Annotated in this window: 50 protein-coding genes and 2 pseudogenes (1 of these 52 running past the window's edge); 30 read left to right on the top strand and 22 right to left on the bottom strand. The window is 66.2% G+C overall.

What is annotated here, in order from left to right; all coding sequences use genetic code 11:
* Positions 1-7,953, bottom strand: a 7,953-nt coding sequence (locus FW760_RS23395) for a two-partner secretion domain-containing protein (protein WP_446444028.1), incomplete at its 3' end; no start/stop codon positions are given.
* Positions 7,954-8,014: 61 nt separating this feature from the next.
* Positions 8,015-9,709 carry a ShlB/FhaC/HecB family hemolysin secretion/activation protein gene (locus tag FW760_RS23390; protein WP_446444027.1) on the bottom strand — a complete coding sequence of 565 codons (1,695 nt, stop codon included), beginning with the start codon at positions 9,707-9,709 and terminating at the stop codon, positions 8,015-8,017.
* 377 nt (positions 9,710-10,086) lie between these two features.
* Here FW760_RS23390 and FW760_RS23385 point away from each other — a divergent pair, with 377 nt between their 5' ends.
* Positions 10,087-10,779 carry an OmpA family protein gene (locus tag FW760_RS23385; protein WP_043864368.1) on the top strand — a complete coding sequence of 231 codons (693 nt, stop codon included), beginning with the start codon at positions 10,087-10,089 and terminating at the stop codon, positions 10,777-10,779.
* Between the two features lie 74 nt (positions 10,780-10,853).
* Here FW760_RS23385 and FW760_RS23380 read toward each other — a convergent pair whose 3' ends face one another.
* The 3 genes from FW760_RS23380 to FW760_RS23370 are packed head-to-tail and all read right to left on the bottom strand — an operon-like array spanning position 10,854 to position 14,188.
* Positions 10,854-11,747, bottom strand: a complete 894-nt coding sequence (locus FW760_RS23380; protein ID WP_054916274.1) for an acyltransferase — start codon at positions 11,745-11,747, stop codon at positions 10,854-10,856.
* 2 nt (positions 11,748-11,749) lie between these two features.
* Positions 11,750-13,846, bottom strand: a complete 2,097-nt coding sequence (pta, locus tag FW760_RS23375; RefSeq protein ID WP_043864370.1) for a phosphate acetyltransferase — start codon at positions 13,844-13,846, stop codon at positions 11,750-11,752.
* A gap of 33 nt (positions 13,847-13,879) precedes the next feature.
* Complete coding sequence (locus FW760_RS23370) at positions 13,880-14,188, bottom strand: DUF3565 domain-containing protein (protein ID WP_043864371.1); 309 nt, start codon at positions 14,186-14,188, stop codon at positions 13,880-13,882.
* On the opposite strand from FW760_RS23370, the gene FW760_RS23365 reads away from it, so the two are divergent.
* The 3 genes from FW760_RS23365 (at position 14,187) to FW760_RS23355 (ending at position 16,589) form a co-directional block, all read left to right on the top strand.
* On the top strand, positions 14,187-14,672 hold the full coding sequence (locus FW760_RS23365; RefSeq protein WP_043864372.1) for an FKBP-type peptidyl-prolyl cis-trans isomerase: 486 nt from the start codon (positions 14,187-14,189) through the stop codon (positions 14,670-14,672). The genes FW760_RS23370 and FW760_RS23365 overlap by 2 nt on opposite strands.
* Before the next feature lie 164 nt (positions 14,673-14,836).
* Positions 14,837-15,319, top strand: coding sequence for a glutathione peroxidase (locus FW760_RS23360; RefSeq protein ID WP_254997853.1), 483 nt, complete (start codon positions 14,837-14,839; stop codon positions 15,317-15,319).
* Positions 15,320-15,485: 166 nt separating this feature from the next.
* A complete protein-coding gene (locus FW760_RS23355; protein ID WP_088515278.1) occupies positions 15,486-16,589 on the top strand; it encodes an NADH:flavin oxidoreductase in 1,104 nt (367 codons plus the stop codon).
* On the opposite strand, the gene FW760_RS23350 is transcribed toward FW760_RS23355, so the two are convergent.
* Positions 16,558-17,778 (bottom strand): glycosyltransferase family 4 protein, encoded by a 1,221-nt coding sequence (locus tag FW760_RS23350; protein WP_123752897.1) that lies wholly within the window; start codon positions 17,776-17,778, stop codon positions 16,558-16,560. The two genes, FW760_RS23355 and FW760_RS23350, sit on opposite strands and share 32 nt — an antisense overlap.
* A 55-nt stretch (positions 17,779-17,833) precedes the next feature.
* On the opposite strand from FW760_RS23350, the pseudogene FW760_RS23345 reads away from it, so the two are divergent.
* A pseudogene (locus tag FW760_RS23345) lies at positions 17,834-18,727 on the top strand (PAS domain-containing protein); the annotation flags it as partial.
* Between the two features lie 111 nt (positions 18,728-18,838).
* Positions 18,839-19,270, top strand: coding sequence for a methyl-accepting chemotaxis protein (locus tag FW760_RS23340; protein ID WP_373870459.1), 432 nt, complete (start codon positions 18,839-18,841; stop codon positions 19,268-19,270).
* A 51-nt stretch (positions 19,271-19,321) separates the two neighbouring features.
* Here FW760_RS23340 and cysZ read toward each other — a convergent pair whose 3' ends face one another.
* Positions 19,322-20,050, bottom strand: a complete 729-nt coding sequence (gene cysZ / locus FW760_RS23335) for a sulfate transporter CysZ (protein WP_054916276.1) — start codon at positions 20,048-20,050, stop codon at positions 19,322-19,324.
* A 336-nt stretch (positions 20,051-20,386) separates the two neighbouring features.
* Here cysZ and trxB point away from each other — a divergent pair, with 336 nt between their 5' ends.
* Positions 20,387-21,349 carry a thioredoxin-disulfide reductase gene (gene trxB, locus FW760_RS23330; RefSeq protein WP_043864378.1) on the top strand — a complete coding sequence of 321 codons (963 nt, stop codon included), beginning with the start codon at positions 20,387-20,389 and terminating at the stop codon, positions 21,347-21,349.
* A gap of 97 nt (positions 21,350-21,446) precedes the next feature.
* Here the strand turns inward: trxB and nadC are convergent, their stop codons facing one another.
* Positions 21,447-22,295, bottom strand: coding sequence for a carboxylating nicotinate-nucleotide diphosphorylase (gene nadC, locus FW760_RS23325; RefSeq protein WP_043864379.1), 849 nt, complete (start codon positions 22,293-22,295; stop codon positions 21,447-21,449).
* A 249-nt stretch (positions 22,296-22,544) separates the two neighbouring features.
* Between nadC and FW760_RS23320 the strand changes: the two genes are divergently transcribed.
* The 4 genes from FW760_RS23320 (at position 22,545) to FW760_RS23305 (ending at position 28,388) form a co-directional block, all read left to right on the top strand.
* On the top strand, positions 22,545-24,719 hold the full coding sequence (locus FW760_RS23320) for a DUF1631 domain-containing protein (protein WP_275730551.1): 2,175 nt from the start codon (positions 22,545-22,547) through the stop codon (positions 24,717-24,719).
* 79 nt (positions 24,720-24,798) lie between these two features.
* Positions 24,799-25,359, top strand: coding sequence for a 1,6-anhydro-N-acetylmuramyl-L-alanine amidase AmpD (ampD, locus tag FW760_RS23315; RefSeq protein ID WP_043864381.1), 561 nt, complete (start codon positions 24,799-24,801; stop codon positions 25,357-25,359).
* Positions 25,356-26,189: a regulatory signaling modulator protein AmpE gene (ampE, locus tag FW760_RS23310; RefSeq protein ID WP_078479902.1), complete on the top strand. Its 834-nt coding sequence runs from the start codon at positions 25,356-25,358 to the stop codon at positions 26,187-26,189. The genes ampD and ampE overlap by 4 nt, the downstream gene beginning before the upstream one ends.
* 180 nt (positions 26,190-26,369) lie before the next feature.
* Positions 26,370-28,388 (top strand): methyl-accepting chemotaxis protein, encoded by a 2,019-nt coding sequence (locus FW760_RS23305; protein ID WP_054916280.1) that lies wholly within the window; start codon positions 26,370-26,372, stop codon positions 28,386-28,388.
* Positions 28,389-28,429: 41 nt separating this feature from the next.
* Here the strand turns inward: FW760_RS23305 and FW760_RS23300 are convergent, their stop codons facing one another.
* A complete protein-coding gene (locus FW760_RS23300) occupies positions 28,430-29,206 on the bottom strand; it encodes a TatD family hydrolase (protein ID WP_054916281.1) in 777 nt (258 codons plus the stop codon).
* A gap of 2 nt (positions 29,207-29,208) precedes the next feature.
* On the bottom strand, positions 29,209-30,204 hold the full coding sequence (gene cra, locus FW760_RS23295; protein WP_054916282.1) for a catabolite repressor/activator: 996 nt from the start codon (positions 30,202-30,204) through the stop codon (positions 29,209-29,211).
* A gap of 284 nt (positions 30,205-30,488) precedes the next feature.
* On the opposite strand from cra, the gene ptsP reads away from it, so the two are divergent.
* From ptsP to FW760_RS23280, 3 genes are read left to right on the top strand one after another with little or no spacing between them, the layout of a single operon-like run.
* Positions 30,489-33,347: a phosphoenolpyruvate--protein phosphotransferase gene (gene ptsP / locus FW760_RS23290; RefSeq protein WP_446444026.1), complete on the top strand. Its 2,859-nt coding sequence runs from the start codon at positions 30,489-30,491 to the stop codon at positions 33,345-33,347.
* The gene (pfkB, locus tag FW760_RS23285; RefSeq protein ID WP_446444025.1) at positions 33,347-34,303 is read left to right on the top strand and encodes a 1-phosphofructokinase; all 957 of its coding nucleotides are present in this window, start codon (positions 33,347-33,349) and stop codon (positions 34,301-34,303) included. The genes ptsP and pfkB overlap by 1 nt, the downstream gene beginning before the upstream one ends.
* The gene (locus tag FW760_RS23280; RefSeq protein WP_446444024.1) at positions 34,300-36,039 is read left to right on the top strand and encodes a PTS fructose-like transporter subunit IIB; all 1,740 of its coding nucleotides are present in this window, start codon (positions 34,300-34,302) and stop codon (positions 36,037-36,039) included. The genes pfkB and FW760_RS23280 overlap by 4 nt, the downstream gene beginning before the upstream one ends.
* On the opposite strand, the gene FW760_RS23275 is transcribed toward FW760_RS23280, so the two are convergent.
* The gene (locus tag FW760_RS23275; protein ID WP_043864478.1) at positions 36,040-36,270 is read right to left on the bottom strand and encodes a DUF3820 family protein; all 231 of its coding nucleotides are present in this window, start codon (positions 36,268-36,270) and stop codon (positions 36,040-36,042) included. It abuts the gene before it with no gap.
* Between the two features lie 204 nt (positions 36,271-36,474).
* Here FW760_RS23275 and FW760_RS23270 point away from each other — a divergent pair, with 204 nt between their 5' ends.
* Positions 36,475-36,951, top strand: a complete 477-nt coding sequence (locus tag FW760_RS23270; RefSeq protein WP_043864389.1) for a PA2169 family four-helix-bundle protein — start codon at positions 36,475-36,477, stop codon at positions 36,949-36,951.
* Here the strand turns inward: FW760_RS23270 and FW760_RS23265 are convergent.
* The 7 genes from FW760_RS23265 to FW760_RS23235 form a co-directional block, all read right to left on the bottom strand.
* Positions 36,948-38,450: a diguanylate cyclase gene (locus FW760_RS23265; RefSeq protein ID WP_446444023.1), complete on the bottom strand. Its 1,503-nt coding sequence runs from the start codon at positions 38,448-38,450 to the stop codon at positions 36,948-36,950. The two genes, FW760_RS23270 and FW760_RS23265, sit on opposite strands and share 4 nt — an antisense overlap.
* 176 nt (positions 38,451-38,626) lie before the next feature.
* The gene (locus FW760_RS23260) at positions 38,627-39,901 is read right to left on the bottom strand and encodes an OprD family porin (protein ID WP_446444031.1); all 1,275 of its coding nucleotides are present in this window, start codon (positions 39,899-39,901) and stop codon (positions 38,627-38,629) included.
* Between the two features lie 255 nt (positions 39,902-40,156).
* Positions 40,157-40,378, bottom strand: coding sequence for a hypothetical protein (locus FW760_RS23255; RefSeq protein WP_043864392.1), 222 nt, complete (start codon positions 40,376-40,378; stop codon positions 40,157-40,159).
* Between the two features lie 208 nt (positions 40,379-40,586).
* Positions 40,587-41,969: a heavy metal sensor histidine kinase gene (locus FW760_RS23250; protein ID WP_043864393.1), complete on the bottom strand. Its 1,383-nt coding sequence runs from the start codon at positions 41,967-41,969 to the stop codon at positions 40,587-40,589.
* A complete protein-coding gene (locus FW760_RS23245; RefSeq protein WP_043864394.1) occupies positions 41,944-42,618 on the bottom strand; it encodes a heavy metal response regulator transcription factor in 675 nt (224 codons plus the stop codon). The genes FW760_RS23250 and FW760_RS23245 overlap by 26 nt, the downstream gene beginning before the upstream one ends.
* Before the next feature lie 9 nt (positions 42,619-42,627).
* Positions 42,628-45,729 (bottom strand): multidrug efflux RND transporter permease subunit, encoded by a 3,102-nt coding sequence (locus FW760_RS23240; RefSeq protein ID WP_043864395.1) that lies wholly within the window; start codon positions 45,727-45,729, stop codon positions 42,628-42,630.
* Positions 45,726-46,904: an efflux RND transporter periplasmic adaptor subunit gene (locus FW760_RS23235; RefSeq protein WP_254997808.1), complete on the bottom strand. Its 1,179-nt coding sequence runs from the start codon at positions 46,902-46,904 to the stop codon at positions 45,726-45,728. Before FW760_RS23235 ends, FW760_RS23240 begins: the two co-directional genes overlap by 4 nt.
* 148 nt (positions 46,905-47,052) lie before the next feature.
* Between FW760_RS23235 and FW760_RS23230 the strand changes: the two are divergent.
* Both FW760_RS23230 and FW760_RS23225 read left to right on the top strand, forming a co-directional pair.
* Positions 47,053-47,445 (top strand): annotated as a pseudogene (locus FW760_RS23230) (PAS domain-containing protein); the annotation flags it as partial.
* Between the two features lie 381 nt (positions 47,446-47,826).
* Positions 47,827-48,699, top strand: coding sequence for a methyl-accepting chemotaxis protein (locus tag FW760_RS23225; protein ID WP_370409068.1), 873 nt, complete (start codon positions 47,827-47,829; stop codon positions 48,697-48,699).
* 7 nt (positions 48,700-48,706) lie between these two features.
* Here the strand turns inward: FW760_RS23225 and FW760_RS23220 are convergent, their stop codons facing one another.
* From FW760_RS23220 to norR, 4 genes are all read right to left on the bottom strand, one after another.
* Positions 48,707-49,468, bottom strand: coding sequence for a YkgJ family cysteine cluster protein (locus FW760_RS23220; protein ID WP_078479911.1), 762 nt, complete (start codon positions 49,466-49,468; stop codon positions 48,707-48,709).
* Entirely contained in the window at positions 49,447-49,752 is a 306-nt protein-coding gene (locus tag FW760_RS23215) for a hypothetical protein (RefSeq protein WP_088515290.1), read from the bottom strand. Before FW760_RS23215 ends, FW760_RS23220 begins: the two co-directional genes overlap by 22 nt.
* 164 nt (positions 49,753-49,916) lie before the next feature.
* A complete protein-coding gene (locus FW760_RS23210) occupies positions 49,917-50,816 on the bottom strand; it encodes a chemotaxis protein (RefSeq protein ID WP_043864400.1) in 900 nt (299 codons plus the stop codon).
* Between the two features lie 81 nt (positions 50,817-50,897).
* Complete coding sequence (gene norR, locus FW760_RS23205) at positions 50,898-52,445, bottom strand: nitric oxide reductase transcriptional regulator NorR (protein WP_043864401.1); 1,548 nt, start codon at positions 52,443-52,445, stop codon at positions 50,898-50,900.
* A 155-nt stretch (positions 52,446-52,600) separates the two neighbouring features.
* Here norR and hmpA point away from each other — a divergent pair, with 155 nt between their 5' ends.
* The 13 genes from hmpA to FW760_RS23140 all read left to right on the top strand — a co-directional run.
* Positions 52,601-53,782, top strand: coding sequence for an NO-inducible flavohemoprotein (hmpA, locus tag FW760_RS23200; RefSeq protein ID WP_104572932.1), 1,182 nt, complete (start codon positions 52,601-52,603; stop codon positions 53,780-53,782).
* A 181-nt stretch (positions 53,783-53,963) separates the two neighbouring features.
* A complete protein-coding gene (locus FW760_RS23195; RefSeq protein WP_043864403.1) occupies positions 53,964-54,470 on the top strand; it encodes a disulfide bond formation protein B in 507 nt (168 codons plus the stop codon).
* Between the two features lie 562 nt (positions 54,471-55,032).
* Complete coding sequence (gene cyoA, locus FW760_RS23190) at positions 55,033-55,974, top strand: ubiquinol oxidase subunit II (protein WP_043864404.1); 942 nt, start codon at positions 55,033-55,035, stop codon at positions 55,972-55,974.
* Positions 55,975-55,977: 3 nt separating this feature from the next.
* Positions 55,978-57,996, top strand: a complete 2,019-nt coding sequence (cyoB, locus tag FW760_RS23185) for a cytochrome o ubiquinol oxidase subunit I (protein ID WP_043864405.1) — start codon at positions 55,978-55,980, stop codon at positions 57,994-57,996.
* Positions 57,997-57,999: 3 nt separating this feature from the next.
* Entirely contained in the window at positions 58,000-58,623 is a 624-nt protein-coding gene (gene cyoC / locus FW760_RS23180) for a cytochrome o ubiquinol oxidase subunit III (RefSeq protein WP_043864406.1), read from the top strand.
* A complete protein-coding gene (gene cyoD / locus FW760_RS23175) occupies positions 58,624-58,956 on the top strand; it encodes a cytochrome o ubiquinol oxidase subunit IV (RefSeq protein ID WP_043864407.1) in 333 nt (110 codons plus the stop codon).
* 11 nt (positions 58,957-58,967) lie between these two features.
* Entirely contained in the window at positions 58,968-59,855 is an 888-nt protein-coding gene (gene cyoE / locus FW760_RS23170; protein WP_043864408.1) for a heme o synthase, read from the top strand.
* A gap of 813 nt (positions 59,856-60,668) precedes the next feature.
* A complete protein-coding gene (locus tag FW760_RS23165) occupies positions 60,669-61,796 on the top strand; it encodes a hypothetical protein (protein ID WP_446444022.1) in 1,128 nt (375 codons plus the stop codon).
* 148 nt (positions 61,797-61,944) lie between these two features.
* Positions 61,945-63,180: an alanine transaminase gene (gene alaC / locus FW760_RS23160; RefSeq protein ID WP_313326647.1), complete on the top strand. Its 1,236-nt coding sequence runs from the start codon at positions 61,945-61,947 to the stop codon at positions 63,178-63,180.
* 179 nt (positions 63,181-63,359) lie between these two features.
* On the top strand, positions 63,360-63,734 hold the full coding sequence (locus FW760_RS23155; RefSeq protein ID WP_043864412.1) for a YkgJ family cysteine cluster protein: 375 nt from the start codon (positions 63,360-63,362) through the stop codon (positions 63,732-63,734).
* A 247-nt stretch (positions 63,735-63,981) separates the two neighbouring features.
* The gene (locus tag FW760_RS23150; protein ID WP_446444021.1) at positions 63,982-78,990 is read left to right on the top strand and encodes an autotransporter-associated beta strand repeat-containing protein; all 15,009 of its coding nucleotides are present in this window, start codon (positions 63,982-63,984) and stop codon (positions 78,988-78,990) included.
* A 95-nt stretch (positions 78,991-79,085) separates the two neighbouring features.
* Entirely contained in the window at positions 79,086-80,780 is a 1,695-nt protein-coding gene (locus tag FW760_RS23145; RefSeq protein ID WP_446444020.1) for a molecular chaperone HscC, read from the top strand.
* A 10-nt stretch (positions 80,781-80,790) separates the two neighbouring features.
* Positions 80,791-81,971: the 5' portion of a J domain-containing protein gene (locus FW760_RS23140; RefSeq protein WP_078479915.1), read on the top strand. 412 nt of this gene lie beyond the right edge of the window; the window shows 1,181 of its 1,593 coding nt (coding positions 1-1,181); the start codon lies at positions 80,791-80,793; the stop codon falls past the right edge of the window.

The following is an 81,971-nucleotide window of genomic DNA, read 5'->3' as shown; positions in this document are numbered from 1 at the left end:
TTTCTCGGTTTTGGTGTTGCCTTTTTTGCCTTTGGAATAGGCATGGTCTTCGTCTGCCGCAGCAGCGATGAACACGTCGCGCCCAGCATCCAGGGCGATGTCGCGACGTGCCTCGATCTCGCTGGCGATGACCGACAGGTCTAGCCCGGCCGAGGCACTGAAGCTGCCGCCAGCCTGCACTTGGCTGACGTACTGGGTGGTGGTGCTGTCGTAGCCGCTGACGCGGCGACGCTGGTACTCGTGGCTGTCGGTGACTTGCTGGCTGGCGATGTAGAGGTCGCGCTCGGCGCTCAGCGCAATGTTGCCGCCGGCGGTGGCCACGCCACCGACAAAGCCGATGTCGCGACCGGCCGAGAGGGTCAGGTCGTTGGCAGCCTCGATGCGCGCCGCATTGTTGACGATGTTCTGCACCACGTGCTCGCCGCCGACACGATCGTCCAGGCGGGTGACGCTGCGCTCGTTGATGACATCGCCGGTCAGGGCCAACAGGCTCACGTCGCGGCCCTTGAGGTTGCCGCCGGCGCTGTTGCGGATGGAATCGGTGGCCAGCAGGTCGAGGCGCTGGCCGGCTTCCATCAGGCCGCTGTTGTCGATGTTGCCGGCGGTGACGGAAAGGTTGTTGCTGGCGCGCAGGGTGCCGACGTTGTTCAGCTCGCCGCCGCTGATCAGGCTGACATCGCGCCCCTGGATCAACGCGCCGTTGGGCGCCAGGCGTCCTTCGGACTGGGCCAGGTAGAGCACCGGGGCCAGCACCTGCTCGCCGTTGACCTCGATGGTTTCCATCCACACGATGTCGTGGGTGAGGGCGGCCACCTGCTCGGCACTCAGCGACACGCCTACGCTCAGGCTCAGCGCATCCTTGCTGGCAATGGCGTTGTCCATCAGGTAGCGGAACATCGCCTCGTCGCTGTCCAGCCCGGCGATCAAGCGCTGCCCGGTGCGCTCCACTACCGCTTCGCGGATCAGGCGCTGTTCGTACAGGCCGTCGCCCAGGCGCTTCTTGGTGGCGTCGGGGTCGATGTCGAGGCTGCCCAGCAGGTAGTCGGAACTGAGGAATTTCTTCAGGTCGGTGAGCACCGGGTTGGTTTCCACCAGGTACTTGTGCGGCTGGCTGGCAGTTGCCGGGGTTGGCACGCCCTGTACCAGCTTCACGCCTGCCGGCAGGCCGTCCAGGCCCGTACCGGTTTGCCCGGCAACGCTGGCAGCCTGTGCGTCAGGGCCTGCCCAGTGACCCTGGCCGGCGTTGCCGGTGGCAGTGTTGGCCAGGCTGCCCAGCGTGCCGGCTTGCCCGTGCTGAGTCAGGTCGGCACCTGCGGCCAGTGCACCGCTGGCCTGGGCTGTCTGGCCGGTCTGCCCGCTAAGGCGGAACAGGCCATGCTCGCCCTGCGGCAGGCTGAAGCTTGGCAGCGTGACCGGGTTGACCTGGCGCTGTGCCAGGTCGGGCGGCAACTGCGAGGTAACGGCACGTACCGAGGTTTGCGCGGTGGCCTTGTCGGCATTGGCACCGCGTTGGCCGATGCCGCCGACCCCGCTGGCATTGGCGCGCACCACACTGTTGTCGATGCGCTCGGTGGCGTTGATGGTGACGGCGCCCGCAGCCTGGATGACGGCAGGGGAGACCACGGCGCCAGCGATGGGCGTGCGGTTGTCGCTCAACCTGTATACGCCTTTGCCGGGGTAGCCGCCGGCGGCCAGGAATTGGTCCAGGGTTTCCATGCCGGGTACGCCGGACTGGTTGAACGCGTTCTTCTTTTGCATGAAGCCGGAATAGTGCGACCGGTTACGGCTGTAGAAACTGCCGTTCAAGTTGCGCTGCACGCCACCGCTCACGCCAACGTTGTTGAGTACGGCAGTGTCGATGCTGATGTTGCGGGCGGCAGAGACGCTGCTGTAACGGTTGCTGAACTCGTTGCCGCTGAACGTCAGGCTGCCACCTGTGGTGATCGATGCGGCCTGGCTGTCCTGGTCGATGACATCGTGGGAGATCTCGACGGCGGTGAACTGGAACTCGCAGCCCTTGCCCTTGCAATGGTCGTCGGCATAGGTGTTGATGCTCCCCGATACCCGTTCGGTCCGGACCGTGAGCTTGTCCTTGCGATTGATCAGGGTGTCGGCCAGCAGGCTCATGTTGCCGGCGCTTTCCAGGCTGCCGGAAATGTTCTCCACGTGCGTGGCGCGGGTACCTCGGTCATCACGGGCGATGCTCAGCCCGCCGAGGCTGTACAGGTCGGCATAGGTGTTGGTGAAGGTGCCTACCCGCAGCGTCATATCGTTGCCGCTGAAGATCAGCCCGCGGTCGTTGCGCAGGGTGTCGGCATTGATGCGCAAGGCCGTGGCGCTGCCCAGGGTGGCGTAGTTGTCGAGCGTGCCGGCCGTGGCGGTCAGATTGCCCGCCGAGGTGATCCGCCCGCGGTTGGTCAAGGTGTTGGTGGCGCTCACCACGCTGGTGGCGCCCCCGGTAAGGGTGCTGGTGCTGGCAAGGTCGATGCTGGCCGCGTTCAGGGTCAGGTTGCCCAGGCTGGTGGTGCGCCCGGTGCCGTTGTAGGTGCCGGTGATGTCGAGTCGCAAACTGCCGTCGCTGGCCAGCAGGCCGTCGTTGCGCCAATTGACCCCCTTGCCGGTGAAACTCTGCGCCGCCAGCAGCTTGCCGCTCGCGGTCTGGGTGAACTGGCCGATGTCCAGGTTCAGGCGCGCGGCCTGCAATACGCTGCTGTTGGTCCAGTTGGCGGCCTTGATGTCGAGCAGGCCGTTGGTGTACAGCAGGCCGCCCGCACGCATCACCTTGTCGGCGGCCAGGCCGAAGTTGCCGCTACCGGTGTGCAGCAACTGCCCGCTGTTGTTGCTCAGGCCGGCGACTTGCAGGTCCAGGTGCTGGTTGGCGGTTTCCAGCAGGCCAGCGTTGTTGTTGAACGTCTCGCGGGTGCTGATCAGGGTGGTGCCGCTGCGCCCCAGCGCGCGCAGGCTGCCATTGGCGTTGTTCAGCGTCTGGCTGCGCAGGGCCAGGTCAGCCTCGCTCTCGAGCTGGCCCAGTTGGTTGTCGAGCAGGCCCGACAGGTCGAAGTCGATGCGCCCGGCACCCACCTTGCCGGCCTGGTTGAGGAACTGCCCGGCGTTCACACCCAGCCATCCTGCGGCATACAGCCCGCCGCCCTGGTTGTCGAATGTGGCGGTGGCGATGCGGTTGTCGCCGGACAAGGCAGAGATGAAACCCTTGCGGTTGTGCAGGCCGTCGCGGGCCTCGAGGTCCAGCGTCTGGGCCTGGAGGGTGCCAGCATTGTTGTCGAGCAGGCCGCTGACCAGCGTGAGCCGGCCCTGGCTGCTATTGAGCATGCCGCCGGCGCTGTTGTTCAGGTGGGTGCTGTGGATATCGAGGTTGCCGGCCACGCTGTCCACGCGCCCGCCCTGATTGCGCAGGTCGTCGCCCAGGCGCAGCAGGATATTGCCCTGGGCCTTGAGGCTCGCCGCCTGGTTGTCGAGGGCCTGGGCCTGGATGTCGAGGCTGCCGCGTTCGCTGAATACCAGGCCGTCCTGCTGGTTGAGCAGGTCGCCCTTCAGACGTAATACCAGGTTCTGCTGGCTGGCCAGTGTGCCGCCAGCGCTGTTGTTCAGGCTGTCGGCGTCGATGCGCAGCAAGGCCTGACTGACCAGCCTGCCGCCGCGATTGTCGAGGTTGGCGCTGTTTAGCAGCAGGTCGCCGCCACTGGCCAGGCGTGCGCCCTGGGTGTTGAGCAGCGCGCCGAGCAGGGTGACGCGCAGTGCGCCCTGGCTGGTCACCTGGCCGTTCTGGTTGTTCAGCTGCTTGCCGTCGATTTCCAGGCGCTGGCCATTGAGCTGGCCGCCGCTGTTGTCGATCACGCTGCTGGTACGGTTCAGGCTCAGGGTTTGGGTGGCCGCGATCAGGCCACCCTGGCTGTTGTCGAGCCGGCCGTCGATGCTCAGGGTCACATCGGCTTCGCCGGCGATGATGCCGTGTCGGTTATCCAGGCGCGTGGCAGTGATCTGCTGCCTGCCAAGGCTGACCAGTGCGCCCTGGTCGCGGTTGTCCAGGGTGTCTTCAAGGTGCACGTCGAGGCGGCCATGTTGGCTGGAGAGGGTGCCGGCGCCGCGGTTGTCCAGCGTAGTGCCCCTGACCTCAAGGCCCTGCAGGCCCGAGACAAGCCCCGCGTTGCTGTTGTCGATGCTGGTGGCCTCGACCTGCAATGTGCCGGCGCTGATGAGGCGGCCCTTGTGCTGGTTGTCGAGTTGCGTGGCGAGCAGGCTGAATGCCTGCTCGCTGGATATCTCACCGCCATTGCTGTTGTCGACCAGCCCCAGGTGCTCGAAGGTCAGCGGGCCGCGGGCGTGAATCAGCCCGCCCTGGTTGTCCAGCGTGCCGCCTTGCAGGTTCAGGTGCACGGCCTGTTCGCCGATCAGGCGGCCTTGCTGCTGGATCAGTCGCTGTACGCTCAGGCGCAGGTCGCCCTTGGCCGAGAGTTCGCCGCGCGGGCCATTGTCCAGGTGGCGGGCAGTGATCGTGAGGTTGGCGTCACTGCTGATGCGGCCACCGGGCAGGGCGTTGGCGTAGGCGCCGTTGCGCAGGTCGGTGCTGTTCAACAGCAAGGCTTTGGCGCTGGTGATGGCGCCACTGCGGTTATCCAGCGTAGTGCTGTCGATGCGTGCATCGCCCTGGCTGATCAACTGGCCGCCCTGGCTGTTGTCCAGGGTGCCGGTGTCGATGTGCAAGCCCAGGTTGGCGGATACCAGCCCCTGGTCGCTGTTGTCGAAAACGCCGCTGTTCAGGCGCAGATTGCCGCCTGCCGACAGGGTGCCCTGATGCTGGTTGGCCAGCAGCCCTTCGAGGGTCAGCCCGATGTCGCCACGGCTGGCCAGGGTGCCGCCATGGGTGTTGCTCAGGCTGCCGGCTTCGATATCCAGCCCGGCGCCCGCCGACAGTACGCCGTTGCGGCTGTTGTCCAGGGCGTTGGCGATGCGCAGGATGAGGCTGTCGGCGCTGATCAGGCGCCCGCCCTGGTTGTCCAGGCGATCGGTGTGCAGGCTGTAGCCGAGGTCACTGGATATCTCGCCACCGGCGCTGTTGTCCAGCGCGCCGATCTGGCGCAGCAGTAGTTGGCCGGGGCTGGCGATCACGCCCTTGTCGCGGTTGATCAGTGTGCCGCCCTGCAGGTCCAGGCTGATGCCGGTTGCGCTGAACAGGTAGCCGCCATCGCGCTGGTCCAGCCCGCTGAGGGTGGCCTCGATCTTGCCCCTGGAAGTGATGCGGCCCTGTTCGCCGTTGTACAACTGGGCGCCATGCAGGGTGATGCCGGTGTCGCTGCCGATGCGGCCCTTGTCGCGGTTGTCGAGCCCGCCACTGCGCAGCTCGAGTGCGCCCACCGCGCTGATTGCGCCGCCATGACGGTTGTCCAGGTTCGCGCTGCGGATCGACAACGCGGCGTCGGTCACCAGGGTCCCGCCCTGGTTGTTCAGGGCGCCGTGGCTGACCACATTCAAGGTATCGATGGCCGATACCAGGCCCTTGTTGTGGTTGTCCAACTGAGCTGCACTCAGGCTCAGGCGGCCCTCGCTGACCAGCTCGCCGCCCACGCTGTTGTCCAGCGTGCCGCTGAGTTCGATATCGACCGAAGCCAGGCTGCTGACCCGGCCGGCATCGCTGTTGAGCAACTCGGCGCCGCGCAGTACTACCCCATCGCGTCCAGCCAGCAGGCCCTTGCTCTGGTTGAGCAGACGCTGCACGGTGAGGGTCAGGCCGCTGTCGCCGATGACCTTGCCGCTGGTGTTGTCCAGTTGCCCGGTAGCTGCGATGCCCACCGTGCCGATGCTCGACACCACACCTTGCTGGTTGAGCAGGTCGTGGGTGGTGATAGTCACCGCATCGTTGCCGACGATCTGCCCGGCGCGCTGGTTGTCGATGTGCTTGGCGTCGAGGGTCACGCGGCCCTGGCCGAGCAGCTTGCCGGCGTCATGGTTGCGCAGCGTGCCCACGTCAACGACCAGGTCGGCCTGGGTGCTGGCTTTGCCGCCGCCACTGTTGTCGAGGGTGTCGCCGACCACCGTCAGCCCCTGATCGGCAACCAGTACACCGCCTCGATTGTCCAGCCGCTCACCCGAAAGCGTCAGTGTGGCCTTGCTCGACAGCAGGCCGCTGCCACTGTTGTTCAATTGGCCGGCCGTGACCTGCAGCGCGCCTTCGCTCACCACGTTGCCCTGGTTGCGGTTGTCCAGCAGGCCGCTGATGCGGGTGTTCAGCGTGCCCTGACTGAGCAGGGCGCCCTTGTTGCTGTTGTTCAGGCCAAGGCCCTGGATGTCCAGGTGCTGACTGGCCGAGATCAGGCCCAGGCGGTTGTCGATGGCAGCGCTGGCGATCAGCAGCACGTCGCCTCCAAGCAGTTTGCCGCCCTGGTTGTTCACGCTGGCGCTGCGCACTTCGTTGCGTGCGCCGGAAACCTCGCCGGCCTGGTTGTTCAGCGCGTGGCTTTGAATCACCACCTGCCGGTTGCTGGCCAGCAATCCTGCGTTGCTGTTGTCCAGCTGCGGTGCGTCAATGGCCAGGCTGTCGAGGCCGATCACTCGACCACCCTGGTTGTTCAGGCCGGAGTTGGCCTGCACCACGGTGCTGCGCTGGCTATGCAGCAGGCCCTTGTCGCGGTTGTCCAGCGTGTCGGCCTTGAGCGTGAGGGTGTGGCTGGCCAGTACCTGGCCCTGGCGGTTGTCCAGCTTGCCGGCGGTCACCGTGGTGGTAGCGCCCTTCAGGCTGCCACCCTGGTTGTCCAGGTTGGCGCGGGCGGTCACTTCGAGTTGGCGGCTGGCAACCACGCTGGCGCTGTTGCGCAGGTCCTGGCTGGCCAGGTGCAGGTCGCCGCGGTTGTTGCGGGTGTTGTTGGCTTCGACACCGGCTTCGATCACGCCGCGGTTGTCGATCTGCCTGGCTGCCACGTCGATGCGTTCGCGAGCAGCCAGGCTTTGCCGGTTGACCAGTTGCTCGGCGCTACGAATCTCGGCGTTGCGCGCTGCGTAGGTCTTGCCTTCGAGCTCCACCTGGTGGGCGGCGATTTTCAGGTCGCGCTCGGCGGTGACATTGCCCAGGCTCAGCTTGCCGTTCACGTCGATCTGCACGTCACTGGCGGTGGAGGCCATGTTGCCGGCCAGTTTCACCCCCACGCCCTTTTCGGTGCCCACCAGGCGGATGGCGCCGGCGTACATGCCACCCAGTGCGGAACTGTCGATGGCCAGCAAGGGTTTGCCGCTGCCGTCGTCCGCCCGTGGCGTGACCTGCAGGCTGTCGGCCTTGACGTCGTTGCGTCCGGTAACGATGTTCAGTTGCTGGGCGTGCAACGTGGCGTTGAGCTTGGCGCTGCGGGTGATCAGGTCGAACTGTTCGACATTGCTGGCATTGAGCCCGGCGCCTTCGAGCGCGATGTCGCCGCCATCGACCTGAAAGCGGTCCAGGCGTTCGCCGTCCATGATCGGTTTGCCGGTGGTCAGCGTGGCGCGCGGGGTATTGATGAAGCCGCAACCGTTGCAGGTGATGCCGTGGGGGTTGGCCACGATCACCCGCGCAGCGGAGCCGGCCACTTCGGTGTAGCCCGCCAGGGTGCTGCGGTTGCCCCCGGTCACCTGGTTGAGGATGACCTTGGCCGCCTGGCCCTTGAGGTTGGGGTTGCCCACGATGATGCCGCCGAGCTGGGTGCTCTGGGTCTTGTTGGTGGCATTGTTGAGGATCAGCCCCTGCTTGCCGACGTTGTAGTCGCGAAAGGTGTTGCTCGACAGCCCGCTGCCGTTGGGGCGGGCGATGTTGACGATGGGCACCCCGTTGCCGGCTGCGCCCACCGTGGTGCCGGCCTTGGCCGCCGCATCCACGGTAACCTGCGCGGCGGTGGCGACGATCGGGTTGAGGAACATGACCCCGGCAACGATCAGGGCCAGGTACTGGTTCAACGGGCTGCGGGCGTCCATGTCAAAACTCCGGAAAATCGGTGCCCCTCCATCAGGGCACGTTAATCGGCTGGGGGGCCGGTCAGAAGAACGCGTCCATGCGCACGTAGATCGGGTGTTCACGACGTTCGAGGCTGTCGGGCCGCTGCAACGAGCGGGCAAAACTGACGCTGGCGGCGAAGTACTGCCCGCGCAGGTTCAGTTCCACGGCGTTGCCGCTCAGGCGGCCATGGGTGTCGGGGTTGTTGTGGTCGCCCTTTATCACGCCCACGTCGTAGGCCAGTGCCGCGCCGTACTCCTGCACGAAGGGCTGCAAGGGCGCCCAGCTCACCGGGCGACGCCAGCGCAACTGGTTGCGCCAGTAGCCGCCGCTGTTGCCGGTGAGGGTCTGCTGCTTGAACCCGCGTACCGAGTTGAGCCCGCCCACGCTGATGCGCTGCGGGCTGTAGAGCGGGTCTTCGCTGCGCTGGCCGGTGGCCAGGCTGTCGAAGCTGAAGGCTTCGCCCCACAGGGTGAACGGCTGCAGGTAGCTCAGGGTCAGGCTGTATTTGTTGTAGCGGGCAACCGGTTCGTTGCCGTGCGGGTCGCCCGCGCCCTGGGCGTCGAAGGCGCCGATGCCTTGCTGCCAGCCGGCGTCGAGGTTGAGGAAGGCGGTGCCGATGCGCCGCCCATGGTTCACGCCCAGCTGGCTTTCGCTCAGGCGCGTGCTCGACACGTCGATCAGGCTGTCGTCCAGGTAGTTGTTGGTACGCAGGTGGCTGATGCCGAGGTTGACCGCCGTCTTGCTCAGGGCATCGCGGTGTATCACGCGCTCGACGCGCAGTTGGTGCATCTGGCTGTCGCCATCGAGCTTGAAGGGAAAGCCGCTGGAATCGTCGCGGGTACGGTAGTAGCTCTGGTTGTAGCTGTAGGTGAAGGTCCACCAGCCCCATGGCACGCTGTAGTTCAGGTACTGGCTGTCGGAGTGGCGCCAGTGGTCGCTGACCGCGTCCTGATTGGCCCTCAGGCTGAACTGATCGGCCAGGCCCAGTGGGCTGTCCCAGTCCAGGCCCAGGCCCATCTGCTGTTCACCGCTGCTGCGGTCGCCGTCATTGTTGCGCGTGGCCGACACGCGCCAGGGCTTGTCGCGCTGCCCCTGCAGTTGCACCCGGCTGCTGCCCACCTCGTCGCCCGGCACCAGTTCCAGTTGCGCCTGGCGCGAGGGCAGGCGGGTCAGCTGGTCGACCAGTTGCTCCAGTTCGCGCAGGTTCAGTACCTCGCCGGTGGTGCCGGGGAAGGCCATGGCCAGCTCGCGCGGGCTGGCCAGGCTGGAGCTGTCCAGGCCGTCCAGGCGCCCTTCGACGACAGTGATCTGCAGGGTGCCGGAGGACAGGTCCTGCTGGGGCAGGTAGGCGCGGGTTGTGATGTAGCCACGGTTGAGGTAGTGATCGGTGACCACCTTGAGCAGCGCATTGAGCTGGCCGACACCCAGGCACTGGCCTTCGTAGGGTTCGAGCAGACGGCGCTGCTCGCGCTCGCCCAGGTGCTCGGCGCCCTCGAGCACTATGTGACGGATGGTAAAGCAACGGGTGTCTTCAGGTGTGCTGGCTGGCACCTGGGGCGCAGCCCTGCCTGGGAGGCTTTGCAGCTCCTGCAGGCGTTTGCGCTGTTCTTGCAGCAGCCGCTCCTGGCGGTCGCGGATCAGGTCGCGGTCGCCTGGGGTTTGCAGCGGGTCGGCCGAGGCGAAAAACGGCAGCAGCGCCAGGCCGAAAGCCAGGCGACGGAAGAGGTAGAGCATGAGGGTGATCCATCACTCGTTATGCAAAAAGAACGTCTGTTTCCTACAAACGCGGCGCAGGATACTGCAAAAAAGCGTCGAAGTGATGGCTAATTGACGTCATTTTTGTAACGGGTGTAGGAGGTTTCCGGTTGCTGCGCATGGGGTGAACAGCGTCGAATTTGCAGGGCGCAGACGTGCACTCGGTTCTGACCGGTGCGCGTGATGAACATCCTGTTTGTTTGGGGGGGCCGCCGGCTTCGCACTTTTCGGGTTTACCGTGGCAGCCAGTAGACTACAGTTTGTCCCGAGGGAATTTTTATCGCAGCTCGCGTTCCAAGCCTGGCAGGGAACCGCCGTCGGTCCGCTGCATACACGAATTCTGTAGGAGCTTGTCCATGTTCACCATGCGTCGTCTGATTATCGTCGCTACTGCTGCTGCCCTGATGACTGGCTGCGCCAGTCAGAACCCCTATGACAACCAGGGCCAGGCGCAAGGCTCCACCGGGATGAGCAAGACCGCCAAGTACGGCGGCCTGGGCGCATTGGCCGGTGCCGTTGCCGGTGCCGCCATCGACCACAACAACCGTGGCAAGGGTGCGTTGATCGGCGCCGCCGCGGTGGGCGCCGCCGCCGCCGGCTACGGCTACTACGCCGACCGCCAGGAAGCGGCACTGCGCGAGAGCATGGCCAACACCGGTGTCGAAGTGCAGCGCCAAGGCGACCAGATCAAGCTGATCATGCCGGGCAACATCACCTTCGCCACCGACTCGGCGAGCATTGCACCAAGCTTCTACGCGCCGCTGAACAACCTGGCCAACTCGTTCAAGCAGTTCAACCAGAACACCATCGAAGTGGTCGGTTTCACCGACAGCACCGGCAGTCGCCAGCACAACATGGACCTGTCGCAGCGTCGTGCACAGGCCGTGAGCACCTACCTGACCTCCCAGGGCGTCGACCCTTCGCGCGTGAGTGCGCGTGGCCTGGGCCCGGACCAGCCGATCGCGAGCAACGCCGATGCCAACGGGCGTGCGCAGAACCGTCGGGTGGAGGTGAACCTCAAGCCGATTCCTGGGCAGCAGTACCAGTAAATCTTTTCGCCAGCAATGCTGGCTCCTACAGGGGGCTCACGCCGTTGTAGGAGCCGGCCTTGCCGGCAAAGGGCTCACTGCTGGCGCATCCGCTCCAGCCGTTCATCCTTCTCTTCCCACAACCGGTTGATCCACTGCTGGAACGCCAGCCTGTAGGCTTCATCCTGGTCGTAGCTGCGTCCCAGAAATTCCTTGGGAATCGCCAGCGCCTCGAACGTCACCTCCACCCGCGCCACTCGCCCGCACAGCAGGTCCCAGAAGCCCGGTGTGCCCTGCGGGTAATGGATCGTCACGTTGATGATCGACTCCAGTTGCTCGCCCATCGCATCCAGCACGAAGGCAATGCCGCCCGCCTTGGGTTTGAGCAGGTGCCGGAACGGCGAACCCTGTTCGGCATGCTTGGCGGGGGTGAAACGCGTGCCTTCGGCAAAGTTGAAGATCGCCGTGGGCTTGCCACGGAACCTGGCGCAGGTACGGCGTGTGGTCTGCAGGTCCTTGCCCTGTTTTTCTGGGTGTTTGGCCAGATAGGCCTTGCTGTAGCGCTTCATGAACGGAAAGCCCAGCGCCCACCAGGCCAGGCCGATCACCGGCACCCAGATCAGCACCTGCTTGAGGAAGAACTTGAGCGGTCGGATACGCCGGTTGAGCACGTATTGCAGCACCATGATGTCCACCCAGCTCTGGTGGTTGCTGGTCACCAGGTAGCTGTGCTGGTAGTCCAGCCCGGCCAGCCCCTCGATGTCCCAGCGGGTGCGCCCGACCAGGTTCATCCAGCCCTTGTTGTTGCTGATCCAGGCTTCGTGGATGTGCCGCATCAGTTCGTCGGTGACGCGCTGCGCGGCGGCAAAGGGCAGGCACAGCTTGAACAGGCTGACGATGAACAGCGGTGTGCAGCACAGGATGGTGTTGGCGGCCAGCAGCAGCGAGCCGATGACTCCGCGCACGGGCGCGGGCAGAAAAGCGAGCATGGTCAGTTATCCAGCGAGCGGTTGGCCTGAATCGCGGTCAGGGCAATGGTGTAGACGATGTCGTCGACCTGGGCGCCACGCGGCAGGTCGTTGACCGGCTTGCGCAGGCCCTGCAGCATCGGCCCCAGGCTCACGCAATCGGCGCTGCGCTGCACGGCCTTGTGGGTGGTGTTGCCGGTGTTCAGGTCGGGGAACACGAACACCGTTGCGCGTCCGGCCACCTTGCTGTTGGGCGCCAGCTGGCGGGCGATGTCCTGGTTGGCGGCGGCGTCGTACTGCAACGGCCCATCGATCTGCAGGCCACGCTGGGTTTCCTGGGCCAGCAGGGTGGCCTCGCGCACCTTCTCGACCTCTTCGCCGCTGGCCGAATCGCCACTGGAATAGCTGATCATCGCCACCCGCGGGGTAATGCCGAAGGCTTCGGCCGAATCGGCGCTTTGCAGGGCAATTTCGGCCAGTTCGCCGGCAGTGGGGTGCGGGTTCATCACGCAGTCGCCATACACCAGCACCTGCTCGGGGAACAGCATGAAGAACACCGACGACACCAGGCTGCAGCCGGGGGCGGTCTTGATCAGTTGCAGGGCCGGGCGGATGGTGTTGGCGGTGGAGTGCACCAGGCCCGAGACCAGGCCGTCGACCTCGTCCAGGGCCAGCATCATGGTGCCGATCACCACCGGGTCTTCTAGCTGCTGCTCGGCCATCGGCGCGTTCAGGCTCTTGCTCTTGCGCAGGCTGACCATAGGCTCGACGTAGCGCTCGCGAATCAGGTCCGGGTCCAGAATCTCCAGCCCCTCGGGCAGGCTGATGCCTTGGGCGCGGGCCACTGCCTGTACGTCCTCGGGCCTGGCCAGCAGCACGCAGCGGGCGATGCCGCGGGCCTGGCAGATGGCGGCGGCCTGCACGGTCATCGGCTCGGCGCCTTCGGGCAGCACGATGCGCTTGTTGGCCTGCTGGGCTCGCTGGATCAGCTGGTAGCGGAACACCGCAGGCGACAGGCGCATCTCGCGCGGGGTGCCGCAGCGCTGGTTGAGCCAGTCGGCGTCCAGGTGGCTGGCCACGAAGTCGGTGATGATCTCCGCACGCTCGCGGTCGTCCACCGGGATTTCCTTGTTCAACTGGTTCAGCTGGTTGGCGGTGTCGTAGGAGCCGGTACTCACCGACAGCACCGGCAGGCCGGCCAGCAGGGCGCCCTGGCACAGTTCGAGGATGCGCGGGTCGGGCTTGCTGTCGCTGGTCAGCAGCAGGCCGGCCAGTGGCACACCGTTGATCGCCGCCAGGCTGACGGCCAGGATGATGTCGTCGCGATCACCCGGGGTCACCACCAGCGTGCCGGGCTTGAGCAGCGGCACGGTGTTGGCCACGGTGCGGGCGCAGATGATGATCTTGTTCATGCGCCGGGTTTCGTAGTCGCCGGCGTTGAGTACCTGGGCACCGAGCAGCTCGGCCACGTCGCGGGTGCGCGGGTCGTTGAGCCCGGCCTGGAACGGGATGCAGCCCAGCAGGCGGAACTCGCCGCTGCGCAGCAGGGGCGAATGCTCCTGCAGGCGGCTGGCGAAGGTGTCCATCGGTTCGTCGCTGCGCACCTTGTTGAGGATCACGCCCAGCACCTTGGGGTCGCGCGGGCCGCCGAACAGCTGGGCCTGCAGCTCGACACGGCCCGACAGCTCGGCCAGCACGTCGTTTTCCGGCGCCGACACCAGGATCACCTCGGCGTCCAGGCTCTTGGCCAGGTGCAGGTTGACCCGTGCGGCGTAGCTGGCATGGCGGGTCGGCACCATGCCCTCGACCACCAGCACGTCCTTGCCGATGCAGGCCTGCTGGTACAGGGTGATGATCTCTTCGAGCAGTTCGTCCAGCTGGCCATCGCCGAGCATGCGTTCCACATGCGCCAGGCTCAGCGGTTGCGGCGGCTTGAGGCCGTGGGTGCGGGCGACCAGTTCGGTGGAGCGTTCCGGGCCGGTGTCGCCGGGGTGGGGCTGGGCGATCGGCTTGAAGAAGCCGACCTTGAGTCCGGCGCGTTCCAGGGTGCGCACCAGGCCCAGGCTGATGGAGGTCAGGCCGACACCAAAGTCGGTCGGCGCGATGAAAAATGTCTGCATGCGAGCTTCTCGAAGTGAGCTGTTGCAAAAGAATCAATTGCCAAGGGTAGCGCTATCGACCCCCTGAGCGCACCAGCCGCAGGCAAATGGCTGGCCGATTCGTTGCTGGCGCAGGTCTGCGTCCAGCACCCAGCCACGCGACTGCCACGGCGGTTCGTGGCGCAGGTGCTGGGTATGCCCGCACGACAGTTCGACCACCCAGTGGCCATGCTCGTCCTGATGAAAACCCAGCACCCGGCTGGGAAAAGCGGCTTCCCGTTTGTCCGGGTTGCGTTCGCTTTCAGGCGATGCGTTGGTTACACTTGTTCGTTCTACATTCTTATGCAAAAGGTCTCGCCCCATGCCGATCGCCGCCAACAAGGCTGTCTCCATCGACTATACTCTGACCAACGACGCTGGTGAGGTCATCGATAGCTCCAACGGCGGCGCGCCGCTGGTTTACCTGCACGGTGCAGGCAACATCATTCCGGGCCTGGAAAAAGCCCTGGAAGGCAAGGATACCGGCGCCGAGCTGGACGTTGCCATCGAGCCGGAAGACGCCTACGGCGAATACCTGGCCGAACTGGTCAGCACCCTGAACCGCAGCATGTTCGAAGGTGTCGACGAGCTGGAAGTGGGCATGCAGTTCCACGCGTCCGCGCCTGATGGCCAGATGCAGATCGTGACCATCCGTGACCTGGACGGCGACGACGTGACCGTCGACGGCAACCACCCACTGGCTGGCCAGCGCCTGAACTTCAAGGTCAAGGTCGTTGCCGTGCGTGATGCCAGCGAAGAAGAAATCGCCCATGGTCACGTGCATGGCGAAGGTGGCCATCAGCACTGATTTCTGCGCTAAGCTCAGAAGGTCGCTAAGGCGCCCGGGCAAGTCTGTCGTGTTCTCCCTGGAGGCAGACGGCTTGGCCGGGCGCTTTTTTAGTGGGCAGCATTTGTTGCGCCAGCCGGGACCGATGCCGGTAACTGGCCGGGAACTGGAAAGGGGAGTACGTCATGAGTGCATTTCACGACCTGAAATTGCAGGCGCTGGATGGCCAGGAGTTGCCATTGGCGCCGTTCAAGGGGCAGGTGGTGCTGGTGGTCAATGTCGCCTCCAAATGTGGCCTGACCCCGCAATATGCGGCGCTGGAGAATCTCTACCAGCAGTACAAGGACAAGGGCTTCAGCGTGCTGGGCCTGCCGTGCAACCAGTTTGCCGGGCAGGAGCCGGGCAGCGAGCAGGAGATCGCCCAGTTCTGCAGCCTGAACTACGGGGTGAGTTTCCCGCTGGGCAGCAAGCTGGAGGTCAACGGCCCGGAGCGGCATCAGCTGTACCGCCTGCTGGCCGGTGAAGGCGCCGAGTTCCCGGGGGATATCACCTGGAACTTCGAGAAGTTTCTGGTAGGCAAGGACGGCCGCGTGCTGGCGCGCTTTGCGCCGCGTACTGCGCCGGATGATGCCACGGTGGTGCAGGCTATCGAGAAAGCCTTGGCCTGAGGTGCCCCTTCGCCGGCAAGGCCGGCTCCTGCAATGGATGCACCGTCGTATGCAGGAGCCGGCCTTGCCGGCGAAAAATCCACCCCGATCACCGCTATCAATAGTACTGGGGTCAGCGACAATCCCGCCCTATGCTCAGGCGCCATCCCTTTCCCAGGAGCGCCGAATGCCTGCTCAAGCCCTGTTCACCCCCTTCAAGCTGGGCGCCCTCGAGCTGCCGACCCGTGTGGTCATGGCACCGATGACCCGAACCTTCTGCCCCGGCGGTGTGCCTCATGCGCAGGTGGTCGAGTATTACCGCCGCCGCGCCGCTGCCGATGTCGGCCTGATCATCACCGAAGGCACTACCGTCGACCACCCGGCCGCCAACGGTTACCCCAACGTGCCGCGCTTTCATGGTGAAGATGCCCTGGCGGGCTGGAAGAAGGTCGTCGATGCCGTACACGCCGAAGGCGGCAGGATCGTGCCGCAACTGTGGCACGTGGGCAGCGTGCGCCGCCTGGGTACCGAGCCGGACGCCAGCGTGCCGGGTTACGGCCCCAGCGAAAAACTCAAGGATGGCCAGGTGGTGGTGCACGGCATGAGTCATGCCGACATCCGCGACGTGATCGAGGCGTTCGCCCAGGCTGCCCGCGATGCCAAGGCCATCGGCATGGATGGCGTCGAGATCCACGGCGCACACGGCTACCTGATCGACCAGTTCTTCTGGGCTGCGAGCAACCAGCGCAGCGATGAGTACGGCGGCGACCTGGCCGGCCGCTCGCGCTTTGCCATCGAGCTGGTGCAGGCGGTACGCGCCGCCGTAGGCCCGGACTTTCCGATCATCCTGCGCTTCTCGCAATGGAAGCAGCAGGACTACAGCGCCCGCCTGGTCGACAACGCCGAGGCGCTGGGCGAGTTCCTGCGCCCGCTGGCCGACGCCGGCGTGGATATCTTCCACTGCTCCACGCGCCGCTTCTGGGAGCCTGAGTTCGAAGGCTCGGACCTGAACCTGGCTGGCTGGACCCGCCTGCTCACCGGCAAGCCCACCATCACCGTGGGCAGCGTGGGCCTGGATGGGGAGTTTCTGCAGTTCATGGTCGACACCGACAAGGTGGCGCAACCGGCCAGCCTGGAGAAACTGCTGCAGCGCCTGGGCGACCAGGAGTTCGACCTGGTGGCCGTAGGGCGTGCCTTGCTGGTGGATGCCCAGTGGGCGGCCAAGGTGCGTGAGGGGCGCGAGCAGGACATCCTGCCGTTCAGCCGCGAGGCGCTGACGAGCCTGGCTTGACCAGCAGCGCCGCATCGACGCGGCGCTGAGACGGTGCCGGTGCCTGTTCGCAGGCGCCGCGCAGGTGCGCCTCGAACTGTTCGACGATGGCCGGCCAGCCCTGGCGGCTGGCATGCTGGCGGGCATTGAGGCGCACCCGGCGCAAGGTCTCGCTGTCTTCCAGCAGCCAGCTGGCGGCATCGATGAAGGCCTCTGCATCCCCCGGCATGGCCAGTGCGCCACTGTGCCCATGACGAATGTGCTGGGCTGCTGCGGCCTCGTCGTAGGCCACCACCCCAAGGCCGGAGGCCAGCGCCTCCAGCACCACGTTGCCGAAGGTTTCGGTCAGGCTCGGGAACAGGAAGATATCCCCCGAGGCGTAGTGTTCGGCCAGGCATTCGCCGCGCTGTACCCCGCAGAACACGGCACCTGGCAACTGCTGCTCGAGTGCGCCGCGCTGCGGGCCGTCCCCCACCACGATCAGGCGCAGGTTGCGCAGGGGGTAGGCCTTGCGCAGGGTGTCCAGGCACTGGCCGAGCAGGCCCAGGTTCTTCTCGGTGGCCAGCCGCCCCACATGCAGCAGGGCGATGTCGTCGGGCCCAAGGCCCCACTGGTCGCGCAAGCTCTGGCGGCGCCGGGCCGGGTTGAACAGGCTGCTGTCGACCCCGCGCGACAGCAGGGTCAGGCGTTCGAAGCCGCGCCGCTGCAGCTCCAGGCGCTGGCTGACGCTGGGCACCAGGGTGCTGTGGCAGCGATGGTGGAAGCCACGTAGGTAACGGGTGACCAGCCGCGTGAGCAGGCCGAAGCCGTACTGGCCGGAGTACTGCTGGAAGTTGGTGTGAAAGCCGCTGACCACCGCGATGCCCAGGCGCCGCGCCGCCCGCAGTGCACTCAGGCCCAGTGGCCCCTCGGTGGCGATGTACAGCACGTCCGGGCGGTCGCGGCGCCAGCGGCGCAGCAGCTTGTGCATCGACACCTGCCCCCACTGCAGGCCGGGGTAGCCGGGCAGGGGCCAGCCACGGCACAACAGCAGGTCGGCCTGCGCAGGGCCGGCGGCATCGCCGGCCTGGCGCGGGCGCACCAGCTCCACCCGGTGGCCGCGCAGGCGCAGGCCTTCGTGCAGGCGGCCAAGGGTGTTGGCCACGCCATTGATTTCGGGTGGGAAGGTTTCGCTGACAAGGGTGATGTGCAGGGCGGCGGGACTGGTCATGGGGGGATTTTCCGAGGTGCCGATTGCGCCCGGATGACAGCAAAATGACGGATACATGACGCCCGATCATTGGCGCTTTTGCGCTGTGAAAATAAGCTTGGCCGGCGCCTCAAGAATGCCGCATCGCCAGCCGATGAAGTTGCATTCGAATGAGACTTTCGCTCCAGGAGCGGTGATGTTCAACAGCAAACTGAAACAAGAAAATGCCAGGCTGCGCGAAGAGCTGATGACCATGGAGCAGGTCAAGTGCAGCCTGGACAGCGAGATGCTGGTGCTGCAACTGGACCCCCAGGGCCGTATCGAAGCGGTCAACGGCAACTTCGAGAAAGAGATGCGCTACAGCAGCCAGCAGCTGCTGGGCCGCAACATCGAAGAGATCGTGCCGGCGCATGTAAAGCCGCTGGATTTCTACCAGCGCATGAAACAGGCGATCAACCGCGGCGAGCACCTCAACGGCGCGTTTCGCCTGCTGCGCGGCAACGGCGAGGAAGCCTGGCTGCGCTCGATCCTGCAGCCGGTCAAGGGCAGCGACGGGCGCCTGCGCTACTTCACCCTGCACTCCAGCGACCTGACCCGCACCATCGAGACGTCACGCGAGCACGAGAGCCTGATCAAGGCCCTGATGCGCTCCACGGCAGTGATCGAGTTCAACCTCAATGGCGAGGTGCTGGCTGCCAACGACCGCTTCCTCAAGACCATGGGCTATTCCCTGGAGCAGGTGCGCGGCAAGCACCACCGCATGTTCTGCGAGCCGGAAGAGTACAACTCGGCGCATTACCAGCAGTTCTGGGAAAAACTGCGCCGTGGCGAGTTCGTGGCCGAGCGCTTCAAGCGCATCGATGCCCATGGCCGCGTGGTCTGGCTGGAGGCGTCGTACAACCCGATCATCGACGCCCATGACGTGCTGTACAAGGTGGTCAAGTTCGCCACCGTGATCACCGACCAGGTCAACCAGGAAGCGGCGGTGGCCCACGCCGCCGACATCGCCTACACCACGTCCCTGGACACCGACTCCAGTGCACGTCGCGCCACCGAGGTGGTGACCCAGACGGTCGAGGTCATGCGTGGCCTGGAGACGTACATGCAGCAGGCCGCCGACGGCATCGAGGCGCTGGACAAGCAGTCCCAGGTGATCGGTTCGATCATCAAGACCATCAGCGACATTGCCGGGCAGACCAACCTGCTGGCGCTCAATGCGGCCATCGAAGCCGCGCGTGCCGGCGAGCAGGGCCGGGGTTTTGCGGTGGTGGCCGACGAGGTGCGGCAACTGGCCTCGCGCACCAGCAGCGCCACCGAGGAAATCGCCCGGGTGGTGCAGCAGAACGCCCAGTTGGCCAAGGCGGCGGTCGACATCATCGACAACAGCAAGCGCCAGGCCGAAGAGGGCCTGTCGCTGGCCGGGCAGACCGGTACGGTGATCGTCGAGATTCAGGACGGGGCGCAGAAGGTGGTGGACGCGGTCGGCCAGTTCTCCAACCAGCTGGCGCCCTGACGGCGCGGTGGCGGCGGCCTTGCACCGTCGCCACCGTCGCCCCGGCAACCGTCAGCCGCGTTCGCGTACCCAGAACAGCGTGGCACCGGCGATGGCGGCAGGCATCATCACGATGTTCACGAACGGGATCAGCAGCACCAGGTACACCGAGCCGCCAAAGCCCAGGCTCTGCCAGCGCTTGGCACGCAGCCAGGCGAGCATGTCCTGCCAGCTCATCTTGTTGTTGTCTGCCGGGTAGTCGATGTACTGGATGGCCATCATCCAGACACCGAACAGCAGCCACAGCGGTGCGGCCACGATGTTGACCACCGGGATCCACGACAGGATGAACAGCGCCAGGGCGCGCGGCACGAAGTAGCCCAGCTTGCGCAGTTCGCGGCTCAGGGTGCGCGGCACCATGGCGGCCAGTTCGCCCCAGCTGAAGGCCGGGAACGGGTCGGTGCCACGTACCACCACCTCGACCTTTTCGGCCAGAAAACCGTTGAACGGTGCCGCGATGATGTTGGCCAGCATGGTGAAGGTGAAGAACACCATCAGCACCACCAGCACCACGAACAGCGGCCACAGCACATAGTTGAGAAAGCTCAGCCAGCCCGGCAGGGTCGGGATCAGCGAGTCCACCCACAGGCTGAACTGGTGACCGGCAAAATAGATCAGGCCCACGAACAGCAGCAGGTTGACCGCCAGCGGCAGCAGTACGAACAGGCGCAGGCCCGGGCTCAGGACCAGTTTCAGGCCCTCGCGCAGGTATTGGGGGCCAGACAGGACAGGGGCTTGCATAAAAGGCTCCGAGCGGTGGTAAACGCGCCGACCTTACCGAGTTTGACGCCTGGGCGAAAGCGCGGCGAAATGCGCGCAACCCCCGGTAACAAAACCCTGTCGATCATTTAATAGGCAAAGCGGCCGGTGCTCGGCAGGTGAATAGAGGTCGTCTATAAGGTGGATTGTCTAAGGATATTTCCTTAATCTCTGCCTCCTCGTTACAGTCGCACCAATTTCACGGTTTCCAGAACCTGCGGCCAAAAGCCTTCCCCAAGTGCTTCGCGGGTTCTTTTTTATTCCAGCCGGTGCCCCCGGCGTCATGTGGCTGGCTCGCCAGCTCGACAGGAGCGTTTCATGTCTGAAGTTCGTCATTCGCGAGTGATCATTCTCGGTTCCGGCCCTGCCGGTTACAGCGCCGCCGTGTACGCGGCCCGTGCCAACCTCAAGCCGCTGCTGATCACCGGCATGCAGGCTGGCGGCCAGCTGACCACCACCACCGAAGTCGACAACTGGCCGGGCGATGCACATGGCCTGACCGGCCCTGCGCTGATGCAGCGCATGCAGGAGCATGCCGAGCGTTTCGAGACCGAAGTGGTGTTCGACCACATCAACGCCGTGGACCTGGCCAACAAGCCGTTCACCCTCAAGGGCGACAGCGCCACCTATACCTGCGACGCACTGATCATCGCCACCGGCGCCAGCGCGCGCTACCTGGGCCTGCCGTCGGAAGAGGCGTTCATGGGCAAGGGCGTTTCGGCCTGCGCGACCTGTGACGGGTTCTTCTACCGCAACAAGCCGGTGGCCGTGGTCGGTGGTGGCAACACTGCCGTCGAGGAAGCCCTGTACCTGGCCAACATCGCCAGCAAGGTGACCCTGGTGCACCGCCGCGAGACCTTCCGCGCCGAGAAGATCCTGATCGACAAGCTGCACGCCCGCGTGGCCGAAGGCAAGATCGAGCTCAAGCTCAACGCCACCCTGGACGAAGTGCTGGGCGACAACATGGGTGTGACCGGTGCGCGCCTGAAGAACAACGACGGCAGCTTCGATGAAGTGAAGGTCGACGGCGTGTTCATCGCCATCGGTCACACCCCCAACACCTCGCTGTTCGAAGGCCAGCTGGCGCTCAAGGATGGCTACATGGTGGTCAACGGCGGGCGTGACGGCAATGCCACCGCCACCAGCATCGAGGGCGTATTCGCCGCCGGCGACGTGGCCGACCACGTGTATCGCCAGGCAATCACCTCGGCCGGTGCCGGCTGCATGGCGGCACTGGATGTCGAGCGTTACCTGGACGGCCTGCAGAACGCTTCGTTCTGAGGACTGTTGGGGCTGCTTCGCAGCCCTTCGCGGGTCAAGCCCGCTCCCACAGGGATCACTGCTGTCCTTGTGGGAGCGGGCTTGACCCGCGATGCTTTCAAAGGCTCAGGCGCATCGACAGGTCCACTGCCTTCACATCCTTGGTCATTGCCCCGATCGAGATGTAGTCCACCCCCGTCTCGGCAATTGCGCGCAACGTGCTTTCGCTGATCCCGCCGCTGGCTTCCAGCTTGGCCTTGCCGGCATTGAGGCGCACCGCCTCGCGCATTTCGTCCAGGTTCAGCTCGTCGAGCATGACGATGTCGGCCCCGGCCTCCAGCGCCTGCTGCAGTTCATCCAGGCTCTCCACCTCGATTTCCACCGGCTTGCCCGGCGCAATGCGGCGCGCCGCAGCGATCGCTTCGGCAATCCCGCCGCTGGCGGCAATGTGGTTTTCCTTGATCAGAAACGCGTCGTACAGGCCGATGCGATGATTGTGGCAGCCGCCGCAGGTCACTGCGTACTTCTGCGCCAGGCGCAGGCCCGGCAGGGTCTTGCGCGTATCCAGCAGCTTGACCTGGGTATCGGTCACCAGGTCGGCCAGGTGCCGCGCATGGGTGGCCACCCCCGACAGCAGCTGCAAAAAGTTCAGCGCGCTGCGCTCGCCGGTCAGCAGCGAGCGGGCCGGCCCTTCCAGGTGGAACAGTGCCTGATTGGCCGTGGCCCGGTCGCCGTCCTTGACCTGCCAGTGCACCGCCACCCGCGGGTCGAGCTGACGAAACACCGCGTCCACCCAGGCCGTGCCGCTGATCACGCAGTCGTCGCGGGTAATGATGGTGGCCTTGGCCAGGCGCTCGGCAGGAATCAGCTGGGCGGTGATGTCGCCGTTGCCGACATCCTCGAGCAACGCACGGCGCACGTTGGCTTCGATTTCGGCGGTCAGGTCGGCGAGGCGTAGATTCGGCATGGTGGGCTCCACAAGCTAGGTGGCCGCGATTATAGGGCAGCCCGGGGCGGGCGTGCAGCAATCCGCCTTTGGTCGCAGCAAATGAGCATTTGCGCCCCATGGCGGTCTATCCACAGGCTGGCCGAAACGTACTGCACAGTTCGCTGGCAGGCCGCGCGTTTTTGCCAGATAATGCGCGCCTTGTAATTGGCGTCATGACTTTGACAGCCATTCAATCCACTTCGTAGCCAACCCAGCAAGGAGACCGGGATGCCCAATGACGGGAAGGTGGTGCCGTTCAAGGCGGCCACCGATCAGGCGTCACGCACGCCGTTCGCTCGTCTGCCGGTCATCCTGCTGCAAGTGCGCGACAAGGCAGCGCAGCACCTGCGCCAGGCGCTGCAGGGGCTGTTCGACAACGCCGACGACACGCTCTTCGAAATGGCCGACACGGCCGCCGACAACCATGACCGCAGCCTGTTCTTCGAAGCGATGCGCGACCTGCGCCTCAAGCGCAAGAGCATCGAGCGTGCCTTCCTCGACCTGTTCTATGACGCCTTCATCGATATTGCCGGCAACGATCCGACCGCGCCGTTGGCGCGCCGTGGCTACGACAGGCAGGCGCTGATGGCCGACGATGCGCGTGAGCGGGCCCAGGCCGTGGAGACGATGGTGGCCCGCGTGGCCACGCGTGACGGCTTCGCCCTCGGCCAACTGACCCTGCGCATGAACAGCCTGATCAGCCAGCGCCTGGACGATCGCGCCAACCCGCTGGGGCCGGCGCTGCTGTGCGAGTACTTTCTGCAGGCCGGGCGCAGCCTGGGCGTGGGCATCAAGGTCAAGCTGATACTGCTCAAGCTGTTCGAGCGTTACGTGCTGTGCGACGTCGGCCAGTTGTACGGCGAAGCCAACCAGCTGTTGAGCGCCACCGGGATCCTGCCCGACCTCAAGAGCGCGCCGGGCTGGCGCACCCCGGCGGCCGAACCGGCGCACCCGGCCGGCGATCCGGAGGTCAAGCCAGCCCCGCTGATGGCCGATGCCGGGGCGCAGGCTGCCTTCGCCTCGCTGCAGGTGCTGTTGTCCCCGGTGCGCGGTAGGGTGGCCCCGCGCCTGGAGCCCTATGACCGGGTGCAGCCGATCAGCAGGCAGGACCTGCTGCGCCTGCTCTCGCACCTGCAGCAGTTCGTGCCGGCAGCGGGGGAGGTGCAGGACTTCGACCTGCGCCACCAGCTGGAGCAACTGCTGACCCGGGCCAGCGTGCAAAGCGGCAAGTACCGCAGGGTCGAGGTGATCGATGAGGATGTGATCAACCTGATCGCCATGCTCTTCGACTTCATCCTCGGCGATCGCAACCTGCCGCATTCGCTGCGCCAGTTGATCGCACGCCTGCAGATCCCGATGCTCAAGGTGGCGCTGCTCGACAAGAGCTTCTTCAGCCGCGCCACCCACCCGGCGCGCCGCCTGCTCGACGAGATTGCCGCAGTGGCGATGGGCTGGGGCGCGCGTGATGACGTGCAGCGCGACGAGCTGTACCTGCGGGTCGAGGCCATCGTGCAGCGCCTGCTCACCGATTTTGCCGACGACCCGCAGATCTTCGCCGAGCTGCTGGCCGAGTTCCTTGCCTTCAGTGCCGATGAGCGCCGCCGTACCGAGTTGCTCGAACAGCGCACCCGCGATGCCGAAGAGGGCCGGGCACGCACCGTGCTGGCGCGCCAGCAGGTTGAAAGCGAACTCAACCTGCGCCTGCTCGGCAAGTGCCTGCCGCAAGGCGTGGTACGGGTGATCGAGCAGGCCTGGAGCCAGGTGCTGCTGCTGGCCTGCCTCAAGCATGGGCGGGGTTCGACCCAGTGGCAGGACGCGCTGGCCAACATGGACCTGTTGCTCTGGAGCGTCGAGTCACACACAGGCGACGACCGTGCTCGGCTGCTGGAGCAGGTGCCGGGCCTGCTCAAGGCCCTGCGCGAGGGGTTGACCCGGGTTGCCTACGACCCCTTTGCCACCAGCGAGTTCTTCGCCCAGCTCGAAGCGCTGCACCTGCAGGCTGTGGAAGGGGCAGGGCACCCCGGCCAGGCGCGTATCGAGCGGGTGCTGGTGCGTGATCGCATCGTGCTGCTGGGGCCGGAGTCGGTGGCGGCGGGCGGGCTGTGCTCCAGCCTGCCCGACGACGACCCGGCGCTGCACCAGGTGCGCGACCTGCGCCCGGGGGCCTGGATCGAGCTGCGCGACGAGGATGACGAGCCGGTGCGCGGCAAGCTGATCGCGATCATCGACAGCACCCACACCTACGTGTTCGTCGACCGTACCGGGCGCAAGCTGCGCGAATGGTCGCAGCAGGGGCTTGCCGCGGCGTTGAGCCAGGGCCAGGTACGCCTGCTCGATGCCACCCAGCTGTTCGAGCGTGCACTGGGTTCGGTGGTCAGCCAACTGCGCCAGCGCCAACCCTGAGCGCCCGCACTTTTTAACGATACAACCGTCGATTCCTCGGGGCATACTGCGCCAGAGCCCTCATGCTTCAGGATCTTCTATGCAACTTGACCACGCTACTGGCTGGGTCGCTGGCGTCACCCATTGCCCTTCCCCCAACTTCAACGCGCGCCCCGAGGGCGAAGCCATCAGCCTGCTGGTGATCCACAACATCAGCCTGCCGCCCGGGCAGTTCGGCACCGGCAAGGTGCAGGCGTTCTTCCAGAACCGCCTGCCCATCGCCGAGCATGCGTTTTTCGAGCAGATCAAGGACCTGCGTGTATCGGCGCACTTTCTGATCGAGCGTGACGGCAGGGTCACCCAGTTCGTCTCGTGCCTGGACCGGGCCTGGCATGCCGGGGTATCGCGCTTCGAGGGCCGCGAGGGCTGCAACGACTTTTCCGTGGGCATCGAACTCGAAGGCACCGATCAGACGCCGTTCACAGACGCCCAGTACACTGCCCTGCAACACTTGACCCTGCAACTGCAGGCTGCCTGGCCCATCGCGGGGCGAATCCGCGGCCACAGCGACATTGCGCCGGGGCGCAAGACCGACCCGGGGCCGGCGTTCGACTGGGAACGCTATCGCGCCAGCCTGCACGTCAACGAGGACAGATCATGAGTTTTCTGGTGTTACTGCTGGTGCTGTGGGTCGAGAAGTTCTCGGCGCTGCGCCAGCGCCTGCAACGCGACGGCTTTTTTCTCACCGAACTGGCCCGCCTGGAGCGCAGGCCCAAGGCCGACCCATGGTGGGTGCTGGGCATTCTGGTGTTGTTGCCGGTGGCGGTACTGGCGCTGCTGCTGCACGTGCTCGACCCGGTCGCCTATGGCCTGCTAGCCCTGCCGGTGCACCTGCTGGTGCTGATCTACAGCCTGGGCCGGGGCGATGTGAAGGCGGCGCTGGGGCCGTTTCGCGATGCCTGGCGACGCGGCGATGAACAGGCGGCCGTGCACGTGGCCGAGCGCGACCTGGGGGTGACGGCCGACGACAGCCAGGGCCTGATCCAGAAGGTGCAGGGGCACCTGCTGTGGCAGGCCTACCAGAGCTTCTTTGCGGTGATCTTCTGGTATGTGCTGCTGGGCCCGGCTGCAGCGCTGGCTTACCGGCTGCTGGCGCTGACGGGCGAGCGGGCCGGCAACCCGGCGGTACAGGAACGCGCCCGGCAGTTGCGCCATGCCTTCGACTGGGCGCCGGTGCGGGTACTGGCCGCCAGTTTTGCACTGGTGGGCAACTTTGTGGCGGTCAGCCGCATGATGCTGCACGAGCTGCTCAACTGGCACATCGGCGCGCCGCGCCTGGTGGAGCAGGCGGGCACGGCAGCGGCGGAGATTCCCGCCGACGTCGAGGCCGGCCCGCAAGGCCTGACCGGGCTCGACAGCCTGTGGGAACTACTGCTGCGTGCCGCAGTGCTCTGGTACGCGGGCTTTGCCCTGTGGACCGTGCTCGGCTGACTCACAACGTGTAAACGGGCTGCCGCAACGGCGGCTCGTTCCTACAGGCCGCCGCTACTGGTGGTTAACCTTAAGTTACAAAACTTCCCTTCGATATGCGCTATACAGAGGCTGCTGACGATCGCCAGTGGCCTAGTGCTATTGCGCAGAAAACAATAAGAAATCGAAAGGAGACGACCCTTGAAGCGCCTCTTGTATCCGGCAATCGCATTGATGAACCGGCTGAGCTTCGGCATGAAGTTCAGCCTGATCAGCGTGCTGTTCTTTCTGCCCATGCTGGTCACCAATTTCTATCTGGTGCGCGACGCCTATGCCAAGTTCCACGCCACCCGTGTGGAGCTGCACAGCCTCGGCCTGCTGAGCGAGAGCCTGGCCGTGCGCGGTGATCTGGAGAGCCTGGGCAACCTGGTGCAGATCAACGCGGTGCTGGGGCAGTCCGGCAAGGCCGACGACCTGGAGGCGCGCATCGATGCGCTGGAACAGCAGGTGGCAAAGCGCGTGGCCGCGCTGGCCCCGATGACCGAGGACCCGGCCCAGGTGCAGGCCTTCACCGCCCGGCGCGACGAGTTGCTGGCAGGGCTCGAGGCGGCGCGAGCCGACTCCTCGCTGCAGACCCGTGCAGCCCTGTACGACGCCCTGCTGGCGCAGGCGCAACTGCTTGGCAAGCTGGTGGTCAGCCAGTCGGGCCTTGGCCAGGACAGCGATGCCGGCGTGCGCCAGATGGGCGAGCTGCTGACCACGGTCACCGCCCAGGTCACCCAGACCCTGGGTGAAGGCCGGGCAATCGGGGCTTACTCGCTGGGCCAGGGGTTTCTCAACTCATCGGCCAGTACCCGTTTCGAAGAACTGCTCAAAAGCCTCGACAAGCTGTCGGCCGACTACGCCATTCGCCTGCAGGACGCCCTGGGCGACGAGCCGCGGCTGGCCAGCCAGGCCGCCAGCAGCCAGGCGTCGCTCAAGCAGGCCAGCGAGCTGCTCGAAGACCAGGTGGTGATGGCCGATACCCTCGATGCGCCGTGGCCGGCGTTCTACCAGCAGGTCAGCGGCCTGATCGAGCAGACCTACCTGCTCAATGGCGCCACCCTGCAGGTACTCGAACAGCAGTTGCAGGCGCGCCTGGGCGACTACCGCCAGCACATGGTGCTGCTGGTGCTGGCCCTGGCGGCGGTGTTCATGCTGATCGGCTACCTGTATGGCGGCTTCTATGCCTCCACCCGCAGCACCCTGCGTACCCTGGGCAAGGTGATGGACAAGGTGGCCGGTGGCGACATGACGGTGACCTTCCAGGCCCGCAGTCGCGACGAGCTGGGCGAGCTGGGCGAGGTGTTCAACACCACGGTGCGGCGCATCCATGACCTGATCGAGCGGGTCGGGCAGACGGTGGCCGAGGTGGAACACCAGGCCGAGCAGGTGCATGCGGTATCGGCGCGCAGCAACCAGGCGGTAAGCGGCCAGCGCGGGCAGATCGAGCAGGTGGCCACGGCCATGAACCAGATGTCGGCCACTGCCCAGGAAGTGGCGCGCAGCGCTGCGGCAGCCGTGAACAGCGCCCACGGGGTCAACCGCGAGACGGTCAGCGGGCGCGAGCTGGTGGAGTCGCAGCAGGGCAGCATTGCCGGGCTGGCGGCCGAAATCGACCAGTCGGTGGGGGTGATCAACCAGCTGGTCAGCGACAGCCAGCAGATCAGCCAGGTGCTGGAGGTGATCAAGAGCATTGCCGGGCAGACCAACCTGCTGGCGCTCAACGCCGCCATCGAGGCGGCGCGGGCCGGGGAGCAGGGGCGTGGCTTCGCGGTGGTGGCCGACGAGGTACGCACGCTGGCCAAGCGCACGCAGCAGTCGACCGAGGAAATCGACCAGATGATTTCACGCCTGCAGGGTGGGGTGGAGGCGGCGGTGCGGGCGATGGACAGCAGTCACCAGATGGCGGCGGGCACCGTGGGGCAGTCGCAGCAGGTGCAGCAGGCGCTGGTCAACATTCTGGGGGCGATGGGCAGCATCGTGGAGCAGAACCAGCAGATTGCGGCGGCAGTGGAGCAGCAGACGGCGGTGGCGCATGACATCGACCTGAACATCGTGCAGATCAACCGCGCGGCTGAGCACACCACCGAGGGCGCGCACCAGACCGAAGATGCGAGCCGGCAGCTGTCGGCGCAGGTGATGGAGTTGAAGCAGTTGATCGGGGCGTTCAGGGTCTGAGCGAGGGCTGGGCCCTTCGCCGGCAAGGCGCAGGGGCGGTATTACCAGCCAAACAGCTCGCAGGCATTGCGCGTGCTGGCCTCGGCCAGCACCTGGGGCGCAACCCCCATCACCTCAGCCAGTGCCACGGCAATCTGCGGCAGGTGCACAGGGCTGTTGCGCACCCCGGCGTACATCGCCGGGGCCATGTCCGGCGAGTCGGTCTCCAGCACCACGCCGTCCAGCCCCAGGCGCGGCAGCACCTTGCGCAGGCGCAGCGCCTGGGGCCAGGTGGCCGCCCCGCCCAGCCCCAGCCTGAACCCGAGGCGGCGGTACTCGCGGGCCTCCTCGTAGCTGCCGGCAAACGCATGCACGATGCCGCCACGCGCCAGCTTGAAGCGCTTGAGCCGGGCGATCACGTCGGCATGGCTGCGCCGTACATGCAGCAGCGCCGGCAGGTCGAAGTCCACCGCCAGCTGCAACTGGGCCTCGAACAGCGCCTGCTGGCGCTCGCGGTCCAGCTCGGCCACGTAGTAGTCCAGGCCGAACTCGCCCACCGCGCACAGCTGCCGGTCGCCACGCAGGCGGCTCAGCCAGTCGCCCAGCGCCAGCAGGTGTTCCGGGCGATGCTGTTCCAGGTACACCGGGTGCAGGCCGAACGCCGCATACAGCTGCGGATCGCTCTTGACCAGCTCCCATACCCGCTGCCAGTTGTCCTGGTACACCCCCAGCACCACCATGCGCTCGACCCCGGCGCGGCGCGCCTGCCCCAGCACTTCGCTGCGGTCGGCATCGAAGTCGGGAAAGTCCAGGTGGGTGTGGGTGTCTACCAGGCGCATGGTCAGGCCTTGAAGAGGCGTTGCTTGAAGGTGCGCGCCACCGCGTGCACACCCGGCGTGTAGTGCTGCTTCTCCACCGCCTCCAGCGCCAGGCGCAGGGCGGTTTCGGCCATCAGGCCGTGCTGCTGGGCCATGGCGTTGACCGGCAGGGGCAGGAAGTCCAGCAACTGGTTGTCACCGAAGGTGCCCAGGTGCAGGCTGCGCGATGCTGGCGGGCGGGTCTGCAGCACATCGAACACGCCTTGCAGCAGTACATAGGAGGTGGTCACCAGTGCGTCGGGCAGGCGCCCCAGGTCGGCCAGCAGCTCGCTCATCAGGCGGCGCCCGCACTCGCGGCTGAAGGCTTCGCCCTGGTGCTGGCTGGCCCGTCCGTCGAAGCCTTGCAGGGCCTGGTCGAAACCACGTGCGCGAGCGCGGCTGACGCTCAGCTCCGGGCGTGCGCCAATCAGTGCGATATGCGCCGGGGCGCTGTCGAGCAGGCTGCGGGTCAGGTGCAGGCTGGCATGCTCGTCGTCGCTGACCACCGAGCAGAACTGCGCCGGGTCCAGGCTGCGGTCGATGCCGATGATCGGCAGGCCGTTGGCCTGCAGCGTGCGGTAGCTGTCGTCGTCTTCGGGCAGGCAGCTGGCGACGAACAGGGCGTCGCAGCGCCGTGCGCGAAACAGCTGCTGCAACTGGCGTTCGCTGTCGGGCTGGTCGTCGCTGCTGGCGATCAGCAGCTGGTAGCCCTGGGCCCTTGCGCCTTGCTCCAGTTGCTTGGCGATGCGCGCATAGCTGGGGTTTTCCAGGTCTGGCAGGATGAAGCCAAGGGTGCGCGTGTGACGGCTGCGCAGCCCGGCCGCCTGCGGGTTGGGCGTGAAGCCATGGGCCTCCACCACCGCACGCACACGCTCTACCGTGCTGCTGCTGATGCGTTGCTGTTCGGCCTTGCCATTGATGACATAACTGGCAGTGGTAACGGACACACCGGCCAGACGGGCGATATCGCTGAGTTTCACCGAATTTTCCTTGTTATTACCGGGGTTGGCTGCAGAGCCTGACCGGGTATTGTCGCCGATTGCGAAGCATCGGCGCAGACGACCATTGTCGCAATTGTCCGACAAAATGGGGCTTTCATTGTTCGCAGGTTATCGAGTAACGTGCACGCTATTCTAGGTTAAACGATTCAGCAGGCGATTTTTCTGCCGTGGCCTTCGCCTGCGCCCGGCCCTGCGAAGTGTCGGGTGCTGCTAAATTCACAACAATACCTCGGCGCCGGCCCGGCGCTGCAAAGGAGAGGTTCATGCTCGAGCTCACCATAGAGCAGATTTCCATGGGCCAGTCGGCCGTGGACAAGACCGCCGCGCTGCAGCTGCTGGCCGAGCGCCTGGTGGCCGACGGGCTGGTGGCCGAGGGCTACCTGGCCGGGCTGCAGGCGCGTGAAGCCCAGGGCTCGACCTTTCTCGGCCAGGGCATCGCCATCCCCCACGGTACCCCGCAGACCCGCGAGCTGGTGCATGCCACCGGCGTGCGCCTGTTGCAGTTCCCCGAGGGCGTGGACTGGGGCGACGGGCAGATCGTGTACCTGGCCATCGGCATCGCCGCGCGCTCCGACGAGCACCTGCGCCTGCTGCAATTGCTCACCCGCGCGCTGGGCGAGACCGACCTGGCCCAGGCGCTGCGCCGGGCCGGCAGCGCCGAGGCGTTGCTCAAACTGCTGCAGGGGGCGCCGCAGGAGCTGGCACTGGATGCACAGATGATCGGCCTGGGTGTGCCCGCCGAGGATTTCGAAGAGCTGGTATGGCGTGGCGCCCGCCTGCTGCGCCGCGCCGATTGCGCCGGCAATGGCTTTGCCGCCGTGCTGCAGCAGGTCGAGGCGCTGCCCCTGGGCGATGGCCTGTGGTGGCTGCACAGCGAGCAGACCGTGCGCAAGCCGGGCCTGGCGTTCGTCACCCCGCAGCAGCCGCTGCGCTACCTGGGCCAGCCGCTCAACGGCCTGTTCTGCCTGGCCAGCCTGGGCGCGGCGCACCAGGCCCTGCTCGAACGTCTGTGTACCCTGCTGATCGAAGGTCGGGCGCAGGAGCTGTTTCGCGCTACCAGCAGCCGTGCGGTGCTGGAGGTGCTGGGCGGCGAGCTGCCGGCCGACTGGCCCAGCGTTCGCGTCGGCCTGGCCAATGCCCACGGCCTGCATGCGCGCCCGGCCAAGGAGCTGGCGCAACTGGCCAAGGCGTTCGAGGGCGAGGTGCGCGTGCGCGTGGTCGACAGCGGCGAGGCCGCCGTGTCGGTCAAGAGCCTGAGCAAGTTGTTGAGCCTGGGCGCACGCCGTGGCCAGGTACTGGAGTTCATCGCCGAGCCGAGCGTGGCCGACAGCGCGCTGCCGGCGTTGCTGGCGGCGGTGCAGGCCGGGCTGGGCGAAGCGGTCGAGGCGCTGGCGCCGGTGAGCGAGGTAGCGGCGCCCCAGGTGCTCGAGCCGGTGCTGAGCGCGCCACTGCCGGGCACGCAGGTCCAGGGCGTGGCCGCATCGCCGGGCATCGCCTGCGGCCCGGCGCATGTGCAGGTGCTGCGCCATTTCGACTACCCGCTGCGGGGCGAGTCGCCGGTGATCGAGCGCGACCGCCTGCAACGTGCCCTGGCCGCCGTGGCCAGTGAGCTCGAAGCGCTGATCCGGCGCAGCCCGGCCAAGGCCATCCGCGAGATCTTCGTCACTCACCAGGAAATGCTCAGCGATCCGGGGCTGGGCGATGAAGTCGAGCTGCGCCTGCTCCAGGGCGAAAGCGCCCCAGCGGCCTGGATGACCGTGATCGAGGCCGCAGCGCGGCAGCAGGAGGCCTTGCACGACGCCCTGCTGGCCGAACGCGCCGCCGACCTGCGCGACGTGGGCCGCCGTGTGCTGGCCACCCTGTGCGGGGCCGCCGAGGTGGCGGAGCCGCAACAGCCCTATGTGCTGGTGATGGACGAAGTCGGCCCGTCCGATGTGGCGCGCCTCGATCCGGCGCGGGTGGCCGGGATTCTCACCGCACGGGGTGGCGCCACCGCGCACAGCGCGATCGTGGCGCGGGCATTGGGCATCCCGGCGGTGGCGGGGGCCGGCGCGGCGGTGCTGCTGATCGCCGCCGGCACCGAGCTGTTGCTGGACGGCCAGCGTGGGCGCCTGACCGTGGCCCCGGCGGCGGACGAGCTGCAGCGCGCCCTGGCCGAGCGCGAGCAGCGCGAACAGCGCCTGCAGGCGGCCCGGGCGCGTCGCCTGGAACCTGCCGTGACCCGCGACGGGCATGCCGTGGAAGTGTTCGCCAACATCGGTGAAAGCGCGGGTATCGAACAGGTGATCGACCTGGGCGCGGAAGGCATCGGCCTGCTGCGCACCGAGCTGATCTTCATGGCCCATCCACAGGTGCCCGACGAGGCCACCCAGGAAGCCGAGTACCGCCGTGTGCTCGACGGCCTGCAGGGCCGGCCGCTGGTGGTGCGCACCCTGGATGTGGGCGGCGACAAGCCGTTGCCCTACTGGCCCATCGCCAAGGAGGAAAACCCGTTTCTGGGGGTACGCGGCATTCGCCTGACCCTGCAACGGCCGCAGGTCATGGAAAGCCAGTTGCGCGCCCTGTTGCGCGCGGCGGGCGAGCGACCGCTGCGCATCATGTTCCCGATGGTCGGGCAGGTGGAGGAGTGGCGCCAGGCCCGAGCAATGGTCGAGCGCCTGCGCCAGGAGATACCGGTCGGCGACCTGCAGGTGGGCATCATGATCGAGGTACCTTCGGCCGCGCTGCTGGCACCGGTGCTGGCGCCGGAGGTGGACTTCTTCAGCGTCGGCACCAACGACCTGACCCAGTACACCCTGGCCATCGACCGCGGCCACCCGAGCCTGTCGGCCCAGGCCGATGGCCTGCACCCGGCGGTGCTGCAGCTGATCGACATCACCGTGCGCGCCGCGCATGCCCACGGCAAGTGGGTGGGCATCTGCGGGGAACTGGCCGCCGACCCCCAGGCGGTGGCGGTGCTGGTGGGGCTGGGCGTGGATGAACTGAGCGTGGCGGCGCGCAGCATTGCCGAGGTCAAGGCGGTGGTGCGCGAACTGAATTTTGAACAGGCCCGGCAACTGGCGCGTGATGCGCTGGTGCAGGGCAGTGCCGCCGATGTGCGCGCACGGGTGGAGATGCATTGATGGCACGGATACTCACACTGACCCTCAACCCGGCGCTGGACCTTACCGTCAGCCTCGCCACCCTGCAGCCCGGCGCGGTCAACCGCAGCCACGCGCAGCACAGCCACGCGGCGGGCAAGGGCCTGAACGTGGCGCAGGTGCTGGCCGACCTGGGGCATTCGGTGACGGTGGGCGGCTTCCTGGGCCAGGACAACCTGCAGCCCTTCGAGGCCCTGATGGCCCGTCGCGGCTTTGCCGATTGCTTCGTGCGGGTGCCCGGCGAAACCCGCAGCAACCTCAAGCTGGTGGAGGGCGATGGCCGGGTCACCGATATCAACGGCGTGGGCCCGCAGGTCGACGAACACGCCCAGGGCGAGCTGCTGGCTCGCCTGCAGCACCTGGCCAGCGGGTATGACGCGGTGGTGGTGGCCGGCAGCCTGCCGCCGGGTGTGAGCCCGCAGTGGCTGCAGATGCTGCTGGCGTGGTTCAAGTCGCTGGGCCTGAAGGTGATCCTGGACAGCAGTGGTGCGGCCTTGGTCGCCGGGCTCAAGAGCGCGCCGTGGCTGGTCAAGCCCAATACCGACGAACTGGCCGAAGCGCTGGGCCGCCCGCTGCACAGCATTGCCGAGCAGCAGGCCGCTGCCCGCCAGTTGATCGACCAGGGCGTCGAGCATGTGGTGGTGTCCCAGGGCGAGCAGGGGGTGATCTGGTTCCGGCGCGACGGCGCCCTGCAGGCGCTGCCGCCCCAGGTGGTGGTGGCCAGCACGGTGGGCGCGGGCGATTCGTTGCTGGCCGGCATGCTGCACGGCCTGCTCAATGCCGAGCCTGCCGCGCAGACCTTGCGCCGCGCCACCGCGATTGCCGCCCAGGCCGTGACCCAGATCGGCTTCGGCATCGGCGACCGCGTGCAACTGGCGCAGCTCGAAGATGCCGTCCGGGTGCAGATTCCCCACGCTCGACAAGAGGGTGAACAATGAAGATCGCCATCGTCACCGCCTGCCCCAACGGCCAGGTGTCCAGCCTGCTCAGCGCGCGCCTGCTGGATGCGGCCGCGCAGCGCCAGGGCTGGAGCACCAGTGTCGAGGTGCACGACCCCGACCATCCCGAGCGCCAGCTTTCGCCGGCAGTGATCGCCGCCGCCGACTGGGTGCTGGTGATCAGCACCGGCCCGTTCGACCTGCAGCGCTTTGCCGGCAAGCGCCTGTTCCAGAGCACCCCGGCCCAGGCCCTGCAGGATGTGGAGAGCTTTCTGCGCCTGGCCGCCGAACAGGCCCAGGTGCACCACCCCGAAGCCATGGCGCCTGCGCCGGCCGCAGCGGGGGCGGTGAAGAAGATCGTTGCGGTCACTGCCTGCCCCACCGGGGTGGCGCACACCTTCATGGCCGCCGAAGCCTTGCAGCAGGCGGCGCGGCAACTGGGTTATCAACTGGCCGTCGAAACCCAGGGCTCGGTGGGGGCACGCACCCCGCTGAGCGCCGCGGCCATCGCCGAAGCCGACGTGGTACTGCTGGCCGCCGATATCGAAGTGCCCACCGAGCGCTTCGCCGGCAAGCGCATCTACCGCTGTGGCACCGGCGTGGCCCTCAAGCAGGCCCAGGCCACCTTGAACAAGGCGCTGGCCGAAGGTCGCGAAGAGCGTGCCGCCGGCAGCGCCGGCACCGCACCTGCACGCAGTGAAAGGGCTGGGGTGTACAAGCACCTGCTGACCGGGGTGTCGTTCATGTTGCCGATGGTGGTGGCAGGCGGGTTGCTGATCGCCCTGGCATACATGTTCGGGCTCGATGCCTACAAGGAGCCGGGCACCCTGGCCGCCGCCCTGCGCCAGATCGGCGAAGACGCCGCATTCAAGCTGATGGTGCCGCTGCTGGCCGGCTACATCGCCTATTCGATTGCCGACCGCCCGGGCCTGGCGCCGGGCATGATCGGCGGGCTGCTCGCCAGTTCGCTGGGCGCCGGCTTCATCGGCGGCATCGTCGCAGGCTTCGTGGCCGGCTACGCGGCCAAGGCGATCAGCCACTGGGTCCGCCTGCCCAGCAGCCTGGAGAGTCTCAAGCCGATCCTGATCATCCCGCTGCTGGCCAGCCTGTTCACCGGCCTGGTGATGATCTACGTGGTGGGCAAGCCGGTGGCCGGCATGCTCGATGGCCTGACGCATTTTCTCGACAGCATGGGCACTGCCAACGCGGTGCTGCTGGGCATACTGCTCGGCGCCATGATGTGCGTGGACCTGGGCGGGCCGGTGAACAAGGCCGCCTATGCCTTCTCGGTGGGCCTGCTGGCCAACCAGAGCATGGCGCCGATGGCCGCGACCATGGCCGCCGGCATGGTGCCGCCGATCGGCCTGGGCATCGCCACCTTCCTGGCGCGACGCAAGTTTGCCCAGAGCGAGCGCGAGGCCGGCAAGGCGGCGCTGGTGCTGGGCATGTGCTTCATTTCGGAGGGGGCGATCCCGTTCGCGGCCAAGGACCCGCTGCGGGTGATCCCCGCCAGCGTGGTCGGCGGTGCACTGACCGGCGCGCTGTCGATGTATTTCGGTTGCAAGCTGATGTCGCCCCACGGCGGGCTGTTCGTGATGCTGATTCCGAACGCGATCAACCACGCCCTGCTGTACCTGCTGGCCATCGCCGCCGGCAGCCTGCTGACCGCTGTGGTGTACGCGGTGCTCAAGCGCAGGGACGTGGCCGAGCTGGCACTGGAGCCGGCCAAGGCCTGATCAGGGGCGTGGGCGCGGGTGCTTCTTGCGCAGCGGTTCGAGCAGGTCGGCCAGGCCGTTGTGGTCGACCTCGTGCATCAACGCCAGCAGCCCGCCCAGTTCGCCCTTGGGAAAGCCCTGGCGGGCGAACCAGTTGAGGTAGTGGCCGGGCAGGTCGGCGATCAGCCGGCCCTGGTACTTGCCATAGGGCATTTCGCGGGTGACCAGCAGTTCGAGTGTCTCGGGAGTCATGGGCTCGGCGCAGCAGTGCAGGAAAGGCCCCGACAATACATGCAATCTGCACGAGACCAAAGGTCCGTTCATGCAAAACGCTGCTTGGGGAAGGTTCAAAATTTTTATAAGTTGTTGATTTTAAAAGATTTAATTTTTATAGAAAAGCTGGCATGAACACTGCTCCTGTACTACGCAACCACCCTCATGCAAAGGAGCACTGTCATGACCAACGTGAACAAAGACGTTATTTCGGTTCTGAACAACCTCATCGAGTACAGCAAGGATGGCGAGAAGGGCTTCAAGACTTCTGCCGAGGATGCCAAGAACCCGGACCTGAAGGCGTTCTTCCTGCAGCGTGAAGGCGAATGCCGTAGCGCCGCCGCAGATCTGCAGCAGCACGTGCGTTCCCTGGGCGGCGACCCGGAAACCACCACCAGCCTCAGCGGTGACATGCACCGCGCCTGGGTCAACCTCAAGTCCTCGCTGACCAGCAACGACGACAAGGCGGTGCTGGAAGAAGTGGAGCGCGGTGAAGACCACGCCCTCAAAGCCTACAAGGATGCCCTGGAAAAACTGGCCAAGCTGAATGTACCGGCAAGTGACCCGGCATATGCTCTGGTCGAGCGCCAGTACCATGGCGTGCAGCGCAACCATGACCAGGTCAAGGTGCTGCGCGACGCGGCCCGCGCACGTTCCTAACCGGCGTACACCTCTACCCGGTTGCGCCCGTTGCGCTTGGCGCAATACAGCGCATCGTCCGCACAGCCCAGCAAGGTCGAAAGATCCTGCTGGGCTTCTGGCGTCTGCAGGCCCACGCCAATGCTGACGGTCACCGGGTGCTGGTCGTCGCCGAACGGCGGCAGTGCCTCGACGCTGCTGCGGATACGTTCGGCCAGGGTCAGCACGCCGTTGAGGTCGGTCTCGGGCACGATCACCAGAAACTCCTCCCCGCCATATCGCGCGGCCAGGTCCCCCGGGCGGCGGATGCTGTGCGCGATCGTCGTCGCCACCTGGCGTAGCGCTTCGTCCCCGCCCTGGTGACCGTGGCGTTCATTGAACGCCTTGAAGTGGTCCACATCCACCATCAGTACCGCCAGCGGGCGCTGGCTGCGCTGGGCACGTGCCCATTCGCGGCGCAGTACCTGGTCGAGCTGACGACGGTTGGCCAGCCCCGTGAGGCTGTCGGTGGCTGCCAGTTCGGCCAGGCCCTGCTCGGCGCTGTGGCGCCTGCGCAATTCGCGCCCCAGCAGCAACGACAGCCAGAGGATGCCGATGCACAACAGGCCGGTAGCGATACTGACCACCAGTGCGGTACGCCGCCACGAGCCATAGACCTCGTCGGTGGACAAGGCCACCACCACCAGCAGCGGCAGGTCGTCCACCCGTGAAAAGGTGTACAGGCGATGCTTGCCGTCCAGGCTCGAACGCGCGGTGAAGCTGCCGTTGCCCTGGGCCATTGCGCGCTTGAAGTTGGGCTGCTCGGACAGGTCGGCGCCGATCAGCGGGTCGCTGGGCAGCGAAGGGTGGCGGGCGAGCATCACGCCGTCGCTGTTGAACAGGTTGACGCTGCTGTCGCGGCCGATGTCCAGGCGCTGGAACAGCTCGCTGAAGTAGGCCAGGCGCAGGGCGCCTGACGCGATACCGGCGAAGGCCCCATCGGCATCGTTGATGCGCCGGCTGAAACTGATGCACCAGTCCAGCTCGCCCAGGCGCGCCTTGAATGGCGGGCTGATGACCAGGCCCAGGCCGGGGTTGTCGCGATGGGCCTGGAACACCTTGCTGTCGGCAAAGTTGGCGCTGCGTGGCACCACGCTGGTGGAGTCGGCCGCCACGTTGCCGTTGCGATCCAGCCACAGGATGTCGCCGCGTAACGGCACGGTGAAGGCCTGGTTGAACAGCAGTTGCTGGCGCAGCGGCGCGGCCACGCTGGCAAGCTCAGGGCGCTGGATGGCCCAGATCAGTCCGTGCAGCGACAGGTCGTAGAGCTCGACGTTGCGCACGATGTCGGTGTCGATCAACTGCACGATATTGCTGGCCGAGCGTGCGGCCGCCTGGCCCACGTTGGCTTTTTCGCGTACCAGCAGGAAGGTCACGATGGTGATGATGGCCAGAACCGCCAGGCAACTGCCCAGGTTAAGGATCAACTCCGGATGAGTCCTGTACAGGGTCGGGCGCTGGGGCGGAAGGCGCGAAGGCATGATGGAGGTGATTCGTACCGCTGTCGTTGAAAGGGCAGGTGCGAGGCGGCGGTATTCTAGGCGGGTGCAGATTGTCGGACAAGCTGTTGCTGGTGCCGATTGATGTACGGCATCTTGGGGCTATTTGCAGGAAAAGAGCCTGCATCCTGCAAGCTCTTTGGCGCATGGCGGTGGGATCAGAAGACGTTGAGCGGGTATTCGACGATCACGCGGTATTCGTCCACATCGTTGTCGACCTGGGCGTAGCCCTGGCTGCCACGGTGCGAGGCCCAGCGCAGCAGCACGCTGAGGTCCTTGAGGGAGCCTTGCTGGAAGACGTAGGCCAGGTCGATGTCGCGTTCCCAGTGGCGCGCATTGTCGCCGTCGGCGCTGTACCAGTTGCTGTAGCCGGCGCTGGCCGGGTCGACCTTGCTCAGGTCCAGCTTGCCGCGCGAGTACGACACGGCGGTGGTCAGGCCGGGCATGCCGACGCCGGCGAAGTCATAGGCGTACTTGAGTTTCCACGAACGCTCGCCAGGCCCGTTGAAGTCCGAGTACATCTGCGAGTTGTCCAGGTACACGCTGTCGCCCAGGGTGATGTAGTCGAACGGCGTGTTGCCGTTGACCCGCTGGTACACCGCAGTGACGGTGTGGTTACCCACGCCGAGCGCCAGATGCAGGCTGTAGGTGTTGTTGTCGATGCTGCCCAGCAGCGCATCGCCGGTGTCCTGGGTGTGGTAGTAGTGCAGGCCGGGGTTGAGGCTGACGCCGTCGGCGAGCTGCCAGGTGTAGTCCAGGTCCAGGTAGTACTGGTTCCACACGTCCTTGAGTTCGGCGGCGTACAGGCTGCTGGTAAAACCTTCGACCGGTGCCCAGGCTGCGCCGGCCCAGTTCAGGTGACGGCTTTCGCGGTCATCTGGCAGGTTGCCGTAGGTAGCGCCGATGCGCTTGTGGCCGCTCTGGTTGTAGAGCTTGGTGAAGCTGGCCTGGCCGCCTTCCAGTTGCAGCCCGTCGATGCTGTTGTTGGTCAGGCTGACGCCGCGGAAGGTCTGCGGCAGCATGCGCGTCTCGCCACCGGCGATCACCGGGTTGGTCAGGAACAGGTCGCCGGCACGCAGTACGGTGTCGAAGGCCTTGAGCTTGATGGCAGCGCCGGCATTGGAGAACGAATCCGGGGCCTTGCCCAGTTCGCCATCGTCCTTGTAGTGGTAGGGCAGGATGCTCGAACCCGCCGTGCCGCCACCGCCGTCCAGCTTGAGGCCGAGCATGGCATGGGCATCCAGACCAAAGCCCACGGTGCCCTGGGTGAACCCGGACTCGAACTTGCCGATGAAGCCCTGGCCCCATTCACGGTTGTCGTGGTTGCCGCGCTGCAGCTGGTTGCGGTTGAGGTAGTAGTTGCGGCTGAGCACGTCGAAGTGCGCACCTTCGACGAAGCCTTCGGCCTCGTCGGCCTGGGCGTGCAGGGGCATCGTTGCAGCCAGCGCAACGAACAGCGGGGTCAAGCGAAACGCGTGGATCACCGGTGTGGACTCCTTGAGGTGAGGGATGCAGCTTTTTATTGTGCGAAGCGGTGTTTTCTTGTGAGGACACATCTCTGGCCGCAGAACCTTTTGTCCAGGCCAAAAAAAAGCCGCTGATAGCAGCGGCTTTGAAAGACGGCCACGCAGGCGAACACGTCGCCAGCGCAGCAGTCGAGGGAATAGGAGAGAGGCAGAGGCAGCGTATCAGCTGTCTTTGTCGGCACTCGCAGAACCTTTGGACGCGGTCTGCTCCAGGTTTTTGGCGTGGTCCTGCTGCTGGGCGAGGGCTTCGCGGCCTTGCTGCGCGGCAGCGGCGCGGGCGGCGTACTGCGCCACGAAAGCAGGGGACTCCTCGGCCATGGCCAGGGGCGAGAGCAATACGGACGACAGGACGAAAATACTGGCAATACCCATACTGTTGGACATTTGAAGCTACCTTCTTGCATAGCAAGCTATCTATTTGGTGTGGGTACGATAGTCCTCGGTGGGGGGTTGAAACAGAGGGGATTGGGCAATGCACTGTTGCATTCCGGGCAACAGTCGAGCGCAGCGTTTGGCCCATCGCGGGTCAAGCCCGCTCCCACAGGGTGTTCGCTGGCCCTTGTGGGAGCGGGCTTGACCCGCGATGGGGGCTTCAGGCCGGCAACAGAATCCCGAAGGTATTGGCCCCCGCCTGGCTGCGGGCAAACACGCTGCCGCCATGCATCAGCGCAATCGCCTTGACGATCGCCAGCCCCAGCCCATGGTTGCCCACGGCGCTGTTGCTGCGCGCGGCATCCACCCGGTAGAAGCGCTCGAACAGGCGAGGCAGGTGCACGGCCTCGATGGCCGGGCCCGGGTTGCTCACGGCAATGCATACCTGCTCGCCCTGACGCTCGATATGCACCTGGATCACCTGCTGGCGGGCCGTGTGCTGCACCGCATTGTTGAGCAGGTTGATCAGCGCCCGGCGCAACTGCGCCTTCTCGATGCGCGCCCGTGCATCGCCGCTGACCTGCACCCGTACCTGGGCGTCCTCGAGGATGTAGTCCAGGTAGTCCAGGGTGGTCGCCACTTCCTCGGCCAGCGAGCTGCTGGTCAGCGCGGTGGCCTTGTTGCCCTGGTCGGCACTGGCCAGGAACAGCATGTCGTTGACGATGCTGCGCAGCCGCTCCAGTTCCTCCAGGTTCGATTGCAGTACCTCGAAGTAATGTTCGGCGCTGCGACCGCGGGTCAGCGCCACCTGGGTCTGGCCGATCAGGTTGGTCAGGGGCGAGCGCAGCTCATGGGCCACGTCGGCATTGAACCCCTCCAGGCGTGAATAGGCCTGCTCGACCCGCTCCAGGGTGGCATTGAAGGTGCCGGCGAACTGTTGCAGCTCTGGCGGCAGGTCGGCCGCATACAGGCGTGCGCTCAGGTGCGGTGGCGCCAGTTGCTGGGCCTCGGCCGACAGCGCCCGCAGCGGGCGCAGGCCGATGCGCGCGGCCCAGTAGCCCAGGGCCGAGGCCAGCAGCACGCCGATCACCGCCAGGCTGATCAATGCCCCCAGCAGGGTGTGCTGGGTGTGCCAGAAGGTTTCGGTATCGATGCCGAGCAGAAAGCGCAGGGCAGGGCGCCGGTCCAGCGCCGGCAGCTCGCTCACCAGCACCTTGTACGGGTACGGCCGGCCCTCCAGCTGCAGGTCGCGCATGCCCAGCGGGCCGGCGGCAAAGTCGCGTATCGCGGCGTCGGGCTGGCCGTACTCGTAGTGCGCGTCGCCACTCACCACCCAGAAGCGGATACGCCGGTCTTCCTCGCCCAGCAGGTTGAGCTTGTTGGTGATCTTGGCCCAGTGCTCCCGGGTGCCATAGCGGGTCAGCGCCGATTCCAGCACGCTGTAGCGGGCGTCCAGCTCGGCCTCCGGCAGCAGGTCGAGGCTGCGGTCGACCTGTTTGTACAGGGCACCGCCGATCAGCAGGAACACGCCCAGCGCCACCAGGCTGAACAGCAGGCTCAGGCGCAGGGCGATGGAGTTAGTGCGCACGGCTTTCCAGTACATAGCCCATGCCTCGGATGGTGTGCAGCAGCTTGGTCTCGAACGGGCCGTCGAGCTTGGCGCGCAGGCGCTTGATGGCGACCTCCACCACGTTGGCGTCGCTGTCGAAGTTGATGTCCCACACCAGCTCGGCAATCGCGGTCTTGGACAGGATCTCGCCCTGGCGGCGCGCCAGCACGCTGAGCAGCGAGAACTCCTTGGCGGTCAGTTCCAGGCGCTGGCCGGCGCGGCTGGCCTTGCGGCTGATCAGGTCCACCCACAGGTCCGCGACCTGGATCTGCACCGGCTCGTGCCCGCCGCTGCGGCGGGTCAGCGCCTGCAGGCGCGCCACCAGTTCGAGGAACGAGAACGGCTTGCCCAGGTAGTCGTCGGCGCCTTCGCGCAGGCCGCGGATGCGGTCTTCGACGCGCTCGCGGGCGGTGAGCATGATCACCGGGGTCTGCTTGCGTGCACGCAGGGCGCGCAGTACGCCGTAGCCATCCAGGCCCGGCAGCATCACGTCGAGCACGATCACCGAGTAGTCGCCCTCGAGGGCCAGGTGCAGGCCCTCGATGCCGTCCGGGGCGAGGTCCACGGTAAAGCCTTGTTCGGTGAGGCCGCGATGCAGGTAGTCGGCGGTCTTCTGTTCGTCTTCGATAATCAGCACGCGCATGGTCGGCTCTCAGTTCTCGATCGGCCGGGCCGCCGGCAGGTCGTTGCGGCGGCGGTGGAACAGGCGCTCCAGGGCCAAGTATATGACCGGCGTGGTGAACAGTGTCAGCGCCTGGCTGACCAGCAGCCCGCCCACCACCGCGATGCCCAGCGGCTGGCGCAGCTCGGCCCCGGCCCCGGCGCCGAGCATCAGTGGCACCGCGCCCAGCAGGGCGGCCAGGGTGGTCATGATGATCGGACGAAAGCGCGTCAGGCACGCCTCGTGGATCGCCGCCTCTGGCGCAAGCCCGCGCTGGCGCTGGGCCTCCAGGGCAAAGTCGATGAGCAGGATGCCGTTCTTCTTGACGATGCCGATCAGCAGCACCACGCCGATCAGGCCCATGATGGTGAAGTCCTGGCCCATCAGCCACAGCAGCGCCAGTGCGCCAAGGCCCGCCGAAGGCAGGGTGGAGATGATGGTCAGCGGGTGCACGAAGCTCTCGTAGAGCACCCCCAGAATGATGTACACCGCCACCAGCGCGGCCAGGATCAACCACGGCTGGCTCGACAGCGAACTCTGGAAGGCCTGGGCCGCGCCCTGGAAGGTGCCGATGATCGAGGCCGGCATGCCCAGCTCGCGCTGGGTGCGTTCGAGGATGCTCACCGCATCGCCCAGGGCTACCCCCGGTGCCAGGTTGAACGACAGGTTGGCGGCCGGGAACAGCCCGTCGTGGCTGATCGACAGCGGCCCGGTGCTGGGCGCCGCGACCTTGGCCAGCGCCGCCAGCGGCACCATCTCGCCACTGAGGGGCGAGCGCAGGTAGAAGTAGGCCAGGCTCTCGGCCTTGCCACGCTGGCGTGCATCGATTTCCAGGATCACCTTGTACTGGTTGGTCTCGGTCTGGAACTCGCTGATCTGACGCTGGCCGAAGGCGTCGTACAGCGCCTGGTCGACGTCGGCGGTGGTCAGGCCGAAACGCGCGGCGGCCTGGCGGTCGATGTCGATGCGGGTCACGCTGGCGCCCAGTTGCAGGTCGTTGGACAGGTCGCGGAACGCCGGGTTGGCGTGCAGACGTTCGGTCAGGCGCTGGGTCCACAGGTTGAGTGCCGGGCCGTCGTTGCTCTTGAGCACGTACTGGTACTGGCTGCGGCTGGGCCCGGAGCTGAGGTTGATGTCCTGCCCGGCCCGCAGGTACAGCACCAGGCCCGGCACCTGGGCGGCCTTGGGGCGCAGCCGGTCGATGAACTCGCTGGCCGACACATCGCGCTGGGCAGGGTCCTTGAGGGCGATCCAGAAGCGCCCGTTGGCGATGGTCTGGTTGCTGCCGGTAACCCCCACCGAGTGCGAGAACGCGCGTACCGCAGGGTCGGCCTCGATGATCTTCGCCAGCGCCTGGTGCTTGCGCACCATGTCCGGGTACGACACGTCGGCCGCGGCCTCGGTGGTGCCGAGGATGAAGCCGGTGTCCTGCACCGGAAAGAAGCCCTTGGGAATGGCCACGTAGCCGCCGATGGCCAGGGCCAGGGTCACGAAGAACAGCCCGAGCATCAGCCGCTGGTGCGCCAGGGCCCTGACCAGCAGACGATCGTAACCGGCCACCAGGCGCTCGCCGAAGGTCGGTGCGGCGTGCTCGGGGTGTTGCGGGCGGCGCATGAACAGCGCGCACAGGGTCGGCGCCAGGGTCAGCGAGACCACCACCGAAATCAGGATGGTGGAGGTGGCGGTGAGGGCGAACTCCTTGAACAGCCGCCCCACCACGCCCCCCATGAACAGCAGCGGAATGAACGCGGCCACCAGCGAGAAGCTGATCGAGACAACGGTGAAGCCGATCTCGCCGGCGCCCTTGAGGGCAGCCGTGCGGCTGTCGTCGCCGGCCTCCAGGTGCCGGTGGATGTTTTCCACCACCACGATGGCATCGTCCACCACAAACCCCACGGCGATGACGATGGCCACCAGGGTCAGGTTGTTCAGGCTGAAGCCGAACAGGTACATCAGCGCGAAGCTGGCCACCAGCGATACCCCCAGCACGCTGGAGACGATCAGCGTGGCCGACCACTGGCGCAGGAACAGCGCCATGACCGCGATCACCAGCAGCACGGCGATCAGCAGGGTGATCTCCACCTCGTGCAGCGAGGCGCGGATGGTCTGGGTGCGGTCGCTGAGCACCGACACCTGCACCGATGCCGGGAGCATTTCCTCCAGGTGCGGCAGCGCCTGCATGACCCGGTCCACGGTGTCGACGATGTTGGCCCCGGGCTGGCGGAACACCACCAGGTTGAGGCCTTCCTGGTCGCCGGACCAGGCTTTGACATAGGCGTTTTCGGCGCCGTTGATGACCGTGGCCACGTCCTTGAGGTGTACCGGGGCGCCGTCGCGGTAGGCGACGATGAGCTGGGCGTATTCATCGGGGTGGAACAGCTGGTCGTTGGTGGCCAGGGTCGACACGCTGCTGTCGCCGTACAGCGCGCCCTTGGCCAGATTGAGGCTGGTCTGCTGGATGGCCTGGCGCAGGTCGGCCAGGGTCAGGCCGATGGCGGCGAGTTTTTCCGGCTGGGCCTGCACGCGAATCGCCGGGCGCTGCTGGCCGGTGATGTTGACCAGCCCGACCCCGTCGATCTGGCTCAGCTGGCGTGCCAGCAGGGTTTCGGCGTAGTCGCTCAGTTCGTTGGCCGGCATCTGCGCGGAGCTGACGGTCATGATCAGCACCGGGCTGTCGGCCGGGTTGACCTTGCGCCAGGTGGGCAGGCTCGGCATGTCCTGGGGCAGGCGCGAGGAGGCGGTGTTGATCGCGGCCTGGACTTCCTGGGCGGCGGTGTCGATGTTCTTGTCGAGGGTGAACTGCAGGATCAGGCTGGTGGAGCCCAGTGCGCTGCTGGAGGTCATCTGGGTCATGCCGGGGATGGCGCTGAACTGCACCTCCAGCGGTGTGGCCACCGACGAGGCCATGGTCTCGGGGCTGGCGCCGGGCAGCTGCGCGCTGACCTGAATGGTGGGGAAGTCCGCTTCGGGCAGCGGTGCCACCGGCAACTGCGGGAACGCCACCACGCCCAGCAGCACCAGGGCGAAGGTCAGCAGCAGGGTGGCCACCGGGCGGTCGATGCACCACGCACTGATCGAGCTGCGCCCGCTCATGGCTGCACACCGCTGCCGGCAACATCGTCGCCGACGGGCGCGGCGGGCGGGGCTGCCAGCACCTCGACCCGGGCGCCGGGCCTGAGCCGCGACTGCCCGTCGGCCACCAGCGTGTCGTTGACCGCTACGCCGCTGATCACGTTGAGGTTGCTGTCCTGGTACAGCACCTTGACCGGCACCACCGCGACCTTGTCGCCCTCGACGCGGTACACGAAGTGCTGGTCGATGCCCCGCTGCACCACGCCGGGGGGCACCACCAGCGCATCGCGCTGGATGCTGGTCTGGATCTTCAGGCTCACCAGTTGCCCCGGCCACAGGCGGGCCTGGGCATTGTCGAACGCGGCCTTGGCGCGCAGGGTGCCGGTGTTGGCGGCGATCTGGTTGTCGATCAGGCTCAGGTGCCCTTCACCCAGCAGCAGGCCGCCGCTGTCGCCGTTGCCTTCGAGGTAGGCACGGATCGGCGCCGGGGGTTCGGCGGCCACCAGCCCCTGCAGGGTCGGCAGCCATTGCTGCGGCACGGCGAACTCCACCGCAATGGGGTCGATCTGGGTCACGCTGAACAGGCCCTGGGCGTCGCTGGTGCGCACCAGATTGCCTTCGTCGATGTTGCGAATGCCCACCCGTCCGGTGACCGGCGAGCGGATCTGGGTGTACGACAACTGCACCTTGGCCGCGGCGATCGCTGCCTGGTTGCCGAGGATGCTTGCCTTGAGCTGGTTGACCAGCGCCTGCTGCTGGTCGAGGGTCTGGCGCGAGATGCCGTTGTCTTCGCTGAGCAGGCGGTAGCGCCTGAGGTCGACCTCGGCCACCTGCTGCTGGGCCTGGCTCTGGCCCAGTTGCGCCTGGGCCTGCTCGAGGCTGGCGCGGATGCTGCGGTCATCCAGGGTGGCCAGCAGGTCACCGGCCTGCACCGACTGGCCCTCCTTGACCAGGATCCGGGTCAGCACGCCCTCCACCTGGGGGCGGATCTGCACGCTGTGCAGCGACTGCACCGCGCCGATGGCGCTGAGGTAGTGCGGCACATCCTGCTGCTGCACCTGGATCACACTGACCGGGGTGGCCACGGGCATGGCCGGTTGGCTGGCCGTGTGGCGACCGAAAGTCAGGTACAGCGCCAGGCCCAGCAGCAACGCTATCAGGCCGAAAAAAAACACTCGAGAGCTGGAAATTCGCATGCGTGCACGGCGCCAGGGCAGAAAAAGGAGGGCTGTCAGTAGGTTATAGCTGCTACTGGGGGTCAGCAGTGTGACGCCCACCTGTCAGCGCTGTCAGCTGGCAGATGGCCAAGTGCCAATAGTCTGCGCTGGATCAAGGTTTTACTAAATGTTGCCCCGTAGAGTCTCTCGCCCTGCCGCCCCTCCACCTATAAAAACGCGAGCGCTTTCGATGAAGAGCAATCTGCCTGTGACCGGCCGCAATGTAGATTACCCCGGTGACGCGAATATCCTTTCCACCACCGATCTGACCAGCGCCATTACCTATGCCAACGAGGATTTTCTCAAGGTCAGCGGGTTCGAGCGCGACGAGCTGATTGGCCAGTTGCACCATGTGGTACGCCATCCCGACATGCCTTCCCAGGCCTTTGCGCAGATGTGGCAGACCCTCAAGGCCGGCCGCTCGTGGATGGGGCTGGTGAAGAACCGCTGCAAGAATGGCGACCATTACTGGGTCAGCGCATTCGTGTCGCCGGTCACCAGCCAGGGCCAGACGGTGGAGTACCAGTCGGTGCGCACCAAGCCCACCCCGGCGCAGGTGGAGGCCGCCGAACGCTGCTATGCACGCTTGCGCCAGCAGCGCCCGTTGCCCTGGTGGCAACGCCTGCCGCGCCCTGGCCTGGCGTTGCAGCTGGGGCTGGGCACAGGCCTGGTGCTGGCAGTGGTGCTGGGCACCAGCCGCCTGCTGTTGCCGGCGCTGCCGTGGCAGTGGCTGCTGGAGCTGGTGGCCGCCGGTGGGCTCAGTGCGCTGCTGGTGTCGGTGCTGCTGCGCCCGCTGGAACAACTACGGGTGCGGGCGCAGTCGATTGCCGACAACCCGTTGAGCCAGCAGCTGTATACCGGCAAGGCGGGCGCCGTGGGGCAGATCGAGTTCGCCCTGCTGATGCTCGAGGCGCAGATCGGGGCGGTGGTGGGGCGCATTGGCGACACCTCGCAGCGCCTGGCCGGCCACACCGCAGAGCTGGCCCAGCACCTGCAGCACAGCCACACCACCACCCTGGGCCAGCAGGGCGAGGCCGATCAGGTGGCGGCGGCAATCAACCAGATGACCACCAGCGTGGCCGAGGTGGCCAGCAATGCCCAGCAGGCTTCGGAGGCCGCCGAGCATGCCGAAGATGCCACCCAGAATGGTCATCAGCTGGTGGACCGCAGCCGCAGCAGCATCCTCGAACTGGCCAGCGCACTGAGCGCTGCCACCGAGGTTATCCACACCCTGGAAGGCCACAGCATGGAAATTTCCGGGGTGCTGTCGGTTATCCACAGCATCGCCGAGCAGACCAACCTGCTGGCACTGAACGCGGCCATCGAGGCGGCGCGGGCGGGGGATCAGGGGCGTGGCTTTGCGGTGGTCGCCGATGAGGTGCGCGGCCTGGCCAAGCGCACGGCCGAGTCCACCGGCGAAATCCAGCGCATGATCAGCGCCTTGCAGCGCGGCACCCGCGATGCGGTGCAGGCCATGCACGAGAGCCGCGAGCATGCCGGGCAGAGCGTCGAGCAGGCGCAGCAGGCGGCGGTGGCGCTGGACGGCATCAGCCAGCAGGTCAACCAGATCAGCGAGATGAGCCTGCAGATTGCTGCGGCGGTGGAGCAGCAGAGCCTGGTCAGCGAAGACATCAACCGCAACATCATCAGCATTCGCCAGGCCAGCGAAGAGAGCGTGGTGGCCGGTCAGCACGGGCATGCCAACGCCAGCGACGTGGCCGGCCTGGCCGAAGACCTGCGGCGCCTGGCCGAGGAGTTCTGGCAGCGCCGCTAGGCGCCGCTCAGAAACCGATGAAGCTGTAGTGGCCAGCCGATGTGCTGCACACCCGGGCGCCGGCCTGATGCAGTTGCTCGACCAGTGCCGGGTTTTCCACGTGCAGGGTCCAGGGCGCCAGCGCGGCGTTGCCCGGGGCATGCAGGGCGGCGTGCAGCGCCCCGGTGTCGGGCAGGTAGGCGGTGAAGCCGTTGCCCTTGAGCGCGCTGGTGGTGATGCCCAGTTGCTGGCAGATCTGCACCTTGGCGTGGATATCGTCGCGGTCGGCCTGGCGCGAGCGCTCGATCAGCTCGGCCAGTTGGCGGTCCATCAACTGGCTGCCGTGGATCAGTACCGGGCCGCGTTGCCAGGCTTCGGTCGGGCAGTCCTTGGCGTCGGGGCGCAACGGGATGTGCGGGTTGATTTCCATCGGGTAGATGCGGCACACCAGCGGCCGGCGCTCATAGATGCGGCACAGGTTGTCGGCATCCAGATTGCGGCAGGCGCCGGGGTTGAACGCGGCGAAGGTGATGGCCACGTGTGCCTGGGTACTGCCGCAGGGCACGGCGCAGGCACGGCGGGTGGCGTGCTCGCGCTGGGCGTCGGGCAGGCCCAGGCCGTTGGCCAGAAAGGCTTCCACCAGCACGATGAGCTGGCCGCCATCTGCCACCCAGTGGCGCGCTTCGTCGAGGGTCAGGGGAACGTGGTGGCCATTGCAGCATTTGCCACAGCCGGTGCAGTCGAACTGGAGTGAGGTTGCAGCGCTGGTCACGGTTTGGCGGGGGTCCATTCGGTGATGAAGGCAGTCTTGCGCTGCTTGTCGAACAGGCACAGCTCGCTGCCTTTCTGGTTCTTCATGTGCTTTTGCGGGTAGTGGCCGCTGATCAGCAGGGCACTGTAGCCGACGCGGTCGTCGAACTCGGCCGGCTTGCTGGCGGGCCGGGCATCCTTGAACTGGCTGGCGGCGAGGCAGGCCCTGGTCAGGGCTTTTTCGTGGTTAGCCCAGGCTTGATCACTGGAGGCGTGGGCGCCCAGGCTGAACAGGGCCAGCAGAGTAAAGGTAAGGGTTTTCATGATGGGCGGCTCATGGGGGGCAGGCCGCTGATTATGCCAGAGCGTCGATTTTTGCAGGAGCGGGAGCGTTTCAGCGTTTGTCCGGTTTTTTCGCCGGCAAGGCCGGCTCCTACAAGGGTACGCGGTGCCTGTAGGAGCCGGCCTTGCCGGCGAAGGGGGCCGGCTCAGCGCTCGGCGAAAGCCACCGCCCGCGCTGCCACGATCAGGCAATCGGTGAGTTCCGGCGAGGAGAACTTGGTCAGCACCGCGTTCGCCCCTGCCAGCCGGGCTTTCTCGCTGTTCATCGCACTGTCCAGCGAGGTGTGCAGCAGTACATAGAGGTGCTGGAAGTCAGGCGTTTCGCGCAGCGTGCGGGTGAAGGCGTAGCCGTCCATCTCGGACATCTCGATGTCCGAGACCACCACGTTGATCTCCCGGTCGGTACCCTGCAGCTCCAGCAGGGTGTCGATGGCATCCTTGGCGCTCTTGGCGGTGTGGCATTCCAGCCCCAGGCCGCGCAGGGTCAGCACCGACTGGTGGAGTGCCACATGGCTGTCATCGACCACCAGTATGTTGGTGGCCTGCAGAACGGCGGCGTCTTCGGGGTTCAGCTCGCTGCTGCTCACTTCACGCGGCGGCGGCGCAATGCCGTGAATGACCTTTTCGATGTCCAGCACCTGCACCAGGGTGCCGTCCACCTGGGTTACCCCGGTGATGAATGCCTTGCTGCTCGACCCGTAGGGCGGCGGCTTGATGTCGGTACTCAGGCAATGCACGATGCGGCTTACCGCCTGCACGTGCAGGCCCTGCTTGGAGCGGCTGATGTCGGTGACGATCAGGCAGCCGCCGTTGGGGTCTTCCAGCGGGCGCTCGCCGATGGCGCGCGACAGGTCGATGACCGACAGCGAGTTGCCCCGCAGGGTGGCCACGCCTTTGACGTGCGGGTGCGATTCCGGGAGCTTGGTCAGGGGCGGGCAAGGGATGATCTCGCTGACCTTGAGCAGGTTGATTGCCATCAGCTTGCCGCTGCGCAGGGTGAACAGCAGCAGCGACAGCGAGTCGGCGCGGGCATTTTGCGAGGCCATAGGCACCTTCAGGGCAAAGAGAATAAGGGATCTGCCGGGTTATCGACCCGAGCACGCCAGGCTTTAATCCGCCACTGCACTTCAGCGTAGCCCCAGTCGGCGGGCCAGGCGGCTGAGGTTGGCGCGGTCCAGGCCCAGCTCGCGCGCGGCACTGGCCCAGTTGTGCTGGTGGCGCTCCAGGCAGGCCTCGATCAGCTGGCGCTGGTACAGGTCCAGGGCCTGGCGCAGGTCGGTGCCGGGCGGCGGTGGCAGTGGCGCCGCCACGCTGGGCGCTGCCCCCGGGCCGGCGCCGGGCAGGTCGAAGTCGCGGGCCTCCAGGGTCAGGATCTTCGGCCGCTCGGGGTGCTGGCCCAGCGCCTTGAGCGACGAGCGGCCGATCAGGTGCTCCAGTTCGCGCACATTGCCCGGCCAGTCGTACGCCAGCAGCGCGGCCTGGGCATCGCTGCTCAGGCGCAGGCTGTTCAGGCCCATGCGCGAGCGGTTCTGCTCCAGGAAGTAGCCGCTGAGCAGCAGCACGTCGCGCCCGCGCTCGCGCAGCGCCGGCACCCGCAGCGGGTACACGCTCAGGCGGTGGTAGAAGTCGGCGCGGTAGCGCCCGGCACGCACTTCCTCGGCCAGGTCGCGGTTGGTGGCGGCAATCAGGCGTACATCCACCTGGTGCTCCTGGTCCGAGCCCAGGCGCTGCAGCTGTCCGCTTTGCAGCACGCGCAGCAACTTGGCCTGCACGGCCAGCGACAGTTCGCCCACTTCGTCGAGAAACAGTGTGCCGCCGTTGGCCAGCTCGAACTTGCCGCGTCGCTCGCCCACCGCGCCGGTGAAGGCGCCGCGCACATGGCCGAACAGCTCGCTCTCGACCAGGGTGTCGGGCAAGGCGGCGCAGTTGAGGCTGATCATCGGCTTGTCGGCACGCGCCGACTGCTGGTGGATGGCCTGGGCCACCAGCTCCTTGCCGACTCCGGTTTCACCGGTGACCAGTACGGTCAGGTCGCTGCCGGCGACCAGGCGGATCTCTTCGAGCAGGTGCTTGTGGGCCTTGCTCTGGCCGATCAGTTCCTGGTGCTGCTGGCCGCTGGCCTGGCGGTAGATCTCGGCGCGCTGGTGTTCGTCTTCGGCGCGCAGGGCCAGGCGTTCGATACGTTGCGCCACGTTGACCGTGGCGGCGGCCAGGCTGGCGAAGGCCTGCAGGGCGTCCAGCTCGACCTGCTGGAAGCGCTCCGGGGCCAGCGCATCGAGGGTGATCAGGCCCCAGGGCCGTTCGTCGACGAACAGCGGGCAGCCCATGCAGTCGTGTACCTCCAGGTGCTGGTGCAGGCCCTCGACCAGGCCGTCGTAGGGGTCGGGCAGTTGGCTGTCGCTGGCAAAGCGGGTCGGCTCGCTGCGGCTGAGCAGGGCGGCGAAGCGCGGGTGTTCGCTGACCTTGAAGCGCCGGCCCAGGGTGTCGGGGCTCAGGCCGTCCACCGCCAGGGGGACCAGCCATTCGCCATCCAGGCGCAGCAGCGCGGCGGCGTCGCATGGCAACAGGGCGCGCATGGCTTCGAGCAGGCGACGGTAGCGTTCGCGTTCGGGCAGCTCGCGAGACAGGTCGCTGACCAGGGGCAGCAGTGCGGTAAGCAGGGATTTTGCGGTCATGATGACTCCTTCGAGTCTTTATGACTCTAGCAGGGCTGTGGTCAATTTGACTCAAAAATATTCAAGCTATTGATTTATATGGATTTAATAGTTGGCACGAAAGCTGAAACAACCCGGGCAGATTATCCAGAAGCCATAAGGCCCGGGAGTTACCCATGCTCAATGCCCAAGATCGTGCCATCGTCAAAGCCACCGTTCCGCTGCTGGAAAGCGGCGGCGAGGCGCTGACCACGCATTTCTACAAACTGATGCTCAGCGAATACCCCGAGGTGCGTCCGTTGTTCAACCAGGCCAACCAGGCCAGCGGCGACCAGCCGCGGGCGCTGGCCAATGGCGTACTGATGTATGCACGCCATATCGACCAGCTCGAGCAACTGGGCGGCCTGGTGAACCAGATCATCAACAAGCACGTGGCGCTGCAGATCCTGCCCGAGCACTACCCCATCGTCGGCGCCTGCCTGTTGCGTGCCATCGAAGAGGTGCTCGGCAAGGAGGTCGCCACCCCCGAGGTCATCGCGGCCTGGGGCGCGGCCTACCAGCAACTGGCCGATATCCTGATCGGCGCCGAAGAGGGCCTGTACCAGCAGAAGGCCCAGGCGCCGGGTGGCTGGCGCGGTGCGCGGGCGTTCCGGCTGGCGGCGCGGGTGCAGGAGAGCAGCGAGATCGTCTCGTTTCACTTCGCCCCGCTCGATGGCGGCCCGGTCCTCAAGGGCGAGCCCGGCCAGTACCTGGGCCTGAAGGTGCAGATCGATGGCCAGGAGCATCGGCGCAACTATTCATTGTCGGCGCTGGGTGACGGCCGCGAGTACCGCATCAGCGTCAAGCGCGAGGCGGGCGGCAAGGTGTCCAACTACCTGCATGAGCACCTGCAGGTGGGTGATACCCTGGAGCTGTTCCCGCCGGCGGGCGAGTTCACCCTGAGCGCCAGCGACAAGCCGCTGGTGCTGATCAGCGGCGGGGTAGGGATCACCCCGACACTGGCGATGCTCGACGCGGCCCTGGCCAGCGGTCGCCTGGTGCACTTCATTCATTGCGCGCGCAACGGTGCGGTGCATGCGTTTCGCGACTGGGTGGACGAACGCGCGGCGCGTCATCCGCAGCTCAAGCGCTTCTATTGCTACGCCGAGGATGATGGGGTGAGCCTGCCGGCCGACGCCGTGGGGCTGCTGAGCCAGGATCAACTGGCGCAGTGGCTGCCGGTCGAGCGTGACCTGGACGCGTACTTCCTGGGGCCCAAGGGCTTCATGGCGGCGATCAGGCGTCAGCTCAAGGCCCTGGGGGTGCCGGAGCAGCAGAGCCGCTACGAGTTCTTCGGGCCGGCGGCGGCACTCGAGTAAGGGCCGGGGCCTGTTCGCCGGCAATGCCGGCGCCTGCAGCTGCGCGTATGTGCTGCAGGCGCCGGCTAAGCTGCCGACCTTAATCTTCTTTTAATCGGTTTAACCTTCACTCCCTGTGGTCATGGTCGGCGTGTAGAATTGCGCCCAGGCTTGAGCCACCTATCTAGTGAAGGGAACGGGAATGAACGATCTAACGCAGCGCCTGAATCGGGAACGGCGCTTTCTGGTACTGCTGGGCGCCATCTGCCTGGCGCTGATCGGCGGTGCCCTGTACATGCAGATCGTGCTGGGCGAGGCACCGTGTCCACTGTGCATCCTGCAGCGCTATGCGTTGCTGTTCATCGCCCTGTTCGCCTTCATCGGTGCGGCCATGCCCGGGCGGCGCAGCCTCACGCTGTTCGAGGCCCTGGTGGTGCTGAGCGCCATCGGCGGCATTGCTGCAGCGGGCAACCACGCCTACATTCTGGCCAACCCGGCCGTCAGCTGCGGCATCGACACACTGCAGCCGATCGTCGACGGCCTGCCGCTGGCCTCGGTGCTGCCGCTGGTGTTCCAGGTGGATGGTTTCTGCTCGACGCCGTACCCGCCGGTGCTGGGGCTGTCGCTGGCGCAATGGGCGCTGCTGGCCTTCGTGCTGACCGCCGTGCTGGTGCCGCTGGGCATCTACCGCAACCGTCGCCAGCGTTAGACAAAAGTCCCGTGTCGAGGCAAGTGCGCAGGGCTTGAGAATTTTCCGAAGAAGTCGCCTCCAGGTTGACCTGGATCAAGTCCCGACCCTTGCGGTACGGGCATTTCAGGGCTACAGCCAGGGGTGCGACAAACTGTCGCGAAACTGATTTTTGCTGCGCTATTGTTACGTTTTCTGTAAAGGACTGTTGCTCAATAAGTCATAGTCATGGCCATGTTACGTCACTACAATCGCCCCCAATTTCCGTTCGGCACCGCTTGCGAGTTGCAGGATTAAAGGAGCTCCGGCCCCTTTCGTGACTCTGACGAGCATCGCCTGCGGCGATGCCGGGCTGACCCCCCTCCCGTGATTTTCCGCACCAAATGGAATTGGTCTGTAAACAGGCCTGATTGCCTACGAAGTCAAAACAATAAGCACCGTTGCACACCGGTTCTGCCGAGCAGCCGCAGCTGAATTCCGGCGTGACCGTATTCGATCCCATAAATGCTGACGCTTGGCAGGACGAAGTGTTGGCGACCAAAACACAAATTGCATTGAAGCAAGCTGCTCTAGAGGTCGTGAGATGAGTAAAAAGCGTTACCCCAGACTGTTTGGCATTCTGCCCTTTTTAGGCATGCTTTTACTCAGTGGGTGCAACTGGACCCTGCTCGACCCGAAGGGCCAGGTCGGCATTGAGCAAAGGAACCTGATCCTGATCGCTACCGGCCTGATGTTGCTGGTGGTGATTCCTGTCATTTTCATGACGATCGCGTTCGCGTGGAAGTATCGCGCCTCCAACAAGGCTGCCACCTACACCCCTGACTGGTCGCACTCGACCAAGATCGAAGTGGCCGTATGGTCCATCCCGGTGCTGATCATCATCGCCCTGGGTTATGTCACCTACCTCTCCACCCATAAGCTGGACCCGTACCGTCCACTGGATTCCGACGTGAAGCCGGTGCAGATCGACGTGGTCGCGCTGGACTGGAAATGGCTGTTCATCTACCCGGAACAGGGCATTGCCACGGTCAACAAGATCGTCTTCCCGGCCAACACCCCGGTCAATTTCCGCGTGACCTCCGACGCCGTGATGAACTCGTTCTTCATCCCGGGCCTGGGCGGCCAGATCTACGCGATGGCGGGCATGACCACCAAGCTGCACCTGATTGCCAACCAGAACGCCGAGTTCGACGGGATCTCCGCCAACTACAGCGGTGCCGGCTTCACCGGCATGAAGTTCAAGGCGATCGCCACGTCCCAGGAAGATTTCGAGGCGTGGGTCAACGAGGTCAAGCAGTCGCCGCAACAACTGGACAAGGCCACCTACGAGGCTCTGGCCAAACCTAGCGAAAACAACCCGGTTGCGCTCTACAGCGTGGCCCCGGAAAACATGTTCCAGTCCATCGTCGACAAGTACGAGGGCATGAACCGTGGCAAGCCGGTGGTGCACGAGAAGAAAGAGCACAAAGAAGCGGCCGAAGCGATGGACGTGAGTATGCATTCAGCTGCTGGGGCAGAGGAGTAAAAGATGTTCGGTAAACTTAGTCTGGACGCGATCCCGTATCACGAGCCGATAGTCATGGTGACCCTCGCCATGATCGCGCTCGGCGGTCTCGCGTTGGTTGCTGCAATCACCTATTTCCGCAAGTGGACCTACTTGTGGACCGAGTGGCTGACGTCGGTCGACCACAAGAAGATCGGGGTGATGTACATCATCGTCGCGATGGTCATGCTGCTGCGCGGCTTTGCCGACGCCATCATGATGCGTACCCAGCTGGCCATGGCCACTGGCGGCGCCGAGGGCTATCTGCCTCCTGAACACTATGACCAGATCTTCACCGCTCACGGTGTGATCATGATCATCTTCATGGCGATGCCATTCTTCACCGGCCTGATGAACCTGGCCCTGCCTCTGCAGATCGGTGCACGTGACGTTGCCTTCCCGTTCCTCAACTCCCTGAGCTTCTGGCTGCTGGTGTCCGGCGTTGCGCTGGTCAACATCTCCCTGGGCGTGGGCGAGTTCGCCAAGACCGGCTGGGTGGCCTATCCACCGCTGGCGGGTATCCAGTACAGCCCTGGGGTCGGTGTCGACTACTACATCTGGGCGCTACAGATATCCGGATTGGGGACAACGCTGACCGGTGTCAACTTCCTGGCCACCGTGCTGAAAATGCGCGCCCCTGGCATGAAGCTGATGGACATGCCGATCTTCACCTGGACCTGCACCTGGGCCAACATCCTGATCGTGGCTTCGTTCCCGATCCTGACCGCGACCCTGGCACTGCTGACCGTTGACCGTTATCTGGACTTCCACATTTTCACCAACGAGCTTGGTGGGAACCCGATGATGTACGTCAACCTGTTCTGGGCATGGGGTCACCCTGAGGTGTACATCCTGATCCTGCCGGCGTTCGGCGTGTTCTCGGAAGTCATCTCGACCTTTACCGGCAAGCGCCTGTTCGGCCACAAGTCGATGATCTACGCCTCGGGTGCGATCTCGGTTCTGGGCTTCGGCGTATGGCTGCACCACTTCTTCACCATGGGTTCGGGCGCCAGCGTCAACACCTTCTTCGGTCTGGCGACCATGCTCATTTCGATCCCGACCGGGGTCAAGCTGTTCAACTGGCTGTTCACGATCTACCAGGGCCGTCTGCGCTTCACCGCGCCAGTGCTGTGGACCCTGGGCTTCATGGTGACCTTCTCGATCGGCGGCATGACCGGCGTACTGCTGGCCGTACCTGGTGCTGACTTCGTGCTGCACAACAGCCTGTTCGTGATCGCTCACTTCCACAACGTGATCATCGGTGGTGCGGTGTTCGGCTACATTGCCGGCTTCGCCTTCTGGTTCCCGAAAGCCTTCGGTTTCACCCTGAACGAGAAGTGGGGCAAGGCTGCCTTCTGGTTCTGGATCTCCGGTTTCTACGTGGCCTTCATGCCGCTGTACGCACTGGGCTTCATGGGCATGACCCGTCGTCTGAACCACTCGGACAACCCTGCCTGGGAACCGTACCTGTACGTGGCCGTGGTCGGTGCCGTGCTGATCCTGTTCGGTATCGCCTGCCAGCTGATCCAGCTGTACGTGTCGATCCGCGATCGCAAGGACAACATGGACGTCACTGGCGACCCATGGAATGCGCACACCCTGGAATGGTCGACCTCGTCGCCACCGCCGTTCTACAACTTCGCCACCATGCCGGAAAAAGTCGGCCTGGACGCATGGACCGAAGCCAAGCGCGCCGGTATCGCCTACAAGGCTCCGGCCCAGTACGCACCGATCCACATGCCGAACAACACCGCTACCGGTCTGTACATGGGCGCGCTGTTGACCGTCTTCGGTTTCGCCACCATCTGGCACATCTGGTGGTTGGCCGCGGTCGGCCTGATCGGCACCATCGCTGTCTTCGTTGCTCACGCTGCGCGTGACGACCAGGGCTACATGGTTCCTGCCGAGGAAGTGGCACGTATCGAAGGTGAGCGTCTGAAGCACCTCGGTCTGGCTACCGGCTCGCCAGTCGGTGCGCCTGTCGAATCGTTTGAACGGGTTTAATCAATGTCCAGTCATGTAATCAATGCTGATGCTGCTCATGGTCACGACCATGGGCACGAAGAACACCACGACTCGGGCCAGATGACCGTATTCGGTTTCTGGCTGTACCTGATGACCGACTGCATCCTGTTTGCGTCGATCTTCGCAGCCTACGCGGTGCTGTCCGGCAACTTTGCCGGCGGCCCGTCGGGTCACGACATCTTCGAACTGCCGTATGTACTGGCTGAAACCGCGCTGCTGCTGTTCTCCAGTATCACCTTCGGCTTCGCCATGCTGCAGATGTACAAGGGCAACAAGAACGGTGTACTGGCCTGGCTGGCAGTCACCTTCCTGCTCGGCCTTGGCTTCATCGTCATGGAAGTCAACGAGTTCCACCTGCTGATCAGCGAAGGCTTCGGCCCGCAGCGCAGCGGCTTCCTGTCGGGCTTCTTCGCCCTGGTCGGCACCCACGGTCTGCACGTGACCGGTGGTCTGATCTGGATGGCCGTGATGATGTACCAGATCCAGAAGAAGGGCATCACCGGTTCGGCCAAGACCCGCATGGGTTGCCTGAGCCTGTTCTGGCACTTCCTGGACGTGGTCTGGATCTGCGTATTCACCGTTGTCTATCTGCTGGGGGTTCTGTAAATGGCTAACGCACATAACGAGCACGCCGAGGGCAGCCACGGCAGCGTGAAGTCGTACGCAATCGGCTTCGTACTGTCGGTGATCCTGACGCTGATCCCGTTCGGTCTGGTGATGTACCCGACCTTGCCCAAAGACATGACCGTACTGATCGTGGTGGCCTTCGCGGTCATCCAGATCGTCGTGCACCTGTACTACTTCCTGCACCTGGACCGTTCGCCAGAGCAGCGTGAGAACGTCAGCGCCTTCCTGTTCACCGGGTTGGTCATTGCACTGTTGGTCGGCCTGTCGCTGTGGATCATGTTCAGCATCCACACCAGCATGATGGCGAAGTGAGGTAAGACGGCATGTCCTTTAAGCACTTTATCCAAATCACCAAACCGGGGATCATTTTCGGTAACGTGCTTTCTGTGGCAGGCGGTTTCTTCCTTGCCGCGCAAGGGCATGTGGACTTCATGCTGTTCCTGGCCACGGTGATCGGCACTTCGCTGGTGGTGGCGTCCGGTTGCGTGTTCAACAACTGCATCGACCGTGACATCGACATCAAGATGGAGCGCACCAAGAACCGTGTGATGGTTCAAGGGCAGGTCTCGCTGAAGATCGCGCTGGCCTACGCCACCCTGCTCGGGGTGGCCGGGCTTGGCCTGCTGTACGTGCAGGCCAATGCCCTGGCAGCGTTGTTCGGCCTGATCGGGTTCATCATCTACGTGGGTTTCTACAGCCTGTACCTGAAGCGCAAATCGGTGCACGGCACCCTGGTAGGCAGCCTGTCCGGTGCCATGCCTCCGGTGATCGGCTACTGCGCCGTGAGCAACAGCTTCGACCTGGCTGCGTTGACCCTGCTGGTGATGTTCAGCCTGTGGCAGATGCCGCATTCCTATGCGATCGCGATCTTCCGCTTCAACGACTACCTGGCGGCCTCGATTCCGGTACTGCCGGTCAAGCGTGGCATCCTGGTGGCCAAGAAACACATCCTCTGGTACATCGTGGCGTTCCTGGCAGCGACCCTGATGCTGACCATCGGTGGTTATGCCGGCATGAGCTACATGGCCGTGGCCGCGGCGATGGGCATGTACTGGTTGTACATGGCCTGGACCGGCTACAAGGCTGTGGATGATCGCCTGTGGGCGCGCAAGCTGTTCGTGTTTTCCATCTTCACCATCACTGCGTTGAGCGTGATGATGTCGTTGGACACCAAGGTGCCGACCGAGCTGCTGCTGACCTACGCGCATTGATCTGATGTGTTGAAAGAGACCCCGGGCCGAAAGGTGCCGGGGTTTTTTTTGCCCTTCAGAAACGGCTTCGCTCTTGCTCTTGCTCTTGCTCTTGCTCTTGCTCTTGCTCTTGCTTTTGCTTTTGATCTTTCCGTCCTTCAGGAGGCCGAATGGAGCCCGCGTGTAGTGGGGTGTAGGGCCATGGATGGCCCGGAAAGTGCCGACGGGCAGGGACGCCCGTGCGGCGCGGCCCCACGGAGTGTGGGTGGAGTGAGGGGACCCGTAGCGAAGCGTAGGGCCGGATGCTGGACGGAGCGGTTTTGCTTACTTTTTCCAAGAAAAAAGTAAGCCGCTGTAAGAGCGGAAGGGGCCCTAAGTGTCGATATCCATGCTGGATAAGCACATGATTGTCGATTTTCATGTTGTTGTGATTATCCGACATGGATAGCGCTGCGAGCGGCGCCTTCCGCTCTTACAGCGGGTCACTTTTGGCAAACGCCCCAAAAGTAACCAAAAGGGCTGGGCCCTGCATACGGCCCTACGCTACGCTCCGGGTCCCCTCGCTCCGCACCTGCTCCGGGGGCCGCGCCGCACGGGCGTCCCTGCCCGTCGGCACTTTCCGGGCCATCCATGGCCCTACACCCCACTACGCAGGCGCTCCACTCGGCCTCCTGAAGGGCCAGAAGATCAAAAGCAGATCAAAAGCCTGAGCGCCTCTGGATCGGTGTATGCCAACGGCCGGCAATCCCTCCCACCCGGGCACCACTCCCCGCTGAACACGCAACCCCCGGCATTGCTAGCGTGACGGCTCCCCACCCCAAGGAGCACACCGCCATGAGCATTCTGACCGTTTACTTCTGCGGCACCGGATCGCACCGTTTCGATGACCAGAACCCCAATTTCTGGAACGGCGAACTGGTCGCCACCCTTGCTTCCAACGACCAGAGCCGCGAGTTCGCCAACTGGATCGCCATCGACGGCCCGGGCAGCGGCAACCTGCAGGCCGATGACCTGTTCATCGAAAACAAGGAATACGGCCTCACCGGCACCCTGTTCGGCGCCGGCTGGGAGCAGAACGTGGCCCACGCCCTGCAGGTCATCAAGGGCTCCTGCACCTGGCAGCGCGAAAAACTCACCGAGCAGGACTACAACCGCCTGAAGTCAGCCGGCGTGCCGATCGAGGACGTGAAGAAGGAGGGTTCCTGGTTCTGGCGCCAGTACGACTATGGCGACCGCGGCGTGACCCCGCAGCAACTCCAGGAAGGCATCATCCGCATGCACCGCAAGGACGGCCTGATTCCTGATCAGGTCAATATCGTGGGCTGGAGCCGCGGCGGCATCAGTGCCCACATGCTCGCCAACGCCATGGCCGACGACCCGCAACTGGCCCACGTGCCGGTGAACATCTTTGCCATCGACCCCGTGCCCGGGATCAACAACCTGCAGCCACACCGCCTGCACCTGCGCACCAACGTGAAGGAGTACGTGGGTTTCTTTTCTCGCGACGAGCGCTCCAAGGGCTTCGCCTGCGTCATCCCGTCCACCCATCCCGATACCCGTGTCCACATCTTTCCGCTGCCAGGACGCCACGCCACGCTGGTGGGCAATGCCTCGGCCGATGGCGCCAGTGCCGGCAACGAGCTGCCCGACCCGGGCCTGATCGTGCGCCATTTTGCCGAAACCTGCCTGACCCGCTGGGGCGTGACGCTGCAAAAACGCCTTGAGCTGAGCGAAGGGCAGGTGGCCGACTACCTGGATGCCATGGACCGCGACGATGCCCGCTACAGGGCCATGCGCAAGCACTCCTACACGCTGCTGAGCGAGTCCGAAGGGGAGCATCGGCTGGTCCACCAGGGCGATATGCGCAAGGCTTTCAGCTTCGTGCGCGGGGCCCACATGGCGCCGGAGGAGGGCCTGGATGTGGGGAGCTGGCGCTCGCTGTCGTTCGAGCGTCTGTGCTGACACCCCGGCATCGGTCGCGGCCGCGCTGCGCGGCCCGCGATCGAATCCACTTTACAGGCATTGCCTGCAGGCACTATCTTCTGCCTCGGCCACCGCAGTGGCCAACGTCGCTCGGACGGTTCCGGGCGCTTACGTCCTCGAGGTAACCATGGCTGACCAAGGTTCGCCGCGCCGCTTTGCGCGCATAGATCGTCTCCCCCCCTACGTATTCAACATCACCGCCGAACTCAAGATGGCCGCGCGCCGTCGTGGCGAAGACATCATCGACCTGAGCATGGGCAACCCCGACGGGGCCACGCCGCCGCATATCGTCGAAAAGCTGGTACAGGTCGCCCAGCGCGAAGACACCCACGGCTACTCCACCTCGCGCGGTATCCCGCGCCTGCGCCGGGCCATCTCGCACTGGTACAAGGACCGCTACGACGTCGAGATCGACCCCGAGTCCGAAGCCATTGTCACCATCGGCTCCAAGGAGGGCCTGGCCCACCTGATGCTGGCCACCCTGGACCACGGCGATACCGTGCTGGTGCCCAACCCCAGCTACCCGATCCACATCTACGGCGCGGTGATCGCCGGGGCCCAGGTGCGTTCGGTGCCGCTGGTGCCCGGCGTGGACTTCTTCAACGAGCTGGAGCGGGCGATCCGCGAGTCGATCCCCAAGCCCAAGATGATGATCCTGGGGTTCCCCTCCAACCCCACCGCGCAGTGCGTGGAGCTGGACTTCTTCGAGCGTGTGGTGGCGCTGGCCAAGCAGTACGACGTGCTGGTGATCCACGACCTGGCCTATGCCGACATCGTCTACGACGGCTGGAGGGCCCCGTCGATCATGCAGGTGCCGGGTGCCAAGGACATCGCCGTGGAGTTCTTCACGCTGTCCAAGAGCTACAACATGGCCGGCTGGCGGATCGGCTTCATGGTCGGCAACCCGGAGCTGGTCAACGCCCTGGCGCGAATCAAGAGCTACCACGACTACGGCACCTTCACCCCGTTGCAGGTGGCGGCGATCGCGGCGCTCGAAGGCGACCAGCAGTGCGTGCGCGACATCGCCGAGCAGTACCGCCAGCGGCGCAACGTGCTGGTCAAGGGGCTGCACGAGACCGGCTGGATGGTCGAGAACCCCAAGGCCTCGATGTACGTGTGGGCCAAGATCCCCGAGCAGTACGCGCACCTGGGTTCGCTGGAGTTCGCCAAGAAGCTGCTGGCCGAAGCCAAGGTATGCGTGTCGCCGGGCATCGGCTTTGGCGACTATGGCGATGACCATGTGCGCTTTGCCCTGATCGAGAACCAGGACCGCATTCGCCAGGCGGTGCGCGGCATCCGCCAGATGTTCCGTGCCGATGGCATCGAGGCGCCGAAGGCGGCCAGGGCTTCACGCACGTCGTGATGCACCTCGCCGGCAAGGCCTGCTCCCGTAGGAGCCGGCCTTGCCGGCGAAGGGCGCGACACCGCCTTCCGTCGGCCGCCCATATTTCTTTCACTGCCCCCCTTTTCAACGCCACGCCGAAGCATAGAATGATCGTCGGGTTTCTCCCTCCAACGATACTTCTCCCCCCCTCCCAAATCATGTCCGAAAACAATCCTTGTTTGACTTGCGGTGCCTGCTGCGCGTATTTCCGTGTGTCCTTTTTCTGGGGTGAATGCACCTCGGCCGGGGGTGTCGTGCCTGATGAACTGGTGGTGCAGATCAACCCGACCCGGGTGGCGATGATCGGCACCGACGCCAAGCCGTGTCGCTGCATAGGGCTTGAAGGCGAGATCGGCAAGAGCGTCAGCTGTTCGCTCTATGCCCAGCGCTCCAGCCCCTGCCGCGAGTTCGATGCCGCCTGGGTCAATGGCCAGCCCAACGACGACTGCAACGCGGCGCGGGCCGCCCACGGCCTGCCCCCTCTGGAAGCCAACGAGCCGTTCTGGCCCGCCGAAGACCCGGAGGTGGCCTGACCGTTCGTCGGTTGGCTGACGCTGTAAGTTTGACGAGGCCCTGTATTCACGGGGCCCATTGCCAAAGTATTAACACCATTTGACGTAACGCCTTTGCGCAAGGGCTCCGGGAAAGCGGCTACATATTCCAGCACTGGAATCGTAGTCGCCAAGGTCAGGCATTTCGACGTTAGTGTGTGTAGTTTCCACGGCGTACCCGTCGCACGCATTCAAGGAACGAACTGCCTGATCCACGAAGGAGTCGCCCGTGGACAGACGTGCCGTCAAGCTTGCCCCCACCCGTGTTCGCCCCTTGTCGCTGGCCGTGAGCCTGGCCACCGCGGGAATCGCTTTCGGCCTGTTCAGTGCAACGGCCAGTGCCGCCTGTACCCCGCTGATCCCCGGTGCGGGCGCGACGGTCACCTGCACCCCGGGGTTGAACGGCAACGTCAGTTCCTCCGCCAACAACCTGACCCTTAACCTGAGCAATGGCTCGCAGATCAACGCGCCGTTGCTCGGCACGGCAGTCAACCTGAGCGGCAATAACGTCACCCTGAACAACTCGGGCACCATCGACCCCGCATTCCTCGGGATCCTGAGCGGGCTCAGCTCCGGGATCAAGGTCGGCAACTCGGCGGCCAGCACGGTCAGCATCACCAACTTCAGCGGTGGCGTGATCAAGGGCACCACCGGTGTGCTCAGTGCCAGCCTGCTCAACCTCAACGGCCTGGCCCTGAGCGTGCAGAACGGCAACGGTGGCGTTACCACGCTGGTCAACGACGGCACCATCGGTTCATCGAACATTGTCGGCGTCAGCGTGCTGGCCCCAGACGCCCCGGTGGTGGCGGTGTATGGCGGCGGCAGCGTGAACATGACCAACACCGGCACCATCATCGGTCGCGTGGCGTTCCAGGCATCGGGCACTGCCACCGGCAATACCTTCACCAACAGTGGCGCGATCAGTGGCGGCGTGTCGATGGGGGCGAACTCCACCAACCGCTTCAACGCAATCACCGGTTCCAGTGTCAGTAGCGGGGGAGGTGTAGGCGTCGACCTGGGCATCGCCGGCATCAACCTGCTGTATGCGCCTAGCGGCAAGGTCGACGGCGGTGCCGGCGGCAGCAACACCCTGGCCCTGCAGAACGCCATCGGCGGGGGCACCGGTACCGGCGGCACGGGCACGCTTTCGGCCAGCAACTACATCAACTTCAACAACCTGCTCGTGCAGAGCGGCACCTGGACACTCTCCGGCGCGTTGCTCGGGGTCACCAGCACCAGCCTCAACGGCGGCTCGCTGGTGTTCGACGACGCCTCGACCTTCGGCACCGGCACCATCGCGGCCAACGGTGGCGCGCTGGGTGCGGGCGCGGCCAACCTGTCGCTGGCCAACGCCGTCACCCTCGGTGCCGGCGGGCTCGGCATCATCGGCGACAACAACCTGACCCTCACCGGCATCGTCAGCGGTAGCGGCGCCTTGACCAAGACAGGCGCCGGCACCCTGGGCCTGAGCGGGGCCAATACCTATACCGGCGGCACCTTCCTCAATGCTGGCGTACTGTCGCTCGCCAACGCCGCGGCCCTGGGCACCGGCAGCCTGAGCGTTACCGGGGCCGGCAGCCTGCAGGGCTCGGTACCGCTGGTGCTGAGCAACGCCGTGCAGCTGTCGGCAGCGCTGAGCCTGCCCGGCAGCAATGCGCTGACCCTGGGCGGTGTGGTCAGCGGCACCGGTTCGCTGAACAAGACCGGCAGCGGCGACCTGACCCTGGCCGCCAGCAACACCTACAGCGGCGGTACCACGCTGGGCGCCGGCAAGCTGATTCTCGGCAATGCCGCCGCGCTGGGGGGCGGTGCATTGACTGCGGCCGCCGGCACCAGCCTGGACACCAGCAGTGCGATGACCCTGGCCAACGCCATCAACCTGGGCGGTGCGCTGACCCTCACCGGCAGCAACAACCTGACCCTAGGCGGCGTCATCGGCGGCAACGGCAGCCTGGTCAAGAACGGCACCACCAACCTCAACCTCACGGGCACCAACACCTTCACCGGCGGCCTGCTGCTCAACGGCGGCAGCCTGACCGTAGGCAACGGTGCGGCGCTGGGTACCGGCGCGCTGACCCTGGGCGCCAATGCCAGCCTGGACGCCAGCAGCGCAGTCAACCTCAACAACGCCGTGGTGCTCGGCGCCAACACGCTGAGCCTGCTGGGCACCAGCGCGACCACCCTGGGGGGCGGGGTCAGCGGTACGGGCGGGCTGATCAAGAGCGGTGCGGCCGACCTCACCCTGGGCGCGGCCAATACCTTCGGCGGCGGGGTGCAGTTGCAGGCCGGCAAGCTGATCGTCGGCAACAATGCGGCGCTGGGTACCGGCACGCTGGCCGTGGCCGATGGCACCACGCTGGACAGCACCAGCTCGGTTGCCCTGGCCAATGCCATCGGCCTGGGCGGCAACCTGACCCTGGCCGGCAGCAATGCCCTCACGCTCGGCGGCGTGGTGTCGGGCAGCGGCGGGCTGGTCAAGAACGGCGCCGCGTTGCTCACGCTCAACGGCAACAACAGCTTCCAGGGCGGTGTGACGCTCAATGCCGGCGGCCTGATGGTGGGCGCGGCCAACGCCCTGGGCAGCGGCGCCCTGAACACCACGGGCACCGCCAGCCTGGATGCGAGCGTGGCACTCAGCCTGGCCAACGCGGTCAACCTTGGCGCCGACCTGACCGTCGGCGGCACGGCCAATCTTGGCCTGGGCGGCCCGATCAGTGGCGCGGGCGGCGTGATCAAGAACGGCGCGGCCGACCTGACCCTTGCCGGCAACAACACCTACGTGGGCAATACCCGGCTCAACGCCGGCAAGCTGGTGCTCGGCAGCAGCACGGCGCTGGGGCAGGGCGCACTGATCGCGGCGGACGGTACCCGCCTTGACGCCGCCCCGGGCGTGACCCTGGGCAACGCCCTCACGCTCAACGGCGCGCTGACCCTCGACGGCAGCAACGACCTGGCCTTGCAAGGCCTGATCAGCGGCAATGGCAGCCTGATCAAGAACGGCACCACCAACCTGACCCTCAGCGGCAACAACACCTTCCTCGGCGGTACCACCCTGAACGCCGGTACCCTGACCCTGGCCAGTGCCGCAGCGCTGGGCACCGGCGCCCTGACTGTCGGCGGCGCGGCGAGCCTTGCCAACAGTTCACCGCTGGTACTGGCCAATGCCGTGGTCCTCAATGGCGTGCTGACCCTGCCGGGCACCAGCAACCTGACCCTGAACGGCGTCATCAGCGGCGCCTCGGGCCTGAGCAAGAACGGCGCGGCCAACCTGACGCTGGGCGCTGCCAATACCTTCGGTGGCGGCGTGGCGCTCAATGCCGGCACGCTGATCCTGGGCAACAGCACCGCACTGGGCACCGGTACGCTGGCTGCTGCCGGCAACACCTCGCTGGACGCCACCAAAGCCCTGACGGTGGGCAATGCCGTGACCCTGGCCGGCAACCTCAACCTGCTGGGCAGCAACACCCTCAACCTCGGCGGCGTGATCAGCGGCGCAGGCGGCCTGACCAAGGCCGGCGGTGCCGACCTGACCCTGAGCGGCGCCAACACCTTCAGCGGCGCCACCAACCTGAACGCCGGCAAATTGATCGTCGGCAGCAACACCGCGCTGGGCACCGGCGTGCTGAACGCAGCCGGCAACACCCAACTGGAGGCCAGCACGGCGGTCAGCCTGGCCAACCTGGTCAACCTGGCCGGCAACCTGGGCATCGGCGGGGCCGCGAACCTGACGCTCAACGGCGTGGTGGGCGGCACCGGCAGCCTGACCAAGACGGGCACGGCCACCCTCGGCCTGAACGCGGCCAATACCTATCAAGGCGGTACCAACCTCAATGGCGGCGGCCTCAGCCTGGGCAACAACCAGGCACTGGGCAGCGGCGCACTGAACGTGGGCGGCGCTGCCACGCTCGACAACAGCGTGGCGCTCAACCTGGCCAACCAGGTGAACCTGAACGCCAACCTGAGCGTTGTCGGCAGCAATGACCTGACCCTGGGCGGTGTGATCGCCGGGGCCGGCCAACTGATCAAGAATGGTGCCGCCACCCTGACCCTCAATGGCCTCAACACCTTCACCGGCGGGACCTTGCTCAATGCCGGCGCGCTGGTGCTGGGCAATGCCTCGGCGCTGGGCAATGGCGCACTGAACGTGACCGGTGCGGCCAGCCTCGACAACAGCGCCAGCTTCGCCTTGGCCAACGCGATCAACCTGGGTGCCAACCTGACCCTGGCCGGCAGCAACGACCTGACCCTGGGCGGCGTGATCAGCGGCGCCGCCGGGCTGGTCAAGAACGGGGCGAGCAACCTGACCCTCAATGGCGTCAACACCTTCCAGGGCGGCACCGTGCTCAATGCCGGCGGCCTGACCCTGGGCAATGCCAATGCCCTGGGCACCGGCGCGTTGACCGTGGCCGGCAACGCCAGCCTGGACAACAGCGCCAGCTTCGCACTGGGCAACAACCTGATACTCAATGCCGACCTGAGCCTGGCGGGCAACAACGACCTGAGCCTGGGCGGGGTGATCAGCGGCACCGGTGGCCTGATCAAGAATGGCCTGGCCGACCTGACCCTGAGTGGCAACAACACTTTCAGCGGCGCGGTCAACGTGCTCAATGGCAGCCTCACCACGGTCGGTGCCGGCGCACTGGGCAATGCCTCGGCGGTGAACGTGGGGCTGGGCGCCAGCCTCAACCTGGGTAACAGCAGCAGCCTTGCCAGCCTCACCGGCAGCGGCAGCGTGAACCTGGGGGCCGGTACCAACCTGAGCGTGGGCGCGGGGGATGCCAGCAGCGTATTCACAGGCGGCCTGGCCGGGGCCGGTGGCCTGATCAAGGTCGGCGGCGGCAGCCTGGAACTGGCCGGCAACAACGGCCTGCTCACTGGCACCACCCAGGTCAATGGCGGCACCCTGAACGTCACCGGTTCGCTGGGCAGCAACCTGGTGCAGGTCAATACCGGCGCCACTCTCACCAGTACTGGCACCGGCAGCGTGCTGGGCGCGGTGACCATCGCCGATGGCGGCCACCTGGCGGCCAACAGCGGCAGCAGCCTGACCCTGGGCTCGCTGGTGCTCAACGCCAACTCCAACCTGGACGTGGGCCTTGGTTCGCCGGCTACCGGCGGCAATGCGCTGATCAAGGTCAACGGCAACCTGACCCTGGACGGCACCCTCAATGTCAGCGACATCGGCGGCTTTGGCACCGGTATCTACAGCCTGATCAACTACACCGGCCAGCTCACCGACAACGGCCTGGTGATCGGCAGCATTCCCGGCAGCGTGCAGCTGGGCGACCTGCAGGTACAGACCTCGATCGGCAGCCAGGTCAACCTGCTGGTCGGTGGCGCCAATGGCAGCGTGTTGTTCTGGGACGGCACCGGCCTGGTCGGCAACGGCGTGATCCAGGGCGGCAACGGCACCTGGGATGCCCTGAGTACCAACTGGACCACGGTCAACGGCACCGGCAACCGTGACTGGAGCAGCAACTTCGCGGTATTCCAGGGCGCCGCAGGCGACGTGCTGGTCAATGGCGCGCAGTCGATCACCGGCCTGCAGTTCGTCACCGATGGCTACCGCCTGCTCGATGGCGTGACCGGCCAGCTGAACCTGGTCAATGGCAGCAATGGCGCCACCACGGTGCGTGTCGATCCGGGTGTGACCGCCACGGTTGGTGTCGCCCTGGGCGGCAGCGGCCTGCTGAGCAAGGTCGACAGCGGCACGCTGGTGCTAAACGCCAGCAACAGCTACAGCGGCGGCACCGCCCTCAATGGCGGCACCCTGGTGGTGGGCAACAACCTGGCGCTGGGCAGCGGTGCGCTGACTGCCGCCAACGGCACCACGCTGGACAGCAACGCCAGCATCGCCCTGGGCAACAGCGTCAACCTGCTCGGCGGCCTGACGGTGGCCGGCAGCAACGATCTGGCCCTGAACGGCAGCATCAACGGCGCCGGCAACCTGACCAAGAACGGCGCTGCCACGCTCACCCTGGGCGGCGCCAACAGCTACACCGGCGGCACCACCCTGGCCGCTGGCCGGCTGCTGCTGGGCAATGACCTGGCCCTGGGCACAGGCGCGCTGCACGTGACCGCTGCCAGCAGCCTGGCAGGCACTACCACGACCAACCTGGCCAACGCCATCGACCTGGGCGCCAACCTGACCCTCGACGGCCTCAACGCCATGACCCTCAACGGCATCGTCAGCGGCAGCGGTGCCCTGAACAAGACCGGCACGGGCAACCTGACCCTCAATGGTGCCAACACCTACCAGGGCGGCACCAGCGTCGGCGGCGGCACCCTCACCCTGGGCAATGGTGCGGCACTGGGCAGTGGTGCGCTGAACGTCACCGGCGCGTCCAGCCTGGCGACCAGCACCCCGCTGAGCCTGGCCAACGCGATCAACCTGGGCGCCGACCTGACCCTGCCGGGCACCAGCAACCTGGTGCTCAATGGCGTGATCGGCGGCAGCAGCGGGCTGGTCAAGAACGGTTCGGCCAGCCTGACCCTCAATGGCAACAACACCTATCAGGGCAGTACCAGCCTCGCCGGCGGCACCCTGATCGTCGGCAGCAACACCGCACTGGGCACCAGCACGCTCACTGCACAGGCCGGCACGTCACTGGACGCCAGCAGCGCCGTGACCCTGGGCAATGCCATCGGCCTGCTCGGCGGCCTGACGGTGGTCGGCAGCAACGACCTGACCCTTGCCGGCAACCTCACCGGCAGCGGCGGGCTGAGCAAGAATGGTGGCGCGACGCTTACCCTGTCGGGCAGCAACACCCACCTGGGCAACACCTTGCTCAATGGCGGCCGCCTGGTCCTGGGCAGTGACCAGGCGCTGGGCCTGGGTAACCTGGTGGCAGCAGGCGGCACCACGCTGGACAGCAGCCTGGATGTCACCGTGCTCAACGCCGTATCGCTGGCCGGCAACCTGACCGTTGGCGGCACCCACGACATCACCCTGGGCGGCCAGGTCAACGGTGCCGGCAGCCTCACCAAGAATGGCGCGGGCAACCTGACCCTGACCGGTGCCAACGCCTGGCAGGGCGGCACCACCCTGAACGCCGGCACCCTTACCGTGGGCAATGCGCTGGCGCTGGGCAACGGCAGCCTCAGCGTGGGCGGGGCGTCCACCCTGGCCAGCAGCGCTGCGGTGAACCTGGCCAACGCGGTCAACCTGGGCGCCAACCTGACGGTCGCCGGCAACACCGACCTGGGTCTGACGGGCGTGGTCAGCGGCACTGGCGGGCTGATCAAGACCGGTGGCGGCAACCTCGCCCTCACCGGTGCCAACACCTACAGCGGCGGCACCACCCTGAATGCCGGCACCCTCACCGTAGGCAACGCCACCGCACTGGGCAGCGGCGCGCTGACGGTCGGCGGCGCCTCCACCCTGGCCAGCAACACCGCCCTGAACCTGGGCAACGCCATCGGCCTGAATGCCGACCTGACCGTCGCCAACAGCGCCGGCCTGACCCTGGGCGGCGACATCAGCGGTGCGGGCGGCCTGATCAAGACCGGCACCGGGGTGCTGACCCTGGGCGGCAACAATACCTACCAGGGCGGTACCGCGCTCAATGCCGGCGGCTTGCTGCTGACCTCGGCCACGGCGCTGGGCAGTGGCACCCTGACCGCCGCCGGCGCCACCACGCTGGACACCAGCACCGCGCTGACCCTGGACAATGCCCTGGTACTGACCGGCAACCTGACCCTGCTCGGCGCGCAGAACCTGGCCCTGACGGGCGCGATCAGCGGCGCGGGCGGCCTGGTCAAGACCGGCGCCAGCGACCTGACCCTGAGCGGCGCCAACACCTACAGCGGCGACACCCTGCTGGGCGCCGGCCGCTTGATCGTGGGCAGCGACAGCGCACTGGGCGTCGGTACCCTGCGCACCAGCAACAACACCATCCTCGATGCCAGCACGGCGGTGACGCTGGGCAATGCGCTGAACATCGTCGGCAACCTGAACGTCGGCGGCAGCAACGACCTGACCCTGAACGGCGTGATCGACGGCCCCGGCGACCTGACCAAGAACGGCGCTGCGACCCTCACCCTCAACGGCAGCAACACCTACAGCGGCGAGACCATCCTCACCGCCGGCACCCTGGTGCTGGGCAATAACAATGCGCTGGGCACCGGGGTGCTGTCGGTCACCGGCAACTCGACCCTGAGCAGCGGCAACAGCGCCGTGGTGGTGAACAACGGCATCGGCCTCAATGCCAACCTCACCGTCAACGGCAGCAACGACTTCGGCCTGGGCGGCGTGATCAGCGGCAACGGCCAACTGATCAAGACCGGTAGCGGCAACCTGACCCTGAGCGGCACCAACACCTACTCCGGTGGTACCAGCCTGGGCGGCGGCACCCTGACCGTCACCAATGGCGCTGCGCTGGGCAGCGGCGCACTGAGCGCGACGGGCACCAGCACCCTGGGCAATACCCAGGCTGTCACGCTGCTGAATGCCATCGCGGTCAATGGCGACCTGACCCTGGACACGGCCGCCAACCTGACCCTGGGTGGGGTTATCAGTGGCTCGGGCAACCTGATCAAGAGCGGCGTCCAGGAACTGGTGGTGTTCGGCAACAACACCTTCAGCGGCACACTCGATATCACCCAGGGCATGCTGACCACCTTGAATAGCAACGCCCTGGGCAATGTCGCCAGTGTCAACCTGGGCAGCGGCACCGACCTGAACCTGAACGGCAACACCAGCATCGGTGCACTCACCGGCAGCGGCACCACCAATATCGGCCTGGGCAGCACGCTGAGCCTGGGCAGTACCAACCTGGACAGCGTCTTCGCCGGTGCCCTGGTCGGCAGCGGCGGCTTGAACAAGGTCGGCACCGGCGTGCTGGAACTTGCCGGCATCAGCAACCTGGGCGGCGCCAGCCAGGTCAGCGGCGGTACCTTGAACGTGTCGGGCGCCCTGAACGGGGGGAACCTGACGGTCAATTCCGGCGCGACCCTGACCGGCAGCGGCAGCGTGGGCGGGCTGACCACCATCGTTAACGGCGGCCACCTGGCCGGCACCAGCGGCACCCAGCTCAGCTTCGGCTCGCTGGCGCTGGCGCCAAACGCCAGCATCGACGTCGCACTCGGCTCGCCCGTCACCGGCGGTACCTCGTTGTTCAGTGTTGCCGGCAACCTGACCCTGGGTGGCACGCTCAACATCACCGATGACGGCGGCTTCGGCAATGGTATCTATCGCCTGTTCGATTACGGCTCGCTGACCAACAACGGGTTGGTGCTGGGCAGCCTGCCGGGCAGCGTCACGCCCGGCGAGCTGCAACTGCAAACCGCGATTACCGGCCAGGTCAACGTGCTGGTCAACTCGCCCAACCTGATCGTGCAGTTCTGGGATGGGGCGGGCACTGTCCCCGATGGCGTGGTGCAGGGCGGCAGCGGCACCTGGAACAGCACCACCACCAACTGGACCGACCTCAACGGCACCGTCAACGACGTCTGGCAGGGGCAGTTCGCGGTGTTCCAGGGCGCTGCGGGCGGCGTGGTCACGGTCGAAGGTGGCCAGGCCGTCAATGCCCTGCAGTTCATCACCGACGGCTACCAGCTGGTCGCCGGCAGCGGCGGGGTGCTCAACGCCGTCAACGGCAACAGTGGCAGCTTTGCGGTACGTGTCGACCCGAACGTGACCGCCACCCTGGGCCTGCCGGTCAATGGCAGCGCGACCCTGGCCAAGCTCGACAGCGGCACGCTGGTGCTCAACGGCGCCAACGGCTACACCGGCGGCACGCAGCTCAATGGCGGCACCCTGGTGGTCGGCAATGACGGCGCGCTGGGCAGTGGCACGCTGACTGCGGCCAATGGCACCACCCTGGACAGCAACAAGGCGGTGAGCCTGGCCAACACCATTGGCCTGCTCGGCCAACTGAGCATTGCCGGCAGCAACGCACTGACGCTGGACGGTGATATCAGCGGCAACGGCGGCCTGCTCAAGGCGGGCGGCGCCAGCCTGACGCTCAACGGCGACAACAGCTACACCGGCCCTACCGCCCTGAATGCCGGCACGCTGGTACTGGGCAGTGACACCGCACTGGGCGTCGGCGCCCTCAACGCGGCCGCGGGCACGCAATTGGACAGCAGCAGCGCGCTGGCGCTGGCCAACACCTTCAACCTGAGCGGCAACCTGACGCTGCTCGGCAGCAACGACCTGACCCTCAATGGCCTGGTCAACGGCGCCGGCAGCCTCACCAAGCAGGGCAGCGGCAGCCTCACGCTCAACGGTGCCAACGGTTTCACGGGCGGTACCGTACTGCAGAGCGGCACCCTGAATGTCGGCAACGCCGGGGCGCTGGGCAGTGGTGCGCTCACCGTCAGTGGCGCCTCCAGCCTGGTCAATGGCAGTGCGCTGTCACTGGCCAATGCCATCGTGCTCAACGCCGGCCTGACCCTGCCGGGCAGCAACAACCTCACCCTGGGCGGTGTCATCAGTGGCACGGGCAGCCTGAACCACACCGGCAGCGGCGGCCTGACCCTCACCGGGGTGAACACCTACAGCGGCGGCACCCAGCTGGGTGCCGGCAACCTGACCCTGGGCAACGGCTCGGCGCTGGGCAGCGGTGCACTGAGCGTCAGCGGCACCTCCACCCTGACCACCACCAGCGCCATGACCCTGGCCAACGCGGTGGATGTGGGCGGCACGCTCAACGTGGCGGGCACCAACAACCTGACCCTGGCCGGCGTGCTCAGCGGTGCGGGCACCCTGAACAAGAACGGTGCGGCCAACCTCACCCTCAGCGGCAACAACAGCTTCAGCGGCATCCTCAACATTCTCTCCGGCAGCCTCAGCACGGTGGGCAGCGGTGCACTCGGCAACCCGGCCGAGCTCAACCTGGGCAACGGCGCCAGCCTCAACCTGGGCGGCACCACCAACCTGGGCGAGCTCAGCGGCAGCGGCACCGTGAACGTGGGCGCCGGTACCGGCCTGCAAGTGGGCGAGGGCACGTTCGGCGGGGTGCTCAGCGGCACCGGTACGCTGGACAAGACCGGCACCGGCACGCTGACCCTGGGCGGTGGCAATACCCTGAGCGGGGCCACCACCGTCAGCGGCGGCAGCCTCATCGTCAATGGCAGCCTGGCCAGCAGTACCGTCACGGTGAACAGCGGCAGCACCCTGGGCGGCACCGGCAGCCTCGGCGGCGCGCTGACCGTCGCCGACGGCGGGCACTTGTCGCTGCGCAGCGGCGATACCCTGAGCGTCGGCTCGCTGGTACTGGGCGCGGACGCCAACCTGGATGCGGCCCTGGGCGCCCCTGTGGTGGGTACCCCGGCGCTGATCAATGTGGGCGGCAACCTGACCCTGGACGGCAAGCTCAATGTCACCGACCTGGGCGGGTTCGGTGCGGGCGTGTATCGCCTGATCGACTACAGCGGCGCGCTGACCAACAACGGCCTGGCCATCGGCAGCGTGCCCAATGGGGTCATCGCGGGCGATCTGGATGTGCAGACCGCCGTCAACAACCAGGTCAACCTGGTGGTGGGCGGCAGCAACAACAATGTGCTGTTCTGGGACGGCAGCCAGACTGTCGGCAATGGATCGGTCGACGGCGGCGCCGGTGTCTGGAGCGTTGGCGGCACCAACTGGACCGATGCCAACGGAGCGCTCAACCAGGCCTGGAACGGCACCTTCGCGGTGTTCCAGGGCACGGGTGGCGCGGTGACCGTCGATGGTGTGCAGACCGTCAACGGCCTGCAGTTCCTCGACAATGGCTACGTGCTGAGCGGTGACGCGCTGAACCTCACCAACGGTGCCCAGGGCACCGGCAACGTGCGTATCGGCAACGGCGTGAGCGCCACGCTGAACGTGGACATCAACGGCAGCGGCACCCTGGCCAAGCTCGAAGGTGGCACCCTGGTGCTCAACGGCAACAACGGCTATACCGGCGGCACCCAGCTCAACGGCGGCACGTTGGTGGTGGGCAGCAACACCGCCCTGGGCAGCGGCGCGCTGACGGCTGCCGACGGCACCACGCTGGATGCCAACCAGGCTGTGACCCTGGGCAACGCCGTGACGCTCGGCGGTGCGCTGACCATCGCGGGCAGCAATGACCTTGATCTCACCAACCTCGTCAGCGGCAGCGGCAGCCTGGTGAAGAACGGTACGGCCGACCTGACCCTGGCCGGCGCCAACACCTACCAGGGCGGCACGCGCCTCAATGCCGGCAGCCTGACCCTGGGCGACAACGCTGCACTGGGCAGCGGCGCGCTTACGGTGGGTGGCACTGCGCAGCTGGACGGCACGCTTGACCTGCAACTGGGCAACGCCGTCAGCCTGGCCTCGCAACTGACCCTGGGCGGCAGCCACGACCTGACCCTGAACGGGGTGATCAGCGGCAACGGCAGCCTGGTGAAAAACGGCAATGGCGCACTGCTGCTGAACGGTGCCAACACCTACAGCGGCGGCAGCACCTTCAACGCCGGCAGCGTGCAGGGCAATACCAGCAGCCTGCAGGGCGCGATCCTCAACAACGCTGCGCTGACCTTCGAACAGGCCAGCAACGGTACCTACACCGGCAACCTCACCGGCAGCGGCACGTTGATCAAGAACGGCAGCGGGCAACTGCTGATGACCGGCAACAGCGGCTTCACCGGCGCCACCACGGTCAACGCCGGCAGCCTGCTGGTCAACGGCAGCCTGGCCAGTGCCACGGTGCAGGTCAACAACGGCGCGACCCTGGGCGGCAGCGGCAACTACGCCGGCACGGTCAACCTGGCCAGCGGTGCGACCCTGGCGGCGGGCAGCGGCGCCACGCCACTCAAGGTCGGTGCGCTCAACCTGGATGCCGGCAGCAATGTCGACCTGGCGCTCGGGCAGGCATCGGCCTCGACCACCGTGGTCAAGGTGGCGGGCGACCTGACCCTTGATGGCACGCTCAACATCAGCAACGCCGGTGGCTTCGGCAGCGGCGTTTACCAGCTGTTCAGCTACGGTGGCAACTTGACCGACAACGGCCTGCTGTTCGGCCTGCTGCCAGGCGGCACCTTGCCAGGCCAACTGACCCTGCAGACGGCCATCGCCCAGCAGATCAACCTGGTGGTGCAGGGCGCCGGTGGTGCACTGCAGTTCTGGAACGGCGGCAAGACCAATGCCGACGGCACCATCGGTGGCGGCAGCGGTACCTGGGGCAACGGCACCAACTGGACCGACGTCAACGGCAACCTGAGCGAATCCTGGGATGCGCAGTTCGGCGTGTTCGGTGGCCAGGCGGGGACCGTCACCGTGGCCGGCAACCAGTCCTTCACCGGCCTGCAGTTCCTCAGCGGCGGCTACCAGTTGGTGGCCGGCAGCGGCGGCAGCCTGACACCGGTCAATGCAGCCAATGGCGACCTGGCCGCCGTGCGCGTGAACACCGGCGACAGCACGCAGATCTCGGCGCCGCTGGTGGGCGCGGGCGGTATCGAAAAACTCGACGCAGGCACGCTGATCCTGAGCGGCGCCAACACCTACACCGGCGGCACCAGGGTCAGCGGCGGTACGCTGGTGGGCAACACCACCAGCCTGCAAGGCAACATCGTCGACAACGCCAGCCTGGTGTTCCAGCAGGACACCGACGGCCGCTTCAACGGTGTGCTCAGCGGCACCGGCAACACCGTCAAGCAGGGTAGTGGCAGCCTGCTGCTGACCGGCAACCAGCCGTTCAGCGGCAACCTGGCGGTCAACCAGGGCCTGCTGCTGGTGGGCAATGCGGCCAACCCGGGCACGGTGCTAGGGGCCAAGGTCACGGTGGGGGCCGGTGCCGCACTGAGCGGCGACGGCAGCGTGGGCTCGCTGGTCAACAACGGTGTGGTGCAGCCTGACCCGGCCAGTGGGCTCAAGGTCGGCGGCAACTTCACCAACGCCCCGGGCGGCACCCTGCAGGTGGTGGTCGGCAACCCCGCCAGCAGCGGCCTGACCGTGGGCGGCACGGCCAACCTGGGCGGCAGCCTGGTGGTGCTGAACTCGGCACCGGCCTCGGGCAACGCGCAGTACACCGTGGTGACTGCCGGCGGCGGGGTGAACGGCACCTTCACCACCGTGCAGTTGCCGGATACGCCGTTCTACGACACCACGCTCAACTACGGCAGCAACCAGGTCGGCGTCACCATCAGCCGCAACGGCACCAGCCTCGGCGATGTGGCTTCGACCCCCAACCAGCAGGCCGTGGCCGGCGCACTGGGCAGCAGCGGGGCACCGGCGGCGGTACTGGGCGCGGTCATGGCGCAGAACCGTGGTGGCGTTCAGGCGGCGCTGGACAGCCTGTCGGGCGAGATCCATGCCAGTACCGCCAGTGCGCTGATCGAAGACTCGCGCTACGTGCGCGAAGCGGTCAACGACCGCCTGCGCCAGCCAGGCTGCATGCGCGAGGAGGATCCGCGTCGGGCCCTGGCACCGAACGCCAACCAGCTCACCAGCGACGGTTGCCACGACGAGGCCGTGGGCTGGGCGCAGGCACTGGGCACCTGGGGCAAGATGGACGGCAACAGCAACAGCGCCAGTATCGACCGCAACGTGCAGGGCTTCCTGCTCGGGGTGGACCGCAGCCTGAACAGCGACTGGCGCGTGGGCGTGGCCGCCGGCTATACCCGCAGCGACCTGGATGCCAGCGGCCGCCGTTCCGATGCGAGCATCGACAGCTACCACCTGGCCACCTACCTGGGCTACCAGCTCGATGCCTTCTCGGCCCGCGTGGGTGCGGCGTACAGCTGGCACGACATCGAGAGCAAGCGTGACGTCGCCATCGGCAGCTACGACGACCGCCTCAAGGCCAAGTACAAGGCGCGCACCGCGCAGGTGTTCGGCGAGGTGAGCTACGCCATCGAGGCAGGCGGCGTGGCGCTGGAACCGTTCGCGGGCCTGGCCTACGTCAACTACGACAGCGACACTGCACGCGAGAAGGGCGGCGCGGCGCGGCTCAAGGCCAGTGCCGACCAGGACATCACCTTCTCCACCGTGGGCCTGCGGGCGGGCAAGGCGTTCAAGCTGGCCAACGGCAGCACCCTGACCCCGCGTGGCAGCCTGGGCTGGCGGCATGCCTACGGCGACACCAAGCCCGATGCCGACCTGCGCTTCATCGAGGGCGGCGCCGGCTTCACCACCCAGGGCGTGCCGATCGCCCGCGATGCGGCGGTGGTCGAGGCGGGGCTGGACCTGTCGATCGGGCAGGCCGGCAAACTGGGCCTGGGCTATTCGGGGCAGCTGTCCAGCGACACCCGCGACCATGCGGTAACGTTGAGTTTCAGCATGGGGTTCTAGGCGGCGAACGACGATCACGGCGCGTGAAGGCGGTGGCTTGAGCGCAGGTACCTCAAGTACCATCGCCCTCTGATTTGATGAGAGGGAAGTCGCTGATGATCGTCGGTATCGACCTGGGCACGACCCACAGCCTGGTGGCGGTGTGGCGCGATGGCGCCACTGAACTGGTGGCCAACGCACTCGGCCACACGCTCACCCCCAGCGTGGTGGGGCTCGACGACCAGGGCCGGGTGCTGGTCGGGCAGGCGGCGCGCGAGCGCCTGCACACCCATCCGCACCTGACCACCGCATTGTTCAAGCGCTACATGGGCAGCAACCAGCAGGTCACCCTGGGTGGGCGTGCCTACCGCCCCGAAGAACTCTCGGCACTGGTGCTCAAGAGCCTCAAGGAAGACGTCGAGCGTGCCTATGGCGAGCCGGTCACCGAGGCGGTCATCAGCGTGCCGGCCTACTTCAGCGATGCCCAGCGCAAGGCCACCCGCGTGGCCGGCGAACTGGCCGGGCTGCGCGTCGACAAACTGATCAACGAACCCACCGCCGCCGCACTCGCCTACGGCCTGCACCAGCGCGACAAGGAAACCTCGTTTCTGGTCTTCGACCTGGGCGGCGGCACCTTCGACGTGTCGATTCTGGAGCTGTTCGAAGGGGTGATGGAGGTGCGCGCCAGCGCCGGCGACAACTACCTGGGCGGTGAAGACTTCGACCAGTTGCTGCTGGAGCATTTCGTGCAGGCCCAGCAGGGCAACGACTTCCCCGGCGCGACCACGCTGCTGCAGCCGCTGCGCCGCGAGGCCGAGCGTGTACGCCGGCAGCTGGGTCAGGCCCAGCAGGCCGACTTCGTGGTACGCGTGGAGGGCCGCGAATGGCGCCACGTGTACACCCAGGACGCCCTGGCCGACCTGTTCGCACCGCTGCTGGCACGCCTGCGCACCCCCATCGAACGCGCCCTGCGCGATGCGCGCATCCGCGCCTCGGACCTGGACGAAGTGCTGCTGGTGGGCGGTACCACGCGCATGCCGCTGGTGCGCAAGCTGGCGGCCGGGCTGTTCGGGCGCTTCCCTTCGATCAGCCTCAACCCCGATGAAGTGGTGGCCCACGGCGCCGCCGTGCAGGCCGCGCTCAAGGCCCGGGATGCCGCGCTCGAAGAGGTGGTGCTGACCGACGTGTGCTCCTACACCCTGGGCATGGAAACCGTGCGCCAGGTCGGTGACCGCCACGAGAGCGGGCACTACCTGCCGATCATCGAGCGCAACAGCGTGGTGCCGGTGAGCCGGGTGCAGACGGTGTACACCGTCGGCGACCAGCAGGAGCAGGTGCTGGTCAAGGTGTTCCAGGGCGAGAGCCGCCTGGTGCGCGACAACGTGCTGCTGGGCGTGCTGGAGATTCCGGTGCCACGGCGCAAGGCCGGCGAGGTGGCCCTGGACGTGCGCTTCACCTACGACATCAACGGCATTCTCGAAGCCCAGGTGAGCATCCCGCTGACCGGCGAGCAGCATGCCCTGGTGATCGAGAACAACCCCGGCGTACTCAGCCCCGAAGAGGTACGCGAACGCCTGGCGGCGCTGGCCGAGCTCAAGACCCACCCGCGTGACCAGCAACCCAACACCCTGTTGCTGGCGCGCCTGGAGCGCCTGTATCAGGAAAGCCTGGGCGAGGTACGTGAGCTGATCGGGGCCTGGGCCGCTCAGTTCCAGCGCGTGCTGAAAACCCAGGACGAGCGCCAGATCCGCGAGGTGCGCCACGAGCTCGAACAGCGCGTGAATGAACTGGGCCAGGACAGCTGGCGCTGAAGGAGCGGCAATGAGTGACGTGATCGAAGACTGCTGGAGCGTGCTGGCCCTGGCCCCGGGCGCTGATGAACGCAGTATCAGGCGCCAGTATGCGCGCCTGCTCAAGGTGCACCGCCCCGACGAGGACCCCGAGGCCTTCCAGCGCCTGCGCGAGGCCTATGAACAGGCGCTGGCGCGCAGCCGCTGGGCACACGAGGACGATGCAGCGCCAGCGCTGGAATCGGCCGATGTGCCAGCCCCGCAGGCCGCGGCGGTGCACGTCGACGTCGAACCCGCACCCGCCAGGGAGCAACAGGCCCGCGCGCTGCTCGAAGGGCTGGACCCTGCGCAGCTCGACAACCTGTGGCGCCAGGCCGGCGAACTGGGGTGCGAGGCGGCCTTCGAGCAGCAGTTGCTGCAGCGCAGCCTGGATGACGAAACCCTGCGCCTGCCCATCCTGCACTGGGCGGTGCCGAGGCGTGGCTGGTTCACCCCCTGGCAGGCGGTGCCGATCGGCGCGTACCAGGGCGACGAACTGCTGGGCAGCCTCTGGCAAGCCTGCCACGCGCAGTTGCAGCACTACTTGCAGGCGGGCGACGAACAGGCGTTTTTCGCCAGCCTGCAGCACTGGGGCGGGCAGGCCTGGCTGGAGCCCTTCGACCGCCGCGAGCAGTTCCAGGCCATGCTGCTGGAGCTGCTGCACGATCACCCCGGCAGCAGCACCGCGCTGTTCGAACGCGTGTGCGGCTACTTCAACTGGAGCGACGATGACGGTGGACCCCGGCCCGCGCACCTGTGGCAGGGCCTGAACGAGCGCTGCCGTCGCGATACCTGGTTCGCCCGCCAGCAGGCCCTGGCCGAGCAGTGGCACTGGCACACCAACCCCGAGGGCAATGCGGCCTACCTGCTGCTGCGCAACCTCGAGTTCAAGCAGCAGGTGGCGCTGGCCCAGGGCTTCAGCGAGGCCGACTGGGAAGCCTGTGAGCACCTGACGCAAACCCTGCTCTACCACTACCCCGAACTGCTCGACCAGGTGCCGCACCGCGACCTGTACTTCTGGCGCAGGCTGGCGCCGCGCCCGCTGCACCCGCGCAGCTACCTGCGGGTGATGAGCTGCATGGTGCTGGTGATCGTGTTGTGGCTGGCGGGGCCGGATTTCTTCGCGCACCCCTCCAATGTACTGATTGCCGCCGTGGTGGGCTCGCTGCTGAC

The organism is Pseudomonas sp. 1176_21 (genome assembly GCF_052850635.1).
Note: the sequence above shows the minus strand (reverse complement) of the source record. Positions and strands in the feature narration are given on the sequence as shown.

Bases quoted from the DNA above. Each gene is read 5' to 3' on its own strand.
- FW760_RS23390 (WP_446444027.1), bottom strand. From the start codon at position 9,709: ATGCTCTACCTCTTCCGTCGCCTGGCTTTCGGCCTGGCGCTGCTGCCG.
- FW760_RS23385 (WP_043864368.1), top strand. From the start codon at position 10,087: ATGTTCACCATGCGTCGTCTGATTATCGTCGCTACTGCTGCTGCCCTG.
- FW760_RS23380 (WP_054916274.1), bottom strand. From the start codon at position 11,747: ATGCTCGCTTTTCTGCCCGCGCCCGTGCGCGGAGTCATCGGCTCGCTG.
- pta (WP_043864370.1), bottom strand. From the start codon at position 13,846: ATGCAGACATTTTTCATCGCGCCGACCGACTTTGGTGTCGGCCTGACC.
- FW760_RS23365 (WP_043864372.1), top strand. From the start codon at position 14,187: ATGCCGATCGCCGCCAACAAGGCTGTCTCCATCGACTATACTCTGACC.
- FW760_RS23370 (WP_043864371.1), bottom strand. From the start codon at position 14,188: ATGGGGCGAGACCTTTTGCATAAGAATGTAGAACGAACAAGTGTAACC.
- FW760_RS23360 (WP_254997853.1), top strand. From the start codon at position 14,837: ATGAGTGCATTTCACGACCTGAAATTGCAGGCGCTGGATGGCCAGGAG.
- FW760_RS23355 (WP_088515278.1), top strand. From the start codon at position 15,486: ATGCCTGCTCAAGCCCTGTTCACCCCCTTCAAGCTGGGCGCCCTCGAG.
- FW760_RS23350 (WP_123752897.1), bottom strand. From the start codon at position 17,778: ATGACCAGTCCCGCCGCCCTGCACATCACCCTTGTCAGCGAAACCTTC.
- FW760_RS23340 (WP_373870459.1), top strand. From the start codon at position 18,839: ATGCGTGGCCTGGAGACGTACATGCAGCAGGCCGCCGACGGCATCGAG.
- cysZ (WP_054916276.1), bottom strand. From the start codon at position 20,050: ATGCAAGCCCCTGTCCTGTCTGGCCCCCAATACCTGCGCGAGGGCCTG.
- trxB (WP_043864378.1), top strand. From the start codon at position 20,387: ATGTCTGAAGTTCGTCATTCGCGAGTGATCATTCTCGGTTCCGGCCCT.
- nadC (WP_043864379.1), bottom strand. From the start codon at position 22,295: ATGCCGAATCTACGCCTCGCCGACCTGACCGCCGAAATCGAAGCCAAC.
- FW760_RS23320 (WP_275730551.1), top strand. From the start codon at position 22,545: ATGCCCAATGACGGGAAGGTGGTGCCGTTCAAGGCGGCCACCGATCAG.
- ampD (WP_043864381.1), top strand. From the start codon at position 24,799: ATGCAACTTGACCACGCTACTGGCTGGGTCGCTGGCGTCACCCATTGC.
- ampE (WP_078479902.1), top strand. From the start codon at position 25,356: ATGAGTTTTCTGGTGTTACTGCTGGTGCTGTGGGTCGAGAAGTTCTCG.
- FW760_RS23300 (WP_054916281.1), bottom strand. From the start codon at position 29,206: ATGCGCCTGGTAGACACCCACACCCACCTGGACTTTCCCGACTTCGAT.
- ptsP (WP_446444026.1), top strand. From the start codon at position 30,489: ATGCTCGAGCTCACCATAGAGCAGATTTCCATGGGCCAGTCGGCCGTG.
- pfkB (WP_446444025.1), top strand. From the start codon at position 33,347: ATGGCACGGATACTCACACTGACCCTCAACCCGGCGCTGGACCTTACC.
- FW760_RS23280 (WP_446444024.1), top strand. From the start codon at position 34,300: ATGAAGATCGCCATCGTCACCGCCTGCCCCAACGGCCAGGTGTCCAGC.
- FW760_RS23275 (WP_043864478.1), bottom strand. From the start codon at position 36,270: ATGACTCCCGAGACACTCGAACTGCTGGTCACCCGCGAAATGCCCTAT.
- FW760_RS23270 (WP_043864389.1), top strand. From the start codon at position 36,475: ATGACCAACGTGAACAAAGACGTTATTTCGGTTCTGAACAACCTCATC.
- FW760_RS23265 (WP_446444023.1), bottom strand. From the start codon at position 38,450: ATGCCTTCGCGCCTTCCGCCCCAGCGCCCGACCCTGTACAGGACTCAT.
- FW760_RS23260 (WP_446444031.1), bottom strand. From the start codon at position 39,901: ATGCCCCTGCACGCCCAGGCCGACGAGGCCGAAGGCTTCGTCGAAGGT.
- FW760_RS23255 (WP_043864392.1), bottom strand. From the start codon at position 40,378: ATGTCCAACAGTATGGGTATTGCCAGTATTTTCGTCCTGTCGTCCGTA.
- FW760_RS23250 (WP_043864393.1), bottom strand. From the start codon at position 41,969: ATGTACTGGAAAGCCGTGCGCACTAACTCCATCGCCCTGCGCCTGAGC.
- FW760_RS23245 (WP_043864394.1), bottom strand. From the start codon at position 42,618: ATGCGCGTGCTGATTATCGAAGACGAACAGAAGACCGCCGACTACCTG.
- FW760_RS23240 (WP_043864395.1), bottom strand. From the start codon at position 45,729: ATGAGCGGGCGCAGCTCGATCAGTGCGTGGTGCATCGACCGCCCGGTG.
- FW760_RS23235 (WP_254997808.1), bottom strand. From the start codon at position 46,904: ATGCGAATTTCCAGCTCTCGAGTGTTTTTTTTCGGCCTGATAGCGTTG.
- FW760_RS23225 (WP_370409068.1), top strand. From the start codon at position 47,827: ATGCTCGAGGCGCAGATCGGGGCGGTGGTGGGGCGCATTGGCGACACC.
- FW760_RS23220 (WP_078479911.1), bottom strand. From the start codon at position 49,468: ATGGACCCCCGCCAAACCGTGACCAGCGCTGCAACCTCACTCCAGTTC.
- FW760_RS23215 (WP_088515290.1), bottom strand. From the start codon at position 49,752: ATGAAAACCCTTACCTTTACTCTGCTGGCCCTGTTCAGCCTGGGCGCC.
- FW760_RS23210 (WP_043864400.1), bottom strand. From the start codon at position 50,816: ATGGCCTCGCAAAATGCCCGCGCCGACTCGCTGTCGCTGCTGCTGTTC.
- norR (WP_043864401.1), bottom strand. From the start codon at position 52,445: ATGACCGCAAAATCCCTGCTTACCGCACTGCTGCCCCTGGTCAGCGAC.
- hmpA (WP_104572932.1), top strand. From the start codon at position 52,601: ATGCTCAATGCCCAAGATCGTGCCATCGTCAAAGCCACCGTTCCGCTG.
- FW760_RS23195 (WP_043864403.1), top strand. From the start codon at position 53,964: ATGAACGATCTAACGCAGCGCCTGAATCGGGAACGGCGCTTTCTGGTA.
- cyoA (WP_043864404.1), top strand. From the start codon at position 55,033: ATGAGTAAAAAGCGTTACCCCAGACTGTTTGGCATTCTGCCCTTTTTA.
- cyoB (WP_043864405.1), top strand. From the start codon at position 55,978: ATGTTCGGTAAACTTAGTCTGGACGCGATCCCGTATCACGAGCCGATA.
- cyoC (WP_043864406.1), top strand. From the start codon at position 58,000: ATGTCCAGTCATGTAATCAATGCTGATGCTGCTCATGGTCACGACCAT.
- cyoD (WP_043864407.1), top strand. From the start codon at position 58,624: ATGGCTAACGCACATAACGAGCACGCCGAGGGCAGCCACGGCAGCGTG.
- cyoE (WP_043864408.1), top strand. From the start codon at position 58,968: ATGTCCTTTAAGCACTTTATCCAAATCACCAAACCGGGGATCATTTTC.
- FW760_RS23165 (WP_446444022.1), top strand. From the start codon at position 60,669: ATGAGCATTCTGACCGTTTACTTCTGCGGCACCGGATCGCACCGTTTC.
- alaC (WP_313326647.1), top strand. From the start codon at position 61,945: ATGGCTGACCAAGGTTCGCCGCGCCGCTTTGCGCGCATAGATCGTCTC.
- FW760_RS23155 (WP_043864412.1), top strand. From the start codon at position 63,360: ATGTCCGAAAACAATCCTTGTTTGACTTGCGGTGCCTGCTGCGCGTAT.
- FW760_RS23145 (WP_446444020.1), top strand. From the start codon at position 79,086: ATGATCGTCGGTATCGACCTGGGCACGACCCACAGCCTGGTGGCGGTG.